Source organism: Streptomyces sp. NPDC058373, assembly GCF_042723275.1.
Taxonomy (GTDB): domain Bacteria; phylum Actinomycetota; class Actinomycetes; order Streptomycetales; family Streptomycetaceae; genus Streptomyces.
Map to the genome: position 1 here is coordinate 1 of NZ_JBHXJE010000009.1, position 115,343 is coordinate 115,343.

The window sequence follows — 115,343 nt, forward strand, 5'->3', positions numbered from 1 at the left end:
GTTGCCCACACCCCCGGCCGGGGTTTTTTGGGTGTGGGCCACCGCAACTTCCCCCGGCCCCCCCCCAGGTAACCCCCCGCCCGGCGCTTGAGGCCACCCCACCTCGCCCCCGCCCGGCAGGGCAAGGCCACCCGCCCGGGCCAACCCGGGGCGCCGCCCGCTCCGAGGGGCGGTCCAATGGACCGATGAGTCCGCCCGCGCCGAGCGACTGCCTGGCCCGCAACACCTGGATCTGCGGCGAGTACCTGAGCACCCGCCGCGGCATCCTGCTCGACGCCGTCCTCGAACACCTCCAGCTCACCGCCGTGCCCATCGCCATCGCGCTGGCGCTCGCCGTGCCGCTGGCCGTCCTCGCCCGCCGCTTCAGTTGGGCGGCGGGACCGGTGCTCGCCGTGACGACGATCCTGTACACGATTCCCTCGCTGGCGATGTTCTCCCTGCTGCTGCCGCTCTACGGCCTCTCCGCCTCGCTGGTCGTCGCCGGGCTCGTCCTCTACTCGCTGACGCTGCTGGTCCGCAACATCCTCGCCGGACTGCGTGCCGTCCCCGAGGAGACCCGGCAGGCCGCCCGCGGCATGGGGTACGGGCCGGTGCGGCTGCTGCTCACCGTCGAACTGCCGCTGGCGCTGCCCGCCGCGATGGCGGGGCTGCGGATCGCCACCGTCTCCGCGGTCTCCCTCGTCACCATCGGCGCCATCGTCGGCTTCGGCGGACTCGGGAACCTCATCTACGCGGGGATGAACACCTACTTCAAGGCGCAGGTCCTCACCGCCTCCGTGCTCTGCGTGGTCATCGCCGTCGCCGCCGACCTGCTCCTCCTCGGCGTTCAGCGGCTCCTGACCCCCTGGACCAGGGCGGTCCCCTCGTGACGACCGTCACCGAGGCCTGGCGCTGGCTGACCGACCCCGCCCACTGGTCGGGCGACGGCGGCATCACCCAGCGGCTCACCGAGCACCTGGTCCTCACCGTCGTCTGCCTCGCCGTGAGCTGCCTGATCGCGCTGCCCGTAGCCCTGGTCCTCGGCCACCTCGGCAAGGGCGGCGCCCTCGCCGTCAACCTCGCCAACATCGGCCGCGCCGTCCCCACCTTCGCCGTCCTCGTGCTGCTCCTCCTGACCCCCGTGGGTCGCTGGGGCGAGGGCCCCGCCGTCGTCGCCCTCGTCCTCTTCGCGGTGCCGCCGCTGCTCACCAACGCCTACGTCGGCATGCGCGGCGTGGACCGCGACACCGTCCGCGCAGCCAAGGGCATGGGGATGACCGGACGGCAGGTGCTGACCGGTGTGGAACTGCCCCTCGCCCTGCCCATGGTCATGACCGGCGTCCGGATCGCCGCCACCCAGCTCGTCGCCACCGCGACCATCGCCGCGCTCGCCGGAGGCGGCGGCCTCGGCCGCATCATCACCGCCGGGTTCAACCTCGCCAGCACCCCGCAGGTGGTCGCCGGAGCCGTCCTCGTCGCCGCCCTCGCCCTCGCCGTGGAAGGCGTCTTCGTCCTCGCCGACCGGCTCTCGCCCTCCTGGGCCCGGGGGAGCGCCTGATGCGCGCCCGCGCAGCGCTCGCCGCCCTGCTGCTGACCGCCTGCGCCGCCTGCGGGACCGGGCCCGCCCTGGAGGACCAGGGTGAGGTCACCGCCCCGCCCGGCGACAGCAGCAGCCTCACCGTCGGCTCCGCCGGCTTCACCGAGTCGGACCTGCTCGCCCAGATGTACTCCCTGCTGCTGCGCCGGGCCGGCTACGAGACGGAGATCACCACCGTCGCCAACCGGGAGCTGTACGAACCGGCGCTGGAGAGCGGCCGCGTCGACGTGGTCCCGGAGTACGCGGCGACCTTCGCCGACTGGCTCAACGCCAAGGCGAACGGGCCCGACGCCGAGCCCGTCGGCTCGCCCGACCTCGCCACCACCATGAAGGCCTTGCGCCGACTCGCCGCCTCCCGCGGCCTCACCGTCCTCGACCCGGGCAGGGCGGTCGACCAGAACGCCTTCGCCGTCACCCGCGAGTTCGCCGCCGAGCACGACCTGCGCACCCTCAGCGACCTCGGCGCGTCCGGCGTCCCGGTCCGCCTCGCGGCGGGCGACGAGTGCGTCTCGCGCCCGTACTGCCGGCCCGGCCTGGAGAAGACGTACGGCATCGACGTCACCGCCGTCGACCCCAAGGGCGTCGGCACCACCCAGGCCAAGCGGGCGGTGCAGAGCGGTCAGGACCAGATGGTGCTCACCACCACGACCGACGCCACTCTCGACGCCTTCGGCCTCGTCCTGCTGGAGGACGACAAGAAGCTCCAGAACGCCGACGCGGTCGTCCCCGTCGTCAACCGCGCCCGGGCCGGGGGCGAACGGGTCGCCCGCGCCCTGGACGCCCTCGCCCCCGTCCTCACCACCGGCGACCTCGCCGACCTCAACCGGCAGGTCGACAGCTGGCGGCGGCTGCCGGAGGACGTGGCCCGCAACTACCTGGAGGAGAAGCGACTGCTCGGCTCCTGAGGCCGGGCCCCCTCAGGCGTCCGTCACCGAGTCGAAGGCCACCTCGCCGCGCGGTACGCCCTTGGCGTCCGACTCCACCGAGCGGCGCAGCGCCTCATGCAGCTTGGCCGGGGTCAGTACGCCGAGGAAGCGGTCGCCGTCCAGCACCGCCACCCACCCGGCGTCGTGCTGGAGCATCACCCCGAACGCCTGCTTCAACGGCACCCCCACCGGCACCCACGCCCCCATCCGCCGGGCCAGCTCCCGCACCGGCCGCCCGGCGGCCGCCGAGGCCAGCTCGTCCAGCCCCACCCAGCCGTGCAGGTTCCCCTCCGGGTCCAGTACCACCGCCCACCGCACCCCGCGCTCCCGCAGCCGCGCCGCCGCACGCTGGGCCTCCTCGTCGGTGCGGGCCACCGGCGGTTCCTCCACGTCCCCCGGCTCGATGGCGGTGACCGACAGCCGCTTCAGCCCCCGGTCGGCGCCGACGAACTCGGCGACGTAGCCGTTGGCGGGGCGGCCGAGCACCGCCGCCGGGGTGTCGTACTGCTCGACGCGGCCCTTGCCGTAGACGGCGATGCGGTCGCCGAGCCGGACCGCCTCCTCGATGTCGTGGGTGACCAGCAGCACCGTCGTGCCCAGCGACCGCTGGATGGCGGTGAACTCGTTCTGCAGCCGCTCGCGCACCACCGGGTCCACGGCGCCGAACGGCTCGTCCATGAGCAGCACCGGCGGGTCCGCCGCCAGCGCCCGCGCCACCCCCACCCGCTGCCGCTGGCCGCCGGACAACTGCGCCGGATAGCGTCCCCCGAACTCCGCCGGGTCCAGCCCCACCAGCTCCAGCAGCTCCTTGGCGCGCGCCCGGGCGCGGCTGCGCCGCCAGCCCGTCAGCGCGGGCACCGTCGCCGTGTTGTCGAGGACCGTGCGGTGCGGGAAGAGGCCGACCTGCTGGATGACGTAGCCGATGTGACGGCGCAACCGGACCGCGTCGGCCTTCATGACGTCCTCGCCGTCGACCAGGATGCGGCCCGAGGTCGGCTCGGTGAGGCGGTTCACCATCATCATCGTGGTCGTCTTCCCGCACCCCGAGGGCCCGACCAGCGTCACCAGCTCGCCCCGCCCGACCTCGAAGGAGAGCCCGTCGACCGCCACGGTGCCGTCCGGGTAGCGCTTGGAGACCTCCTCGAAGCGGATCACGGCCTCACGCTAGCCCCGCCCCACCGCCCGCGCCGCCCGGTGGCACCCGTACGGTCCTGCCCGGCGGCCCTGTGCTGAACTGGGCCCGGGGTATCAGCCGCACACCCGCACCACCCGCACCACGTTCAGGGGAGCCCACGTGACCGACACGCGTACCGCCGCCTACCGCCAGCCCGGCGTCGTCCTGACCGACCACCGTTTCAGCGTCCCCCTGGACCACGACGAGCCCGACGGCGAACGGATCGAGCTGTACGGCCGCGAGGTGGTCGCCGCCGAACGCGAGGGCATGCCGCTGCCCTGGCTCCTCTACCTCCAGGGCGGCCCCGGCTTCGGCGCCCACCGCTTGGTGGGCCTCCCGCACTGGCTGGGCCGCGCCCTCACCGAGTTCCGGGTCCTCCTCCTCGACCAGCGCGGCACCGGCGCCTCCACCCCCGCCAACCGGCAGACCCTCCCGCTGCGCGGCGGCCCCGAGGAGCAGGCCGATTACCTCACCCACTTCCGCGCCGACTCCATCGTCCGCGACTGCGAGGCGATCCGCCCCGGCCTCACCGGCGGCGCCCCCTGGACCGTCCTGGGCCAGAGCTTCGGCGGCTTCTGCACCGCCAACTACCTCTCCACCGCGCCCGAAGGCGTCGCCACCGCCCTCTTCACCGGCGGCCTGCCCTCCCTCGACGCCCACGCCGACGACGTCTACCGCGCCGCCTATCCCCGCGTCACCCGCAAGAACGAGGCGCACTACGCCCGCTACCCGCAGGACGTCGAACGCGCCCGCCGCATCGCCGCCCACCTGCTGGAGAAGCCGGTGGAGCTCCCCGGTGGCTATCTGCTGACCGCCGAGGCCTTCCAGTCGCTCGGCATCCTGCTCGGCTCCGGCGACGGCAGCCACCACCTCCACTTCCTCCTGGAGGACGCCTTCGTCCGCGTCCCCGGCGGCCACGCCCTCTCCGACACCTTCCAGGAGCAGGTCCGCGCCCACCTCTCGTACGCCCCCAACCCCCTCTACGCCCTCCTCCACGAGGCCATCTACGCCCAGGACGAGCGGCCCACCGCCTGGTCGGCCGAGCGGGTGCGCGGGGAGTACCCCCGCTTCGACGCGGCCCGCGCCCTCGCCGGGAACGAGCCCGTCCTCTTCACCGGCGAGACCATCCACCCCTGGCAGTTCACCGCCGACCCCGCGCTGCGCCCGCTGCGCGAGACCGCCGGCATCCTCGCCGCCCGCACCGACTGGACCCCGCTGTACGACGCCGAGCGGCTCGCCGCCAACGAGGTCCCCGCCGCGGCCGCCGTCTACCACGACGACATGTACGTCGACACCGCCGACTCGCTGCGCACCGCCGCCGCCATCCGGGGCCTGCGCCCCTGGATCACCAACGAGTTCGAGCACGACGGCGTCCGCGCCGGCGGCCCCCGCGTCCTCGACCGCCTCCTCGCCCTCGCCCGCGACCGCGCCTGAGGCGAGTGGGCCGCGTGCGACAGGGCGCGCCCGCCGCAACCCCGTCCTACGCTGGCCCCATGGCCGAACAGCTCGCCCCCCTGCCCGAGGACTGGCAGCGCGCCCTCGCGGTCGTCGCCCACCCCGACGACCTGGAGTACGGCTGCGCGGCCGCCGTCGCCCACTGGACCGACGGCGGCCGTGAGGTCTCCTACCTCCTGGCGACGCGCGGCGAGGCCGGGATCGACAGCCTCGAACCCGCCATCAGCGGCCCCCTGCGCGAGCAGGAGGAGCGCGCCTCGGCCGCCGTCGTCGGCGTGGGCAGTGTGGAGTTCCTCGACCACCGCGACGGCGTCATCGAGTACGGCCCCGCACTGCGCCGGGACATCGCCGCCGCAATCCGCCGCCACCGCCCCGAGCTCGTCATCACCCTCAACCACCGCGACACCTGGGGCGGCACCTACCGCAACACCCCCGACCACGTCGCCGTCGGCCGCGCGGTGCTGGACGCCGCCGCCGACGCGGGCAACCGGTGGATCTTCCCCGAACTCGGCGCCCAGGGCCTGGTCCCCTGGGACGGTGTCCGCTGGGTCGCCGTCTTCGGCAGCGACCGGCCCACCCACGCCGTGGACGCCGGACCCGGACTGGAACGCGGCATCCGGTCCCTGCTCGCCCACCGCACCTACGTCGAGGCGCTGACCGAGGAGGACCCGGAGCGGTACTGCCGCACCCTGCTCACCGAAGGCGTCCAGCAGGCCGCGGACCGTTTCGGCGGCAGGCCCGCCGTCACCTTCGAGCTCTTCCCCTGCTGAGCAGCCGGTAGCCCCCCTCGCTTGCCGGAACGGCACATCCGTTTGCCGGTACGGCACCATGGCTCCATGAGTCCCCGCCCCCACCGCCCCGCCCTGCCCGACCCCGCCCCGCCGCCCGCCGACACCGACACCGTCCTCGCCGGCGTCGGCCCCCGGCTGCGCGCCCTGCGCAAGGAGCGCGGCGCCACCCTGGCCGGCCTCTCCGCCGCCACCGGCATCTCGGTCAGCACCCTCTCCCGCCTGGAGTCCGGCCATCGCCGCCCCAGCCTCGAACTGCTGCTGCCCATCGCCGCCGCCCACGACGTCCCTCTGGACCGCCTGGTCGGCGCGCCCCCGGCGGGCGACCCCCGGGTCCGGATGGACCCCATCGAGCAGGGCAACCGCACCGTCATCCCACTCAGCCGCCGCCCCGGCGGCCTCCAGGCCTTCAAATGGGTGCTGCGCCCGGGGGAGCGGTGCGACCCCGCCGAGGAGCAGCGCACCCACGAGGGGTACGAGTGGCTGTACGTGATCTCCGGGCGGCTGCGGCTGCTCCTCGGCGAGCACGACTTCGAACTCGGCGAGGGCGAGGCCGCCGAGTTCGACACCCGCCTGCCCCACTGGTTCGGCGCCGTCGGCGACCACCCCGCCGAAGTCCTCAGTCTCTTCGGCCCGCAGGGGGAGCGGATGCACGTACGGGCCCGGCCGAGGCCGGCACGGTAGGACCCCGGTCGCGGCGGGCGGGCCGCCTTCCTCCGCGTACGTTCCGGCCGGTTCCGTACCCCGTCCGGGGATCGGTGGACGAGAACGGTTCCTCTCGGCCAAGCGACCGCTTAGTATGCGCGGGAGTCCGGTCTGCCGGCCGCGCCGCCCGCCGAGGGCGCCGGGGCCCGGCACCGGACCGGAGACCCCCGCGTCCCCGCACCCGAGACGTCCGCGACACGTACCGCAGTGGAGGCCCGCAATGCAGGCATGGCAAGTGCACCGGAACGGTGAGCCCCGCGAGGTGATGACCCTGGCCGACGCCGCCCGCCCCGAGCCGGGCCCCGGACAGGTCCGCCTCAAGGTCCGGGCCGCCGACATCAACTTCCCCGACGCCCTGCTCTGCCGGGGCGAGTACCAGGTCCGGCCGCCGCTGCCGTTCACCCCGGGCGTGGAGATCTGCGGCCAGACCGAGGACGGGCGCCGGGTGCTGGCCACCACCGCCCTGCCGCACGGCGGCTTCGCCGAGTACGCCCTCGCCGACGAGGCGGGACTGCTGCCCGCCCCCGACGCCCTCGACGACGCCGAGGCCGCCGCCCTGCACATCGGCTACCAGACCGGCTGGTTCGGCCTGCACCGCAGGGCGCGCCTCCAGGCGGGCGAGACCCTCCTGGTGCACGCCGCGGCGGGCGGCGTGGGCAGCGCCGCCGTCCAGCTCGGCAAGGCCGCGGGCGCCCGCGTCATCGGCGTCGTCGGCGGCCCCGAGAAGGCCCGCGTCGCCGAGGAGCTCGGCTGCGACGTGGTGATCGACCGCCGCGAGGCCGACCTGGTCGCCGCTGTCAAGGAGGCCACCGGCGGCAAGGGCGCCGACGTGGTCTACGACCCGGTCGGCGGCGACGCCTACACCAAGTCCGCCAAGTGCGTGGCCTTCGAGGGACGCATCGTCGTCGTCGGCTTCGCCAGTGGCACCATCCCCGCCCCCGCCCTCAACCACGCCCTGGTGAAGAACTACTCCATCCTCGGCCTGCACTGGGGCCTCTACGCCGTCAAGGACCCCGCCTCGATCGGCGCCTGCCACGCCGCCCTCACCGAACTGGCCGCCAAGGGCACCGTCAAGCCGCTGGTCAGCGGCCGCGTCCCGCTCGCCGAGGCGGCCGACGCCGTCCAGCGCGTCGCCGACGGCACCACCACCGGCCGCCTCGTCGTCCTCCCGGAAGGAGCGGCCGCATGAGCGACGCCGACGACCTCCGCGCCCGTACCCGCGCCCTGCTCGCCGACCACCCGCCCGCCACCACCTCCCGGGCCGACTTCCTCGCCGCCCGCTTCGACGCGGGACTGGCCTGGGTCCACTACCCGCAGGGGCTCGGCGGCCTCGGCGCCGCCCGCAGCCTCCAGGCGGTCGTCGACGCCGAACTCGCCGCCGCCGGAGCCCCCGACAACGACCCCCGGCGGATCGGCATCGGCCTCGGCATGGCCGCCCCCACGATCCTCGCCTACGGCACCGAGGAGCAGCGGCGCCGCTTCCTGCGCCCCCTCTGGCTCGGCGAGGAGGTCTGGTGCCAGCTCTTCAGCGAACCGGGCGCGGGCTCCGACCTCGCCGCCCTCTCCACCCGCGCCGTCCTCGGTGACGACGGCGTGTGGACCGTCACCGGCCAGAAGGTGTGGACCTCCAGCGCCCACCTCGCCCGCTGGGCCATCCTCATCGCCCGCACCGACCCGGAGCAGCCCAAGCACCGGGGCATCACCTACTTCCTCTGCGACATGACCGACCCGGGCGTCGAGGTGCGGCCGCTGCGGCAGATCACCGGCGAGGCTGAGTTCAACGAGGTCTTCCTGACCGGCGTCCGCATCCCCGACAGCCACCGCCTCGGCGAGGTCGGCGACGGCTGGCAGGTCGCCCGCACCACGCTGATGAACGAACGCGTCTCCATCGGCGGCAGCGCGGGCCCCCGCGAGAGCGGCATGATCGCGCCCCTGGCCCGCACCTGGCGCGAGCGCCCCGAGCTGCGCACCCACGCCCTGCACCAGCGGCTGATCCCGCTCTGGGTGGAGGCCGAGGTGGCCCGCCTCACCGGCGAACGCCTGCGCCAGCAGCTCGCCGTGGGCCAGCCAGGACCCGAGGGAAGCGGCCTCAAACTCTCCTTCGCCCGCCTCAACCAGCAGATCAGCGGCCTGGAGGTGGAACTCCTCGGCGACGAGGGCCTGGTGTACGACGACTGGACGATGCGCCGTCCCGAACTGGTCGACTTCACCGGCCGCGGCCCCGGCTACCGCTACCTGCGCTCCAAGGGCAACAGCATCGAGGGCGGGACCAGCGAGGTGCTGCTGAACATCGTCGCCGAACGCGTCCTCGGGCTGCCCACCGAACCGCGTACCGACAAGGACGTCGCCTGGAAGGACCTCGCCCGATGAGCGCCACTCCCCGCCTGCTCGCCACCGACACCGAGGACGACCTGAGGGCCGCGGTCCGCTCCCTGCTCACCACCCGCTGCGCGCCGGACCGGGTGCTGGCCCGCGCCGAGACCGACGCGCCGTACGACCGGGAGCTGTGGAAGACCCTCACCGCCTCCATGGGCCTCGCCGGGCTGCTCGTCCCGGAGGAGGACGGCGGCCAGGGGGCCGGCCACCGGGAAGCGGCCGTCGTGGTGGAGGAGCTGGGCCGCGCCGTCGCGCCCGTGCCCTACCTGAGCGGCGCCGTCGTCACCCCGGCCGCGCTGCTCGCCCTCCCCGAGCGCACCGAGGAGGCGTCGGCCCTGCTCGCCGACGTGGCCGCCGGAACCACCGTCGCCGTCCTCGCCGTACCGCTCACCACCGCCCCCGGCGACCCGCTCCCGGAGGTCACCACCACGGAAGGCGCCCTGCACGGCACCGTCCGCTCCGTCGCCGACGCCGCCGGGGCCGACGTCCTGCTGGTCGCCGCCGACACCGGGCTGTACGCCGTCCCCGCCGACGCGCCGGGCGTGGAGACGACCCCGCTCACCGCCCTCGACCTGACCCGCCCGCTCGCCGCCGTACGCCTCGACGGCGCCCGCGGCACCCTGCTCGCCCCGGCCGCCGACTCCGCCGCCGCGGTGCGGGCCGGACTGCTCGCCGGGGCCGGCCTGCTGGCGAGCGAGCAACTCGGCCTCGCCGAGTGGTGCCTGACCGAGACGGTCCGGCACCTGAAGGACCGCCACCAGTTCAACCGGCCGCTCGGCTCCTTCCAGGCGCTCAAGCACCGCCTCGCCCAGCTCTGGCTGGACGTCGCCGGCATCCGCCCTGCCGCGACCGCCGCCGCCGACCTCCTCGCCACCGGTGAGGGCGGCCCCGCCGAGGCCGAACTCGCCGTCGCCGTCGCCCAGGTGTACGCCTCACCCGTCGCCGTCCGCGCCGCCGAGGAGGCGCTGCAGCTCCACGGCGGGATCGGCATGACCTGGGAACACCCGGTCCACCTCTACCTCAAGCGCGCCAAGGGCGACGCGGTCGCCTACGGCGGCGCGGGACGCCACGGCGAGGCCGTCGCCCGCCTCGCGGAGCTGCCCGCGCCCTGACCACGGCCCGCCACCCTTCCCCGCGTACCGCCCGGCCCACCGAAAACCCCAGGTGGGCCGGGCGTTTCGGTGTTCGTGCGGCTCATGCATAATTGCGCACCGGACGCAATAACCGAGGATCTTCAAAAAGATCCACGACCTGGGGTGGAACGCGTATGACGAGCAGGACCGACCGCCGACCCGTACGTCTGGCCGGAACCCTCGCGGCGACCGCGGCCCTCACCGTCGCCGCCACCTCCTGCTCCGCCCCCGGCGGCGGCACCGAGTCCAAGGGCTCCGCCGCCGGCACCGCCGTCGTCGGCATCGCCTACGAACCGGACAGCCTCAGCCCCCTCCTGGGCTACGGCAAGGACGGCAACTCAAAGATCTTCGACGGGCTCCTCACCCACGACGAGAAGCTCGACCTGAAGCCCGCCCTCGCCTCCGCCCTCCCCGAGATCTCCGAGGACGGCCGCACCTACACCTTCCCGCTGCGCAAGGGCGTCACCTTCACCGACGGCAAGCCCTTCACCGCCCGCGACGTCGTCTTCACCTACGAAACCATCCTCGACCCGAAGACCAACAACGCCAGCCGCACCGAACTCGACGCCGTCGAGAGCGTCGAGGCCAAGGACGACCACACCGTCGTCTTCCACCTCAAGTACCCCTACGCGCCCTTCGCCGAGCGCACCGTGCTGCCCATCGCCCCCGCCCACATAGCGGGCGAACAGGACGTCAACACCGGCGACTTCACCACCAAGCCGATCGGCACCGGCCCCTACGAGCTGGTCAACTGGTCCAAGGGCGAGAAGCTCACCTTCAAGGCCAACCCCGACTACTGGGGCGGCGCGCCGAAGATCAAGAACTTCACCATGGCCATCATCAAGGACGACGACGTACGCGCCACCCGGCTGCGCTCCGGCGACCTCGACGGCGCCATCCTGCCGCCCAACCTCGCCAAGGCGTTCAAGGACCAGGGCACCGCCACCTACGCCGCGAAGAGCTTCGACTACCGCGTCGTCACCCTGCCCACCGGCAACAAGGTCACCGGCGACACCGACATCCGCCGCGCTCTCGACCTCGCCGTCGACCGGAAGGCGATGGTCGACTCCATCCTCGACGGCGCCGGAAAGCCCGCCTACGGGCCCGTCCCCACCGACAGCCCCTGGTTCACCCAGGGCACCGAACGCGCCCACGACCTCGACGCCGCCGCCGACATCCTCGACGAGGCCGGCTGGAAGAAGGGCAAGGACGGCATCCGCGCCAAGGACGGCGTCCGCGCCGCCTTCCCGCTCTGGTACCTCTCCGGCGACAAGCTCCGCCAGGACCACGCCCTCGCCTACGCCTCCGACGCCAAGAAGCTCGGCGTCGAGGTCAAGGTCCAGGCCGGCACCTGGGAGGTCATCCAGCCCCGGATGCCCAAGGACGCCGTGCTCGCCGGCGGCGGCTCCCCGGCCGACCCCGACTTCGACCAGTACACCCTGCTGAAGTCCTCCCTGGCCGGGGACGGCTTCAACAACATGGCGCACTACGACAACCCGGCCGTCGACAAGGCCCTGGAGAAGGGCCGCCGCAGCGGCGACCAGGCCGAGCGCCAGGCCGCCTACGACACCGTCCAGCGCGAACTGGTGAAGAACCCCGGCTACACCTTCCTCACCCACATCGACCACGTCTACGTCGTCGACGACCGCTTCGGCACCCTCACCACCCAGATCGAACCGCACGACCACGGCCTCGCCTCGGGCCCCTGGTGGAACGTCGAGGACTGGAAGCCCGTCAAGTGACCAAGGCCCGCCACGGCCTGCCCTGGATACCCATGGCGCGCATGACGGGGCGGCGGCTGCTCTTCGCCGTCCCCGTCCTGCTGGCCGTCACCTTCGCCGTCTTCGCCGTCGCCGACGCCTCGCCGTTCGACCCCGTCAAGGCGTACGCCGGAACCGCCGGACTCACCGCATCGCAGGAGAACCTCGACCAGCTCCGCGCCAACCTCGGCGTCGACCAGCCCCTCGCCGTCCGCTGGTGGGAGTGGATCACCGGTGCCGTCACCGGCGACCTCGGCCACTCCGCCGTGATGCGCCAGCCCGTCGCCGACGTCATCGCCGAACGCATCGGCTGGTCCGTCCTGCTGGCCGCCCTCGCCTTCGCGGCCGCCGTCGTCCTCGGCGTCACACTCGGCGTCCTCGCCGCCCGCCGCAGGGGCTCCCTCATCGACCGGGCCGTCACCTCCCTCGCGTACACGCTGGAAGCCGCCCCCACCTTCTGGCTCGGCCTGCTCGCTGTCTGGCTCTTCGCGCTCCAACTCGGCTGGCTCCCGGCCGGCGGCCTCACCGACACCGGCAGCAGCACCGTCACCGCCGGCCAGCTCGCCACCCACGTGATCCTCCCCGCCGCCGTCCTCGCCGCCTCCCAACTCCCGTGGTTCGCCCTCTACGTCCGACAGGGCGTCGGCGACGCCCTGGACGAGGACCCCGTCCGCGGCGCCCGCGCCCGCGGCCTCGCCGAACGCACCGTCCTGCTCGGCCACGCCCTGCGCTCCGGACTCCTGCCCGTCCTCACCCTCATCGGCTCGCGGGTCCCCGAACTCATCACCGGCGCCCTCCTGGTGGAGACCGTCTTCAGCTGGCCCGGCATCGCCGCCGCCACCGTCCAGGCCGCCACCGCCGTCGACTTCCCGCTGCTGGCCGCCACCACCGTCCTCGCCACCGCCGCCGTCCTGCTCGGCAACCTCGTCGCCGACCTGCTGTACGGCCTCGCCGACCCGAGAGTGGGCTTCGATGGCTGACCTCGCCCTGCCCACCGCCCCCGGCCGCGGCGCCCGCACCGCCCGCACCTGGAAACTGAGGGTCAGCGCCACCCTCGTCGCGGGCTTCGTCCTCGCCGTCCTGCTCGTCCCGCCCCTCGTCGGCCTGGACGAACAGGCCGTCGACCTCGGCGCGAAACTCCTGCCGCCCTCCCTCGACCACCCCTTCGGCACTGACGACGTCGGCCGCGACCTGCTCCTGCGCTGCGTCTACGGCCTGCGCGTCTCCCTGCTCGTCGGCGTCGTCGCCGCCCTCGTCGCCACCGTCCTCGGCACCGCCGTCGGCGCGGCCGCCGGAGCGCTGGGGGGCTGGACCGACCGGCTCGTCATGCGCTGCGTCGACGCCTTCTCCTCCGTGCCCCACCTGCTCCTCGGCATCTTCATCGTCGCCCTCTTCCGCCCCGGGGTGTGGCCCGTCGTCGTCTCCGTCGGCCTCACCCACTGGGTCTCCACCGCCCGCATCGTCCGCGCCGAGATCCTCTCCCTGCGCTCGCGCCCCTACATCGACGCCGCCATCTCCGGCGGCGCCTCCCGCACCAGGCTCGCCCGCCGCCACCTCGTCCCGGGCGTCCTCCCGCAGGCCGGACTCGCCGCCGTCCTGATGATCCCGCACGCCATCTGGCACGAATCGGCCCTCTCCTTCCTCGGCCTGGGCCTGCCCACCCACCAGGCCAGCCTCGGCACCCTCGTGCAGAGCGCCCGCGGCACGCTGCTCGCCGGGGACTGGTGGCCCACCCTCTTCCCGGGCCTGTTCATCATCGTGCCGACCCTCGCCATCGCCGGGCTCGCCGGAGCCTGGCGCGAACGGCTCAACCCCCGGCGCCGATCGGAGCTGATGCTGTGACCGTCCTGTCCGTACGCGGCCTCACCGTGCGGTTCCGGATGCGCGAGAGCGCCCCCGTCCGCGCCGTCACCGACGTCTCCTTCGACCTCGCGGCGGGGGAGTGCCTCGCCCTCGTCGGCGAGAGCGGCTGCGGCAAGTCCGTCCTCGCCTCCGCCCTCCTCGGCCTGCTCCCCGGCAACGCCGAGACCGCCGGCTCCGCCCTGCTCGCCGGAACCGGGGACGAGCCCGCCACCGACCTGATCGCCGCCGACGAGGCCACCCTCGCCCGCACCGTCCGGGGCCGCCGCGCCGGCCTCGTACCGCAGAGCCCCGCCGCCCACCTCACCCCGGTCCGCACCGTCCGCGCCCACCTCACCGAGACCGTCCACCGCCTCACCGGCACCCGTGGCCGCACCGCCCTGCGCACCGCCACCGAGTCCGCCGCCGCCCGTGTCTCCTTCCCGGCCGGCCACCTCGACCGGCACCCGCACCAACTATCCGGCGGCCTCGCCCAGCGCGCCGCCACCGCCCTCGCCCTCGTCGGCGACGCGCCCCTGCTCCTCGCCGACGAACCCACCACCGGCCTCGACCGCGACCTGGTCGACCGCACCGTGGACGAACTCCGCCGCCACACCGGCGACACCCGCGCCCTGCTGATGATCACCCACGACCTGGCCGCCGCCGCCCGCATCGCCGACCGGGTCGCCGTCATGTACGCCGGACGCGTCGTCGAGATCGCCGACGCCGACGCCTTCTTCGGCGCCTCCGGCCCCCGCCACCCCTACGCGCGCGGCCTCCTCGACGCCCTCCCCGAACGCGCCTTCCGCCCCGTCCCCGGACGCCCCCCGGAACTGGCCGCCCTACCCGAGGGCTGCGCCTTCGCCGCCCGCTGCGCCCACGCCGACGCGGCCTGCCAGGTCCAGCCGCTCCTCACCGGCGGCCTCGCCTGCCACCACCCCGGCACGGCCCCCGCCGACCCCGTCGACCCGCCCCAGGCCGTGGAGGCCCCCGGTGCTTGAACTCCTCGCCGTCACCGCCGGATACGACCGCCGCGCCCCCGTCGTCCGCGACGTCACCCTCACCCTCGCCCCCGGCGAGGCCGTCGGCCTCCTCGGCCCCAGCGGCTGCGGCAAGTCCACCCTCGCCCGCGTCGCCGCCCTGCTCCACCAGCCCGACTCCGGCCGCGTCGTCATCGACGGCGAACCGGCCCGCGGCTACCGGCACCGCGCACCGCGCGAGCAGCGCACCGCCTTCGGCGTCGTCTTCCAGCAGCCCCGCCAGTCCGCCGACCCCCGCCTGTCCCTCGCCGACCTCGTCGCCGAACCCCTGCGCGCCACCGGCCGCGGCGAGGAGGCCGCCGCGCGCGCCCGCGAGGCCGCCGACGCGATCGGCCTCGGCGCCGACCTGCTCGGCCGCCGCCCGCACGAGGTCAGCGACGGCCAGCTTCAGCGGGCCTGCCTCGCCCGGGCCTTGGTCCTCCGCCCGCGCTACCTCGTCTGCGACGAGATGACGGCCATGCTCGACGCCTCGACCACCGCGGCCCTCGTCGGCGTCGTCGAGGAGTACCGCCGGGAGACCGGCGCCGGCCTCCTCGCCGTCGGCCACGACCGGGTCCTCCTCGACCGCTGGTGCGATCGGACCGTCGACTGGGCCGACCTCGGCTCCCACGGCCCCCACTCGGCCGCGGAGAAGCGCCGCCCGGGCGGTGACCCTCGGTGAACTGACCCGTCACGGATCGTCAGTCACCCGGACGGCGGGCATGCCGTTCACCCACCCGCCCCTCACCGCGCGCCACACTGGCCGCCGACAGCCACGGAGTCGGCGTGGCGGTGAGGAGACTTCCGATGGCGATTTCCGTTTCCGTGGCGCTGCTGCTCACGATCCTGGCAGTGATCTTCATCCGCAGCGGCGGACTGAAGACCTCCCACGCGATCATCTGCGTCCTCCTCGGCTTCCTGCTCGCCGGCACCTCCGCCGCCCCCACCATCCACCACACCCTCGTCTCCACCGCCGACATGATCAACGGCGTGGGCAAGTAGTCTCCACGGACCAGGCATTGAGGCCCCACGCCCCCGCCCGTCCGGCGGACCGGCCGTGACGGCGAGGGCATGCGGTTCCCGGGGCGTCGGCGTCAGTAGGTGCGATGGACCCCGAGCAGCGCCGCACCGAAGTGGGCCTGCGGGTTGTCGTAGCGGCCGGTGATGCCGAAGCTCTTCCCGCAGTGGTTGACGGAGCCGCTCGTGACCGGGCCCGAGGCAGAGCCCCGCGCGGTCCACACACACCCGTCGCTGTTCTCCGCGGGCACTCCGGCCAGCGCCTCGGCCCTCCCGTCCTTGGTCAGGTCGGCCAGGTGCACGGCGCTGCCGAACGCGTCATCCGCCTCGGCAGCCCCCGGAATCCCGGCGGTGCTCTGGTTGTACGCCACAGATCCCGCCCCGGTCAGGCCGCCCTTCGCGCCGCGCAGGAGCACGGCCGCGCCCGCCCGGTCGAGCTTCCCGATCGCCTCGCCGGGGACTCCGACGAGCACATCGGCGATGCCGTCCCCGTCGGCGTCACCGACGCTGAGTGAGGCGCCGAACAGGTCGCCGCGCTCGGCCGCGCCGGGGACTCCGGGGGAGTCCTGGTGGATGACGGTGGGGTGCTGGTCGGCGGTGATGCCGGCGGGACCGCCGTAGAGCACCTGGATCTCCCCGCCGAGGCGGGCCGCGTCAGGTGACCCCGCCATGGACTCGTCCTCCGCGATGCCGGTGACCAGGTCGCCGAAGCCGTCGCCGTTCACGTCGCCGATCCGGCCGCGGTGCCCGTCGGCCGAAGGCAGCTGGACGGGGGCGTTGGCGAGTGGATCGCCCTGGACAGGAGGGCCGTTGTCGACGCGCACCGGTCCGCGGTAGTCGCCGCCGGTCGGCCCCAGCAGCCAGAAGCGCTCCGCCCTTCCGTCGCCGTCCACGTCGCCCATGGCCACACCCCGCATCCCGCCCAGGCGCTTCTCCAGGTACTGCGAGGCCGGCTTCCCGGCGCGGGTGAAGGGCCCGGAGTACGACGCCGCTTCGCAGAGCGAGGCCACCGTCAGTTCGGGTGCGCCGTCGCCGTCCATGTCGCCCGAAGCCACCTTTAGCCCGAAGTTGCAGTACTCCCGGCCCTCCCCGTAGCCGGCGGGCGGCACGATGCTCGCCCCGCCCGACAGCCCGCCGGGCCCTCCCCACACCACGGAGACCATGCCCCGGGCTTCGAGGCCGCCCGCGTCCTCGCGCGGCGTCCCCACGATCAGGTCCGCGTACCCGTCCCGGTCCAGGTCGGCGGAGGCGACGCTGGAGCCGAACGCGTCGTTCACCTCCGGGGCGCCGGGAACACCCGCCGTGGCCTGGGTGACGTAGGCGTGCCGGGCCGGACCGACCGAGGAGGCCGAACCGTAGAGGACGACGACCGCCCCCGCCCCGTCCACCGTGCCGACGGGCGCCGACGGGGCACCGACCGCGACGTCGCGGTACCCGTCACCGTTGAAGTCGTCCTGGACGGAAGCGGTGTTGGCTCCCTTGTACGGCGCGCCGACGGCGGCCGCGGCCGGGGCGGCAGGGATGAGCGTGGCGGCGGCGAGTGCGGTGAGCACGGCCGCCGCCGTGATGGATCTGTGCAACAGGGGGCTCCTGAGAGACGGAGGGCATCGGTGATCACTAGACGTGCGAGATCGTCGCCAGGTTGTAGGCGGGCCTGTACCAGCCGCGAGCGCGCCCACCCGCACGCCTGCAGCCACCAGGGCGGCCTATCCCGCCGGGAACACCAGCGTCTCCGCCGCCCACTCCACGAACCCGGTGAGCCACTCCAGCTCCGGCCCGCTCCGGGCGATCCGGAAGCCATGCCGTCGCCCCTGGAACAGGGCTTGCACGGCATGGAGTCGCCCAGCGCCGGACCCGTTCGAGGTCGAGCTCCGCCGCCTCCGCGAAGATGTCCAGGGCGCGGTGCAGCTCCCCGCGCGGATCGGTCGCCGCGAGCAGCGCCGGGGTCCGCCTCTACACGAAGGTGCCGCCGTCGTACGCCCGGTCGCCCGCCACGCCCTTCGGGTCGACGGCCAGCCACGGTCCGCGGTCGGCACGCAGGATGTTCCGCAGGTGGAGGTCCCCCTGGATCAGGGTGTTCGGCTGGGAGCGCCCCAGCTCGTCCACGGTCGCCAGGGCGGCACCCAGCACGCGGTCCGGGAGGCTGTGCGGCACCTCCGCCGCGTCCTTGAGCAGCTCCGCCTCCCAGTCGGCGGCGCGGTCCCGGAGGCGGGGCAGGCCGGGCGGGGCCAGGACGGCCAGGCGGCGGCTCGGTGTCCGGTGCGTGCTCTCGGCGTGCCGGGCGGACGCTCTCGTACTGGACGTACTCGTGCTTTCGTCCGGTGCGGCGAAGGGGCACCTCCCTGCTCGGTCGAAGCCGAGAGCTTGGGGGCGCGTGCCGGGCGCCGTGGGTGCCGTGCGGGACTGTGCGGACCTACCCTGGAAGCTGGCCCGGCCGCGCCAAGGGCGCGTGCCCCGGGAAGGCACGCGACCACCCGGTTCAGCGCCCGCTCGCCACCAGCCTCCCCAGCGCCCAGGCCGCCACCGGCCGGTACAGCATCACGACGGGCAGCGGACCCGAGACGGTCAGCCGCGTGCCGCTGCCGCCGTCGGGGGCGGCCAGCACCTCGTGGCGCAGCCGCAGGACCAGCGGCCCCAGCGCCACGCGCCAGCTCCACACCCGCCCGGCTCGTCCACCCGCTCCACGACGAAGCGGACCCGCACCCTCGCGTACGACCACACCCGCCCCCGCAGCCCGGGCGCGATCCGGTCGGCGCCGGTCTCCACCCGCCTGATCTGCGGCGCCCAGCGTGACCACAGGGCGGGCCGGGCGTACCTCTCCCACACCTCGTCCGGCGGGGCGGGGCCCGCGCGGCTCACCGTGCGGGTCGCCACGGCGTCCGTCCCCGGCGCGGCCGCCGCCTCACTACCGCTTCTTCCTCCGCAGGGCCTCCGGCCGGTGCACGGCCGTCCCGCCGGACTTGTCGCTGCGGACCTCGTACTGCGGTTCATCGGGGGAGGCGTCGACGGTGCGGCCCGCCGCCTCGGTGCGCCCGGTGATCTTCCGCTCGACATGTCCCTCGGCCTCGCCGCCCGGCGACGACCAGGTCACCTCGTCGCCTTTGCGCAGCGCGCGCTCATTCCGCTTCTTTGCCATGACCGGCTCCTCGGCGTGGTCCGTCCCCCTTCCTGCCGAGCACAGCACGCCCGCGCCGTTCCGGCCACCGAGGGGGCCGCCCCCGCCTCCCTCGGCGGCAGGAAGCCGTCGATGCGACCGGACGGTCACGCCTTCTTCACGCGATGCCGTGTTCGAACCCCGACGCCCGGGTTACGCGCAGATGTACCCCCCTCCCCCCACCACCAGGGAGTCATCGTGGCCCTCGTCGCCGTCCTGCTGCCGCTCCTGCTCCTCGGGGGCCTGCTGGCCCTCGGTTGGTACGAGGACCTGATGCTCGGCCCACCGCGCCGCCGCAAACGGCATCTGCGCCTGGTCCCCGACCCGGTGGAGGAAGCCTCCCCCGCGGCCTCCGGCGAGGCCGCCCCGGCCCGGCGGCACGCCGCCTGAGCGGCCCGGTCACCGGTCCGGCGTCTCCCACGGGGGTTTCGGCTCGGGGCAGCGGACCGTGCCCGGCTCGACGCGGATGGCGAGGCCCGGCGTGGTGAGGACCCCCGGGATCTGGATGTCCTGCGTCAGGGCGTCGGTCGCGTGGAACTTGGCGTAGTCGGCCCGCAGGCCGAACCGGCCGGGACCGCTGCCCAGCCCGCCCGCCGGACCCTTCCCGTCCGCCCCGGCCGCCGACCCGTTCACGTTGATGTCGACCACACCGTCCATGTCGAGCACCCCGTTCGCGGAGACCAGGCCGATGACCGTGTCCCCGGTCCGCACCTCCCACGTCGCCGGGTCGTCGTCCCCCAGCTCCAGCACGATCGAGTACGGCACCCCCAGCACGTCCTGCTGCCGGCTCAGGCAGAGGCCGTTCACCCGGCCCTCCCGGAACCCCATCCGCAGCACCGGCACGCTCCCCGCCGAGCCGTCCGCCCGGGTCACCGGCTGGTCCACGGTGGCCGCCGCGTACGCCGTCCCGTACAGGCTGCTCGTGGTCAGCTGGAGCGGTTTCTCCTGGGCCCGGAAGTCCACCGCCAGCGCCCCTGTCCCCATCTGCCACAACAGCGTTCCTGTCGCGGCCGCCGCGGGCAGGGCCAGCAGCGGCGTGCGCCGCCAGTGGGTACGGCCCTCGCGGCACTCCGTTTCGGGACCGCCGCTCATGGCGCCACCGAGATCGAGCCGGGCAGGTGGACGGGGTTCTCGGTGTTGCCGAGCCCCGGCTGGTTGCCGGTGGCCCGGATGGCGTAGATGGTCCCGTCGAAGTCCGAGGCCCCGGCCGTCAGCGGGATCACCGAACCGAACGCGTTCAGCAGGCCCTGCACGCCGCAGATGCGCACGACGACGTTGAGGCAGACCTGGTGGATGTCGCCCCACATCACGGTCTCCTGCGGCTGGAACAGGCCGTCGTACCCGCCGAGCGTCCCCTTGTCGGGCACGTCGATGGTGGCCTCGGGGCCGCCGTCGGCCCTGGGGTGGACCACCTTCACGTGGTCGGTGACCACGAGCTGGCTGAACGTGTACCGCGTCGTCACCCGCGTGCTGCCGTCGGCGAGCCGGATCGTCACGTTGTTCTTCACCCGCATCGACTTGGCCGCCATCTCCTCGATCGTCACCCGCAGCGGCTGCGGCGGCGGCAGGAACGGCGCGTCGCCGCCCGGCGGCTGCGGCTCCGCGCGCCACAGCGACCCGGCCGCCTCGGCCACCCGGCCCGGCCCGGCCGCCGAGCCCGCCACCACGGCGAGGGCCGTCGCCACCCACAGCGCCCGCCGGACGCGCGGGCGCCTCACGCCGGCTCCTCGGACACCGCGGCCGCGGCCCCGGACCGGCGGCGGGGGCGGGCGGCGCGCTCGGGCCCCCAGCCGACCATCATCGAACCGCCCAGCACCCCCAGCACCATCCCGACGAGGAACCCGCCCAGGTTGGAGGCGACCAGCGAGACGACCGCGAGGAGCGCGCCGATGATGCCGAACGTGTACCGCTGCTGCGGCGCGGCGAGCGGGATCAGCCCGCTCAGGACCACCCCTCCGCCCAGCAGGTACCCGGCGATCCCGTCGAACCCGGTGCTCACGATCAACTGCATCGGCGCGAGGGAGAACTTCAGCACCGTCCACCCGCCGGCCACCATCCACACCCCGCCCCGGAACGGCCGCGTACGCCGGAACGCGCGGAACCACGCCCGGCCCCGCCGCAGCGCCGCCCCGGTACGGGCGCCCCACCCGGCCGGGACCGCCGCGCCCTCGTCCGTACTTGCCCGCCCGGCCACCGCCTCGTCGTCCCCGCCGACCGTGCCCGTCTTCCCCCGCCGGGTCTTTGCGGCGCGGCTCAGCACGACTCCGCCGAGCCCGCGACGACGCGCAGATTCAGCCCGGGCAGCTCCATCGACCCGGCGATCTCTGCCGCGTGGGCCTTCGCGTCCAGACCCCGCAGCGAGATCGTGGCCCCGCCCCCGCCGCCGGCCGACCCCAGACCGAAGCCGCCCGGCTGCGCCCCGGCCAGCGGCTTGCCCGCCACCTCCACCTGGTCGGCGGAGTGGCCGATGACGGTGTTCTCCAGCCGCGTCGTGCCGCGCGACTTCAGGCCGGTCGCCTGGAGGTAGAGGTTCTTCGCCGAGATGTCGGGGGTGAACCCGCCGCTCGCCCCGCCCTTCACCTCCTGCCCCGCCGTCAGCAGCAGGCTGTACGGCAGCCCCGCGAAGCTCTGGTGGACCACCCCGCACAGCCCTGCCAGCCGCGCGTCCGAGAAGCCGACCCGTGTCATCCCGGTGTCGGTGCGGGTGGAGCCGTCCGGCGTGCCGATCGCCGGGGTGTTGCAACGACTACTAGAACGGAGGTCCCCGGCCACGCCGTTGGAGGTGAGGGTGAACGGCTGGTGGGTGACGTTGAAGCCGGCGGCGAGCGCCCCGCCCGCCAGCGCGCTGCCGAGCACGCCGATGGCAGGGCCGCCAGGGTGCTGCGGCCCCAGCGGGTGCCGCGCCGGGTGCCGTCGGCGTCCTCGGCCGGCATCCGCTCGTTCCAGTCGGCGGCCTGCCGGGCGCCCGCCGCGCGCAGGCGGCCGAGGCGGGCGGCGGTGGAGCGCCAGGGGTCGCTGAATCTCATGGTGAGGGCTCCAGTCGGTTGCGGGTGTCCTGCCGGGCGCGGGGTGCCCTGGCACCACGGAGGCGGCCGCCGACGCCTACGCCGCCGAGACCTGGCCGGAGATCGACGCCGCCTCCCGCGCCCTGGCGGTCGAGGCGGCGGTCCGCCTCACCGCCGGCCACGTCATGCGGAGCGACGCGCCGCCGGAGGAGTCGGCCGGCCGCATCGCCGAATGCGTCGCCCGGATCGCCGCAGGGCCCGCCGCGTGACGCCGCTTTCGGCCCGGCCGCGCGCTCACGGTCCGGGCAGCGGACGCAGCCGTACGCCGTGGTCGACCGGGCCCGCCCCGGCGAGCGGCCACGTCCGCAACCACACCCGGCCCGAGACGGCCTCCAGGTCGGCCCACCCGTAGCTCCGCGCGTCGTCCGACCGGTCGGCGTGGTCGCCGAGGAAGAAGAACCTCCCGGCCGGTACGGTGCGCGCGGCCGGACTCACCGAACGCCTCCCGTCGGCCCCGCAGCACGGCGTGGGCAGGGCCGCGCCCGCCGCGCCGGGGACCGTGACCTCGTACCACCGCCCGGCCCCCGCCCGCTGGACCAGCACCCGCTGGCCCCCCTTCGGCGCGGGGACGATCCGCACACGGTCGCCGGGGAGCGCGACGACCCGCTTGACCAGGAGGACGTCCCGCCCCGGGGTGCGCATCAGCACCACGTCGAAGCGGTCCACCCCGTCGTCCGGCGCGGGCAGCGGCAGTACCCGCTCGCCGTCACGCAGCGTCGGCTCCATACTGTCCCCGTCGATCCGCACGCTCAGCAGCGCCACCGCCGCGACCACGAGCACCACCAGCCCGGCGAACACCGCCACCGCCGCGCCCACCGCACGCGGCACGACGCGGCGCACCTGCCGGGGACTTTCGCCCGTCCCGTCAACGGCCCGTTCGCGCTTCGGCGTTGAGTTCATACGGGGGAGTATGGATCGACGGCGCCGCAGCCGGACCAGCGCCCCTCAACAACTCTGCGGCGGCGCCGCCGGAGCCACCGGCCCGGTCGCCTCCCGCGCCTCCCAGTCGGCCCGGCCCCCCGGCCCCAGCACACCCGTCATCCGCCGCAGCTCCTCGGCGGACATCTTGGCCAGGCTCCGGCGCGCGATGTGGGCGACCAGCAGCGGGAGAACCGGGCGGACGGGCTGGACCAGACGCAGCCACCACGGCGCGTAGACGGCGGGCGCCCGCCGCTCGATCCCGCGCACCAGCCATGCGGCGACCTGCTCGGGAGGGTGCACCCGGCTGCCCGGCCCCGGCTGGTGGGCGCGCAGCTCCCGCAGCACGGGATGCGCGTCGATCCCCTCGATCATCCCGGTGCCCGTCCAGTGCAGATAGGCGATGCCGACCCCGACCCCCTCGGGTTCCATCTCCGTACGCAGCGCCTGGGCGTACGACTCGACGCCGGCCTTGGAGGCGCAGTACGCGCTCATCAGCGGCGACGACCCGAAGGCCGCCGTGGAGGCCACCTGGAGCAGGTACCCCCGGGTCCGGGCGAGCTGCGGCAGGAAGGCGCGGGCGGTGGCGGCGCTCCCCAGGAGGTTGACGGCGATCACCCGGTCCCACAGCGCGGCCTCGGTCGTCACGAAGGGCCCCGCCGCCGCGATCCCCGCGTTGGCCACGACCACCGAGGCGGGTCCCATCCGCTCCGCCACGCTGCCGGCCGCCCCGCGCAGGGCGGCCTCGTCGGTCACGTCGACCTCCAGCGAACACGACTCCGTCGGCAACGACCGGGCCACGGCCTCCAGCGTCGCCAGCTCCCGCCCGATCAGCGCCACCCGCAGCCCCCGCTCCGCCAGCCGCCTCGCCGTCGCCGCCCCCACCCCGCGCGCGGCCCCCGTCACCACCGCGACCCGCCCGGCATGTCGATCCGCGGCCATGCACACACCCTCCTCGACCACCCCGGGACGCGCGCCACGCCGCCGTACTCCGGCCAGTCGACCACGGCGGCCGGGCGGGGGCCTGGCTGGTTGCTGCCATCGGGTGAGGGTGAGGGGGACCCCGGCGAGCCCCGGGTCAGGGACGCCAGCCGCGCAGCAGCTCCGAGACGCGGGCGACCGTGCTCCGCGGGTCGTACAACTCCTGGGCGAGGGCGCTGAGCTGATCCCGGGTGGGCGCCACCGGGATGCCGCTGGCGTCGAGGTACATGACGGCGACCGCGCAGGCCACGGTGAGGTTGGAGTGCTCCAGCCAGCGGCACCGGCCCAGGGTGTGGACCAGGGCGGCGGCGCGGGCGTAGGGGCCGCCGTACACCGGCTGCTCCAGGAGCTCCGCGTGGTGGCGGGCGACGGCGGCCAGGGGGACGCCGAGATCGTCGGGTGCGGGATCGCCGTGGCCCGCGCGTTCGGCGACCTCCAGGATCCAGGAGAGGTCGACGTGCAGGGCCATGCTCACGCAGCGGCACCCCGGCCGGCCGCGGGCGCGTGCTGGGCGTCGAGGGCCTCCTCCAGACCGTCGAGGAAGTCCCCGTGCAGGTCGATGAGGCGCTGCGCGGCGGCCATGCCCGCCGCGCGGGCCCCGGTGGTGTCCTCGGCGATGAGGCGTTCGACGTACCGGTTGAAGTCGAGGCCGCGGGCGGCGGCGGCCTCCTTGCCGGAGGCGAGGACGTCCGGCGCCAGGCGGAGCTGCGTCTGCTTCCTGTCAGTACTCATGAAGAAAAGGTAGCAGGGTGGTAGCAGCGGTGCGGGCCCCCCGGCGATCCGCATACCGCCCCGGTCCGGAACCGGCGCGGCCACCCGGACCCGCGCCCCCCTTCCAGCCCGCCCGATGCGCCGTACCCCCGCCGGCCACCCCGCCACCCCGGACGTACATCCCCGGTGCCATCCCGTCCCTCCGCCTAGCACTTGAGGATGACCCGCCGCCCACTCGGCGGAGGAGATCGCTCCGTTCTCGGAACCACCCACGCCCGCAGGCGTCTTGGCCATTGTCATGATCGGCAGCGAGTGAACCGGAGGTGGACCTGATGACAGGTCTGGCGGAGCAGGTGGCGGACGCGGGGAAGGCATCGGCGCCGGAGTACCAGGGCGCGCTCGGGACCCTGTCCGTGAACGCGTCGCTGACCGACGTGCTCGCCCGGGGCATCGAGGAGCTGCGCGCCGCCGAAGCCGCCGGGGACCTCCGGGAGACGGCGCGCTGCCAACTCGCCGTCGCCGAGGCATGCCGGCGGCTCGGCAGGACGGCCGAGGCCGACCGGGCGTGGAAGGCCGGCTACCGGACCGCCCGCACCGCGGGCCACGCCGGGGCGATGGCCTGGGCACTGTGGAGCGGCGGCACCCTCGCCCGGCAGCGCGGCGCGTTCCGCCTGGCCTACCGGCTCCTGGCGTTGGCGGCCGAATGGGGCGAGCGCGGCGGCGACATCGTCGTACGCGGCTACTCCCTCGCCGGGCTCGCCGAGACCGGACGCATCCAGGGCGACTACGCGGACGTGGAGGAACTCCACGAGCAGCTCCTCGCCGAGGCCCGCCGACGCGGCGAGGCCCGGCACACGGTGTGGGCGCTGGAGGGCATCGCCCAGATGCACCGGAACACCGGCTCCTACGACCGCGCCTACGCCCTCTTCGAGGAGGCCGCCGAGATCGCCGACCGCGCCGAGGACCGGCGGGGCTGGGCCTGGGCGCTGCGCGGCATGGCCGACATCGTCTCGGTACGCGACGGCGACGTGGAGCAGGCCCTGTCGCTGCTCACCCGGGCCGAGACCGCCTGCCGCGAGATGGACCTGCGCGGCGCGCTGGCCTTCAACCACAAGATGCGCGCCAACGTCCACTACCGGGCCGGGCATTACGCGCAGGCCCGCGACCTGTACACGCGGGCACTGGCCCAGTTCCGCGACATGGCCGAACCCCGGGGCACGGCCCTCTCCCGGCTGGGGCTGGCCAAAGCACTCGCCCGGCTGGGCCGCGACACCGCCGAGACCGCCGCGGAACTGGCCGAACTGCGCGACCAGCTCGACCGGTCAGGGCTCCACCACGCCCGCGACATGGTGGACAAGGCGGCGGCCGAACTGGGGGTGGGACAGCTGCCCGGACCGGGCCCCCGGACGGCGGCGCCCGCCTACCGCGCCGAAGCGCTCCGCGCCACCGACGTGGCCGGCCTGCGATGAGCCGCGCCGCCCGGACCTCCTCGGCCCTCGCCCCCGACCTCCGCGAGGCCCCCCTCCCCGCACCGGGCCGCAGGGCCACGGCGCCCCCGCCGCCCCCGGACACCGCCCGGGCCGCCGCAGCCCTGGCACGCTGCCGCGAGCTGACCCGCCCCGCCCTGGTCGAGGCCGTCGGCCACCTCGACGCGTGGACCGCGGAGATGGCGGCCTACGCACTCGGCTGGCGCGACCCGGGCGGCGCCCCCGACCCCGCGGCGTCCGGCGGCAAAGGCGTCCGGCAGGCCCTCGCCGTCCTGGCCGCCGAGGCGGTCGGCGCGCACTCCACGGCCGCCGTCCCCGCGGCGGTCGCCGTGGAGCTGGTGCACACCTTCTCCCTGCTGCACGACGACATCATGGACGGCGACCCGGTACGGCGCCGGCGCCCCGCGCTCTGGCGCGCCTACGGCGTCGGCCCCGCCGTCCTGGCCGGGGACGCCCTCCACGCCCTCGCCGTGCAGAGCCTCGCCGAAGCACCCGGCGACCGGGCGCCCGCGGCGGTGCGCCACCTGTCCCGGACGCTGACCGCGCTGGTCCGGGGCCAGGCCGACGACCTGCGGTTCGAGGAGCGGCCCTGGACCGGCGCCGACGCCGTCGACGTGGCCGAATACCGGGACATGGCCGAGCACAAGACCGGCGCGCTCCTCGGCTGCGCCGCCGCGCTCGGCGCCGAACTGGGCGGGGCCCCGGCGAAGACGGTCGCCGCTCTGGACCGGGCGGGCCGCCATCTGGGCGTCGCCTTCCAGGCCGTGGACGACCTGCTCGGCATCTGGGGCGACCCCGCGGTCACCGGCAAGCCCGTCCACGGCGACCTGCGACAGCGCAAGAAGACGTACCCCGTCCTCGCCGCGCTGGCCACGACCGGGCCCGCGCGCCGCGAACTGGCCGCGCTCCTGAACTGCGCCAAGCCCCTGCGGGGCGCTACCGCGGCCCGCGCCGCCGCGCTCGTCGACGAGGCGGGCGGACGCGCCGCCACCCGCGCCGAGGCCAGCGCCCACCTCGACGCGGCCCGCACCTGCCTGCGCGCCGCACGGCCGGACCCGGAGGCCGCCCGGGACCTGGACGCGCTCCTCACCTCCCTCCTCGACCGCACCTGGTGACCGCGGACCCGCCGACTCGCGCCAGGCCCCCCGCCCTGGTGCGGAGATCCTCCGTCTCCCGCACGATGGAAGTACCATCGGTTCAGGGCGGCGGCCGAGCCCGGCCGCCCCGCGCCGCGCGGCCGGAGCACCGGGACCCGCACCGCCGGGTCCCGCCCGGTGGCGGCCGGCCGACGGCGAACCGAAGAGAGCCGACCCGTGCGAGGAGAACGCCGTATGAGCGTGCCCGAGGAGAACCGCGAGAAGACACCCAAGACCGACCCGGCCGCCGAAGGGGACATCGAGCAGAAGCGGCCGCAGGAGGACCGCCCGGACGACCAGCAGGGCGAGAGCCGCACCATGGGCGAGGCCCTCGAGGAGGCGGACGTGAAACCGGAGGACTACGAGGAGTAGCCCGCCGCCGCGACCCGGCACGAGGCCCGGCGCGTCCCGCCCGAACCGGCGGCCCAGGCCGGGGCAGAACCTTCCCCCGGCCCGACCGGCGCACCGATGACCGCGAAGATCGACGGCGGTGCGACCGGCGGCGCGTACTCGCTGACCGTGTACTCCCACGCCCCCGGCGCCCCGGGCCCGCGACCGCCCGTCCACGAGCGGCACGAGGAGGCCTTCCGCGTCCTGGAGGGCGAACCGAGCCTGGACTTGGACGCGGAGACGGTCACGCTCCGCCCGGAGGAGCAGGCGGTTCGTGCGGGGCGGAGCCGTCCACCGGCCCTACGGCACCGGGCCGGTCACCGGACGTCTCCTGTTCGCCACCGCGCCGGCGCTGAACGCCTCTTCGCGGAGACGGCCGACCAGGGTGCCGCCACGCACGCCGAAGCACCGGCGCGGGCGCTGCGGGGACTCGGGGCGCGCCGGGAGTGCGTCCTCACCAGCCTCCCCGGCGGGGACGGCACGCGGGCGAGGACGTGGACGGTGAACGAGCCCCCGCCGGGAGGAACACATGACCAGCCACCACGCCCCCTTCGACCCCACCCGCGTCGCCCACCTCAACGGCCGGTTCGCCCCCGTCACCGAGGAGGTCGACGAGGCGGACCTGCACGTCGTCGGCGAGCTCCCCGAGGGCTTGGACGGCGTTTACCTGCGCAACGGCCCCAATCCCCGTTTCACCCCGATCGGTAGCTACCTGTACCCGATCGACGGCGACGGCATGATCCACGGCGTCCGGCTCTCGCAGGGCAGGGCCCGCTACCGCAACCGCTTCGTGCGCACCCCCGCCATGCGTGCGGAGGAGAAGGCGGGCCGCGCCCTGTGGGGCGGCGTCGAATCCCTGATCATGCCCGGCCCGGACCAGGTCGGCGAGGAGCTGGCGAACAACTTCAAACCGCTCCCCGACATCAACGTCGTCCAGCACGCCGGACGCCTCCTCGCCCTCGCCGAGTCCGACTGCCCGTACCGCATGAGCCCCGAGTTGGACACCCTCGGCAAGGAGACCTTCGACGGCGGCCTGCCCGCCGGCATCACCGCCCACCCCAAGATCGATCCGGTGACCGGCGAGATGACGGTATTCTGCTACGCCCTCGAACCCCCGTACCTGACCTGGTCCGTCATCGCCCCCGACGGCACCGTCAGCCGCGGTCCCACCCCCGTGGACGGCGTCGAGGACCCCCGGATGATCCACGACATGGCCCTGACCAGCCGCTACCTCGTCCTCGTCCTCGCCCCGGCGGTCTTCGACCTCGACGCCGCCATGAAGGGCGGCTCGTTCCTCGCCTGGCGCCCCGAACGCGGCACCCGCGTCGCCCTGATCCCCCGCGACGGAGGGCCCGTCCGCTGGGCCGACGACGAGGCGTTCTGGCTCTGGCACACCGTCAACGCCTACGACACCCCCGACGAGGGCCGCGTCGTCCTCGACTACGTCCAGTGGCCCGCCCTCTCCCTGGGCCAGAGCCCCGAACCCGGCCCGGCCGCACACGGCGCGCACAGCGGCCTGACCCGCGCCGTCATCGACCCGGCCGCCGGCACGGTCCGCCGCACCCAGCTCGACGACACCCGCGTGGAACTGCCCCGCATCGACGACCGCGGCATCGGCCGCCCCCACCGCCACCTCGCCACCGCGGCCGGCAGCGGCCGCACCGAGGGGCTTCTCCCGGGCGAGTACGACGCCCTGCGCTGGTACGACCTCGAGGACGGCACCGCCTCCAGCCGCCTCTGGGCGGCCGGAGACCTCTCCGTTGGCGAGCCCGTCTTCGCCCCGACACCCGGCACGCACGACAGCACCGATGGCCACTGGCTGACCTACGCCACCGACCGCACCGACCACACGAGCTGGCTACTCGTCCTCCCGGCCTCCGACCCCGCCCAGGGGCCCGTAGCCCGCGTCCGCATCCCCGTCCGCGTCCCCCTCGGTCTGCACGGCACCTGGCTGCCCACCGAGGAATGAGCCCCGCCCGGCAGACACCGGCTCAGGACGGCACCGGCTGCCCCGCACCCGTCGGCGCGCCGTGCGCCCCCGCCATACCCGACGGGGCCCGCGAGAACTCGGTCCCGGTCGGGAGCGGATCGTGTCGCACATCCTCGGCGGCCGCCCCGCCCCGGGCGAGGGCCTCCTTCACCGTACGGACCATCGCGGGCGGCCCCGAGAGCAGCACACGACCCCCCGCCGGAACGGCACTCCGCACCACCGCGGCGGCCGGCCGCTCGTACGCCGCACCGCCCGCCGCCCCGCCTGCCACCGGCACCACGGACAGCCAGGGACAGCCAGGGACGGCGGCGTTCGAGCCCGCTCAGACACTCCGTGTCGTACAGCTCCCCGGGCGCCCCGGTGCCCAGGTGAAGGGCTTGCCCTTGGTGGAGATGCGGGGCTGCTCGGGCTGGGCGGTGACCTCGTGCTCGCAGTACGGGCAGCGCAGCGAGCGCACGAAGGGCTCCGGCCTCTGACCGATCTGACAGGCCGAGATCAAGCGCCCGCTCTTGTCCCGGGCCTGCCGCAACTTGAACGGCTCTAGGTTGCCCATGTCCCCCCAAGCCCTCGCCCGGTCCGGCGACCCTATCCGGCGTCGCGTGGCCGCCGGACAAGGTCGCCGCGGTATGCGGACTGGACGCCAGGGAACCACCGGCCGCGACGGCGACCTGCCCGGTGCCGGTCAGCCGCACTCGGCAGACGCTCGACCCTTCACGATGGCCTTCTTGGTCAGCCACAGGCCGTCGACCTTGGGTGAGGGCACCATGTCGAGCGTCCAGTGCCACAGGTTCATCGGGCCAGGATCGGTGGTGAAGGTCTCGCCGCTCCCGATGTGCTTCCCCGCCACCTTGCTCTCGTCGCTGCAGAACGTGACGGTGTACCCGTCCTTCCCGTCCTTCTTTCCGTCCGCCGGTCGCACCTCGGCGCGGCTGTGCCGCCGCTCGCCGACCATGGTCAGGCCCTCCTGGGCGTACACGCCGATCCGGTACTGCGCGTACTCCTCGGCCTGGCTGCCGGGCACGGAGTAGTAGCGGGCCGCCTTCGACTTCGGGTCCTGCTCGGCGATGCCGACGACGGTGGACTTGGCGTAGAGCTGGGCGTCGCGGAGCGCAGCTGCCTGATCCGGGTCTTTCAGCGTCGTCTTCTCGAAGGTGACCTTGAGGTCGGCCGGCAGCTTCATCTCGGGCCCCGGCGGGGGAGTGGACGTCTCCGGGCTCGGCGTCACGCTCGTCGGGGTATCACCCGTACGAGTGCTCGCCTTGTCGTCGCCGGAGTCGGCCGCTCCTCCGCAACCGGCGAGGAGGAGCGACACCCCCGCGAGGCAGGCGATGGACAAGGACCGGACACGTATAGTCTTTTCGCACTCCCGTGGGGTGATGGGCCAGACACGATACGCGGGCCCCTGAGGGCCCCTTCGAGGGGAGGCGGCATCCTGCACCCCGCACCGTCTCCGTGCTCAACCCAGAACTCCGGACGCTGGCCTCACGCCGAAGTCGCCGCCGAGAGGGGGCACAAGCCTCCGGCCCTGCGCCCGCTCTCGGCTTTGACCAGCGGGTCAGCGGGTGTTCAGCGCCTTGGCCTCATGCAGGTTTACGGCGGCCTCGTTGGACCGCGTGGTCGTGAGGGTGCCGCTGTCCGCGCCGCCGCTGGTGACCTCCCAGTCGACATCCCAGTGAGCGGTCACCTCGACCGTGTGGCCGCCCGGCTTCTCGTACCGGTGCCCGCAGGTCGGGGACGCCTTCATGCCCTGGTCCTTGGTGTAGGGGGTGCCGGGGTCGTTGCAGGTCACCGAGGTGCCGTCGCCCATCTTCCAGACCAGGCGGTCGACCGTCGCGGTTGCGGTCACGGTCACGCCGCCCGCCGACGCCGACTCCGAGGTCGGCCCCCACGTCGAGGCGGACCGGTCCACCCACATCCACATCGGCATGCCGACCAGGTACTTCCCGTCGCCACGGGGCGAGGCGATGCTCGGCGGGCGCAGCGTCAGCTTCTCCATCGCCTCACGGGCGAGGACCTCAGGATCGACGGCCGGCCCCTCCGGGCCTTCCTCTGAGAACGTCAGCCCACCCATGAGCTGCCGCTCCGCCCCCGGGCACGTCACGTTGTACAGCTTGCCGGGGTCCCCCGGCTCCCAGCCGTCGGGCACCCCAGCCGCATGTTCGTACCGTGCAGGGTCTGTCGGCTGGGGATCCAGCACGCGCCAGTAGCACGAATCGGCGGCGTTGAACTGCCCCAGTTCCGACGAGCAGGGGACCTTCTCTCCATCGATGTCGCAGCCCTTCGAACCGCCGCCACCACTGCCCCCATCGTCGGCGGGTTTGCCCGGCTTGTTGTCCCCGCCGCTGCCGGGATCCGTCGCGGACAGGTCGCAGTCCAGCTTCGTCGGAGGGCACTGCACCCCGCCGCCCGGTCCCTCGGCCACCGCTTGGACCGGTGCCGTCAGTACCAGAGCCAGGCCGCCGCAGACGGCCGCTGTACGGCGCGCCCTCAGCACGACTGCCCCCGCTTGATCGTGTACGTCGTGAACATCCAGGCGCCCGCCTTGTCCTGAACCGCCTCCGACGTCACCAGGTGCCGACGGGGCCCGGAACTCGACAGCTCCCGCACCTTCCCCGTCTCCGCATCCACCTCGTCGTACTTGCTGGAGTCGGCGCAGTCCTCCACCTTCGCCTTCGCCGGGTCAGCATCCAGGTCGAGCTTCACGACCTTCGGGTCGCGCTCGACGGTCCCGCGCATGACCGTCTTCTGCTGCTGGTGGTAGAAGAGCGTCGCGCTGATGTCGGCAAGCGCCTTATGCCCCGCGAACTTCTCCAGCTCCGGGTCGAGCTTGGCCGTGGCGTACGTCCGCGCCTCCGCGGTCGTCATCTCCTTGTACGCCCTCAACACCGCGCGCTTCTCGGCAGCGTCCGGGTCAGTCGACGGTGAGGCCGGTGCGGACGAGCTGGCGGCCGGCGCCGCGTCCTGCTTGTCGGTCCCCGCGCATCCGACGACCAGTACCGCCGCGAGCGCGGCGGCCCCTGCTCCTGCTGCTGATCGCCGCATTCTCATGGGCGCATCCCCCTCGATCACTCGCGATCACGACGCGCCCCACGGTAGCTGCCCGCCCCGGCCGGCTGTGCGCCAGAGCTGCGGACCCAACCGCTGACCCACGGCGCCTGCTCACCGCCACCGCGTTTGGGCAACCGTCTGACCTGCGCATTCAGGTGATCGGGTCGGCCTCTGGGTCAGAGGCGGTGACGAGAGTCCAGGGCACGGAATCCGAACAAGGAGTCGTGTCGTGGAAGTCGTCGAGCAGCGCGTCTTTGTGGAACTGAACGCCGAGTGGGCGCTGGTGTGCGCCGAGCCGTCGACCGCGTCGACGGTCGGCCGGTGGCTGACCGCCGCTGGCATCTTCGGGGCGGGCGAGGCGCCCGACCATCTGGACGACCTCCTGGCGGAACTGGCGCACCGTGACCGCTCGAAGGGGCGCCAGCACAGCGACCGGTGGCTGGCCGCCCTGATTCGTATCGCCGTCGGTACCGGCCCCGACGCCCAGCTGGCCGCGCGCGTGGTGGTTCAGGCGATGCTCCCGGCCGCCGTGCGGCTGACCCAGAGCCTCCTGCGCCCGGAGCGCGACTTCGACGTGGTCGGCCAGGTGGTGGTCGCCAGCCTCTACCAGGTGGTGCGCACCTACCCGGCCTCACGCCCGCAGCGGTTCGCCGCCAACCTCAAGTTGGAGACGCTCCACCGGGCCAGCCGCGAGCTCCAGGCTGACGCCGAGCCGGCTGGCGTGACCTGGGCGCCGGAACTGGCTGCGCTCCCCGGCGACCAGGACGTCGCCGAGGAGGCGAACCGGCGGCTCCTCGCGGCCCAGGCCCACCATGTCCTGTCCGAGAACCCGGACTCCGTCTCCGGCGCCCGCGCGGAACTGCTGGAGCTCCTGGTGTGGGGAGTGACCGCCGGGCTCGTCGACATCGACCGGGCACGCGCCATCGCCTCCGAGGCACGTGAAGGCGCCCGCGAGGCGGCTGAGCAGGCCGGAGTCTCGCCGGCGGCCTGGCTCAAGCGGCGTAGTCGCACCGTTTCCCGGCTCCGCGCGATCGCGACCGGCATGGCCCAGGCGGCATGACCAAAAAAAAGTTCGCGATCGGCGGTCCGGTTTCCCGTCCCCCAGCTCCCTGCGCAGCCGTACGTCGGAGATGGCGCGATGAAAGAAGGAAGGCCATGGCGAATGCGGCTGAAGCCAGGGAAGACGTCGTGCTGCTGATAGACGCACGACGCGAGCTCAAGGAACTGAGCGCGCTGCTGGAGGTCTGCCCGTTCTCGCCGGACGTGGTCGAGGCGATGCTCGCCTACCTCAAGAAGGCGGAGCCGGTCCAGGCCGCTTTCCACCGCTTCTGCGCGCTGCCCGCTGAGACGCACAGGTCGACGATCGGGCAGCTGCGATGAGGCGCCGCAGGTCCCCCGGCGGCGACCGGCCCATCCCGAGGACGCCGGAAACCGGCACCGAAGGCGGATGGGTGACCGTCTCCTCCGGGGCCCTGGCCAACCTGTCCACGGTTCTGCGGTGGAGCGCCTGGCTGCTGCTGCTCCTCGGCGTACTCCTGAGCGTCGGCGCCCACATCCGGCTGTCCAGCGAAGCGCCCCAAGCGGCGCCGGCCCCCGCCAAGGCCGCTCCGACCTCGGGGGAGGCGGTGGGACCGGGCGGATTCGCGGCGCTGTACGTGGCCGCCTACGTGGAGGCCGGCCGCGGCACCGAAGCGTCCCTGGCCCGCTACTTCCCCAACATGCGAAATATCTCGCTGGAAGCCAAAGCGGGAGCCCAGCAGGCCCACCAGCTGGCGGCCGTACGGGTGGAGCACGTCTCGCCCGGCTACTGGTCCGTCACCGTCGCAGCCCGCGTCACCGCCTCACCTTCCACGGAGAAGGACGACGACGAGGAGCCGGCGAAGAACAACGACGACACCGAACAGGCCGGCCAGGTCCTGCGGTACTTCCAAGTGCCGGTCCGCTCGGCAGAGGGCGACGACGGCTTCGTCGCCACCACGCTGCCGGCCGAGGTCGGCGCGCCCGAGGTCGGCGACAGCGTGGAGCTGGACTACGGCTCGCCCGTCCCGGGCGACGCCAAGGACGAGACGGCCGCCACGGTCGCCCGCTTCTTCTCCGCCTACCTGGCCGGCGCGGGAGAGCTGGACCGGTACCTGGCGCCGCGCACCGCTCTGCGCCCCGTCTCGCCCGCCCCTTACACCCAGGTCGAGGTCGCGCAGCTTGCCGAGCTCGGCGGCGACTACCGGCGGAATCTGCCGGCCTCGGAAGGGGCACGCCGGCAGCTGCTCGTGGACCTCTGGGCCGCCGCTCCCGACCGCCAGCTACGGCCCCTGACCTACGCCCTCACTCTCACGGCACGCGACGGCCGCTGGGAGATCGCCGCTGTGAACGCGGCCCCCGTCCTCACCAAGGAGAAGTGACATGCACCAGTTGGCCGGCGTCATCGAGGGCACCAAACTCCTCGTCGTCGATGTGAACGAAATCCTGACGGTACTGCTGCCGCCCCTGGTCGGCGCCGGATTCGCCCTCTTCGTCTGGCTGACCACCAAGTCGCTGGTGAAGGGGTTTCTGGCCTGCATCGCGGCCGGGGCGATCTGGTGGGGCATCGCCAACATGGATTTCCTGCGGGACGAGGTGGGCGAAGACATCGACCGCACGGGCGCCTCGGCCGCCCCCTTCTCCACCGACTGGGGTGCGGACTCGTGAACACCGCCCCCCACGAGGAGGACCCCGACATCTTGATCGGGCGCTGCTACACCTACGCCCGCCGCTTCCCCCTGGTGATGGGCCGCCTGCCGGGCGGAGGCCGCCTCTGGGGCGGCCCCTACACGATCCCCCAGGCCATCGTCATCGTCACCACCGCGATCCTGCTGATCACCACCCAAGAGGTGTGGGCCCGCTTCGGCGTGCTGGGCAACGTCGCCATCGCCGTGGGCCTGCCGTTGGCCCTCGGCCTCGTCGTCCGGCGCATGCGCATCGACGGCCGCCACCCCTTCGCGGTCCTCGCCAGCATGCTGGGGCTGATCGGCGCGCCCTCGGCAGGGCGGATCGGCGGCCGCCCGCTGCGAGCCCTGCCCGAGGCCCGCCCCCTCGTCGGCCTCTGCACGGTCTCGTGGCGCCCCGACGAACCGACCGCCCCGGCCCCGAAGCCCACCGGTGCCCCTGTTCCGGCTGCGGCCAGGACATCGGACGTGCTGTCAGCGGCCGGCTCGCTGCTCTCGGCGCGGACGAAGAAGGGAGTGTGACGTGCGCGTTCCTGTCCGGCACCTGGCCGGCAACGTGATCTGGACGCTGCACGGAAGCGTGTGGGCGATCTGGCGGATCGAGGGATCGGCGCAGGTCAATGCGTCACGCAGGGCGAAGAAGGAGCGGCTGGCGACGGTGGAGACGCTGGTCAAGCAGCTCCGCGGCGAGGCCATGCTCCTGTCGTTGTGCCCGCAGATCAACCCCGCGACCGTGGTCGAGAAGATGACCGCGGCCGTCGACCTCGCAGCATCCCCCCGGTACGAGGCCCTGGCCCACACGATGCTGGACCAGCTGGAGCAGGTCGAGCTGACAGGCCGTACAGACTGGCTGGCCATCCAGCTCCCCACTTCCCGGCGGCAGGCCGTCGTCGAGGCCCTGCGCGCCGCCCGCGCCGAAGTCGCGCTGGAGCTGGGGCTGCTGCCCGCCCCGGTCACCGCCCAGCAGGAACAGGAGCGGCTGTCTCAGGCCGCCGACGTCGCCTCCGCCTGGCCCTCCGGCATCACCCGGCGCCCCGCAACGGAGGCCGAGATCATGTGGATCTACGGCCACAGCGCGCGCCGGGGCGTCATCGAACCGCTCCTGCCCGACGACGCCCCGAAGACCAGGGGGCGCGGTCGGGGGATGGCCGGCCTCGGCCAGGTGGTGCTCGCCGAGGGCGGGCTCCCAGAGCACAGGCAGAGGAAGGGCCGCCCGGCCCGCCCGCGGTTCGACCGGCGCTGGCTGGAGGCGACCACGGAGTGGGGCACCTCCTACCAGTGCCTGCTGGGCCTGAGCCAGATGCCGAAGGAGTTCGTCTTCCCGGGCTCGGAGTTCCTGGCCCGCGTCGACCAGTTCCCCTACCCGGTCGACTGGACGGTGCGGCTGTCCGTGGAGAGCGGCGCCGCCGCCGAGCCCAAGAGCCGCCGCCAGGCCGAAGAACTGGCCGGCCAGTACAGCGAGTACGAGGGCGAGCCGTCGGGGCCGCCGTCAGGCGTCGACGAGGCCAACGAGGGAATCCACGAATACCGGGGACGGCTGACCTCCTCGGCCAGCGAGGTCGAGGTACGCGCGATGACGTCGCTGTGCGTGTGGGAGGACACCCCCCAGGAAGCCGAACGCCGCGCGAAGGACCTCACCGGCTACTTCGGCGGCCACGAGTACGTCTTCGACCGGCCCCGCGGCGAAATGGAGAACCTCTGGCACGGCATGCTGCCCGGCGCCCGCACCCCACGCGTCATGACCGGCTACGCCCAGTACCTCCTCGCCCGCGACTTCTCCATGAGCAGCCCGTTCACCGGAGCCGAACTGGGCGACGCCAGCGGACCGCTCTACGGCCTGCAGCTCGCCGGCGGCGGCGTCCGGCCCGTGTACACCGACTTCTCCCGCGCACCTCGCGAGCACGCCTCCGGCTCGGCCGCGTACGTCGGTGAGCTCGGCGCCGGCAAGTCCGTGGCGCTCAAGGCGGCGGTCCACGCGATCCTGGCGGCCGGCCGCCGCCGGGACGTCCGGGCCAGCCGGGGCCGGGCGGTCATCGTGGACCGCACCCCGAAGCAGGAGTGGGTCCGATTCGCCCAGGCGTGCCCCGGCGAGACGCAGGTCATCACGATCGACACGACCGCCGCGGTCTCCCTGGACCCCCTGCGGATCTTCGAGGAGAAGCGGGAGGCGCAGCGGTTCACCGAGTCTTTCCTCACCCTGCTGCTGGGCATCTCCCCGATGGACGACGAGGGCATCGCGCTGTCCGAGGCCGTCGCCTACGTGCTCGCCGAGCCCAACCCCTCCATGCGCGTCCTCACCGAGGAGCTCGCCAACCGAGGTTCGGGCGATCCGGCGGCGAAGCGCGTCGCACGCCGCTTGGCCGCGGTGGCGCGCAAGGACCTCGCGGCGACGCTGTTCGACGAGACGCTGCCGGTGGTGCGCACGTCCGAGGCCGACAGCGTGGTGTTCAGCGTCGCCTCCCTGGCCCTGCCCAAGAAGCGCGAGCTGGAGGGCGCCCGGCTGGACCGCCTGGAATCCGAGAAGACCTTCGGGCGGGCCGTGATGTACCTGATCGCTGCCCTCTGCCGGAAGATCGCGTTCGCGCGCGACGAGGAGTTCACGGCCGTCGTCTGGGACGAATGCTGGTGGCTGACCTCCAGCCCGGAGGGCTGCGAACTGCTGCTGGAGGTCGTCAGAGACGGGCGCAAGCACAACGCGGGCGCGCTGGTCGGCAGCCACGACCCCCACGACATCGGTCCGGCCGACAACGAGGTCGGACAGGTGATCTTGGGCCTCATCCCGCGCCGCTTCCTGTTCCGCCACACCGACCTTGACCTCGCCCGGCGCGGGCTGCAGTTCCTCGGCTGTGATCCCCACGACGACGAGCTGCTGTCGGTCGTGACGACGGAGCTGTCCCCGATCACCGTCTCCGACGAGGACAAGGCCGCGCGCGCCGGCGAGTGCCTGCACCGCGACCTGACGGGGCGGATCGGCGGCATGCAGATCCTCATCCCGCCGGACCCCGAAGCCGCCGCCCACATCCACTCCCAGCCGATCGCGGCCGCAGCATGATCCGGCGCGGGGGCAGGAGGATACGCGCCTGGTGGCGGACGACGGTTCCGGGGCGCCGGTGGCGCCTCGCGGGCGTGCTCGTCGCGGCTGTCGCGGCGCTCCTGGTCGCGGCCCCCGCGGGCGCCGCCCCCGACGACCCCGGCCCCAGCCCGTCCCCGCCCCTGTACGAACCCGGGCTGGAACCGACCACGCCCGGCCTGCTCCCGCCCCGAAACCCCGCACCGCCCCCGGCCGAGACGCCTGGCCTGGGCCCGGGCACCGGCGACGAGATGACGGACGAGGAGCGGGCCGAGGCAGAGAAGAAGGCCAAGGCGGAGCAGTTCGCCGCGGACTGGCAGAAGCGGATCGAGCAGTACAAGGCCGACCGGCGCGTCGGCGGCGTGCTCTCCGCGTTCGAGGTGACCGACCGCTACGGCAACCCCGTCAGCTCCTACCGCATCTTCTCCGACACCGGCAGCTGGCAGGACTGGGACCTCAAGATCCAGGCGTTCCTCGTCGAAATGCTCTTCCTGGGCTCCAAGTGGGCCGTCAGCTTCGCCTGCTTCCTCATCGCCTGGTCGCTCTCCTTCAAACTCGCCGGCCTGCTCCTGAAACCGGCGCTGATCGTCTCCGACGCGCTGTACACCAACGTGCTGGTCCAGATCGGCATCCCCGGCCTGTGCCTGACCTGGGCCGGGTTCATCGCCGGCTGGCACCTGATGTTCGGCCGCCGGGCCAAGGGCTGGGCCGAGGCCGGCGCCGCCCTCCTCATCTCGGCGCTCTCTATCACCGTCCTGGCCGCCCCGCCGCAGATGCTCCTCAGCGAGGACCAGGGCGCCGTCGGCACCGCCCGCGACCTCGCCGTCGAGGTCGCCGCACTGATCGTGGACACCGACAGCAACCTCTCCTCGACCGTCTCCAGCGGCGAGAAGGGAGCAGCCGGCTGGGAAAGCCGCGAGGCCCGCCAGATCTCCCGCCCCATCACCGACGCCCTGGTCGACGCCTTCATCGTCCGGCCGGCGATGCTCCTCAGCTACGGACAGACCTTCGAAGGGAAGTGCGCCGAGAAGTTCCAGGAGTCCCGCGTCGAACAGGCCGTCCTACTCCAATGGGTCGACGAACACCTCGACGCCGGAAAGAACGCGGTGCGCGAGAACGTGCCGTACATCGGCGACATCCTCGGTGACCTCGGAGAAGCCATCACCCACATCTCCGACACCGTCGTCAAGGAGAAGCTCCAAGCACAGGGCCCCATCGCGAAATTCGAAGACGATTGCGTCAAGGGCAACGTCGCCGCCCTGAAGAAAGCGTCGATGGACAAGGTCGGCGGCGCGTTCTTCATGGTCGTCGCCGCACTACTGGCCTGCGCGTTCATCACCGTCGTCAACGCCTCGTTCCTGTACGCCCAGCTCTGCCTCGCCAAGGAGGCCATGCTCGCCAAGGTCGCCCTGGCCATCGGCGTACTGCCGGGCCCAGGACGGGCCTGGCTGACCGACCGGGCCCTGGCCGTCCTGCGCTACCTCTGGCTGATGATCCTCGCGATCGCCACCCTCGCCGTGCTGATCGTCGTCTTCACCGCCGTCCTCAACGCCTCCGAGGAAGACCTCCCCGGCGGCGTCACGGTCCGCTTCGTCGTCATCGACTTCATCTGCATCGGCGCGTTCATCTACCGCAAAAAGCTGGCGCGCAGCGCCGAGAACTGGTCGCACCGCGCCCGCTCCCGGGTGGGCTCCAGCCTCGTCGGCGGCGGAACCGCGAGCGACCTCGGCTCCCACAACCCCCGACGCAGCCTCGGCCGGCGCCTGCTCACCGGCGGCATGATGCTGGGCGCACTCGCCGCCGGAGGCGGCGCCTACGGATACGCCCGCGGTAGCCGGGCGCTCACCACCCGATTGATCCGGGGCACCGGCAGAGCCATCGGCGGCACCGCCCGAGCAGCAGTACGCTCCACCAAGGCCGTGGCCACCGGCAGCATGAAGCTCGGCAAGGCCGGACTCCAGTCCACCCTCGGCCTCCCGGTGTACGGGCCCCGCGCCGCACGCCGCGCCACCGCGGCGATCTCCTCCGTACCCGAACGCGTCACGACCGGCGCCGCGCAACTCGGCGACCGCCTCGGCCAGGTCCACGCCCGCTACGCCCCCCGACGTCGAGAACTTCGCGGGCGAGTACGCCCACAACGTGCGCTCGGCCGGGCGGCTCCTGCGCGGCCGCCGCCCCCTGGGCCGCTACGTACCGCCCCAGCGACAGCACCCCGGCGGGGGCACCGGCAACCCACCCGCCCCCGGAGGGGCACGGCCCCAGCCCGGCCCCCGCCGAAACGCGCGGCACACCCCGCCACGCGTCACCCAGCCACCGGTCAGCCCCGGACAGGCCGCCCTGCAGCGGCGCCTCCACCGCATCCGCACCACCCGGGCCGCGCCGCCGCCCTCCGCCCAGCGCCAGCAACCACCCGCCCGCCGGGCCCGGCCGGGCCGACCCACACCCCGGCCAGCACCTCGCCGGCGCCGAGGAGGAGGTAGAACATGACCGCCACGAAGAAGGTCGCCCTGCTGTGCTCCGCGGGCCTGCTGACCCCCCTCGCCATCGTCCTGGGCATCTGCATTTTGTTCGTGGCGGCAGTCGCCGGGGGCGCCGCCGAACGCGAGGAGCAGGGCGGCGAGGACACCGCGGGCACGGGAACACCCTCGGAGGTGGAGGGCGTGCACCCCACGATGCTCGCGGCCTACGGGCGGGCCGCCGAACGCGGCGCGAAACAGCGCCCCAAGTGCAAGGGGCTGCGGTGGTCGGTGATCGCCGGAATCGGCAAAGTCGAAAGCAACCACGCCGCAGGCCGGACGATCAAGGCGGACGGCACGATCACCCCGCGCATCCTCGGCCCCCAACTGAACGGCGGCGGCGTGGGCGGCAACACCACCCCGATCTACGACACCGACGCAGGCCGCTACGACGGCGACACCACCTACGACCGGGCGGTCGGCCCCATGCAGTTCATCCCCTCCACCTGGGCGGGCCCCAGCGGCGCCGACGGCAACGACGACGGAAAGAAAGACCCCAACAACGCCTTCGACGCGGCCCTGGGCACCGCTCTGTACCTGTGCGGAACCGGCACGAACGACCTGAGCGACGAAGTGCAGGCCCGCCGGGCGATCCTGCGATACAACGCCTCCGGCCAATATGCAGACGACGTCCTCGGACACATCCGCGAGTACGACCAGCTCTCCCTCACCTCTCTTGGCGGCCAGACGACAGCCCCGGGGAAGGCCGGAAAGGTCATCAAGCTGGCTATGGCCCAGCGCGGCACGAAGTACGTCTGGGGCGGCGGCAACACCCAGGGCCCGACCGGCGGCGGATTCGACTGCTCCGGCCTGCTCGTCTACGCCTACTACCAGGGCGCGGGCATCACCTTGCCCCGTACCTCCCAGGCCATGCGCAGCGCGGGCAAAGCCGTGACCCGATCAGAACTCCTCCCCGGCGACCTCATCGTCTTCAACGCCGACGGCAACTGGGGCCACGTCGGCCTCTACATCGGCAACGGCCAGATGGTGCACGCCCCCAACCCCCGGACACCGGTGGAGACCGCCTCCGTGACCAGCGGCGAGTGGGCCCGCGCCGACTGGACGATCCGCCGCGTCCTGTGAACTCTCCACGTCTGTACCCGCTTTGAGACGGGATTGAGGCAGAAGTCATCCGATGACTGTCAGTACTCGAATGTACGGTGAAACTGAACGATCGAGCTGGAACGGTAAGGAGAACTGAAATGTCCCGATGGACGCTGTACACCGGCGACTCCCTGACCCTCCTCCCCACCCTCGACACCCCCGTCGACGCCGTCATCTGCGACCCGCCCTACAACAGCGACGGCCGGACCATGACCGCCCGCACCACCCGAACCGCCCGGCAGAAGTACCTCACCGAGGGCGGCCGCAACCACGGCTTCGACCTCGGCGACTTCACCGGCGAGAACCGCGACCAGCGCTCCTACACCTCCTGGCTCTCCCAGATCCTGGCCCACGGCCATCGCCTCACCAGCCCCGGCGGCGCCGCCCTCGTCTTCACCGACTGGCGCCAGCTCCCCGCCACCACCGACGCCCTCCAAGCCGCCGGCTACACCTGGCGCGGCATCGCCGTCTGGCACAAGCCCCTCGCGCGACCCCAGGCCGGCCGCCTCAAGCAGGACTGCGAGTTCATCGTCTGGGGCTCCGCCGGCGCCATGGACCCCGGCAACAAGCCGGTCTACCTCCCCGGCCACTTCACCGGCAGCCAGCCCCGCGGCTCCAACCGCCAGCACATCACCCAGAAGCCCGTCGAGATGATGCGCGAACTCATCCGCATCGTCCCCGTCGACGGCACCGTCCTCGACCCCTTCACCGGCGCCGGCACCACCGGCGTCGCCGCCCTCAGGGAAGGCCGCCACTTCATCGGCATCGAACACTCAGCCAAGTACGCGAACATCGCCCGCACCCGCCTCACCGAGGCCATCGCCGCATAACCGGGAACCAGCCGCCGCGCGGGAAGAGGGCCCAAAGCGGCGCCGGACAACCCGGCGACGCTTCGGGCCCTCTCGGGTCTGAGCGAGGGGTAGGCGGCGACCAGTCCGTCAGGCCGTGCGCCAGGCCGACCTGCGCCCCAAGCGCGCAACTTCACCGCGTTGCGGCACCGACGCAGCAGCTCCGGGGCCAGCGCAGCGCAGTGGCGCTGCCCGGCGTCATGCCTGGGGAGGGATGGGAGGCCGGCCCGAAAACCGTTCAGTGGGCGGATTTTTCGCCAGTGTCGTCCATAGCGGCGCGGCACCACTGCAGTCCGGTGGCGTTCGAAGCAACATCGCCTACATTGTGCAGGATCAGTAGGTGACTGCCCGGGAGAGCTGCGCTCGTGGCCATGGCGGACAGCAGCCCGTCGGCCAGCGCGGTGCCATCATCCTTGGTGAGCGGATGGGCCCCCGACCCGTAGGGGCGCGCCTGGTGGTGGACCTCGTCGCCGCCGGCGACCACCAGGGTGAGGGACTGGGACGACTGGCTGTCCCACTTGACCTGCACGATGGTGTCGGCCCGCACCGCCCGGCTGCCGGAAATGCTGCTCTGTGTCCGTACCCATACGTCCTGCATCCCCATAAGCTCTTTCCCTTCCGAACCACAGCTGTGTCGACAACCCGATTCTGCTGCGTCGGCCTCGCCGGGAGAGGAGACTCGGGAAGACACCAGCCGAGCGGTGTGGCTCACGTGTGCGGCTCACTGCCTTTCTCTCGGGCTTGAAGTCGAGTGGAGGCGACGGACGCCACGTTTTCCCAGCTCAGTGGCATGATTCGTTCGGTGCCGTGTGCGCGACAGGTGTCGTGGATGCAGGTAGCGACTGGTACGGCTTAGATGTTCACGAGTTCGACAGCACAGGGGGGCTTCAGCTCGTTCCGATGCCAGACCGTGGCGCGTTGACCGTTCAGCCCTGGTGCCAGACCAGCGTGTAGCGCCAGAACAGTCGCCGGCGCAGCCGTGCGCCGGGTAGTTCATGGCGAGCCTCGCGCACGATGTCTGCGAAGTTCACGGTCGCCGGTCGGGTCGGGGCGGTCATCGAGGTCGGTCGCGGTGACTTGCGGCCCTTGTTCTTGATCCATGCCATGGCGACATTCGACGGAATGGCGACGGCGTCGATCAGGTAGTCGCTCCGAGACTGTGGGCGGTAGAGACCGATGACGACCAGGGTTCCGCCGGGCGTCAGGTGCTGTCGAAAGCGGGTTAGGGCGTTGCTAAACGGCAGGTGATGGATGGTGGCGACACATGTGATGACGTCGTAGGGGCCAGGGGGTATCTCGTTCAGTGCGTCTCCGACGGTGAAGGTCACCGGGGCGGGCGGGGCTGTGAGCTCCCGCGCGCGAGCGACGATGTCGGCGTCCACGTCGACGCCGTGCACCACTCCTGCCCGTGAGGCCAGGAGCCTGGCAAGGTCACCGCTGCCCGATCCGACGTCCAGGGCGCTGTTGAAGCGTCTCGGGAGCTGACGCAGGATCCACCGGTGGTAGTGGGCGTTGTGGTCCCAGGGATGGGTGGCATGGAACTGTTCGAGTGCTCGAAGGACGCGGGGCAGCAGTGTCGTCATGGCGTGAGTCCATCAAAGGTCGGTCACCTGGGACACCGTCGTCGGGTAACCGCTGAGGGCGATGATGCGGTCAGCGGTTGAGCTGGGCCATCAGCTCACGGTTCGCGGCGCGGGCGGCTTCGAGGTCTTCGTCCCGTTCCGCAAGTTCGCCGCGGAGGTCGAGAATCTGCTGTTCCAGCTCGGTGGCGCGGCGTGTGAGCGTCTCGATGTCGGCCGGGGCGCCGAGGCCGGATGCTTCCCAAGCCGTCTGGCCCAGAGCCTCGGACAGGCGCCGTTCGAGCCGGGTGATGTGCGCGGCCAGTCACCCGTTGCGGGCCGTGAGGTTCGCGACGTCGGCCAGCAGCGACTTGCGGCTGACCTGCGTTCCGGCAGTCGTGCCGGACCCTCCGTCGGAACACCCCGCCCACCCCCAGATGATCGCGGCTGTCGATGCCCTGGCCCACCGCCTGTGGACCGACACCTCCTGCCAGCGCTTGTAGGGCCCGGCGACCCGGGCGCCGCGTGGCCACTGGCCGCGTACGGCGCCCGGCGCCCCCGGACGCGGCCCGAGCCGGGTCACCGTCGCCCGATGAACGCACGGGTAAGGACGTAGGGAAGTACGCAAAAAGCCCCCACCTTGCAGATGGCGACCATGGCGAAGAAGACCCAGAAGCGGACAGCAATTGGCGCCGCCCGCCCGGCAGAAGTACCTCACCGAGGGCGGCCGCAACCACGGCTTCGACCTCGGCGACTTCACCGGCGAGACTCGCCTTCGACATAGGGGCGCAGCGCCTTGATGATCTTGTCCGGGTCTATGTCCTCGCGAACGTGGGCCGGGCGGTTATCGGGAGAGTAGTTCAACGTGCCTGGGCAGATGCCTTGCCCCTCGATCCTGAAACGGGTGATCAGCTTGGAGGTCTTCGCTTCGAGCAGCAGGTAGGTGGCCCGAGCCTGGATCAGCCGTACCTCGCCATATCCCCGGTAGTTGCACTCGATGTCCGTCAGAGTGACTGGTTCCACGTACTCGCACACGACCAGCTGAGCGGTGTACGGCTCGCTGTCGGGTGCCGTCCAGTGAGGAGGCAAGGTCTCATCCATCGGGAAACGAAGAGCGACCGGGTGCGGGCCTGGCCCGGTATAGGGCTTCGCCTCTTCGGTGTAGGTCGTGGGGTGTACCCCCCGCTCGGCCGCAGCGGACGCTGGGCACGGGTTGTAGGGCAGGACGGGTGAGCTGGGCTCGAACGCTGTGCCGTCCACGACCAGGACGACCATGGTCGCGACAGGGACGATGATCAAAGGGGCGAGAACCGCTGGTCGTATTCTGAACATCGCCTCTCCGATGATGCACGTCAGCGAGCCAGCGGTGAATCGGATGAGATGACTCGCCGGCGCCGATGGGCAGGCCCTCGCGCTGTCTTCCTTCCTCACACTGGTGGTCTAACTTCCCTGGCAAAATACCCGACTTCGCTGTCAGGTGACACGGCTGATCACGATGCGGTCACGGCGGAGAGGTTCTTACAGGCCGACGTCACACGAGAGCCGAAAACCGAACCTGTACAAGGTGACCCGGCGGGATAGGCCCGCCCCACTTTTCAGGAGCGCCCTGTGGCGAGCACCGCAGATGAGCCCGAGCGGCCCCTTGACCGGTGGGAGCAGCCCCCCCTCCGTCTCGGGAAGAGGCGAGGATTGCGCCATGCGACCCACCGAGGAGCGCGGGCCTCGACCGGTCGGCCTCGCTGCGAAAGCAGTCCGCTCGGTCAGCGCGGGCCGGCGGATGGGTGAGCGCCCGCGGCGTCGCTTACGAAGCTTGTCCAGTGCGGTCGCGCCGCAGCTGCCCGGCCCGGCCCACGGCTGTGACCGGCAGCGGGCGACCTGGTGGCCGCACTCCGAGCACCGGGGCGTAGGGGTGTTGCGGGGCGGGAATGACGCGGAACATGAGTACGGATGATGGGGATCGTTTAGGTGGAGAGAGCCTGGGAGCGGGAGAGCCAGGCGAGGGCACCCGTTCGTCTGCCACAGCGCGGCCGGAGCCTGATCGGCCCGATAGTGAGGGGCCGCCAGACACCGGGGCCTCGGGTTCCGCGCAGCCATCATCCGGCCCGGAGAGCTCGTCAGGCTTCTGGGGCCAGCAGCGCGCGAGGCTCACGCTGTTGGGAGAAGTAGTGGGCGTGGTCGGCGGTGTGGCAGCCCTGGTCTTCCTGTTCTGGCCCGACGCCCAGCCCAAACCCGAGCCCGGCCCGCCACCGCCTTTCACGTTGGTCGACTCCGACGTCGACCGGGAGGAGAACGTCGCTGCCGATATCGTGCTCGTCGAGGGGGAACCGGTGAAGCCGGCCCACGAGAGCGCCTCGGTCGTCAGCGCGGTCCTGAGAAACAGCGGTGACAATCCGGTACTGATCACCAAGGCCGACGTGCACCTGAGCGCGGTAAGGGAAGCCGGTTGCAGCAGCGGTGGGGGCCTGGCCGACATCCAGGCGCAGTACGACATCAAGGTGCCGCTCGAGGCGGAAGAGGGCGCGGTCGTGACCCGCAAGATGAAGTACGCGCTGCCGCCCCACTCCCAGGAGCGCGTGGCATTCACGGTCGGCCCCGAACACTTCTACGAGGGCTCACAGCCCTGGATCTACACGTTCACGATCACCATCCACGCGGATGACGGCTCCACCGTGACAGTGCCCGAGGTCTCGTATCTCTCACCGCTGAAAGGAGCCAAGGGATTCCTTGGCAACGCCCGGCATGCGGTGAGTCATCCCGAAGGCAGCATCATCAATCCGGCCTGTGTCTCCCGCCAGGCACGTTCGGTGGCGCAGCTGGTCAAAGCAGCGAAGCGCCCATCGCCCGAGCTGAGAGAATTCAGCGCAGAACTCTCCCGTATCGCCGCCCAGTAAACCGCGGCGGGCAGGTGGCGCCGGCAAGCCCCTCACGCTCGACCAGGCCCACGAGAAGATCCGCGCAGCCCTCGCCCGAGCCGCCGAAACCCCGCGTGCGCAGTGGAGCTGGGCCATCCTCGACGCAGACGAGACGATCGGCCTGATCTCCCTGCGGCGTCGAACCCCGTCCGTGGGCACCATCAGCTACATCTGGTGAGGTTCCAGCGCAGCTTGGTCGCGGTCCACTCCGCGCCGTACCGGCACAGGGCTCCGGGGGTGGGCGGAAGCCACTCGGCGGGGTCATGGTCGCTCTTGGAGCGGTTGGTGCGGGCGGTGACCGCGACCAGCGAGGAGGCCTGGCCCTGGTCGTTGGCGTAGGCCTCGCGGCGGGCGGCTGTCCAGGCCGAGGCGCCGGAGTCCCAGGCTTCAGCGAGGGGCACCATGTGGTCGATGTCCAGGCCGCCGGCCCCGTCGACGGTGACCTCGTCGTAGTACGAGAACCAAGCGCCCCCGGTGATGGAGCACCTGGGCCCGACCTCGGGCGCGATGATGGCCTCGGCGATGAGGACTTCCTTGCGGGTATTGCAGCCGTCCGTGTGGTTGGCGCCCGCAGTCCAGTGCTTGAACGCGGTCCTGGAGTACCCGGCCCGCGACTCGTCGGCGGACTGGAGTGCGGCCACGGCAGCGTCAATCGGCAGCACCGTCGGGGCGGCGTTCTTCGTCTCGGCGGCGGGAGAGGAGGGCGGCCAGGGCGAGGGTGGCGGCTGTACGCATCAAGGTGATCTTCACGGGCGTGCCAACGACCCCACCACCAGCAACGTCACGCCCTGGTAGCTCTCGTGGCGTTCCAGGCTCAGTCTCCTGCCGTGGGTTCCAGGGGTGCGCTCCACTGGCTGCGGCCGTCGTGGCCCACTTCGGAGTTGAAGTCGGCCCGGCGGGGCCCCGGACTGCTCTGAAGGAGGTGTTCGGGTGGCCGCGGGCAGTGATCGGAAAAGGTTGTGCTGACGCTGGTTCCGATATCACATCTGGAAGATCACCTTCCGATTATGAAGACCTTAAAGATCTGTACAACTCCCCTTGCGACTACAGAAGATCGCCTTCTGCCCAGACGGTCTTGTCAAGCCCTCTGGTGGGTTTCGTGACGAGAGGGGTACATGTTGTCCATATTTGGGTCGCCGCTGTCCAGAGGGGGGCGGCGAAGACGCGTGACCAGGCGGGTGATTTCGCTTGCTCTCCCGTCGTTCCTGGTGACGGGGCTGCTGTCGGCGGCCCCGGCAGCAGCTGAGGACACCGACTTCTCTGCCGCTGAGCAGAGGAGCATCACGGCCTCGTACTGGGCGTCTGGCGGCACTGGTGTCCGTGAAGCGGCTGAGAAGGCGCTGTTGGGGTCGGAGGCGGATATTGCCGCCTTCTTCGCGGAGTTGTCATCGCTTCAGGCGGTCGACGACCGTGTAGACGTCTCCCGCGTCATCAACTCCGGCGGGCACGGGGTCCGTGAGGCCGGCAAGGCGGCGCTGCGGGGTACGCATGCCGACGTCGAGGCGTTCCTGACCGGAGGTTGGAAGGCCCCTCACGAGCAGGACCTCCGCGTGGAGGTGTCGACGATCGTCAACACCGGCGGGGTCGGGGTCAAGGAAGCGGGGCAGACCGCGCTCAAGGGCAGCATGGAGGATGTCCGCGCGTTCCTGGACGAGGGGCAGTACACCGCCCAGCTGGCTGATGACCGCGTCCTGGTCTCGAAGCTGCATGCCAGCGGTGGCCCGAACATGAAGGCCGCCGCCAAGCTGGCGCTCGCGGGCACGCCGGACGACATCGCGGAGTTCCTGGAGGTCGGGCAGTTCATCGCCCGTGACCGAGACCAGGAACACTCCACCATTGCGCAGCTGACGGAGCAGGCGGAGCAGGCCGGCAAGCGGGCGGAGCGAGCCACAGAGCAGGCGAAGGAGTCCTCGGAGAAGGCGGTTGCCGCCGCGGCTCTGGCCAAGGAGGCCGCCGACAAGGCCGAGGCCGAGGCCAAGGCCGCGCGTGACGATGCCAAGCTGGCGGCGACCAAGGCCAAGCAGGCGGCGGATGCCGCCCGGGCGGCGGGCGAAGCGGCGCAGACCGCGATCGGCTCGGCGCTGGCCGCGCAGCGTACAGCCCGGATCGCGGCCACGGCCGCAGCGCAGACTGCTCAGGCTGCGGTCAACGCCGCGAATGCTGCGACCCGTGCGTCCAACGCGGCGACCGCAGCCCGTGGCGACAAGAACCTGGCCCAGGACGCCCTCGATCGCGCAGCCGAAGCCGAGAAAGCCGCCGACGTGGCGCGGAAGGCCAAGGACGCCGCCAAGAAGGCCGCCACGGCCAGCCTCGCCGCGGCAGAAGCGATCGTCGCCGCACGCTCAGCGACGGGCAACGCCAACGCGGCAGCTGACGCGGCGGATGCGGCTGCCGCCCATGCCGCGGCAGCGGGTGCATCTTCGGCCGAGGCGAAGCGAGCGGCGGCAGAGACCCGCCGTCACGCTGCGGCAGCCGACCGCGCCGCCGACACTGCGGAGGCACTCGCCCGGCGCGCCGCCGCCGCCGCCAGCCAGGCCCAGACCGCCGCTGACGACGCCGCCACGCATGCGGACAACGCCGCCGCTGCCGCCAAGGAAGCCGCAGCCCACGCTGGTGAATCCGCAGGGCATGCGGAAGACGCCGACCGCTACGCCACCGTCGCCGACCAGGCCGCGACCGCCGCAGAGAAGGCGGTCGCAACGGCACGCTCCGTGTACAGCCTTGCGCGCGAGACCGAGGAAGCTGAGCTCACCACCCGTACCGAGGCCGGGCAGGAGCTTGCCAAGACGCAGAAAGCGACGGCGGACTCCTACACCTCCGAAATCGCCTCGCAGGTCGTCGACATCCGTGCCATCGCCAAGGATGCGGAGGACCTGGCCGCGAAGGCCGAAGCGGGTGACACCGCGACCGAAGTGATCGTGACCGAGGGCCGCAAGCTCGCCCTGCGGTCCGCCCACCACTTCGGGTCATGGCACCGAGAAGCCGCCATGCTCGCACTCGGCGGGACCGACGAGGAGGTCGTCGACTACGTCGAACACGGCTGGCGCAAGGCGCAGGACGACGAGAACCGTCAGCAGGTCACCGACCTGTCGGTGAGCAGCCCGTACGAGGTTGTCCGCACCGAAGCTGCCCGCCTGGCGGCAGACGGTACCGCGACCGAGCTGGAGGACTTCCTCCGCACCGGCCGACACGAGATAGCCGTGGCCGACTACCGCGTGGAGGCTTCCAAGCTCCACAACGAGGGGGGCCCGGCCGTCCAAGAGCAGGCGGAGAAGGTGCTCGCCGACGGAAGCCCCGCGGCGCTGCACGCGTTCCTCACGGCAGGACAGTACATAGCCCGCAACGGAGACGAGCGGGTCACCGCCAGTACCCTTGCCGGGACCGGCGGACCTGAGCAGGAGTCAGCCGCCAGGATCGCTCTTCTCGGACCTGCCGACAAGCTCACGACCTACCTCCAGTCCGGCCAGCACATGGCCGAGCGCAAGGACGACCTCACCGCGACTCACGTCCACCGGGTCCAGCGGATGATCGCCGAAGGCGAACTGGTCGCCGCCAAGGCACGCGCCGACAGCTGGACAGCGGCAGCAGCCGCAGCCGTCGCCAAGGGCGCGGCGAGCAAGGCGGCCGAATACGCAGCCAACGCCTCCGCCAGCGCGAAGGCCGCAGAGGGACACGCCAAGGACGCCCGTCAGTCAGCCAACGAAGCCGCCACCAGCGCCCAGAAGGCCGCAGAATCGGCCACAACCGCCCGCAAAGCCGCCAACGACGCGGCAGGCAGCGCCCAGCGAGCGGAAGAGAGCGCGGCCAACGCCGCCTTCGACGCAGCCTGGGCCGACAGCTCCGCCTACCTGGCCCGTCAAGCCTCCGACGAAGCCCGGACAGACGCCGTAGCCGCCGGAAAATCCGCCGAAGAAGCCGAAGCACTGGCCGGCGCCGCCTGGCAGAGCGTGGCCGACAAACGCCGCGCTGAACTGGCCGAGGCCCGCCGCCAGGCAGCCGAGGAGCGCCGGCAACTCCGTGAGGAACGTCAACAGGCCGCCGAGAAGCGACCGACCTGCTACCTGTACATGACCCGGGACAGTGTCCCGCCCTGCGCGATGGCCGGCGAACCGCTCAGCCTCCCGCCGGTGGACCCAAGAGCAGCGGCCTTTGTCACGGAAGTACTTGGTGTCAACGAGGCCATCGCCTGCGCGAAGGACCCCCTCAACCCTGAGTGCCTCGTCGTCCTCGCTGCTGCCCTGCCGCCCATCAGAGGGCTCAAGGTCGCGGACAACCTCATCGACGCGATCAACACAGGCGACAAGTCGCTCGACAAGGTCAACGACGCGGCAAAGGTCACCAGGCTGGTAAGGCTGGACAAGGTCAAGAAAGTCCTCCTGGACAGCAACGGAAATATGTACGGCAAGCCGGGATCCACCCTCGTTCAAGAAATCAGCAAAGAGCAGATGGAACGACTGGTGGCAGACTTGCGGGATCAGCTAGGGAAGCCTGATGGGGTGGCGGAAGTGCCAGGTAAAGGCTTCTCGGAGTACTGGAAGAATGATGACGGTACGATAAATATCCGTGACTTCAGTGGCTCCGGAGGGAAGGGTGACGTGACGATCGACCTCAAGGGTACTTTCAGGAAAGAGCTCGGACTTAAGCGCTACCATGTTCCTAGTGGCGGCTAGGTGTTGCAATGTGAGGTCATTCCCTTTCCGGATTGATGATGTCCTCGCGTTGTAACTGGTGTGTCGTCAGTGTGGCCTACGGGACCTAGGGTCGGAGATGCGGCCTTCCGGCATACCTGCGCGGTATACCGGAAGGCCGCAATCGAGTAGATCTATTCGCGTATGCGATCGCCGACGACCGCCCGAGCGAAAAGGAGATATCGATGACGGGCATGGAATTTCAAGAAGCTCTTGATTACATCGTCGAGTATGCGCGATCCGCGACCGTTCCGTTTGATGTGGTATGGGACTGTGCGGATGAGGTATCGGGCTTTGAAGGCTCCTTCGAAGATTTGCGCCGGAATTCCATCGATCTCATCTCTGGAATGATCGATAATCATGTTGGTGTCGGATATCTCAGCAGGGTGTCAGGAGAGGATCTGATCCTATGGGAAGGATCCAAGCTTGAAATTCTTGAAAAGATCGACAGCGATATGAGGCGCATTGCTGAGCCAGACGAGTTCATGAACATCTGCTGGTTCGTCATCGATCGAGGACGTAACTCGAAACTCCGCGCGCCCGTTGACTCTGATCCGCCTCCCGAAGCGAGTTTTGCTCGTTGGATCAGGAAGGACGGGGTAGACCTCGATGATTGAACTCGAATCAATAGGTGGCCCGCCAGCCGAGATGAGCTCAGGCTGACACCTTTCGGCCCATATCAAATATCCGTACTGCTAAGAGGGAATCAGGATGAAGGCATTCAGGAGTGCAAGGCGGACAGGTCTCGCGGGGATAGCAGCATGTTTGTTCACTACTGCTGCCGTAACGGTCGCCGGGGGGGCGTCGGCCCAGGCCGAGGGAACTGCACAGGCTGCGGCCGACGGCATGCCAGCCATCGTCGAAGACTTCAACTACCCCGGTGCCGACCGCGTACTGGCGGAGCGGAACATCACGCTGAAGCGTGGAGACGGGCGCATCACGCTGGTCGACTGCTCTGAGGCATGGAACATCAAGGTCGAGTCCCGGCTCGACAACAACGGGTACTGCTTCCTTGCCACCACGGACGAGGGCTGGCTGACGCTGGAACTGCCCGACGCCTGGGGCGTGTGGGCCGAGGACCACCCGGTCACCGCAACCCTCACGGCGGAGGGCAAGGAGACCGTCGTCAACGTCCCCTCCAACGACTACAAGCCGGTCGGCGAATCCGGTGACACCGGCCTCCGTTCCGTCCTCGTCGAACTGAGGGTAAACGGCTGACCAGCCCCGCACCCTCATCGCGTCACCGCCCCGCTACACATCACACACGGCGCCCAGACCGTCAGTCGCGCGCCTCATGAACTTCAGGAACTCCGAAATGTCTCTCGCACGTCCGAAAGCCGCCGTGATCGGTGCGGCTCTGTGTGCCGCTCTCAGCGGTGCCCTCCTGCCGGCCACCGCCGCGCACGCAGTCACCGGTACCGCTGGCGCCGACGGCGCCTTCACCTTCACGGCCCGGCTCGACATCGGCTCGGGCGACCGCGCATGCTCCGGCGCCCTCGTCGACACCCAGTGGGTGCTCACGGCTGCCAGCTGCTTCGCCGACTCACCTGATCAGAGCTTCACCATCAGGGCCGGCAAGCCCGCCAAGACCACCACGGCCACCATCGGCCGCACCGACCTGACCACCTCCGCGGGCCAGGTCCGTACCGTTGTCGAACTGGTGCCGCGCACCGACCGGGACCTCGTCCTGGCTCGCCTGAACAAGCCCGTCACCGGCATCACCCCCGCCAAGATCAGCAGCACCGCGCCCACCACCGGCGAAACCCTGACCGTGCCGGGCTACGGCCGCACCACCAACGAGTGGTCCCCCCGCAAGCTGCACACCGGAACCTTCAAGGTCACCGCCATCCAGTCGCCGACCATCGAGATCGACGGCCAGAACGGCGTCTCGGTCTGTGCGGGTGACACTGGCGCACCCACCCTGCGGCAGACGGCAAACGGTCACGAACTGATCGGCATCAACTCTCGCTCCTGGCAGGGAGGGTGCTTCGGTCAAAACCCGGACGAAACCCGCACCGCAGCGCAGAACGTGCGCATGGACAACCTGGGCAGCTGGGTCGAAGACACCATCTCCGCCGCCCCCATCACCGACTTCAACGGCGACGGCGTTGAAGACATAGCCATCGCCGACGCCAAGGCGAGCGTCGGCGGCAACGCCGGTGCCGGTCTGGTCCGCATCGTTCACGGCGGAGGCAAGGGCACCGCACAGATCGACCAGGACCTGGACTGGGTGCCCGGCGGCGCCGAAGCCGGCGACAGCTTCGGCGCGGCGATGGACACGGTCGACTACAACCAGGACGGCTACACCGACCTTGTCGTCGCCGCCCCCGGAGAAGACCTCAACGGCAAAGCCGACGCTGGCATGGCCGACATCCTCTACGGCGGCCCCGACGGTCTCGGCTCCGGCACTCTGAAGAACACCCACCTCGAACAGGGGTCGGGCACTGGTGCTCTCGCCGGCGTTGCCTCCGAAGCCGGGGACCGCATGGGCGAGGCACTGGCGGCCGGCACCACAGCAGGTGGCCGCCCGTGGATCGTCATCGGCACTCCCGGCGAGGCCATCGGCGACCTCGCCAAGGCAGGCGTGGCCTACTACGTCTACGGAAACACCAGCTTCACCCTCCACCAGAACCTGCCCACCGAGGTGCCCGGCACCGCAGAGGCCGGCGACGAGTTCGGCGCCTCCGTCGCGGGCGACGAGCACCACTTCGCGATCGGTGCCCCTGGCGAGGCCATCGGCACCGAGGACAACTCGGGCACCGTTGCCCTCTTCCGGCACGCCCTGGACGCGGACGGCCGTCCGATCACGATCGGCGGCATGGACCAGGACAACGCCAAGGTCGCAGGCGGCGCCGAAGCAGACGACGAGTTCGGCGCGGCACTGTCCATGACCGCCTACCGGCCCACCGGTGCGACCAGCGCCGACACCTCCATGCTCGCGGTCGGCTCCCCGGGCGAAGGCGTCACTGTCGACGGTAAGGACCAGGCGAACGCGGGACGGGCCGTGCTGATCCGGATCAACCCGGACCACACCTGGGACTACCTGCGCGAGCTGAAGCAGGGCGACAGTGAGGACACCGTCGGAGGCACCTCCGAAGCAGGCGACCGCATGGGCGAGTCGGTGACTTCGGTCAACACCAACCCGGGTGAGGTCCCCAAGGCCGACAACCTCGTGGTCGCGGTCGGCACTCCCGGTGAGGCCATCGGCTCTCTCGCCAACGCGGGCGCGATCCACAGTTTCTCCATGCTCGGTGCTGCCGGCGACAACGACGTGTGGATCGAAGCAGGCGACGGAGACGGCATCCCCGGCAACCCCGCCGCAAACCATCGCCTCGGCGAGAGCATCCACTTCACCGGAACCCACCTCTACGCCGGCGTGCCCTACGGGCCGGGCCCGCGCGGCGCCCTCCACGCCCTGCCCATAGGCAACCTGACCCTCAACGGCACCCACGGCACCGTCACCACCTACCAGCCCGGCGCCGACGGCCTGCCCGCCGCAGGTACGACCTTCGGCACCGCAGCCCGGTAAGCGCAGACCTCGATGCACACCACCCGGCGCAAAGCCAGAACTTTGCGCCGGGACTGGTGCACCCGGGGACGAGGAGACCAGCCCTACGACGTCACCCGGCGCCAGCAGAGCGCGACGCGGGGAGGCGTGGAAGAACCTGGATATTCGCCCCTATCCAGGCCACGAAGCGGCGCCATGCCACCTGCAGACTCCGCACATCGCACATCCTCACGGGGCCACGATGAAGCTGCCAGCGAGCATCAGCTGTTGTGCCCCCAACGGCGGCTCGGCGATCGGCCCCCTGCCCATGCTGATCGTTCCAACCGCTTCGCCCGCGTAACCCCCGACGCTGTCACCGCGCAGTTGGCCGAGCTGAACCAGAAGTATCGGCAGGCCTGAGACCGTACCTATCGGCAGCGCTGCCGACAGGCGAGGGGCCTTGACGTCGAGCTCGGCGCACGGGGCGGTCATGCGCAATCATCCGCAACTGGTTCCCCAGAGGGCGACCATGGCGTTGGTTTTTTCGGGACGGACCCGACATCGGGCGGTGGGAACTGCCCCGCCGGTGTGGGTGGACACCGACTCGGCCAGCGGGTCGGAGCTGGTGCTGCACGGCATGGGCGCAGACGTGGCGACTCGTACCGCCCGCAGCCAGTACAGCCCGCCCGTTGACGACACGTCACCTGCGCCCCCGGCCCGGATGGTGAAGCAGATCAGGAAGGCGTGTGATGCAGCTGAAGCCGCGCGCACCCGGCTTTGAGACCTCCTGGGCTCCGACCGCTGGCGCGCCCTGCACCTGGAACTGCGCCACGTCTACGCCGTAGGGGAGGAGCAGCAGGTCTACGAGGTGTAGCTGCGGGATGGGAGCGTGCCCGCGGACCACTCGCCGTTCTGGAGCGGCTGGCTGCCGCTGGTGGAGCGGAAGATGGCCCGCGGGGTGGCTGTGCAGCGGGCCCGGATCGTGTCCGAGATCGGATCATTGGAAGCGGGTATCAGCGGCACCCGATTTCGCACGAGCGCTTCCCCCGCTCTGCTGCGTCTTCAGGCCTTGGACTACCGCCCCCATTTTTACTTGTGTAATGCATCCAAAGTTCTTCGCCGAGGTTTGGGTGATCTTCGCTGCAACCCTGACTAAACGTCAGGAGCACCACGTCCGATACCCGATGTACAGGCGGAACGTCCAGGTAGATGACCGTTGCTGCGCATCCGCAGAGGCCCCTAGGAAGGTCGGTGGCAACAACACAACCGATCAGCTCCGCGCCCGGGACGAGAGCGCGGGGCCAGTAGGGGGACTTCTCTCTTGTCTGGATCTTCCAGAAGAAGACGCATGCTTTCGCGCATCGGCGTCATCGCAGCATCTCTGGTGCTGCTCGGCTCCGGAACAGCCACCGCAGCCGCAGATCTCATTACCCGCACCGACCCCAGTGCCCCGCCGTCTGCGACCCCCGCGGCGGGGCCGGAGAAGAACACACGAGCGGGCAGCCGGCCCGTATCTGGCAAGACTCCGAAGGCCGGCCCGACCTTCACATAGACCGACGGGACCTGGCAGGTCAACCGAACCGAAGCCGTCCTGCGCAACACCGTCAGCGACGCTGACGGTGACAAGGCCAACCTGACTTTTGAGGTCTGGACGACCAACGCCGACGGGAGCCCCAAGGCAAAGGTCGAGATCAAGGACCGGCCCTACGGCGTGCTCGTCTCCGACTACGTCGCCTCCGGCAAGACCGCCGAAGTAGAGATACCCCACGGCAACCTCAAGCCCGGCGTCACCTACACGTTCCACACCTCGGCCTACGACGGCAGTCTGTACGAGACGGACTGGTCCCCCTGGGCCAAGTTCAAGATCCGCGACCGTGCGGTCGACATCAAGGTGCCCGAGCCGGATAAGGGCGCGCCAACTCTCAACCAGGACGACCACCAGCAGCCGCAGAAGATCGCTCAGCCCACCATGGCGGCGGTCGACCCGACCCAGCCGCCCATGGGCCGGAGCGCCGCAGACGGCTGGAACTGCGGCGAACTGAACGAGGAGACCGGCATCCAGCCGTGCTCGCGGCTCGTGCCTGACGACAGCAAGAAGACCCGCGACGCCCTCACCAAGGGCACCGGCAGCGCCAAGGCGGCGCTGCCTCACCTGGTCGACTGGTGCCCCAACCTCATGGACTCGCACATCAAGCGATACGAGGCGTGCATCGGCAGCTTCCTCTTCGAATACGAAGGCATCGTCGTCAAGGACGGCAAGCCGACCGGTGAAGTACTCAACTCTGACAAATCCGTTAGTGATCACTAGGTGAGTGATGCGCTGGCCTGTGGATCTAGTGATCGGTTCAGGATTCTGCGCTGTGGCGTGGCGTGTCTCCGAGCTGGGGTTTCCGTGGAGGTTCGGAAGCCGCGGAGGCTCTGAAGTGCAAGTTCAGTGATCATCTAGGAATGTAGTGATCGTTGCAGGATTTCCTTCTCGCTGCGTGGTTCAGGTGGATTGCTCTGTGCTGGTCAGGGGCTGGCGGGTCGTGCCTGAGAGGCGGCGGCAGGGCCAGCGCGTGGCCTTGGCCGTCGAGGCGATCCGCCCCTGTCCGGGGGCTGTTGCTCGGTAGCGATGTTTCCCGGAATGGGTGAGTACCACGAAGACCGTGAGCAGGTCACCGAGGCCTATCGGCTCCAGGTGAAGGAGAAGATCGCCGCACTGTGGGAGAGTATTGGTTTCCAGCCGTTCCGCCGCGGGGTATGGCTCCTGGACACCGCCCTGCGCCGACCGGAGGAACTCATGCAGGCCCGCCGCGCTCAACTGCGCGCGCTCGGCACGGCCTTCCAGTAGTCCGGGTCCGTCAGAGCGGCTCGGCGGACGCCACGGCTGGTGCGGACGGCACCGGGTCGTGCCGGTGAGGCCGTGTACGATCCGGCCTTTCCTGCGGGCGTTGGTCTGGTTCAGGCACGCCGTGACCGCAGCGAACGGCTCCCGCTCCCGAAGTTCGGCGAACTGCCGTAGATGCCCGCGCCGTGGCGCCCGACTGAGGCGTTCGACCGACTGACCCGCCGTGCTCCTGACGGCTCGTGGGCTGGCCCGGCGACTGTGAGTGCTCGAGGTGGTTTATGCAGGGGTGCGTTTAGTTCGGCGTAGCAGGGTGAGGGTGGTGACGGCGGCGAGGGTCATCCAGGTTTTGCCGAGGATCTGTCCTGGGAGGTAGTCGAGGGAGCCGAAGGCGAGTTGGAGGAACAGGAGGCTGTCGGCGAGCAGGCCGACAGCGTTCGAGGCAAGCATTGCGAGGAGCAGTCCGCGTTGCCGCAGCGGCTCGTAGACGGCGAAGTCCATGGTTTCGGCTACGGCGAAGGCGATCGCGGAGGCTGTTGCGAGGTTTGGGTCGGCCAGGAGGTAGGACAGGAGGGTGCCGATGGCTATGGCGGTGAGGACGGCACCGCGGCCTGCGGCTTCTCGTGCGAGGTCGCGCAGTACGAGGGCGAGGCCGACCATGTACACCCCGGCGGGGGCGGTGTAGCCGAGGCCTACTGGGACGACGCCGAGGTGGGTGACGGCGAGGTTGGCGGCCGGGATGGTCGCGATGTAAGCGAGGAGAGTGAGGATTCCAGCGCGAGCGGGGACGTTCACGATCTACTTTCTGTGGTGATCGAGGCATAGCGCGCCCTGTTTGACGACGGACGGGCGCGGAGACAAACCTTGGGCAGTTCACCACGTGGCACTGACAGCCGGATGGTTCGTTCTTCGGCTTCAGCTGCCGAGGTGTCGTGGCGGCCACATCCCAGATCGGCATCTGCTACGAGCTTTGAGGCCAGGACCGGTTTCTCCGCGCGCGCTGGATGATGGTCGATCCGCTGGCCCGTGGTGCGGGGTGTCGCACAAGCCGGGGCTGGCTCGGTGCCCCCGGCAGCCGTTGCCGAATCCGGGTCGCTGTGGTGGCAGTGGAGAGTGAGGCCCCCTGCTCGCAGGGGACAAGGGGGCGCCGAACGCGCAGGGCTGCTTCGAGCATGCGAGTCCTGGAGCAGCGGCGGGGCGCCGAGCGGCACTGCGTGTCCATGTGCCGCCGTGACGCGCGGGCGATGGACACCTCTTGTGCGGTACTGGCGCGCCCGGCGCCTTCAGTGGTGAGTCCGCGTTGGAGTCCTCAGCAGGTGTGGTGCAGGGTGGCGATGGCGTCGTGGCTGTGGATGCTTTCGAGGTTTTTCGCGGTGACGGTGTGGGTGAGTACTTTGTCGCGGCAGGTGAGGCTGATGTCGCGGATGATGTCTTCGACGAAGACGGGGTGGTCGTAGGCCTGCATGGTGACGACGCGTTCGTCGGGCCGTTTGATCAGCGGGATGACGGGGGCGGAACCGGTGGCGCGCAGCAGGTCGACGATCTCGTGGACGGGCAGGGGATAGGGGGCGTCCGCGGTCCCGGTGATCTCCAGGGTGATCTCGCTGCGCTGGTTGTGGGCGCCATAGTCGGAGATGGCCTTCGAACAGGGGCACAGGCTGGTGACATGCGTGGTCACCGCAGTGGCGACCGTGCAGTCGGAGGTGGTGATGCGGCCGGTGACGGTGACGTCGTGGGTCTGCCAGGACTCTCGTCGGCTGGCGGGAGCGGTTACCGAGGTGGCGATAGGCAGCGACAGGGTCAGGGTGAGAGCCGGGGCGTCGAGAAGGGTGAGGCCTCGTTTGAGGGCGAGGGGCAATTCCTGCGGGGTGAGCGTGGCGACTTCCTCGTGCACGAGGGCGATCATGCGGCTCATGTGGGTGCCGCGCCGGTCGTCTTGCAGGCCGACGGTCACGCTGATGTCGGCGATGCCCTGCTGTCGGGTGTGGCCGTCGTCGAAGGTGAGGGGATAGCGCAGGCCGCTGATGCCCACTTCGTCGATGGCGATGCCTCGGCGGTCGTGTTCGTTTTGGATGTCGTGCATGCTCACGCGCCTCGGTAGGTGCAGCCGGAGGTGCAGGTTTCCCGCACTGTGATCGCGGACAGTGCGGGAAGCTCGTCGATCAGCCGGTCCCAGATCCAGCGGGCCAGGTTCTCGCTGGTGGGGTTGTCCAGTCCTTCGATGTCGTTCAGGTAATAGTGGTCGAGTTGCGCGTCGATGGGTTTGAAGGCGCGTTTGACGTCGCCGAAGTCCATGACCCAGCCCAGTTCTGCGTCGACGGGGGCTTCGACGTGCACGATCACCTTGTAGGAGTGGCCATGCAGGCGCGCGCATTTGTGGCCCTCCGGCACGCGGGGCAGTCGGTGTGCCGCTTCGAAGGTGAATTCGCGAAAGATTTCCATTACTGAATTCCCAGATACTTGTGCGTCTGGAGGGAGAGTGTCCAGCGCGGGTTCTTCATGCAGTACTCGACGGCTGCACGGGTGTGGGCTTCGCGGTGGGCGTCGTCCAGCGGTTGCAGCCGGAAGTGGTGGAAGTCCAGGTCTTCGAACTGGGCGGGATCGCCTCCGGCCTGCGGGTAGACCAACTTCAGTTCGTCGCCCTGGGTGAGGACCAGGGTGGAGCCGATCTTGGGGCTGACGCACAGCCAGTCGATCCCGCGGGGAGCCGGGCGGGTGCCGTTGGTCTCCACCGCGACTTCGAAGCCTCGCTCGTGCAGCGCGTCGATGGCTTCCTCATCCAACTGAAGCAGGGGCTCTCCGCCGGTGCACACCACGAACCGGTGGGCCGGGTCGGCGCTGGGCCAGGCGGCCTCGACGGCGGCCGCCAGATCCTGCGGGGTGCGGAAGCGGCCGCCGCCTTCACCGTCGGTGCCGACGAAGTCGGTGTCGCAGAACTGGCAGACGGCGCGGGCGCGGTCCTGTTCCCGGCCCGTCCACAGGTTGCAGCGGGAGAAACGGCAGAACACCGCAGGGCGCCCTGCGTGGCTGCCCTCGCCCTGCAGGGTGTAGAAAATTTCCTTGATCAGGTAGGTCATGCTCAGGCGCTCTGGTATCGGACGGGGTCCTTCACACCGGCTTCAGCGAAGCCCTTCAGACGCAGCAGGCAAGTGTCGCACCGGCCGCAGGCCCGCCCCTGCTCGTCGGGGTCGTAGCAGGAAGAGGTAAGGGAGTAGTCCACGCCCAGGCGCATGCCCTCGCGCACGATGTCGGCCTTGGACAGCGCGATCAAGGGGGAGTGCAGGGTCATCTTCGAACTTCCTTCCACCCCGGCCCGGGTGGCCAGGTTGGCCATGGTGGCGAAAGCCTCCATGTACTCGGGGCGGCAGTCGGGGTAGCCGCTGTAGTCCACGGCCGTGACCCCGGTGAAGATGTCGCTCGCGCCGACCGTCTCGGCGAACGCCAGCGCGAAGGACAGGAAGATCGTGTTGCGGGCCGGCACATACGTGATCGGTACCCCGCCCTCCTCGACCTCCTCCAGCTTTTCGTGCTTGGGCACCTCGATGTCCGACGTCAGGGCAGAGCCGCCGAAGACACGAAGATCAATGTCGGCAATGACGTGCCGGGCCACACCCTGGACCTGCGCCACACGCTGAGCCGCCTCCAACTCGATGCTGTGCCGCTGGCCGTAGCGGAAGCTGAGCGCGTAGGGAGTGAAGCCCTGGTCCTTGGCGATGGCCAGCACCGTGGTCGAGTCCAGGCCGCCGCTCAGCAACACGATCGCGGGACGGTCCATGCTGTCACTCCCTTATCTGCAGTCCAGTTTCCTCAGCCGAGGCAGATGCAGCCTACCCCCCTAACTACCGGCTACAGTAACCACAACAACACGCGAGTTACGGAAGCCAGGGGTCGAGCCGCAGTGAACGAGTTGCCCATCGTGGTCACGTGCACGGACCGGAAGACCTCACCGCCCCCCCCGGCCCTGCAGGCGCGCACCCTGCCCGTCGGCGACCTGCCGCAGCGAGCCGCTAAATGGGCCCGCCGCCTGCAAACAGCCGATAGCCGGCAAACGGCACTGCAGGACCTCTACCAAGGGGATCAGTGGCGGCGCGCGCTCGCTCTCACCGACGCCGCAACCCGCGCGGGCTTCGTCCCCCGCCTCTACGCAGCCTCGGCCGGCCTGGGCCTGCGGCCAGTCTCCAGCCTCGCGCCGTCGTATGCCGCGACTTTCCTGCCACGACATGCAGATTCCGTGGCTTCCTCCAGTTCTGAGGCATCCCTGTGGTGGGAACACCTCCAGCAGTTGGACGGCACCGGCGACCTGTCCCAGATCGCGATCGCCGCCGGACGGGCCCTGGTGGTGGTGTCGGAGACCTATGCCCACGCCATGCAGCGTGACTTGCACCGTCTCGCCGCCACCGGCGCCGAGACGGTATTGATCGGGGGCGCCTGCGAGGTGGAGGGGATACTGCGGGTGCCGGCCAACGCCGCCCTGCGCCAAGCCCTCGGTGGAACCCTCACCAGCCTGAACACCCGCACGGCAGCATCCTGGCTCGAGCACTGCACACCGGGCCGCCTCATCAACCCCCAGGCGCAGGCGCGTTGGGCCGCCTGGGCCGCGCAGGCTGCCCGGCCCGAACGCTACGCCCGCACCCCCGTGCCGGACGAGACGGTGATCACCTTCATCAAAGAGATGAAGAGCCTCCACCCCGACTCGTCCCGTACCCGTCTGCTGCGTCTGTTCAGAGACAAGGGGATGGCCTGCGAACAGAAGCGGTTCGCAGACCTGTACAAAACAACGATTGGCTGCTGATGACTTCCACTGTGCTTAAGCGCCGGGCCCTGCGGATCGAGCAGCATCCCACGATCCCTTTGTATGTGTTCACGCTGGCGGCCGAAGAGGTCCACCAGGTCGCCGACGTCGCGCGGATCTCCCGGGACGAAGCCGGCAGGCTCATCGGTTACCAGCGCCCCGAGAAGAAGCAGCACGTCAAACAGATCCTGGAATACCTCGATGGCGAAGAGGTCCTCTTCCCCAATGGACTGATCCTCGCTCTGCCCTCCGACGTGCGCTTCAAGTCCAGCCCCGGCCCCGGCAGCAGCGACGGCCTGTGCACCTCCGGGACCCTGGAGATCACGCTGCCCGACTCCCCCGACGCCCCCCGGCCAGCCTGGATCGTCGACGGCCAGCAGCGCAGCCTCGCCCTGGCCCGCACCCGCAACACCCGCCTGGCCGTGACCATCGCCGGCTTCGTCGCCGAAGACCTCGAGACCCAGCGAGACCAGTTCCTGCGCGTGAACACGGTCTCTCCACTGCCGACCAACCTCGTCACCGAACTACTCCCCGAAGTCGGCACGCTCCTGCCCACCAAACTCTCCGCCCGAAAACTTCCCTCGGTCCTGGTCGAAGCCCTCAACCACGACAAGGACTCGCCCTTCCGCGGACTGGTGCGCCGCCCCTCCACCACCGTGGAGCAAAAAGCGGAGGCCGTCGTCACCGACAACAGCCTCACCACGGCCATCCAGGAATCCCTCAATTCCCCGTCCGGCGCCTTCTTCCCCTATAAAAACCTCTCCAACGGCACCGTCGACACCGCCACCATCCGGCAGATCCTCGTCATCTACTGGAGCGCGGTCCGTGACACCTTCCCCGATGCATGGGGACTGCCCGCGACCCGGAGCCGGCTGATGCACGGAGTGGGAATCCGCTCCATGGGACGCCTCATGGACCGCGTGATGATGGCCATCCCTCCCGCCTCCCCCCACGCACTCGAGCAGGCACGCGCCGAACTCGCCCTGATCGCACCGCACTGCCGCTGGACCGAAGGGCGCTGGCCGGACCTCAACATCCCCTGGAACGAACTCCAGAACAATCCGCGCCACATCTCAACCCTCTCGAACTACCTCCTCCGTATCTATGTGCAGGAAAAGGCAAAAGCCGCGTGAAATTCTATTTCCCTGACAGCCAGGACCTGGTGAGCCCCACCTACGACTTCGTCAACGACGAGTACTCGCCCTACCGAGTCCGCCAACGCGACGACGTCTACGCTCACCAGGCCGTGACGCCGATCCCCTACGACGGGATCCTCGTCAGCAAGGCGGTTGTCGACGGATCCGTGAAGGGTGCGGGAAAGTACTCCTCCCCGCAGCGCGAGCGCTTCTACCGCCTGGGCGTGAGGAACTTCTTCCGCCTTCCCGAACCCTGCTCCACCATCGGCGACTGCGGAGCCTTCAACTACATCGACGAAGAGCGCCCGCCCTACGAAGTGGACGAAGTCCTCGACTTCTACGGCCGCTGCGGATTCGACGCCGGCATCAGCATTGACCACATCATCTTCGGATACATTCCCGAAGAATCAGATGCGCAACCGGAAGACGCTTGGATCACTCGGCAGCAGATCTCCCTGGAACTGGCCGAAGAATTCTTCGCCGCAACCCAAAAATCAGGCACGCGCTTCGAACCAGTCGGTGCGGCACAGGGGTGGGGCCCGCAAAGCTACGCGCACAGCGTGGAGCAGTTGCAGAAGATGGGATACCGGCGCATTGCCCTGGGCGGCATGGTCCCCCTCAAATCGCACGAAATCCTTTCCTGCCTGCGGGCCATCGACAGCATCCGCTCCCCGGAAACACGACTGCATCTCCTCGGCATCAACCGAGTCGACAGTATGGAGCAGTTCGCCCGCCACGGCGTGACCAGTTTCGACAGCACCTCCGCCTTCCGCCAGGCCTTCATGGACGACCGAAATAACTACCACACGGCTACCTCCTCCTACACGGCCATCAGAGTCCCTCAGGTCGACGGAAACCCTGCCCTCAAACGGCTCATTCTCTCCGGCAGTGTGTCGCAGGCGGACGCCATCATCGCCGAACGAGCATGCCTGAGCGCCCTGCGAGAATTCGACGCCAAGGAAAACTCCGTAGAGGACGTCCTTGCCGTCCTTGCAACTTACGAATCCCTCGTGCTCGGGCCGAAGAAGAAGAGCTATCTTGAATTCTATAAGCGCACCCTGAATGAGGCGCCCTGGCGTACCTGTCCCTGCGCACTATGCAAGAAGCACGGCGTCGAGATCGTGATATTCCGGGGCAGTGAGCGAAACAAGCGCCGCGGTTTCCACAATCTGACCGTGCTTGAAGCAAAAATGCGAAAACTTACCTTCGGGTAAAATTCTTTCTTATACTTTTTTGAACCATGTCAGGAGATGCGATGGCCGACCGCTACGAACTCAGGCTCCCTGCACTTGAAGTGCGCCAGGGCGACAGGAAAATCTACTGCTTCGCTGTCGACGGGAAGAAGATCCACAGTTTCGCCGCCGTCTCCCGCGTCCGGCGCGACGACGAAAGTGCCCTGCACGGCTACCAGCGGCCCGAGGTCCTCAGCCACATCCGGGGCATCCGCCGCTACCTCGAGTCCGACAACGCCATGCTCCCCAACGCCCTGGTCCTGGCCTTCGACGACTCCGTCAGGTTCGAGACCGGAGCCCGCCGAAGCACTGGCGTCGAATACTCCGTCCCGGGTGAGTTGGTCATTTCCGTCGATGAATCCCTTCCCGACGAAGAAAAGCCCGCCCTGATCGTGGACGGCCAGCAGCGCAGCGCCGCCATCCGTGACGCGGACCTAGCCGAATTCCCCGTCGCCGCAGTCGGGTTCATCGCCGACAACAGCGAAGACCAGCGCTCCCAGTTCATCCTGGTCAACTCCACCAAGCCGCTGCCCAAGGGCCTCATCCACGAGCTGCTGCCGGAAACAAGCGGCCACCTCCCGCCTGCCTACGCCCGCAAGCGCCTGCCGGCGCAGCTGATGACCCGTCTCAACACCGACGGCCAGGGCCCCTTCTACGGCCGCATCGCCAGCCCCACCTCACCGCACGGCAACATCAAAGACACCGCCGTGCTGCGCATGCTGGAACACAGCCTCTTCGAAGGGGCCCTCTATCAGTACCGCAACCCCGAAGACGGCTCCGGCGACGTCGACCGCATGCTCCAGCACTTGCGCTCCTTTTGGACCATCGTGCGGGACACTTTCAGCGACGCCTGGAAACTCCCGCCCCGCCAGTCCCGCCTCACCCACGGAGCTGGCATCCAGGCCATGGGCTTCGTCATGGATAACCTCACCGACGGCATGCCGGCCGAAGACGTTGACTGCGACCACATCCGCAACGCCATCCTGGGCCTGATGCCGGTCGTCGCCTGGACTTCTGGCATGTGGCGCTTCCCCGACGGTGAACAGCGCCGCTGGAACGGCCTGCAAAACACCCCCAACGACATCCGCCTGCTCACCGACCTCCTGGTCCGCGCAGGGCGAAGCTGACCTGGTTCACCGTGTCCGAATGACAGGACACGGTGAACATCTGTCCGGGCCTGCCGGCGCACCGGGGTTGGCGATGGTGGCTGTCTACTACCGGACGAACCTCACGATGCGGCAGCTCGCGCCGCTGTTTGGGGTGTCGCCGGCCACGGTGTGCAGGGTCAGCCAGCGGCTACGGCCCCTCCTCGCGCTCGGGGCAGCCTCACGTCCGGACCGGCTGTGGATCGTGGACGGCACGCTTGTCCCGGTCCGCGACCGCAAGGTCGGCGCCTCGAGCCGCAACTACCGCTTCTCGGCGAACGTGCAGGTCATCAATCAACGCCGACACACGCCTGGTTGTGGCCACCGCCCGTCCGGCCCCGGGCAACAAGGCCGACGCCCATGTCTGGCGCAACTCCGGCCTGCCGGACCAGTGCCGGGGTGTCACGGTGCTCGGCGACGGCGCCTACATCAACGCCGGCCTGGTAGTCCCGCACCGGAAACGACCCGGCCAGCCTCTCCTGGCCGGCGAGGAAGCTGACAACGCGGAACATCGCCGGGTCCGTGGGCGGGTTGAGCATGCCTTCGCCTGCATGAAGCACTACAAGATCCTTCGTAACTGTCGACAGCGCGACGACGGCCTCCACCACGCCGTACAAGCTGTCGCACACATGCACAACCTCGCCCCGGCCGCGTGATCACAAGAGCCGCAGTCGGGCCCTGACCTACAAAATCACGGCGTTGTCCAACACGCTTCAGGCAGACTGTTCCTGCTGCTTGGCGGCATGCTCATACAAGGCGGTGATGGCCGCATGAGTCACGGAGGCCGAGCCGGCTCCTCGGGGATAGACGATCTCCTTGGCGTACTGGCCGATGCAGTTGGTGGCCGCATGAGCGGCGCATTGTGTGATCATCACACTGAAGTCCGAGTTTCGGGCTGCATCCTTCAGATGCTTCGACGCGACCTTTTCTGTTGAGAGCACCACCTTCACTAGGGGGAACTGTCGGGTGATTCGGTCTTGGACACGCTGCAGTACACCCTCGTCTAGACCGTAGACCAGGATCTGTGCGGCCCCAACAACCGGCTCAGACTCAACGTTTTCCGAGGGAGCCCGCTCAGGCCAGTCCAGTCCAAGCTCAAACTCGTTGCTGATCGACCGCGCTGTTGACAGGTATGCCTCATCGAGGCGTCGCATATGGACATGCAACGGACCGAGCAGGAGTTGGGCTGTCTGCACGCGGGCTGTGGGTGCTGGTGCGGCCCGTGACACCAGGCGGTCGACAAAGTCGAGGGCCTGCCCGGCGGTCTCGGGCGCGACCCATTCATCGAATCGCACACTCAACTGTTCTAGAAACTCTTCGTACTCCGCAGCTTTGGGGGCGGAGCGAAGGAACAGTTCCAGGAGAAGATCCAGGACTGCGAGGTTCGCTGGGTCGCAGCGCTGGTTGACAATGCTCCGCATGATCGTGGTCAGCGTCTGGCAGAAGGTGATGTTTGAGCGCGTGAGTTCCTGCAGGAACGGCCCGAGCGCGTACTGCCATACCGCTTCGTACTCGGTGTCGGTGAGGTCGGCGAATACTTCTGCCATCTCCCCATCGGACACCGCCTCCAGTGGGGCTGGGGTGTCGTCTTGCCGGGCGTCCATCGTGCGGCAGAGGTCGAAGGCGGCCTTGTTGCCCTGGGCGACAGCCTTGACTATTTCGGCCCATGTGGTGAGCGATACCGTGGCCGACCCGTCTTCAGGCTCGGGCTCCGCTGTCGTTGTATCCGGTTCAGCAGGTTCCGCGTCCATCACGCCTGCTGGAACGACCTTGCGGCGATAGGACGCCAGTACGTCGGGCACGAGGTCCCCACGGCCTTCGGCATCGAGCAGAGCGATGCTGCGGGAGAGTTCCTCCCCGTCGCCTCGTCCGTACATACCGACGAGCAAGACAGTGACGGCCTGCTCGCTAAATGACAGGAGGTCTCCGTCTGCCAGCAACGAGAAATGGCTGTCAGGCGCCTTCAACGCGTCGACGGCACCAGCCAACTTTCCTTCAGTAAGCGCAGGTTCGATCTGCGCCGTGAAGAGAGCCGACAACACCATGTCTTTCACCGGAACAGGCGGGTCTTGAAGCAGCACTTCTCGGAGCCCTCGCAGCGAAAGGACGTCGTTTGCTCTTCCCTGCGCTGTCAGAAGTCTGATCTCCAAGTGTTTGACGTTGGCCGGCGAGAGGCCGCCTTGGCGATTGATCTGCTGAAGGAGCGTCTTGGCGGCTTGTGGTGCTCCGCTGAGCAGGGCCACTTCGAAGTCTGCCAGTAGACGCCCCAAGGGCTTGGGCGCGGACCAGGCCCGCTCGGGGCTCCGCTCCACCACCTTCACCATGCGTTCCAGCGCAGACCTCAGGCGCTTCCTCTCTTCCTGGTTGGTGGTCGCCTGCACGAAGAACGTGCTTCCCGCTCCATAGCGTTCGAGGATCGGGGCCTCGTGGGGCTTGTCGAGCGCAACAGGCACGTCGTAGCCGTACTTCGCAAGAGACGGCCCGACAAATGCCACCAGAAGATCACGAACAGAAGTGAGTTGCTCACGTCGGCGAGGAACCACGTAGTACGCCATGCGCTGGGTCTGCTCGTTCAGCCAGGGCAGCACGATGGGCGCTCTATGGTATTGGACAGCCGCATTCTTCAGCAGCGTGATGCCGCTGGGGTACCTACCAGCGTCGTTGCGATCAGGATGAAGGAAGTGGTCGACGAACTCCTGTGAACCGGCGCTCTGTTCCGCTATTTCTGCCTTATACGCCACGTGCCGTCCATTCATGCTGGTAGTCCACTACTGCCTGCGCCGCAGCCGATTCGTCCAACGTATAGCTGATCTGCTCCTTGTTCCGGGCAAGGCCGTTGCGCGTGAAGTTCATGGAGCCGTCGAACATCCAGCCCGGGCCAACCAGGCTCTTCTCGTGAAGGTCCTGGTCCAAAAACACCTCGACATCCGTATGCAGATCACGGCCCAGAGCAAGACGCTCCAGGAAGATCACGTTCGCAGGAGCGTCCTGGGTCACCACGCGAACGGCGGTGCCACTCTTTGCCAGCATCAGCAGCAGGTCGGACAACCGGCACTGCAGCGGAGGGTCTTCGCCCAAGAGGTAGTCGAAGGAACCATCAGCGTTGTCGACCAGGTCTACATCACTGATCCATGCAGACACCAGCCAGACCTCGCCGCCCGGCGACGACAGTTGAGCCAGCAGCGCTGTCCGAATCAGCGAGTCCGCACGCAGGGCGCTGCGCGCATTCGTGCGGAGTGTACGACGAAGGAGAGTCACTGCTCAGACTCCTTGATGACGGCCTTGACGACGATCTCGCGGCTGTCCCTGTGCACCTGTGTCACCTCGCCGAACAGTTTCAGGTCTCCACGATCGACACGAAGAACAGGGATCGTCAGCATGACCTGGCGGAGCAGTTCAGGCCGGTCCAAAGGAACGACCACTTCGACTGCAGGATGCGAGGAAAGCACCTGGGCGTAGCTGATGTGCCAATCCGGCGATGTGGCATCGAGGCGAGGCCACGCTTGCGTGTGCACGGCGGCTGCCAGAAGTCGATCCAAGATCTGCGGGTTGTCCACCGCACGGTATGGCTGGTAGGAGTCCAGATGGTAGTTCCGTGCCTGGTCACCTCGGGGCCAGAGCATGCTGAAGGCCTGGTCCGGGCTGATCGTGCGAGGCAGTTGCACCTTGCCGGCGCCGACGGCGTAGGCGATGACTCGTGAGTCGACCTCGATCCCGGTCGCTTCTTCCAACTGATCCCAAGCCTGCACCAGCGCAAGGGCAGTTGCGTCGGTCAGACTGTCGGAGCCGCGCCGAAGCAGACGCATCGCAAGGGACGCCACATCACCGTGCCGAGGCGCACCGTCCAGGTCGGTCCAGGCGGACCTGATGCGGTTCAGCGCATCCTGGCTGGTTTGAGCCGAAGCCGCACTGCGCATCTCGCTCATCGCCTGCGCTAGCTCACCGTTTGGTTCGGCCTCCACCACATGCCGGAGCAGACTCGTCAGCCGTGCATCGGTCTGTTCGAAGCTGTTGGGACGCAAAGCGGCGCCAACCAGGCTCCAGAAGCGGGCAGGATCATGGCCGTAGGTCTCTGCCAACTTCTCCACCACGCCGAGCCCACCCTCGGACGTCTCGCTGATCCAGATTTGATCTGCTCCCGAGCCAGCACCCGGCACCACGTCGAGCATCAGGTCCTGGTCCCGGGCGTCGGGACAGGCTCGTGTCACGGCCTCCAAGATCGCGGCGGCCAAGGTGTCCAGATAGGCACGCCGGGCCAGGGCAGCCGTGCGGTCGTGGAGTTTCTCGCCGAACAGCAGCGAACCAGCGTCGTCGAGCACGGTGATGACATCGGGGTGTTGGCTGAGCGCCTGCAGATCGTTGATGACGCGGTCGGCAGGACTGCCAGCACCCGTAGGGGAGGCAGATGGATCTTGCCTGTACAGCAGCGGAATAACCTTAAGGATGCTGTCCCGCCAGGCGCCCTGTGACAACTCCGCGTGAATCGCCTCGGGCTTCTTGCCCTCCAGCCCCTCGAGCGCGAAAGCGGAGAGGTACACCAAGGACAACCATCCACGCTGGAACGAGTTGGCCGCCTCAGCGATCCGCTTGTCCTCTATGACGGTGTTCGTGAACGCCTTCGAACGCCACTCGGGAGAGTTCAAATGCTCCACTACGCCAGGCAACGACAGGTCCAGCGGCTTGACCTGAATCCGGACAGCATCGACGGATGAGGAGAAGCCCATGGCTGCTCTCTTTCCCTCGTGGACGTAGCTGACCGCCACCTTGTGCCGCTGCCCCGGCTTACCCTTGACCACGTCGGCCACAGCGCCATAGGTCATCCGGCGCACCTCGGTCGGGTTACCTGAAGCGTGCGCGGCGAACCCGACGGAGAGCACCTGCTCCCGCCACTCGGGAACCTTGGGCACGTCCGCGGCAACCGGAGGACCCGCAGGGTTGTCCACGAACTGGGTTGCCCACAAGGGCACGCCCTGCGAGGAAGTCGCGATCTCCTTGTCCGGCTGCGCAAGCTTGATCCGTCGCGGGCGAGTGACCTCGACGCTCTTCACATCCGTGCGGCCGGTGTCCCAACAACCTTGCCGCTCCTCGGCGTCGAGAACGTTACTCAGATCGATCACGGCGTCAGGGACCCCGGTGGGAACCTCCAGCCACGTGCGGTGGCGATCATCGCGGTATCCGAACCGGCGACTGACACGGCCAGGCACAGCTTCACGCAGTGCGCGCCCTACCGGCAACTTCTCCTCGTCGTCGGAAGTGGAGAAAGGCAGCGTAAAGCTCACCTCAGGAAGATTCAGCGGAGCGAACAGCGAAGTCGTGACAAACTCGGGCAAAAAGGCCAGCCGGTCCGTGCCAGGATCCTTGTGGATCGGCGACGCGCCAGCGTAAAGACGTCGCAAGAGGGTGGGAGCCACTGCCAACAACAAAGACCGCGGCTGCTCCCACAACAGGACCTGCACTTCGTCGGCGCTCAAGCCCAGCGCGCCTCGCAGATGGCTAGCCAGGGAGCGCAGCAGGGTGTCGTCCCCGTCGAGGAGTTTCTCCAGATGCTCGGTGATCGCTCGCCGAGCCTGAGGCAACTGCGCATCTTCATAGTCTGGTCGGGTGTTTCCCGACAACATCGTTCGGGCGCTGACCCACAGGCCCTGATCACGAAGTCGGATGCCGAGCCAATCGACGAACGCTTGAGCACCTTGGATCTTGATGATGTGGCGGTTGTGCACAGGCAAGGTGCGAGGCGATACCTCGGGAGCGAAGAGGGATTCATACCCTTGATAGGCCAATCGGTCTCGCCCAAAGTCGGACAGAGCAACGATCGTGAGCGGGCGCGTGCCCCTCTCACGCCCGGCTCGCCCCCTGCGCTGCAGGAAGGAAGCCGGGTCTCGAGGCGCCTTGTGCTGGACGACCAGTCCGACGTCGGGATCGTTGAAACCGACCTCGAGAGAAGCCGTCGCAACGACAAGATCGGCGTCCGCGTCGACACCCGCATCCTGGGAGGAGGTCCGGCCGATCCTCAAAGGCCGCTCGCTCAGGTCGGAACTGAGGTTGTGCCCGATCAACTCCGGAAGGTTCCAGGACTGACCCGCAAGGTAGCGATCTTCTTCCGCAGGAAGGTCCATGGACCGCAGGGACGCCAAAACCGGGGCACCCCGCTTTCTGCGGTTCTTCCCGTACTGCCCACCCTCCGCGTCTCGCAGGTCGTCATACAGACGGTTGGTGACGTCGAGGTCGTCGGTAAAGAGGAACCCCTTGGTCCCATGCAGTGTCGTCCCGGCCGGCCGCTTCCTGTCGAGCAAGCGCCCGTGCAGCATTGCCGTTTGGATCGTGGTCGACAGCAGACTCGTCCCCGACAAAGGGTCGCCACGCAGCGCGATGTGATACTCGCGGCTCTCCGCCTCCATGTCCCCGCTGCGCGGCTCGATGAGGGCGACGCTTTCCGCAGGTAGCCCGACAAGTTCCGCCATGAAGCGGTCGGCCTGACGCAGGGTGGCACTCAGCCCGACGAAGGTGACCGGGCCACGGCGTGCGTGACGCCAGCGCCGCAGCAGCAGGGCTGTTTGGGCACCCGTGGCATCGGAGTAGGTATGCACCTCGTCGAGCAGGACGACGCGGGGGCCATTCCCGTTCCAGCCGAGGGTCCTGCTCAACTTTGACCCCGTGCTGTTGCGGTTGAGCATCTCCGTCGTGGTGAAGAGCAGCTTGGGCGGAGCCCCGTTGATCGACTCTCGAGTAAGAGCCAAGACACCGTCAGGGATCTCCTGATGGCACGCGGAACACCGCAAGGCTTCGGAGCCGCGGGTCCTGTCCTCTTCTGACCAGAGCATGGCGCCGCCATCCCCGGTGGGGCACGTCAGATAGGGACAGACGCGGGCCCCTCCCTGCGCTGGCCATTGGTAGATTCCCTGTGTGACGTCGCCCAGATGCGGCGGTGTACGCCCGTAGAGCACCCCGATCCGCGGACTGGGCAGGCCCCGCTCCCGGAGTTCGAGTGCGTTCTTGATCGCATCGCGCAACTGGTCACGCAGCAGTTCGATGCGCGGATAGAGCGCGAGGGTATGAACCCCCGTGCGTCGGTCTTTGGCCATCGCGGCGAATGCCGGAAGGTAGAACGCGAGGGTCTTTCCGCTGCCGGTGCCGGCACCGACAACGACGCCACGCGAATCCCCATGGGCCAAGGAGTTGGTGACTGCCTTGGTGGCGTCGACCTGGAAGCGCGAGAGTGAGTACGAACCGATCAGCACCCCGGCGACTTTTGAGTGATGCTCAGTCCACCCCGGGGTCACCTCCATCTCGGCGATCGCCTGGGCAGCCGAGATGTCACGTGTCGGATAGCGGCGCTCGGAGACGTGCAGGCGGTAGTCGGCGACCAGGGGCTTACCGCTGTCCCACCAGTCCGGCTGCAGTGGATTACCAGGCCAGGGGCCGAAGATCTGCCGCAGAGAGGCAGTCAGTCGAACCCCCTCTGCGAACCTTGTTCTATATCGCCCGGATCCGCCAAAGGGGACCTGGAAAAGAAGCTGCTGGCTAAGGAGCACCTGCTTCAACTGGTCGGCGTCAGAGAACAGCGATGCCGCGTCCTCATCTTTGTCGATGACCGACCAGAGAGCGTCCGTCACCTCTTCTTCGCAGAGCATGCCGTCTGTGACGCCCCAGGAGAGGAGGGGCAACTCCCGGTCCTCCAGGGCAGTAAGCGCCTTGCCCAAAACGGCGCGGCGCAGTGTCGTTGGTGTCACAGGTCGTCAGTCCGCCTTCCGAGTGACGGTAAACCAGCAGTCCTGGTCGTAGTTTCGCAGCAGCGTGATGTCCGTGTCGGTGAGCTCTCGAAGAGTGACCCCGCCTGCGTCGAGCCGGTTGATGAGCTCGAGGAGCTCTTCCGGGGCATCGTCCGGTGCGTGCTCAAGGAGCCTCAGCAGCGTGTCGCGATCGCTACAGAATGTGAGTATGCTGGCACTGTCGACCTTGGAGCGATTCGCTTTGGTCTTCATCGACTCGTAGAGCCCAGTTGCTTCCAGCCGCTCATCGGGGCCAAGGGTGACGAACCGAGCCGGAGAGACCTCTTGGATCCGTGCGGTGGCCCACGCCTTCCAGAGCTGCCTGAGCGAAGCGCTCAGCTCGCTGGTAAATGCATCCAAGGCGCGCTTGGCATCGACGAAAGCCCGGTCGCCGGGCAGGCCACCCCGCGACTTCGATTCGAGCTTGGCCCGTGCAGCCTCGAACCCAGACACGTCCAGAGCCTGGTCAGTGCGCTCGCGCAGCAAAACCGCGGTCTGTCGCTGGATCGTCGCGGCCTGCAGCGCTGTACGCACCTCATCGATACGTCGGAGCACCCGCTCCTGGTCGTCCCGCTCCTTCTGGCTTTCAGAGATGCTGCGGGCCGTGTTCTGAAGCTCCTGAGCCTTCTCCAGAACCGTAACGCTGCTCACTTGCCTACCTCCGCACGGATACTGGCGTCGTCTACGGCCTGTTTCCATTCCCCCAAAAGACCTGCCAACTGGTCCGCGGCGTCGCTGACCGCGTTCTGGCTCTGCATCCGCGCCGCAGCCAGGGCCGTGTCCAGCAAGGAGTCGGCAATCTTCAGGTAGTCGCGCATCTCACGGAGATGTGGTGACCGCATCGGGGCCACCACGGCCAGGAGGCTTTCAGCCGACTCGCCTTGGAGGTTGGTGGCGACTTGAGACAATTCCTTCTCCAACACGGACAGAGTGTTCCAGTCGGCTTCTGCGACAGCAGCAGCCCGAATCTCCAACTCGGGCCCCTGGGGTCCTGTGATGCCCTCTGCCTTTGCCATCTGCAGGGCCGTGGACACCTGCTGGACGAGGCGGTCACCGGGGCCGCTCGACTTGGGGAAGCACGCTCGGATCTCACCGAAGAGTAGGCGGAGTTCCTGGAGTTGACCGCGCACTACGGATGCCCACCCTGAACGCAGGGGCTGGCCGGCGCCCTTGACCCATTGCGGAAGCTCCACGGCCGACAAGTCCCACTCCGCCACTGCCTCCTTCACGAGAGGAAGGGCACGGGCAGCGTCAACGACGTGGACCGTTCCCGTGGCACCCTGCCCAATTCCCAGGGAACTCAGCAACGTGTCCACGAGATTGCTGCGATGCTGCATGTGTGTATCGAGTCGGTCCATCCAAGCCTCAGTGCGCGACGATACGTCCGGCCGCGCCCACTCGTGCCCTACGTCGAATGCTGCTGTGTACAAGGCGTCGATCGGCATACCGGGAACGACGCGTCCGGCCAGTGCAGCGCCGAGCAAAGAAACACGCAACCCAGCGACCAAGTCTCTATCGGTGCGTTCCAGGCTCCGCACAACGCGCTCTCGCATAGCGGGCCTGGACTCGTCAGCGATGCTAGCGAGACGAACGATGTCCTTCCCGCGCACCCCGTCTACCACGTCCGCGGACAGTCGGAGGAGACTCTTAAAAAACTCGCCAGTCGCAGGGTTGCGCTTGAGTACGATGGGCGCCCCCGCACTCATCGCCTCTGAGCTCGCATCTTCGATTGAGACCTGGTTTGATTTAACGTTCTTCGAAACCCATCCGGACTTTTCGGTGTCGGTGATTCCTACCGGCTTTACCGGAGGCGTTAGCCAATCCTCCCTGTAAATGACCGATTTTGAAATGATGGTGCGAATGATTTTTGCCTCGTCCGTGGTGAGGCGAGAACCTGTGGCGGCCCAGTTTTCCACCACTTGAATCTTTCGCTGCAGAGCGGGCAGCTCTTTTTGAGGCGGCGGTGGGGGAGTGCTCCGATCTTTCTGCGGGATGGTGCGATCCGATTTCACCGGAGTAATTGACTTGTCGTGCAGGTCGTCAACAGCCAGGTCAGGCAGGGAAAATGCTTCGCTGATGCCCTGTTTCAGATTTACCAACCGAGTCGGAGCGTCGGCCCAAAACTCCAGCGCCGTCCGTCGGCGCTTGGCGTTCAGGGGGTCGTGCGTCTCGATATCTTCGCTGACACTGTTGGGCAATGCCTGGTCGACACCTCTGACGGTCTTGTAGTTCTCCTGGAAGAAGGCGCTTGGGAAGTCGCCCTTCCTGATCGCGCCGTACGCGTCGGTCAGGATCGGGATGATTCCGCTGCCGAGAACGTCGCGCGGTACGAAGGCGTAGGGGTTCTCATCCAGGGCCAGGCTGTGAACGACACGAGTTAGAGCCGGACGATTGAATGGATAAAGGCCGAACCCCTCGGCGGAAGCACCGAAAGAATCATGACAGAGATCCTTTACGAGACACTCATCGCACCTGTTCGGAACTGAACCGCTGCCAGCGTTCTCCAGTGCACCACGCCCAACTCTGGCGGCGTTGAGGTACCTCGCGACGAACGATGCGATGTCCTCTGTGCCGGTCTTTCCTTCTCCCAGGACGATGTCCAGGTTGTAGACGAATCCTCCGGTGGAAGCGCCGATCCTGGTGGCTGCAGTTTCCGGAAGGTCGTGGAAATAGCCACTCGTGATCGCCATGAGGGTCCGCATGGGCGCGAGGGCCGTCTGCCCTTCCCGTTCCGACGTCTCGGTGATCGCGTCGAGCAGGTCACCCTGCACACCTTGGATCAGTGCGAAGTCCTCCACCAGAAGGATGATCTCCTTACCCTGGCGGGCGTAGATCTCGCGCACCTTCTGCATTGCTCCAAGGAGTCGACCGCCTCCAAGCGTCGACAGTTCTTGAACGGCCTTGTCCCAGTGCTCGTTGAGCAACTCTACGGCCAGCAGTTGCAGTTCAGGCCTGGACATGAGGAAGCCGAAGATCTGCCGAGTAGGGGCTGCCATGTCGCCAGCAATGGCATCCGGGCTCAAGGGGAGGTCTTCCAAAGAGAAGCGGGGACGACGCTCCTCACCGGACTCCCGATCGCTCAAAAAGTGCTGGGCGAATTGGGGAATGAACTTGCCGGGCTCAAGCATCTGTTCCTGTAGAAGCGGATCTTGCAGAAGCAGCGAGATGCCTCGCGGTCCGACGAGTTGACGCTTCTTCCCCGAGACCATGTCCCTACCAAGGTCCGCCAGGGCGACGCTCAACTGGGTGATGAGACGGCGCGCCAGCGAGGCAGCGTTGAAGGTCCCGGTGACATGTCGGATGTCCTTGCGGATCTGCTCGATCTCGTCGTCCTCGACACCGTCGAGGAGGGAGTCGATCACATGCCGCAGACTCGTCTTGGACTTTTCGAGGTAGATGATCTTCCGGTCGTCGGTGAGTTGGATGTTCTCCCTGACCCAGCGAACCAGATGAGACTTGCCGGACCCTGACTCACCGACCACCGGCAGGAGCAGCGTTCTGGTGCTCGTCCGCCGGTTCAGGAAATCGTCGCGGACGTCCTCCTCCGTGACACTCTCACCCGTGCTGTTGAACGACCGGCCATTAATCCGGGAACGCTGGATGCTCAACCGAGTGTGCGTGGAGAGAAAGACGGCAGGCGAGGCAACGACCGCCTCCGTCTGGATCGTGGAGATCACGTTCTCCACGTCCCAGCAGACGTAGCGCTTGAAGTCAGACATTGGTGGCCTCCTGCCGCGTGATGGAGGAACAAAGGCGCATGGACAGGCGCTCGGGGTCCTGCAACTTGATCGGTTGCTTGGCGTCCGAATCGCTGCTCATGACGAGCCACTTCTCGTGTTCGCCTCTCATCAGGGCGAAGGAGAGTGCCGTGCCGACAGTCCGGTCGTCCGGCAGTCCATAGCCCAAATTCTCCGAGATTCCTCCACCAGGAAGGACGGGAAGGTGTTCACGCAGCAGGCGCAAGACATCCAGAGCATCCGCAGGAGCGCCTGCCGGCAGGTGCTCTTCCAGCACTTGTTGAACGGCGCGAGTGCAGTCCGGAATATAGCGTTGGGCGATGTGCGGAGCCGGGGCACCGAAGCCAAGAGATGCCGCCCAGGCCGTGAACGGTGGCCATCGCGTGGGGTTCACAAAGACCAACTCTCCATCCGGTGCGTCCTTCTGGTGCCGACTGTCCACGATGGCCCAATTGAAGGACTCCGAGAACGGATCCCGGGTCAGGCTCCAGACGAGAGCCCGCCGCAGGTCATCGGCGGTTTCGGCCGGCTGGTGCCCACGAAGGCCCAGCACGGCGGACCGCAGTGCGCGTTGGAAGGTGGCATAGCCGTCCGGACGCAGGTCTGCAAGGTCACCCGCCAACATCCAGTCCTGACCGTCGCCGCTTTCCTCGGCGAGCCCCAGCGACCGCAGGGTGGAGAGCGCGTGGTGGACAGTGGTGAGCTTCTTCGAGTCGTGGCTGTGCGGCTCGAGGAAGGTATGTAGCGTGTCATATGGAACGGGCCTGGATTGCGAGGCCAGGAAGCGTACGACGACCCAGATCTCGCCGGGATACGGCACGGGCGTGTTAAGCAATGCCATTACCTGAACTCGCTCCTCACTTGCTGGATGTTCAACGACGGGTGAGTAGTTACGAAGGGAACCCCGGGCCTGGTCGGGTCCTCTACTTGCCGCGGAAGCAGGAGATACAAAGGCTCCCCATCCTCGAGTCGGTACCGGAGGTCTTCGTCGAGGAGCGATGTCGCGTCATCAGCAACCCATGCGATCGTGGCTGTGGTGCCACTTCCCACAAGGCCGCCGTCATGATCGACGAGCACCGGATGACCTGGTGCCTGTTCCTGTATTTGTTGGGCCACTTCCTCGCGAACACCAGGGCCGGCGAAGTGGGTTACACCCGACCGTGCCAGTTTGACGAGCACGGGGACCAAGTTCTCCTTGCGTTCTGCAGGGTCTTGCCAATAGATGCTGAAGTGCGAGGTCTGCGGGTGCAAGTGGGCCAGAGGGCTGTCAGACGGGGGCCACTCGACAGTGGCCGGGTCGGGCGAGATCGGCTTGCGGTAGTAGGACGCCACCCCTCCAGGCGGAAGTCCCTGACGTCGGCAGTGAGAACATCCGCGGCAGGCTGCCATGGTGTAGTGACGCCCACCGCTGGCTCCCGTGATTGAGTAGTACTCGGCCAGGGTGTCCGCGATGCACCCTTCCTGACGCAGGACGCTCAACATCCTGTGCAGAGAGTTCCGCTGGGCATCCTTGATACCCGAGCGGATGCGGTCGTATGCGACGCGGAAGTACTCCGCATCATTGGTCCGCCCCTCCACCAATTCGATCTCGATCCGGTCTCGGGCTGTTTCGTAAAACGCGGTCATTCGCTCCTGCCAGTCCGAGGAATCTTCGTCGGACTCACGAACCGGAGGCGTGGGAGGGAAGACCCTGATCATCCCCATGCGAGCCATGAGATTGAGTAGGCGAACGTTCCAGTCCTTGTGCGTGGCGTACCCAACGGGCATCCGCGGTGGCCGCAGGGTCAAGTCGAGCAAGTACCTGTTTGCGCGGAGGTGCTGTCCTTTGGTGAACATCGCCCGCCACCGTCCCCAAGCAGTGTCTGCCATGAGGATCTTCTGCTCATTCAGTGACTGGGCTGTGCCATGGTCGCTGGGTGCCGACGCCAGGTAGGCAATCGAGGGACTCCCGTCGCGGCCACCACGCCCGACCTCCTGGTAGTAGCGGTCCACGGTCTCGGGCACGCAAGCGTGCACGACACTGCGTACATCGTCGAGGTCGACCCCCAGCCCGAAGGCGGAGGTGCCGACGACGACGTCGTACTCGGTCGCGACAGCACCATGACTCGTGTGGCCCGACCAGCCCTCGAGCGCGCGACGACGCCCAGCGTCATTGACGTTCCCGTGTACGACGGCGACCCGCTGCATCCCTGCCGTGCGCAGCGCCTCAACCCACTCGGTGGCGTGTTTCTTCTGTGTCGTGTACAGCACCATGGGTTTCGGGAGGCGCACAACAGCCCTCAGAACTGCTGCGGACCGCTCCTCTTCCGAGTCGAAGGCGTCCAAGAAGTAGGCAGGCTCGCTGCGCAGTTCGGAGGCCCAGACCACTTTGGTGTGTTCACCGGAACCGAACAGGTCCCGTAGCGTCGTCACCTGCTGCTCGGTGAGCGTGGCACTCATCGCGACTGTCCTGGGCGCACGCCCCTTGGGAGCGATCTCTCGCCAAGCCCGGTGTGGGGCAGCGAGGCTCTGGAACTCCGAGCGGAACTCGTTGCCCCACTGTTCGACGAGATGTGCCTCGTCCAGGACGACGTAGTTCAGGTGCCCGTCCTGGGCGGCATCGCGAAGGGCTTTGCTGAGCCCGGCGACCACAGCTTCCGGAGAAGCGATTACTAGTGCCTGCCGCCCGGCTGAAATGTCCGATCGCATCTGCTCCTTGGCAGCGTCGTCCAACTCTGCGAAATACGCATACCGCTTGTGCAGAGCGCCGGGATCACGCCTGCTCAGCAATTCACGGACACGTCGCTCCATGTCGATGGCCAGGACCACGGTGGGCACGACCATCAATGACACGCCACTGTTCCGGCCGGCCAGCATGGCACCGGCCAGTGCCACCGGCGTCTTGCCGTGGCCGGTGGGTAGGCAGATCAGAAGTGTCTCACCCGGCGGCATCAGGACTACCGAGCGGGCTGCTTGGCGCTGCCCCTTGGAAAGGTAGTGGTCGTAGCCGAGGACGTCCTTCCAGAACGGGTCGGCCGGCGCGGCTTCCAGGACCCGGCGCAGGACGGAGTCCTTGCCCAGGACCGCTTCACGGACCTGGGCAAGCCCTGCTTTGTGCGCCGGTCCGTCACCGTCAACCGGAGCCCATTCCTGACCTCGCAGCAGCACGCGGCTTCCATCGACCAGCACGTTGCAGCCGCCCTGTCGCCACTGATCAACGGTAGGCAGGCCCTCTCGCAAGGGCACGGACAAATGACCCGTCCGCCCCAGCGCCTGGTGGTGCAACAGGAGCTGGCGAGTCAGCGAGACAATGTCCAGCCAGCCGCTAGCGCCGTTCTGTAGCCCGGCCAGGGCGTCTCCCAAACGGCGGAGAACGCCCTTGGCCAGGATGTCCGGCTTCACCTCGGGCCACTCGTTGAGAAGGTGCTGAGCGCTCACCCATGCGTCTTCAGACATCAGTAGGCCAGTTCCAATCCGCGCCGTACCAGGCAGGCAGCCGCCACGATCCGGACAGCGGGCTGCGACAGCCCATCGGCGAGAGAAGTCAGCACCTGCGCGTCGGTGACCAGGCTTTCGGTGTCGCGAAGAAGTCGGCCGGCCGCTTGCCGAGCCTGGGCCTGCGAGTGCAGAACCGCGGAAACCTCCAGCGCCTTGTGCTGGGCGTCCTGACAGACTGCCGCGAGATCCGTGTGTTTGTGCAGAAACCCCAGTGCGGCTTGCTGTGCGTCACGAACGTACTTGGCCGCGAGTTCCTGGCCTCCGAACACCTCGAACAACTCCGAGGCACGGTGGCTGTTGTAGTTGCGGTCACCCTTGCTCTTGTCGTACGGACGATTCAGAAAGGCCAACTGGGCGTCCTTCGTCACGGGCCGGTTCGTGCCTGACTCGATCCAAACGCGTCTGATGACAGGAGGGAAGATCCGATCCGCCTGGCGGCGTAGGGCCCTTCCGGCGTCCGCACTGTCTTTGACGTGCTTCAGTGCGGCAGAGGTGTCCGCCTCGATGAGGAAATCGAAACCGAAGTACGGTTGCGGCTCCTGCCCCGGCGGCATCCCGTGGTCGATCCGCCTGAAGGCGGCACTCTGCCCGAGACTGTCGCTGAGGACGGCATCGGACAGCATGTCCACCAGAGGATTGCCAACGCGGAACAGTCGTGCGTCGCGACTGCGGAGTGCGCGCGACCGGTTGAACATCGCGTGAGCGATCTCATCGTTCGGGATTCGATCTTTGATCCGCTTCCAGTGACGGGGAGCAAGAAGCGGACGGGTCGAGCCATCGTTGATCAGAAAGCGCCAAGCCGGGGATCCCTGGATGGAACGATCGAGGGAAGGGAGCTTGATACCCCCTCCGGTGCCGTCCGTGTAGGCGAGGAGCGCCTTTTCCGTCTCGGACCAATCAAGCTCGACTTCCGTCAGCGCGGCCGGAACGCTGCGCAGGCGCTGTGTCGAAACGTGGATGGACTCCAGGAGGTCCATCTTGCGGATCTCGTCGCGTTCCTTGCCGAGCCGGGCACCCACGACCTCCCGCTGCGCTACAAGCCCTTCCGGCCCGTCCTCAACTGCACCGGTCCATACGCTGGTGACCGACTGGGCTATGGCGTCCTGCAGGGTGGAAACAGAATGGTCGAAAACCCTGTAACCATCCCCGAGAAGAGCGGCCCATGCCTCCGTGAAAGAGCCGTCTGGGCCGTTCTCCTCGGCCAGTCGGAACTGAAGCGCGGGACCAATCGTTCCAGGCAGAGCCGGCCCTGGATAGCGGTCAATGCGGCCCAGACGCTGTTCCAGTTGGTTGGGCGACCAGGGAAGCCTCAGATGGACGACACAGTCGGCTGCCTGCAGGTTCAGGCCGTCTTCGGCTGTGTCGTCGACGAGGAGTACCGCCTGCCCGGGCGTTTGGTCTGCCCAACGAGAGACCTCAGTTGCAGCCTGGGTCGCGCCCAGGGCACGAGTGTGCTCGGTGATCACTACCTTCGGGAAGTCGGGGCGCAACCGACCTGCGAGCGCGCCAGCCAGCCGGCCGGGTCCACAGAAAACGACGGTGCGCTTTGCCCTCCGTATCACAGGAAGAAACGCCCGGATGATGTGCTTCAGGTTCTCCTCGCTCGGCTCGCTCCCCGCAGGCCAGTCCCTCTCGGCCTCGGCCAGCACGGTCTGCTCGCAGGCAATCACCGGCACACCGGCGAGCAGTTCCTGCTCTCTCGGTGAGAGCCCCGCACGTTCGGAAGCATCGGCGTTGGCCGTCACCCGCCACCGCAGCGCATCGATGGCGTCGTACGGAAGCGCGAGTGCCCGCGACGTGAGAACTGCCAAGGGCATGGCGTACTGCGAGAGCTGATCGCTCATCCCCTCGTTCTCCAGATGCTCCCGCACCGAGTTCCACCAGCGCATTACGAATTCACCCCCGGCCTCTACGACCGTTGAGGGCGAGTAGAGGGCCTCGGGACGCTGGCGGCCGCGCACCTCATAGGGGAGTGCCTCGGCGTCCGGGCCACTGGCCTCTTGCAGCACCGCCTCACGCCGGTTGCGAATCATTCGGCGGTGGATCCGGTACGTCTCACTGATGTGAGCGCGCAGCTCGGTGGCCCGACGGGCGAACTCATCCTGCTGATCAGGGTTGTTCAGCTCGTCTTCCTCGTCGAGCATGTCGAGGACCTTGTCCGCGAGCTGAGCCAGACGGACGTCACTCGAGGGAACCTGTGCTCGAATTTCGTCGATGCTGTCCCGGATGACATACGTGTACTCCGGGTCCAGGGAGTAGACCGAGTTGGCCAACTCCTCGCGCATGCGGTAGCGGTCCTCGAAGTCCTGGCGCCGCTCCCACGAGTAGAGCTCTGGGTCGAGCAGGTGAAGCAGAGCGAGGTTCGTCAGGTAGCCCGACGTCACGGGGGTGGCGGACAGCAGCAGCAGCCGCTCGGCCGAGTGCGCGAGCTCGCACAACTCCTTGTAAGGCGTCTCGTCCGGACCTGCCTGCACGAGTGCGTGGGCCTCGTCCACAACGACGAGGTCGGCATGCCTATATCCAGCCCACTTCTCGGGCGTCTCGTGGCTGGTGACGACGATCGTCGCATCAGGGAAGTCCCCGATGTGGAACTTGGCTTTGAGTTCGGACAACCACTGTCGGCGAAGAGCGGCCGGCGAGACGACCACCACGCACGCATCGGGATTGTCGATGAGGATCTGGCGAATGACGTACCCGGCCTCGATCGTCTTCCCCAGGCCAACCTCATCGGCCAGCAGGTACCGCTGTACCGGGTCGGAGAGGACCGTGAGCGCGGCGTTCACCTGATGCGGAAAGATCTCCACCGTCGATGAGAGGAACGTGCTCATGTCGGCGCAGGCACCACGCTGCCGGACGAGGTTCTTAAGGACTGGGAGTCTCGCGTCTCGGTACGGCGTCGTACTGCCACCGCGGACGGTCAGATCCGCAGCGGGGTCCAACACAGGGCGATCCCACCGCACGTGAAGATGCTCCTCACGAACAGGTAGGTCGTAGTCCACATTGGGGAACCTCACGATGTAGGAACGTCGGTCGGGCTCTGCCTGTATGACTCGACCCGCGTTCCATAGCCCGTCCGGACTCCTCCACCAGATGCGCTCCTCGCGCTCCAGGATGACCCGGTGCACTAGGTGGTCCGCCACCCACTGCGACTGTGCGATCGTCGCGGCCGGCGACTCGAAGTAGTCAACGCGGACGCGCCCCCCCTCTACCTCCCCGACTTTGCCGATCCCCAGACCCCCCGATATCCGCACAAAGGTGCCGAGTTGTCTTACGCCGCTCACGTGACCCTGCTTCACGATCTTGCTCCCCGCCTGTTGTGCAGATCGCCCCTCCCCGGGGCGTAGCACCCCCGGTGCCATAGCTGCATATCCTTCACTATTTGATCACAATTCCTGTGGGTTGTTGGACCTTTGAGGATGTGTCGTTTGCAGCGACCGGATACAGTGGCACCCCACATATGTAGCGTGCAACGGATGATAGGGGAGGCAAGCTACCTCGTCATCGTTTCCGCAGGTCAGACGCCGAAGAGGGCGCTACCCCCTGCGTCGGCCGGGTGGGGCGGTTCACCCGTACTCCACGCGACCACCCTCGACTGCGCTCACTCTGCGCCCAGGGGCATTTCATCCTCGAAGTTCAGGTTTATAACCCTAATGAAGTAGTTTGCCTGACTGTGCGAGCTGTGTATGACGTCCTCCAGTGAACTCTGGCGCAGGGAAGATGTGTTCTCCACGGCACAGGGCCACTGACCGGACGGTACGGTGCCGCCACCGGCATTCCCCCCTCGACCCGTTGACGACACAACGTCTACCGCATCCCACTGACAACGGCCCCGCACGCACCACCCGACGTAAGGAACGGCAGCCGCGTGGGTACGCCTTCGCTGGCGGTGGAAGGCGGGCAGGGTTGGGAGGGAGGACCCGCCGGCCAGCTGTCGCCGCGCCCGGCGTACGGATATCTCCTGCAACGCGCATCGATCAGCGGGTGAACCGGATCTGGCCGGCGGCCTGGAGCCAGCGCCGCTCCGGCCTTGGGGTGGCGGCAGCACCCAGCGCGCGGCCTTCTCGGGCTCGCCAGCTGGAGAGCCGGCCGAGCTGTGACGGCTGGCGATGAGGAAGCCGCTCTTCGACCTGACGCTGTGCCACGCTCAGTTCTGCCAAGCAGCGCCTTGACGGGCCGCCGTCCAGCGAGGCCCCGTGCCTTTCCCGATGGGTAAGGGGCGGACAGCGAGCGCCCGCAGGCCGTGCCGCTCAGGGCACGACCACAACACGGGTGGTACCACACATGCGCGGGCCCCGTGGGGTGTGAGGTTGCACCGTTGTTGCGCCGTTGATCCTGCGGTGCCGCAGGTGGATTGCGACGGGTTCTGGACCCTGCTCGGGCCGTTTGACCTGCGGTCCTGCAGGTTGGATGAGCTTGCCGCAGTTGTAGTGAGAACGCCTACTGCGGCGTGCTGGGGGAGCGCTCCGGAAGGTGATCATGGACGCAGTTCAGGGAATACCTCCTCCCAGACGTCCTTGATGGCTCTGCTGATGAGCTTGTGGAGCACTGGCCACAGCTCACGCAGGATGTTCCGGTTGAGGAAGCGGCACAGGTCGTCACGCATGCCTTCGGCGAGCACCGTTCTGTACAGGCTCATGCGCTGGCGCGGCAGGTCGAGATCGAGGGTGCGCAGTCCGGACCACGCGATGTGCAGCGGCAGGTCCACCCTCCCGTGCTCGGGTCCGACCAACTCGTTCAGGCTGGCGGGTAGACGTCGTCGATACCTCGCTCGCAGCAACGCTGCGATGGAGCTGGGGTCGTCGTGCACAGGGTTCATCTTCCTTGGCGCGTCGGCTCTGGGTTTGCACAAGTGGGTGCGCCGGGCCTGCGCACTGCTGTTCCGCCGGCTGGGGGTGGTAGCCGGTGCGCGGGGCTCGTTGGCGGGGGAGGGCTACACACTCTACGAAGCCGCCCTTGCTGTAACTCCCCACGTGAGAGGGGTTGGTGCTCCGGTGGGGATGCGGTCGCACCCGTAGAGTGTCCTCTCAGCACAGCAGGCCAAGGGGAGAGGGCGGGGGCGGGTGGGGCAGCAGTACGTGCTCGGGGTGCACGGGATCGGGCAGGGCAAGACATCGCAGCGGGAGCTGACCAAGAGCTGGCGCGATGCTCTCGATCGCGGTGTGAAACTGCTCCACGGCGGCGCAACGCCCACGGCGGCGAGCGTGCTGGCCCGGTGCTGAAGGTGCCGCACTGGTCGGCCCTCCTGGCCGATGACGAGGGCGGGCTGAGCACGAGGGAGGCGTTCCCTGACGACCGACACCGTTCACCGCGGACGAGGAGGCGTTCGTCGTCCAGGCACTGGACGACCTGCTCACCCCGCAGGAACGCGCCTACGCCGCGCAGGTCGACCCCACGACCCTCGGACTGGTCAAGGTGCCGCCGAGCATCACCCGGCGTGCGATCGCCTACGACCGGCGCAAGCCCGGCGGCCGGGCCAGCAAACTCATTCGGTCCCTGCGCGAGGTCCATACCTACCTGACCGAACCGGACCTGGCCAGCCTGGTCCGCAAACACATCCTGGAGAGCGCCGACGCGCACACCACGGTCCTGATCGGCCACTCCCTGGGCAGCGTGATCGCCTACGACCTTCTCCGCCACGAGGAGATCGCCGCGCCCGGCACGGCGGGTGGGGCCGTGCACACCTTCGTCACCTGCGGTTCGCCCCTGGCCATCCCCACCGTCCAGCGGGGGATGGGCATCACCGACGGGCGGCTGACGCAGATCGCGCCCCGCCTGCGGTGGATCAACGTGTTCGACCCGGACGATGCCGTCACCGGCGCCGCCGGCCTGGCCCTGACGACGGACCAGGTCAGGGACGTCGAGGTCGACAACGGCCGCCTCGACCCGCATGCCGCCGTCAAGTACCTGCGTACCCTCCCCGTCGCCCGCGCCGTCACCGACACCTGGTCATGACCGACGAGCACGCCCCCGCCACCTCCGAGCGCCGCCTCCTCGTGATCGCCGTCAGCGACTACGACGACGGCACCCCGGCCAAACGCAGGGCCTTCCGCGACGGGATCGACGCCCAGGTCGCCGTCGTCGAAGACTGGTGGAACAGCCCTCGCCTGGACGACCAGCGCCGCTTCGAACCCTCCCACCCGCCCAAACCCCTGCAAAGCGTCCATGATCTGAGAACGTTCCTCATCGACGAGAACCTCATCGACGCATCCGACGACGAAGCCCTCGTCATCTACCTCACCGGCCACGGCCTGGCCCCTGCGGGACCACAGCACTTCCTCCGTCTGCCCGACACCCACACCGACCGGCCCCTGGCCACCGCGTTCCCCACAGCCGAACTCATCGCGGCAGCCCTCGACTCTCCGGCCGAGCACGTGCTGGTCATGGTCGACTCATGCTTCTCCGGCCGCCTCGCCGAAGAACTCGACCGCACCCTCAAGGCCCTGCACCCCGACCGGCACGCCCTGAGCTCGCTGGTCGTCCTGGCCGCAGGCAACGAAGACAGCACACCCCGCCTGCGCGCCTTCACCGCCGCCCTGGCGGCCGTCCACGCGCACTGCGCCGACGAAGCCAACGGATACGCCCGCTCCCACCTGAGCTGGGAAGACTTTCACACCATCCTGGACACGGTGTGGGATCCGGCGCAGATGGCCGACCTTCACGTCCTGTGGCCGCCTCGCAGCGTCAGCCGTCGCCTCGCCGCCCGTGAGCTGAGCCCCTGCCTGCCCAACCCCGGCCATACCGACACCACCCTGCTGGAAGATGCCCGCAGCCAACTCGGATGGACACGGCCCGACATCGACGACTACTGGATCACCAGGGCCAGCGGCCAGATGTCCGGTGATGCGGGCTGGTACTTCACCGGCCGCACCGCACTCGTCACCCGCATGAACGCCTTCCTCGCCGGCAGCGACAGCAAGCTCATCGTCACCGGGCAGGCCGGCACCGGCAAAAGCGCGCTGCTCGCCCGCCTGGTCACCCTCAGCGACCCGCGCTTTTGCGACAACCCCGCCTACCGCCCCTACCTGGAGGCGATCCCAGAAGAACTGCGGGTGCCCATCGGCGCCATCGACGCCGCGGTGCTGGCCCGCAACACCGACCCGCTGGAACTGTCCGCCGCGCTCTATCGGGCACTCACCGGCCAGCCCGTGTCGGCCGGCACGGACGCCTCTGAGCTGCTGCGCGGCCATGCCCGCACCACCCTGGCCCGCACCGGCCGGCCGCTCACCGTGGTCGTCGACGGCATCGACGAAGCGAGAACCCCGCATCGCATCATCACCGACGTCCTGGGCCCCCTCGCCGCCCTGCACAGCGACGGCCAAAACGCGGTCCGGCTCATCCTCGGCATCCGCAGCTCACCACCCCCCTCCCGCCACACTCTCCCGGTCAGGGACACACACGCCGAACGGGGCCTCCTCGACCTGCTCTGCCAGGCCACCCACGCAGCCGCCCCGCTGCGCACCGACGACGACAGTGCCCAAGAGGACATCGCCGTTTACACCGCAGCCCTGCTGCACGCCGAACCCGCCACGGGATCCCGGCTGGCCCACCGCAGTGACCAGCCCATTGCCGAGGTCGCCGCCGCCATCGCACAGGAGGTCACTCCTTCCTTCCTGGACGCTCGGCTGGCCGCCCAACAACTGCATGCCCGCACCTTCCTGCCCGCGCCGCCCGACTCCCGATGGCGCCGCCAACTACGCGAGGGAACCCAGGAACTGCTGCGACAGGACCTCGCGGACGTCGCCCGGCACACCCGCACCAGGCCCGAGGACCTCCTGGCCGTCCTGCGCGCCACGGCATTCGCGCTGGGCGCCGGACTGCCCTGGGCGACCGTGTGGCCGGCCGCCGTCCGCGGCCTCGAACCCGGCTGCGACACCCCGGAAGCGACCATCCGGCTGGTGCGCAACAGCCGCCTCACCGGATATCTGACGACCGCCGTCGAAGACGGCCGAGCCGTCTACCGGCCTATCCACGAACGCGTCAGCGAAACCCTGCGCACCGCCCCCCACACCCTGCTCATCGAACAGACCCTGCCCGGTTTCGACGGCACCCCCGACACCGGCAGTGTCCAGGTACACGCCCATCTGACCCAGGCTTTTGCTCGTCTCCTTGAGGCCGCACCCCAGCAGCCCCCGCACCCCTACCTACGCCGTCACCTGATCGCCCACGCCGAGGCGGGCGGTGTCCTCGACGACGCGCACATCCCCGCCTCGTTCCTGCCCTTCGAATCCCACGGCCGCATCCGCGGCGCCCTGGGACTGCCCGTCACCGCTCAGGCCGGCACCCGGCGCCTGGCCGCCTGGTCCCGCATTGAGCCGTTCCTGGCCGACGCCCCACCCGCCGCCCGGGCCGACAGCCTGGCACTGGCCGAACACGCCGGCACCGGCCAACCCCTGCCGCGCCCCGACACCCTGCCCCGGCCGCCATCACTGGGACCCCGCTGGAACCGCCTCCACCTGCCCAACAACATCCTCGCGGGCACCCCAAGCGGCATCTGCCAGCTCGTCACCTTCCGAAGTACAGACCAATCGACCATCGTGGCCGCCGGCCACGTCGACGGCTCCGTCACCATGTGGGACGCCCGCACCGGAGTCCCCTTCGGAGCACCCTTCACCAACCTCGGACCCTATGCCCGCGCCATGACCGTTCTGAGCGCAGGCCGGAGGAAAACCGCCCCGCTCCTTGTGGTGGGCAGCGATGCCGGCCTGTGGCGGTGCGACCCGGATACCGGACGCATCTGGAATATGCTCGACGGCCGCATCAGAGCCCTCACCTTGTTCACCAGCCCGCACCGGGGCACCTTGCTGGCCGTTGCGACGTCGCAGGGCGTGCTCACGATGGACCCCTACAACGGAGCCATAGTGAGCGAACGCCCTCGCACGCTTGACCGCCGTCCCGCCACCGTCCACGCCCTGGAGACCATCACCCTGCCCGACGGCCAGACGCTGCTGGCCATCGGAGAAGACGGCTCACACATCCCGCTACTGGACGCGCACACCCTCGAGAGCGTCGGCCAACTGCCCGGCATGGGCATGGGCACCTCGGCGCTGCAGGCATTCACCGACCGGCACGGCCAACCTCGTCTGGCGATCGCCTCCCGCTCCGGCAAAGGCGTGCGGATCTTCGACCCCGTCACCAGACGACCCCAGCCACACGCCCCCATCCGCCGGTCAGTAGCCTCGACGGCCCAATTCCCCGACCCCGTCTACGGCGCGTTGCTGGTACTCGGCAGCGGTGTCGACGGAAGCATCACCCTGGTCGACCCCGACGACGGAGAACAGCACTACACTCTGCCCGCCGAACACACCAAGGCCATCCGCGGTCTGGCCGTCCTGCGGGTGGGCAGGAAACCACTCGTCGTGTCCGGTTCCATGGACGGAACCATCCGGCTCTGGGATCCCGCCCGCGACGACACCCACGACAATCCGAGAGCCGACCAGCACGCAGACCATGTCACCCTCCTCCCGCGACAAGCCGGCCCGCCCCGCCTCATCAGCGGCTACGACGCGAACACCGTCATAGAGATCTCTCCCACAACCGGGCAGACGACGTCCCACCCGCACGATGGCCCCGACCTTCCCGGCCACCACATCACCGCCCTGGCCGCCCCGGAGAACGCCTCCCGCCACCGTCCCACGCCCCTTGCCGTCGGCTACAGCGACGGAAGCCTTCGCATCCTCACCGAAGGCGACCACCATGCCCTGCAGACACCGTTCGACCGCACCCGCCGCAGCCATGCCCGCACCCTGCTCTTCCTGCCGACCGTGCCGTCCCAACCCCCTGTCCTGGCCGCAGGGTTCAGCAACTCCTGTCTCGTCTACTACACCCTCGACGATGAGTACGCCCCATACAGGGACACACTGCACACCGACGGCGCCATCCGCGCCCTGGCCGCAGCACCCGCTGGCGAATCACCCCTGCTGGCGGTGGCCACCCGCACCGTCCGCCTGCTGCACCCCGGCCAACCGGCCCATGCCCGCTTGCCCCAGCGCATCGGAAGCCCGCACAGCCTGGCCTTCATCACCCTCCCCGACGCACCAGGCCCGCTCCTTGCAACCGGCGGCGCCGACGGCGTCATCAGGCTGTGGAACCCCACCACACCGCGCAGGGAAGCTCTGCCTGTTCTGCAAGGCCACCGAGGGAAAGTGACCGCCCTGACCGTCCTGCACCACCCGGCCCACTCCCAGCCCCTGCTGATCAGCGCCAGCACGGACGACACCACCATCCGGGCCTGGGACTGCCAGACCGGCGAAGAGATATTGCGACTGATCACCGCAGCACCCGTCACTTCACTCGCCGTGCTCCCGCCCGACACTCACGGTCAGGACGGCCAGGACGGCCAGCCAACCATCGTCTTCGGCAGCCCGCGAGGGCTCGCCGCATCGACCGTCCACCTGTGAACCGGGGCTTCGCCCGCCTGGTCCGCCTAAAGGTTGTGACGCCGAACCTGAAGAGGCTCAGCTGCTGGGCATTTGTCGGCTCTGTCGGCGGTGGGTTCGCGATCCGCGACTCCACACGGCAGCTTCTCGGTGGTGGCCAACGAACTCCGTCACCGGCGATGTCAGTGCATCCCTCTACGCTCTGGACCTGTGACGACAGCATCTTTGTCCGGAGTGGTCTACCCCTGGGCGCGGCAGACTGTACCGCTGGGAGATTGGGCACCCGGCCGAGACCGGAGCAGCGCGCCTGCAGCGGAAGGGGACCACGGCCGGCGGCTGGAGGAGCTACGGGACGTGCCGGTGCTCGCCCTGTTCGGAGAGCGGGGCGCGGGCAAGTCAGTGGCGCTTGTGCAGGAGTACCAGACTCTGGAGGCTGCGGGTGCCAAGGCGCGGTGGGTGAACCTGGGGCGGCACCAGACAGAGTCCCAGGCCGTGACAGCTCTGGCTGCCACGTCCGCTGCCCGGGTGGCGGGGGAGTGGTGGGTATTCCTGGACAGCGTCGACGAGGGCTTGAACGTCCTGCCTGCCCTGGGCGGTCTGATTGCCGACTGGATTGACTCGCTCACCGTGGACCAGCGAAGCAATTTGAGGCTGCGGTTCAGCTGCCGCACGGGGCGCTGGCCCGACGTCCTGCAGGACACCCTCACGAGGCACTGGCAATCGCCGCTTCAGGTACAGCACATGACCCTGGCCCCGCTCAGCGACCACGATGTTGCCGTCGCCGCTGAAGACTACGGTCTGGACGCTGATGCCTTCAGCACCCTGTTGCACGAGCGGGGCCTGACGCAGCTGTCCAGGACGCCCGTCACCCTCCTGCAACTGCTCGAATACCACCGCGTCAAAGGGACCCTGCCGGCCACTGCGGCAGACGCCTACCAGCAGGCCTGCGTGCTCTTGTGTTCCGAGACCCGGCGCCCGGCCGACATACGTGAACTGCGGGCTCAGCCCACGGGGCAGCGTCTGCTGCCGGTCGCCGCCCGCGTCGCGGCCGCGATGCAGTTCGGTACACACAACGTGCTGAGCGATGCCTCCCCACGGCCCTCCGGTCGCAGGGAGATCACCCTGGCCGAACTGGAAGGCGGACTGGAGCCCGGCCTGCTGGACGGCCAGGTCCCATGCACGACCGACGAACTGCGCCAGCTGACCGAGTCCCATCTGCTCGACCCTGTCGGCCTGCTGCGGTGGACCTTCACACACCGTAGCTACCAAGAATTCCTGGCCGCCCACTACCTGCACGCCCACCAGGTCGACCCACGCGCCCAGGCCGGCCTGTTGTGGGTCGGAGACGGCGCAGCGCGGCACATCTACCTGGCCCACCGCGAAGTGGCCGCCTGGCGCAGCGGCACCGACAGCACCCTCTTCGAAGACCTCCTGCGCGATGACCCGCTGGTGCTCCTCCTGGCCGATCTGCCCGCACGGCCGGCCGCCGACCGGGCCCGAGTCGTCGAAGCCATCTTCAGCCTAGCACAAAGAGACGACACCATCGACATCGACCACACCACGCTGCACCGTCTCGAACACCCCGGACTGCCACAGCAACTCCTGTCCCGCCTGCGACCAGACGCGGACAAGCTGGTCGTGTACACGGCGCTACGCGTGGCCCGAAGCTGCCCCGATCCAGAGCTGAACGATGCCTTGCTGCAGGTCACCGAGACCACCAGCCTGTCCGAGGAGCTACGCGCCCTTGCCCTGCGCGCCATCGCCGACTTCCGACCTGAAGACGTCCAGACAGTGGACCGGATCAGGCAACGGGCGGCCGATGACCCCTCACCGGAAGTCGTCGCTGCCGCCCTCTCCCGACTGTGGCCCAGCCATCTGTCCCTGCGAGAACTGCTCGACCTCCTTCGCGATCCGGCCGCCGACTACTACGGCCATGCGTGGGTGCTGCGCTCGGACATCCCCGCCCAACTGACCGCAGCCCAGACCACCCAGGCTCTGCTGTGGGCCCGCGACACGCTTCAGCAGCCGCTACCCGGGCACAGCATCGTCCTGGCCACCAGTCTGATCAGCCGCGCGGTCACCCTGGCCGGCACCGACGGACTTCCTGGACTGCCCTATCCCGAGACCCTCATCAGCGAGACCCTCATCGCGCTGGCCAACCACCGAGATCTGCTGTACAGCGTTGAAGGCCGGACCGAACACGAGGCCTTGGGCGACGCCCTGCGAGCCCAGCACAGCCTGCGCCGCGCCCTGACACTCCATCTGCTCAGCCACCTCGGCGAGAAGGACTTCCTCCGCGTCTGGAGCGCGGTGCCGCATGGCTGCCTGACCACGTACGACGACGCGTTCTACTGGATGGAGCATTGGGAACAACTCGCTGACGTGCCACCCGCACTAGCCCGGCTGCTCGTGTCCATCACCCCGCCGACCGACCCCGAGCTGCAAACCCGGGTTGAAGCAGCCTGCCGCGCCCATCCCACCCTCCGACAGATCACCGAAGGATGGGCCCCCGCCCCAGAACCCCGACAAGACGCCGACACCACTCCCGACGAGAATCGTGTCTACAACGAGACCCGGCTGCGCGAAGGACTTGCCGCCGTCCACACCGCCAGCCCCGAGACCATCCGCCGCGCCTGGGGCACCGTCATCGACCAGATCAGATGCACCCGCGACGGAACCGAGCCTCCTCGCCTGTGGGAGGACCCGCTGCTCCTGTGGGCGCACCACGCCCCGTCCCGTCCAGGTCAGGGCAGCGACCTCGATGCGGAGCTGAAGACTGCCGCCCGACAGGTGCTGACCACCGCGCCGCCCCTGCCAGCGCACCTGCTGGCCTACGGCGGGCGCGCCAATCCGCGCCTGATGCTGGAGCTCAGCACTTTCGCCGTATTGAGCACCCCGGACGAACTCCCCTCGGCGACGCCTGCTCACTGGGCCGGCTGGGCTCTCGCCCTGGCCACCACGAACGCTTACACATCCCCTGGCGAAGTCGTCCGGGATGCCTTCCTGCCCTACTGCGCTGAACAAGCTGGCCCCGCGCTGATCACCCTGCTTGACGAGGTGCTCCGCGCCCCCCCACACGGACGCCGACACCACGCACGACCTGGCCCGCCGCCTCAGCGTCCACACACAGCCGGACGCCGTCGACGCTCTCACCGTCTGGGCCGACCACCCCGACCGCGTCCCCGAACACTGGCAGGGCGTCACCAGCGCCCTGGCCTTCACCGGCCACCCCAGCGCCCCCGCGCGCCTGCAGGCGGCCCTCGACCTTGACCCCTCGCGCCCGGCCACGACACCCGAAACCCTGACCCGATGGCTCATGGCAGCGCAGATCCTGCTGCATTGTCCGGCACTGCCGAAACTGTGGCCGCTCGTGCACAAACGCCTGAACAACGAGGTGCTCGCCCGCGCCTACATCGACCAACTCGGCCAACGCCTCGTCCACCACTACACCCAGCCGCACCAGTTGGCTGGCCTGACCGAGGAAGCCCTCGCCGAGCTGTACCTCGTGCTCGCCCGACATGTGACAGCGGAAACCCTGGACCCGCCCTTGCGCTCCGGCTGGATCGGCGAGGACCACTGCGGCGAGCTGATCCGATCCATTCCGCCGCTCCTCCAGGCCAAGAACACGCCACAAGCCGCCCACCAGCTGCGCCGTCTGGCCTCTCAGACAGGACTGTGGCGTCTACGCCACCTCGCCCGGCAGACCGCGATCGCAGCCGCGCAATCCCTGCATGCCCCGGTAACGCCCCCTCAGCTCAGAGCACTTGCCGAGCACTCACACCAACGCCGCTGGGTCACTGACGAAGGACACCTCCTGACGCTCGTGCTGGAGGCTCTCGGCCGCTTCCAACACGCCCTGCATCGTCCCAACGGCCTGAGCATCGCCCTGTGGAACCGCTCGGAGTCCTCCGCAACCCAAGCCGAGTGGTGGCCCTGTTGGGAGGAAGACCTCAGCGACATCCTTGCCGCGTTCCTCCTGCAGGACATCGGCGGCTACCGCGTCGTCGTCAATCGTGAAGTCCAGCTCGACCGCCCGGGTCTGGCCGGCCGCCGCACCGACATCCAGATCGAGGTCCCAGCTCCGCCAGACAGTGGACATGACCCGGTCAGACTGGTGATCGAGTGCAAAGGCTGCTGGAACAGCACACTGCCCACAGCCTTGGAACACCAACTCGTCGGCCGATACCTGAACACCCCGCATACGGCAGGCGTCCTGCTGACCGGCTACTTTGACTGCGACCGCTGGACGGCTACCAAGCGGCGATCCTGCCCCGCAACTCATCACACGCTCACCTCCGTTGACCAGCACCAGCAGCAACAGGCCCGAACACAGCGAGCTCTCAAGGGTGTACCCGTCGCAGCCTTCACCCTCGACTGCACCCTGCCTTCGCCGCCATCTGAAAGCCGGCAGGCGTGAAACGCGGCGACGAGCCGGGCGGCCATAGAGCCGATCAGATGCCCACGATGACCAACGGATGTTGCAGGCCACGGCATCTTGGCGATCTTGTCGCCCTGGTTGGGCAGGTCATACGCGGCGCGTGGGCCAGCGCGCCGATCCGTGCCCCGCAGGAGATGGACAAGAGGGCACGATGAGGGCATGCACGATCAGCTGTGGCAAGAGCATCTGACCACTCATTCAGCCGGTTGAACAGCCGGATGAGCTCCCCTTCTGCGTCACCGACCGGTCGGTCCTTCTCCTGCTCCAGGGCATGGGTGAACTGCCAACGAGCCGTGGTGCTTTGCGGCACAGAGTGCGCTGGAGCAAGCAGGGGGATCGCTGCCCTACGCGGACCGCCTGGGTTTCTGCGCCCTGTGGGACGGCCGCAACGGGTTCATGGAGTTGTGGTACCTGGCCCATTCCCTCGCCGTAGATCGGACAGGTTGACCCGCTTCAGAACCGGCCGAAGCACTGCACGCTCCCTATGACGCTCCTGCCATCGTCTCTCGAGGTCCTTGTCCTCCAGCTCTATGTAGCTGACTCCGGCGCCGGACTCGGGCAGTATCCGGAAGGCGTCTACGCCACCCTGGTCGGCGATGAAGTCCTCCGCCAGCTCGAGGAATGTCGGGGCCGCGTGGTCGATGTGCAGCTCGGCCGCGGACCGGATCGGCGTTCCTGTGACGGAGCAGAGCAGAGGCTGTCCGGAGCTGAGCGCCGCGTTCCGTGAGATTGCCACCTGATCGGCAACCGCGTGCCGCAGGGCGGCAAGCACCTGGGTGCGCTGGCTGAAGGGCGTCAGACAGGCGTTCCACGAGAAGTCAGCCACTTCGCCGTCGAGCCGCACGAGGCCGATCCCGACGCTTCTGCGGCCGTGGTCGGTGTGGGCGATGACGCGGAAGTGGGCTATGCCAGCCCCGCGCTTGAGGTCGTATTCGGGGTGGCGTTCGAGGAGGTCGCGGCAGAAGGCATCGTCGTCGGGCTCGGTGATGTCACCACCTATGCCGTACCGCTGGACGATGCTGCGGCAGATGTTCCGGACGGCTTCCTTGGTGGGGTAGCGGGTCGCACCGATCGTGATTCCTCGGGGCACGGGTATCTCCGTTCGACGCAGGTAACCGGGCATGCGTATGGCAAGGCCGTAGACACCGTAGTTTCCGGTCACCTCTTCGGAACCCCAAACCTCTGTTCCCGGTGCTTTGGCAAGGTGTCAGTGCGTCCTGCCATGCTGCTCACCAGCCCAAAGCCAGTCCGGCCGAGGCCGTCTGGCAGACGGAGTGAACAGCATGCCTGAGGAAAGGGACGACGGGGTGGCAGTGAAGGCGACCGAGGAACAGGCGGCAGCACGGGACAGCTTCGCTGCTGGTCATGATCTTGCCTTGGTGGCAGGCGCCGGTACGGGAAAGACATCGACGCTGGTGATGATGGGCGCTGCAACCCCCCGCCGCGGCATGTACATCGCCTTCAACAGGCCCATCGCGCAGGAGGCCAAGGCCCGCTTCGGCGGCAACGTACACTGCAGCACCTCCCACGGGCTGGCCTACCGCGCGCTCGGGAGCCGCTTCAAAGCCCGCTTGGACGCCTCACAGCACATGCCCCTGTGGCGCACCGCGCAGCTCCTCGGCATCGATCGCGACCTCGCCATCGGCGGTCGCCGGCTCAAGGCGACGACGCTGGCTCACCAGGTGATGGAGATGGTCAAGCACTTCTGCTACTCCACCGACGAACAGGTCGCAGCGCGTCATCTGGGCACCGTCAACGGCCTCGACGACCACGGCCAGCAGTACCTTGCACGAGTCCTGTTGCCCAAGGCCCGGTGGGCATGGGACAACATCTGCTCACAGAACGGCACACTCCCGTTCAAACACGACCACTACCTCAAGATGTGGGCGCTCACCCGGCCCCGGCTGCGCGCCGACTACATCCTGCTGGACGAGGCACAGGACACGAACCCGGTCCTCGAAGAGATCTTCCTCGCACAGGACGTCCAGCGCGTCTGCGTCGGCGACCCCTCCCAGCAGATCTACGAATGGCGTCACGCCAAGGACATCATGAGCGGGTTTCCTGGCATGCAGATGGAACTCACCCAGTCCTTCCGGTTCGGGCCGGCCATCGCGGAGGTGGCCAACCACTGGCTCCGCGCGGCCACCTCGACGATGCAGCTCACCGGCCACGCCGCCGAACCGTCCGAACTGACCGAGGTGGAGATCCCCGACGCGGTGTTGTGCCGAGGCAACGCCGACGCCCTCGCCGAGGTTTTGCGCTTCCTGGACCAAGGCGTGCCCGTCGCCCTGGTCGGCGGAGGGAAACCCCTGCTGAACATCGCGAAGGCAGCGATCGACCTGCAGGCCGGCCGCCGCACTTCACACCACGACCTCGCGCTCTTCTCCTCCTGGGGCGAGGTACAGGAGTACGCCGAACAGGACTCCGCCGCCGCCGACCTCAAAGCCATCGTGGAACTCGTGGACACCTACGGCCCCCAGCAGATCATCCGCACAGTCCAACGCATGAGCCACGAAGCACAGGCACGCGTCGTCGTATCCACGGTGCACAAGGCCAAGGGCCGGGAGTGGAACCGCGTACGGATCGGAGCAGGCTTCACTCCGCCCGAGGACGACTCCCCTCGCAACGTGCACCCAGCCGCCGCCCGACTCATCTACGTAGCCGTCACCCGGGCCCGCACCCAACTCGACATCACTGGCATCAAACGGCTCCAGACCCACGCCACCGCCGCGACCGCAGACGCCACCCCCGAAGGCATCGCACTGGCCCGGCTTCCGCTTACCGGACAGCTGAAGTACCCACGCTCCCCGATGTCCACGTTCCTGGCCCGCCGCCTTCCCCACCCCGAACGCATCATCGCCTCCTACCTCCAGCACATCCGCGGTCTACCGCACCCCATCCAGCCGCTGAACGAACGCCGCCCCGACTACGCCGCTCTCGGCCACACCATCGACTACCGGCTGCGCCTGAGCCTCGGCTCCGACCCGGGGCCCGCCGCGATCGCCGGCGTCGAACTGATCGGCAGCGACCTTCCCATCGACGGAGCACCTGCCCGCGCAGTGCGCACCAATCTCCACATGATCGGAACCAGCGTTCTGGGCCGTCTCCATGCGCACCTGACAGATCCTTCCCGCCAACTCGACGACCACGAATTGACCAGGCTGTGCTTTGTCACAGGCTTTTTCGAAGCCGTCTACCGAAACGGCTCCTTCTCCCGCAAGCGCAACCTCCTCGCCCAGGTAGACGAGCACACCACCGTCACAGGCGTGACCAGTGCCGTGCCGAGCTACGTCCTCGACGACATCGACGAGCAGATGAAGCTCGCAGAAGAGCCCTTCGCCCCCCTGCGGAGCCTGCCGGCCCAGCAGCGCGTATGCGGGCCGATCTTCTCCGGAAGCGCTGACGTGAAGGCCGACGCAGATTTCATCACCAATGGGTGCCTCATCGACTGCAAAGCCCTCACCCGCCCCCACCGCGTAGGACGAGAAGAGGTACAGCAGCTCGCTGGTTACCTCCTCCTCGACTACGACGACCGCTACGACATCCGCGAAGTCGGCTTCTACCTCGCCCGCCAAGGCGCCCTGATCCGCTGGACGGTCCCGGACTTCCTCACGACGCTTGGCGCCCGCATCCCGCTTCCGCAGTTGCGTACGGCACTACGCGCACACCTGCGGGGCAGCCACCCCGCGCAGCAGGCCAAGTCCTAAAGGGTGTTGCAGAAGGCTTGGTCTCGGGCATTTTCCCTGTATGGGTGGGGTGTTGCGGGCTGAGCCGGTGTGGGTGGAGACGTTCACGGGCTTGCGGATGGAGCGGTTCGCGAAGCTGGTGAAGGTGGTGCGGGAGCGGGGCGGCAACGGTCCGGGCGGTGGCCGGCCGTGGTGTCTGCCGCTGGCTGACCGGGTGCTGCTGGTGGCGGTGTACTACCGCACCAACCTCACGATGCGGCAGCTCGCCCCGCTTTTCGGCGTCTCCTCAGCGACGGTCTGTCGGGTCATCCAGCGCCTGCGTCCGTTCCTGGCGCTGGAGCCGGCCCCGCGGCCGGTGACGGACACCGACCGGTTGTGGATCGTGGACGGCACCCTCATCCCTGTCCGTGACCGGAAAGTGGGGGCCTCGTCGAGGAACTACCGGTTCTCGGCGAACGTGCAGGTCATCATCGATGCCGACACCTGTCTTGTGGTCGCGTCGGCCCGTCCCGCGCCGGGCAACAAGGCCGATGCCCACGTCTGGCGGGAGTCGGACCTGCCGGCCGCGGCGGCCGGGACGACGGTGATCGCGGACGGCGCCTACCTGGGCACCGGGCTGATCGTCCCGCACCGCAGAAGGGCCGGACGCCCTCTCCTGCGCGGGCAGGAGGAGGACAACGCCGAGCACCGGCGGGTGCGTGCCCGGGTCGAGCACACCTTCGCCCGGATGAAGAACTGGAAGATCCTCCGCGATTGCCGCCAGAGGGGCGACGGCCTCCACCACGCCGTCCAGGCCGTCGCCACCATGCACAACATCGCCATGACAGGCTGAATCACCAGGTCAGGCACCCCTCAAGCCTGGCCGAGACAGACCTTCTGCAACACCCTTTAGGTCGTGTCCGCAAAGTCCCGTCGTCCGCCCGGAGGGCGGGCCCTGCAGCGTCTGGTGCGTGCTCTCGGCGCGCCGGGCGGAGTCCCTCGTACTGGATATGTACTCGGGGCTTCGCCCGGTGCGGCGAGAGTGCCTGCCAGGCGTCGCGGGGCAGGCGGGACTTTGCGGACACGACCTAGGGGCGGCATCAGCGCGCACAGGAAGCTGCCGAGGAGCGTCGCGTCGTCGGCATAGGCGTCGATGTGCTGGGAGACGGGTGCGTCTTCGCCCGTGCCTGCCACCGCAAGCAGTGCCCGCGCCGCGATCAGTCCTCCGCTGCCGAGGAGTCTGCGGACAGAGCAGCCACCGCGAAGCGGATGTGGCCGACCGTGATCGCCCTGCAAGCCTCCGGGCACACGCCCTTCGCAGGGCGAAGCGAGTACCGCTCCGCCCTGGCTTCGTTCCTGCCCAACCCCGCCTCCGAAGTGGCTTATCTCAACCGCGAAGTTCAGGGCGAGCCCATCGTCGGGTGGGATCCGCTGGCCTGGCAGGACACCGTCGCCCAGTGGTTGCCCTTCGCTCAGGGCCACGCAGCATGCGCCGATCAGCTCATCGGCTTCATCAAGCCCCTACCGGCCGAGGAGCAGGTACACCTCGGCCTTCCCTGGGATTGGCGAACCTTGTCCTCGCCAATCCCAGCCAAGTAGCGACCTGCACTTACCTACTGACGTCATGGCTGATCGAACTACGCCAAACTGTGGCCGACGCGGGCATGCCAGCCGACTGGCAACGGGTGGTCGACGCACTCGTAGTTGCTGGAGTGTCCCGACTCGCACCGTACTCGGAGTAACCGTGGCGGGAGACGGAGCGCGCACAACAAGGCAGAGTCGACGGGTACGGTGACGCAGTGAACATCGATGGCCACCGCTGCGCGGAACCCGAGAGACGTCCCCTTCCGGGCGGCCGACACGGACGGTGGTGCTGATGGGGCTGTCAGCTGCGGAGCAAGCCCTGCGGACGGCGAGTTCAGCGGGCGGGCGGCTGGTCGACCTGGTGCGTCGCGAGAACCAGGGAGCCGGCCAGGCCTGCCCGTGGGACCTGGTCGTCTCCCTCAACGCCTCGCCCCAGCACAGGGTCGCCGCCGCTTGGATCGTCGCTGACGAGATAATGAAGTCCCGCACAGGGATCAACAAGGACGCCTATGCACTGTGGCGGGAGGCCACCCTCGATGACACCACTCTGCAAGGGCGCGAGCACAGCACTGTTCATTCTTTCGCTTACCCGGTCTTCGGCGCGGCCGGGGCACAGAAGAAGGCCAATCATGGGCTGGCCGGCTACACCGGCGAGTGGCTGTGGTATCTCATCACCCGGGATACGGCTCCCTGCCCCGGGCACGCGGTCGAATTCCTCAGCGTCCCGGGCCCGACCGTAAGCGACAGCGGCGGCGACGGCATGATCGTCCACCGGGTAGACGGCACTGGGCAGAGCTTCGTCTTCCGCCTGTGGGAGATGAAAAAGTACAGCGCCAAGGCCGATGACCCCGCCAACACCATCCGCGGGGCGTGGCAGCAGCTCAACACCAAGGGCTCCATCTACCTGGGCCAGATGCCCTGGGCCGACCGGCAACTGGCTGCGGACACCCGCGTCTTCCTCAGCAGCGTGGTGCAACAGTGGGTCGACGCGCAACCCACCGGCAGCGGCGGGGTGAGCGTGGCCCTGAACACCTCGGCGACACCCCAAAAGGCATTCCACCTGTCCCACACCCACTTCACCACCCACACCCATGACGGCGCTCTCCAAGGCCTGGTCATAGCCGTCGACAATCTCGAAGGATTCGCCCGGCAAGTGAGGAAGTTCGTATGGAGCGCACTCTAGACCCGCACATCCTGGCAGCAGCGCTCGGCAACCCTCGCGGGAACGTCCTGCCCACCCCTGAGCGGCTCCTGGACATCATCACCGAACTGGAGATCGCAGCCTTCCGCTCCGACTACAGCATCTCGGACGAAGCACTCAGTACCGCCTGGCTCCTGCACGGCCTGGCCGCACTCGCACCCGACGCGCCCGGCTACGACCCGCAACGCATCCGCCACGCACTGGCAGTCAGCGCCCACGTCTTCGACCTCGCGCTCTCCGACGACCGGCACACCCCCACCCAGCAACTACAGATCGCGTTCGCCGCACAAGCCGGCTACCGGCGCTGCGAACAGGACCCCAACGCCACCGCGGTCTACCGCAAGATCAGTGCCCTCGTGCGCGTCGGCGAAGAGCTGTACACCCACATCGACACGCTGGCCGTCGAGGCAGGCTGCGCGTTCCTCGGCATGGACCGCCCTGCTCTGTCCACAGCGCTTCGCGTATGGCGCGGGCAGCTGACCGCGCTCCGGGAGCTGCTGGGAACAACCTCACTGGCCGGCACTATGTACGGCCCGGCCGCAGCTGTTGTCGAGGCCGTTCACCACCTGCATCAGTTCCTGGCCTTCGGTACAGCAGAGGACTTCGAAACAGCCCGCACTCTCCTCGTCTCGGTTGTCGAGCATCAAGCCGGCAGCACCGACATGCCGGCCCGGTGGGTGGCCGCCCATCTCCTCGACCTCAGTGGGGAACTTGCCGACAGCAGCCTCTACACACTGCTACCCGATGGCACCCCGCCCGCAGTCGCCCGCACCTTTGCCCTGTCCAACCCGCCCGTTCTCGCCCTGTGGCCCCCACAACGCCAGCTCCTCAAACTCGAGCACGGCAACCCGGTCGACCCGGCCACCTCCCGCAGCCTCATCAGCGTGCCCACCAGCGCCGGTAAAACCCTCATGGCTCAGCTCGTCATCTGTTCCCACCTCGCCCAGCGGCCTGGGCGGGTCCTGTACGTCTCTCCGATGCGGAGCCTGGGGCGCGAGATGCGTCAGGCGCTACGCGGACGGCTGCGGCTGCTGGGCCGCAGACTCGCAGCCGAGCAGCCCGAATTCCCCACCGACGTTCCCGTCCACCAGGACCTCGTAGGCGACGTGGACATCGTGACACCTGAGCGGCTCATGCACATGATCCGCAACAATGCCGAACTCGCCCTCGGCGACATCGGCCTGATCGTGATCGACGAAGCACACCACCTGGCCCAAGGCCGACGAGGCTTCATCCTCGAAAGCCTCCTGGCCTTCCTGCGCGCCAGCACCTACGACATCCGGCTCGTCCTGCTCTCCGCAGCCATCGGAAACCGGGGTGCTCTCGCCTCCTGGCTCGACCCCTCCCGGCCCCCAGACGAGGTCGCCTTCACCGACACCTGGCGCGGCCCCCGACGCATGCATGGACTTCTCTACCCCCACCTGCTCAAAGAACAGGCCCAGCGCACCCCACGCCGGCCCAGCCCCAAAAAGCCCAGCACCACGAAAGCGACGGTACCCGTCGCGATGCGCCTCGCCCTGCGCCCCACTGCCGCATCCGAAACGGCACTGCTGCAGACCCCGCAGCTCGGTGAGCGTTCCTACGCCGCATCCCACCCGGGCCGCTGGAACGCCCGCACCAGACTGTCAGGCGTCGCGGACTACAAGGTGTTCGCCGCCGGCGCTGCCGCCCTCACCCAGGCGGGCAGCGTCCTCATGGTCGTGGGAACCAAGAAAGAAGCCCGCAACACCGCACTGGCCATCGCCGAGCACCTACCCCAACGCCCCCAAGCCACCGCGCTCACCGCCTTCCTCGCCGACACGCTGGGCGCGGAGCACCCCCTGGTGCGCTGCACACGCAAAGGCGTCGCCTACCACCACGCCGACCTCCCGGAAGACGTCCTACGAGCTGTGGAGGACGCTCTGCGAGCCGACCAGCTCCTCGCCATCGCCAGCACCAGCACCCTCACCGACGGAGTCAACCTTCCCGTACGCACGGTCATCGTCCACAGCAAGGTGGGCAGCGACCACCTCTCCTACACCGACCAACGGCGCCTGCTGCCCGCCGAACTCCTCAACGCCGTCGGCCGGGCGGGACGAGCCGGCAGGGAAAGCGAAGGGTGGATCCTGCTCACCCGCCCCTACCCTCCCGCAGCCGACGACTTCAACAACCTCACTCCGGACGAGAGCCAACTGACCGTCACCTCCGCCCTGCTCACCGACGAGGCGCTCACCGAGCTCGCCCATGCCGAGCAGCAGCTCAGGGACCAAGCAGATGCCCTCTTCGAGCTGGCCAGCACCACAACTGCCGACTTCGCCTCCTTCGTCTGGCTGGCCCTGGTCACACACAGCCAATCCCCCGCCCTCACCGGCGATCCGCTGGATGCCGTACACCGCCTTCTGGCCATGGAACCTGCCCAGAACCCGACACCCGCCGCCCGCTGGCTGGCCTTCGCCGAGCACATCGTCGACACCTACACGCGCACCGACCTCGACGCCGCCCGCCGCTGGTCCACCGCCGGCACCAGCCTGGGGACGGCCCGTACGATCGACCGCCTTGCCCGCAGACTCGCCCACGCCTTCACCGAGCGCACCACTGCGCCCTCCACCGGCCAACACCCCGACGGGTCCGTCCTCGCAGGCTTGACCCATGAGTGGCCGCTGGGCGCGACCCTCGACTTCCTCGCTGAGTATGACGTGTTTGAGGAACTGCTCCAGCTGCCAGAAGTCACCGGCACCTGGCTGTTCACCGACAAGGAGATCAAGGGCGACGTCCTGGCCGTCTCCCTCACCGAGGCAGTGCGCAACTGGATTGCCGGCGCCACCATTCCCCAACTCGCGGGCGCCTGGGTGCCCGACGTCCCACCCGAATGGGCCCTCGAACAGTCCGTCCGCAACGTCAGCAGATGCCTCGAGCACGCCCTGTCCTGGACACTCGGCGCGCTGATCAATCTCACCAACGACAGCCTGCACATCGCCGCGCACCCGGTGCGCCTGGCAAGCCAGACGGCCTGGTACGTGCGCCATGGAGTCGACACCCCACAGGCGCTCGCCTTGCTGACCTCCGGGATCACCTCCCGACGCCTGGCACACCTCGCAGGACGTCTCGCCCAGGACGAGGGCGTGCGCACAACAGGCCTGCGACAGTGGCTCACCGCCGGACACATCGACATGTGGCAGACGCGCCTGAAAGCCACCCCGTACGAGATCGACGAACTCCTCGACTACGTCCGCACCCCGACCAGTCTCCTCGGCGACCTGCTCTCCGGCAGAACCGTCTCCACACCGCTGACCCGCATCGACGCCGCCCAGCCGGCAGATGGCCCCATCTCCCTCACCTATCCCGGCAGCGCAACCCCCACCATCGAAGCCATTCGCGACGGCCGGCGCATCGCCACCGTCCCTGCGGACCACCACCTCGATGTCCTCGCTGCCCTCGACAGCGGCCTGGAACTGCAGCACGTCCTTAGAAGAGGGCGCCTTCATACCACGCGCACCGCCAGGTAGTCGTCCGTCCGGCACCCGCGCGGCGGTACCCGGCTGCAGTCAGTCAGCAGGTGGATCTTCGACCCGGCCTTGCCACGGTCAGTCGGATTCGGTTCGGTCAGCGGCCCCCATTGCTGCCCGCATACTGGCGGAGTCGATCGCGCACCGCGACCAGTTCAGCTCGCCACGGGCACTGAGCTCGGTCTAGGACCACGCTGTGGAGCCGGGCCCAGACGCGGTCCCGGTCCCGCCTCGTGCCACATGGTCGTAGGCGTCGGGGCTGTATGGGGTCGGGTTGACGGTGAGACTGCTTCGTCCGTGCTGTGGACGGACCGGATAACTCAGTCGTGGAACTGCCTCGACATCCATTTCAAACAGAGGTTCGATTGGTAGGGGTTCGGAAAGGTATCAGAAGCGGTCGCATACCCGTGTACGCATCCCGCTACTGCGGTTGAGACGGCATCGTTAGGCAGCGCAACGTGACGGACGGCAGGCGTCGAGGCGGCTTGGACGTGAGAGTGGAGGGGGACCGGTGAGTGACCGCAGTTCTATCGAGTGGACCGAGGCGACCTGGAATCCGACGACGGGCTGCGACCGGGTGTCGGCCGGATGCGACAACTGCTACGCGCTCACGCTCGCCAAGCGGCTGAAGGCGATGGGGTCGGCAAAGTATCAGAACAACGGGGATCCCCGTACCTCTGGTCCGGGTTTCGGGCTGACCGTGCATCCGCAGGTGCTGCGGGTGCCGCTGGGCTGGCGCACGCCGCGCACGGTGTTCGTGAACTCCATGAGCGATCTCTTCCACGCCAGGGTCCCCCTGGACTACGTGCAGCGCGTGTTCGAGGTGATGGCGTCGACGCCGCAGCACACCTACCAGGTCCTGACCAAGCGGGCGCGGCGGCTACGACAGGTGGCGGACCGGCTCCAGTGGCCGGGGAATCTGTGGATGGGCGTGTCGGTGGAGAGCGCGAAGGAACTGCCGCGCGTGGACGATCTACGGCTGGTGCCGGCGTCGGTGCGGTTCCTGTCGTGTGAGCCCCTGCTCGGCCCGCTCACGGGTTTGGACCTGGACGGCATCGACTGGGCGATCGTCGGCGGTGAGTCCGGCCCGGGAGCCCGGCCGATGGACTTGGCCTGGGCCGGCGACATCGTCGAGCAGTGCAGGCAGTCCGGGACGGCGCCGTTCGTCAAGCAGCTCGGCTCGTGCTGGAACAAGGCCCATCACAAGGACATCGCACGCTTCCCCGCCGACCTGCGGGTGCGCGAGTATCCGCAAGCTCGGGACCGTGCCCCGGCCTGAACAGCGGGACGTCAGGCGGCAGCAGGGAGGCTCACCTGGCTCTTGCTGGTGAGCTTGCCCGACGACAGGACCACCACGGAGCCGTCCTGACGCATCTGCCGCACCGCCTTCAACGCGTGCGTCGGCATCCAGCGGGAGGTCTCGGTCAGCAGCCACTGCCCGACCGCCTCCACCGTGGCGGGACCGGACGCAAGCCGTTGAGCCACCAGCTCCAGCAGCTCCGGGTCGCACGCCTCGAACGCCTGGAAGAGATCGAGCTGCCCGACAGGCTGGGCGCCGCGGGTACGGGGATCCTGGAAGCTTTCGCCGTCGCGGTCGTCGACCTTCCACATCGCTTCCTTCATCGCCTTCAAACCTGCGTCGCTGCCGGTGCCGAACACCAGATACAGGGGCTGCCCGGTGCGCGGCACCAGCCGGAACTGCAGCTGGTAGGCGAAACCCGCTCGCCGCAGCGCGCTGCGGTAGGTGCCCAGCCAGGCCCGCCATCGTTCATCGGGCCGGGCCTCGTCCGCGGCCGGCGCCCAGTGCTGACGGCCGCCGAAAACCGTGTCGAGGACGTCGGCGTTCAGCTCTTCCCTGCGGCTGAACCAGTTGGGCCCGAAGGTGGTGATGACCTCGCTGGAGCGGTTACGGGCGATCCTGCGCGTCACCTCCAGCGGCACGTTCACGCTGCCCCAGCTGTCGAAGATCCCGAGAATGGGATGGCCCCACGCATGCAGCTCGGTCAGCACCGCAATGCTGTCCCGTCCCGCCTCCCCACGCCGGACCTCCACCCGCACAGGAAGCTGTGACAGGTTGCCGAACCGGCCGGTCAGTTCGGACACAAGGTGTTCGTGGCGGGCCCGGTCCTTCTCGATGAAGACCAGGTGCACCCGCTGGGGAGTGAGGTTCATCCGGTCAACCGCGGTGTGGTTCAGCAGCCGGTCCAGGATGAACACCGGGGAACCGGGCTCTCCGCCCTCGTATCGGCCCGGTCCGGCGAACGCGTCCAGCAGTGTCACCCGGGGCCGGCTGTATCCGGTGCGCTGCGACGTCTGCAGCAGGATCGGCCACCACGCATCGAGATACCGCTGGTAGAGGCGATGCTTGGCTGCCGTAGCAGGCTCCAGCGGCCACAGAACACCCATGCCGGCCCCCTCGGTCAACAGAATGTGCACCGATTGTCCGCTGAGCATCCGTCAGGCACCAGAGTGCCTTTCCGTCCGATCCGAGACCCATGACGGGCCGTGAGTGAGGGTTCGCACGTTTCCGGTGCGGCCGAGGCGTACGCCGCAGCCCTCGCCTCGTTTTCGGCGACCTGTCGCCTCGAGGCACCGGTCGGCCGAGTCGAACCGCTCCAGGCAGACGTGGCATTGCACAGTGCCCGCGGCCGATTGGCCAGAGACGCCCAGTTGGTTGCGCTGTTCCGTGAAGCAAGGCTCTTGGGCGCGTCGCGCGCCTGGGGTTTGCACGTTGGTGTATGCAGACCTGAAGGTCGGCCGCTGCAGGCGCCGAGCGGGAAGCATGGGATCGGGGGTGGCTCGTGGCCAGCGGGGCTTTCGAGGAACTGCAGACCGGCGAGTTCGGGCCGGCCACGTTTGATCTGCTGCGGCGGCTGGTCCACCAGGTGCGCCGGGCTTCCGGCTTTCCGCCCCCGGAAGGACACACCGTCTGGAGCGATGACGCGGCCTACGACGTGATCAGTGCGATGTTGTCCCAGGAAGGAGCGGGACAACGGTTCGTGACCGTCTGCTTCGCCCAGGCCGCCGACGAGGCCTCCCTGGAGCGACTGTTCCTCACGTCGATCAAGAACTTCCTTATCGACGAGGCGAAGAAGACGCCGCGGGGCAAGCTCCGCCGCCGCATCGCCCGCTTGATGAACGAGGACACGGCCTACCGGAAGAGCAGCGGTTCACCACCGCGCTGGGCGCTGGCCGAGCATGCCGAAGGAGCTGTGTGGCAGGGAGATCTCGACGATCTCATCGCACAGGCGGCACAGGTGAGGAGTGTCGGCATCACCCGCTGGAACCATTCCGGCCCCACACCCAAGCAGACGGTCCACGCCCTCAAGACCATCCTCCTGTGCGTGCTCCAGTACGCCCGGGGAGCGGTGCGGGAGGAAGACCTCGCCAAGGTCCTCGAGGCCCGGTTCGACCTCCTGGCACCGGCCCGCTTCACCGCGCTGTACGCCGATGAAGGGACCGTCGCCGAACTCGTCGACCAGCATGCGGCCATCACCGCACCGGACCCCACGGGAGTCGACGGAGTAGCCGAGGACATCTGGCAGCGCCTTTCACCCAACGAACGCCTGTTGCTTCCCTACCTCGACAAGGACGCCCACCACGCGGCGCAGCTGCTGGAGATCCGGCAAGCTCATGCCGCTGCCGTCCTGTCGAACCTCAAGACAGCGCTCCGTACCGGCCTGTCTGCGGACAGCGACGCCCAGGCGGTCATGGCCGCCCTGCTGCGACGCTGCGGCGCGGCTCCTTCGTGAACAGCCCCAGTTACGTCGTCTGGATCCAGTGAGAAGAGAATGCGCTGATGGACCACAGCCGAGGAGACGGGGGAGACGGTATGAGCTCTGTCCACACCACTGCCTACCAACGGCTGGTGGCTGCCGCAGCGGGACTGAAGGTGCCCGACGCCGTCCGCCAGGTGGCCGCCGCACCACCCCAGGACCCGCAGCCGGGCCAGATCTGGCGCGCAGTATGGGAGGACACCATCCAGCTGCTGCTGATCACAGCGGCCGGCGACGATGACACCCTGCGTGCCGTGCCAGCCTCCTTCGAACGGTACGCCGACCCCGACACCCTGCTCCTGCCCGTTCCCGCGACCACCCTGGAACAGTCACTGGCACTGTGGTGGGGCCTGGAAGCCACCCTTCCGTGGTGTGTGCTGGACCGGCAGGTCAGCGAGCTGACCAGCCGCCTTCCCGCCCTCACCGCCCGTACGCTCGCCGCCGCCGTGCAGGGCACGCAGTGGGGAAGCGGCACAGCCTTGTCCGCGTCGACCATCGAGTACCGCGCAGTCCTGGCCGACCAGCTCGCGTTCCTTGCCTCGGCGCAGTGGGCCCCCCAAGGGTCGGGAGGCCTCAACCAGCTGTTTCGTGACCACGGCATCACTGCCCCGCTTCTCGGGGCCGAACTGAAACTGCCGCCGCCCCAGGCGCTCGCCGTCTGGAGGGGGCAACTGGCTCTGACCGCTGACCAGGCCGCCACGCTTGCCGATCTCCTCGAGCAGCCGGCCAGTCAGTTGCTCGAGGCCAACCCCGCCTTGCCGTCCACCGTCGTGCACGAACTGAACCGTCCCCTGCGCCGCAAGCAGGTGAAGGCGCTCGCCGCTCAGCACGACGAGACCGAACGCGATGCCCGGCTGCGCGCCGCGTACGGTATCTACACGCTCGCGGCACGCGACGAGGACCGCACGCAGCCGAACTGGACGGCACGCACGGACCGCTACTTCGAACTGCGTCTGGGCGAATAGGGGGTACACCGCGTGGTCAACTACGTGCTCGCCGGCGCCGCCCGCACCCAGGCCGCTGCGATGATCCAGGAACTCGAAGTGGCCCGGCCCGGCGCGGTCGAGCGCCTGGCACAAGGCGCCCTCGCGGAGCTGAGAACCTGGCCCGAGCTGACCGTCCTGGAGGTCGACGAGGATCTGACGGAACAAGGGTGCAGCGTTGCCGGAGCCTACGACTTCGGCCCGCCACCCCACCTGTCCGTCGCCACGTCCGTCAGCCGTGCACGGCGGGACTTCACCGCCCTGCACGAATTGGGCCACCACCTGCAGAAGAACAGCTTCGCCCTCATGGAGCCCTTTGGCAGGGAACCCGACGGCGGCCTCCTCCTGGAGGATGCAGCCTGCGACGCGTTCGCAGCCGAGATCCTGCTCCCCGCGCCCCTGGTCAACCAGCACCTGGACATCAAGGGACCCACCGCGTCGACGGTCACCCAGCTGTGGCAGGCGAGCAACGCCTCCCGCATGGCGGTCTGCGTTCGAGCCGTCCAGCATCTCCCCGCCCCTGGCCACATCCTCCTCCTCGACACCACAGGTCACCTCGCCTTCGCCGCATCCCACGGCCTTCCGCCCCTGCGACGCGGCAGCTTCCAAGGCGACATAGCGGTCATCGACCGCGCGCTCACCGGCTCCGGTCACGCACGAGGGCTGGCCCAGGTCCGCTACCGCGACGGCATCCTCGGACGGCAACTCCACACCGACACCGCGCCCATGAACGGCTACCTCGTCGCCGTCCTCGTCACCGACTCCGCCCCCTGGCGCACCTTCACCCCGCCCACCCCCGACACCGGCCCCCAGTCACGCGACTACATCTGCGCGAACTGCGACGAGGAGTACCGCTCCTTCGACCCCGCCTGCCCAAGCTGCCGCATCCCCCCGTGCCCCGACTGCGGCCGCTGCGCCTGCCCGCCCCGGGGCACTGAGCGCCTCTGCCCAGGATGCTTCATCCGGCACCCGCCCGCGATGTTCCCCGCCGGCAGCGACCGCTGTCTCGACTGCGACTGACGCCTCGCCACTTCCCATCTGCACCACAGTCACCCCTACCCGCGAGTTACGTCGTCCGTCCCAGGCGAAACACCCCACCCAGGGGTGATCACGGAACCCGGGCGCCGGCCGCGGGCGCCGTCGGAACCTCGCCGGCAGGAACAAAACGATGGCTATTCAGATCACCGCGGTGCGCCTGTCGACCGGCGGCACCACGCACGAACACATCACCCACCTGTGGTGGACCGAGCAGGCGTCCGGCAAGACCGGCGACAACACGCGGGCGCAGCTCGTCGACTGGATCGAGAACCAGGCCGGCAAGGCCTACACCAGCGACCGAGCCGGACACCGCACGGAAGTCGTCGTGGTGACGCCCGCCCGCGGCGAGAAGTACCTGCGGACTCACGCCGACGGCGTGTGGACCAACAACCTCCTCGCCCTTCCCCGGCGCTGACCCGCCACACCAACACGGCTGTCCGGCGCGCCGCCCCTGTGGTGACCCGCCGGACGCCCGCCCCGCCCGGGGCACCTCCGGGCGCACACACGACCCCTTCACCCAGGAGGACCCATGTCTCAGGACAGCCACGGGCCCGCGCCCGTCACGATCATCGTCAACGCCCGCCCGCACACCTGGGAGACGAAGGAGATCACCTTCGAGCAGGTCGTCGACCTGGCCTACCCCGGCCAGCCGCCGAACGACCAGGACACCTACACCGTCCGCTACAGCCGCGGCCACGACGGCCACGGAACGGGCAGCCTCACCGCCGGCCACAGCGTCAGAGTGAAGAAGGGGATGGTCTTCGATGCCTACCGCACTTCTCGCTCGTGACCCGGACCTGGCCCGCCTCCTCGACGACGGCTACGACGTCGTCGTCCACGCAGGCCACATCATCGTCCGCCACATCCCGTACGTCACCGAGAACCGCACCGTCGAACACGGCTTCCTCGCCTACCCCGTGACCATCAGCGGGGACCGGTTGGTCTCCGGAACCGACCACCGCATCTGGTTCAGCGGCTCTGCTCCCTGCGACGAGCACGGCCGCCCCCTGGCCCTCGCCAATCCCGAGCCCCGGGTGATCGCCGAGGGCATGCAGGCGAACTTCATGCTCTCCAGCAAACCCAGCCCCGACGGCTACCCCGACGAGTACTCGAAGATCACCGCATACGCGAGGATCATCGCCGACCAGGCGCAGGCACTCGACTCCTCGGCCACCGCGACTCCCGGCGCGGCATGGCAGGAGATCGAGGACGATAGCCCCTTCGTCTACCGGGACACCGCCACCTCCCGTGCCGGTATCGCGACCGTCAACCGCCGATTTCGACGTCACCGCATCGTGATCGTTGGCCTCGGCGGCAGCGGAAGCTACATTCTCGACCAGGTCGCCAAGACCGAGGTCGACTCGATCCTCCTCATCGACGGCGACACCTTCGACAACCACAACGCCTTCCGGGCCCCCGGCGCCCCCACCCTCGACACCCTGCGCGCCCGCTCGCCCAAGGCCACCTACTTCGCCTCGGTCTACGCGAACATGCACCGCGGCGTGTCCGCCTGCGAGCAGTACCTCGACGAGGACAACCTCGACCTGCTCACCGGGGCCACGTTCGTGTTCCTCGCGTCCGACGACGCCGCCGGCAAGCCGGCGATCATCGACTGGCTCGAAGCACACGACGTACCGTTCATCGACGTCGGCATGGGCATCGAAGAGATCGACGGCCGCCTCAGCGGACTCCTGCGCGTCACCACCAGCCTCCCGGGCCGCCGAGACGCAGCCCGCCGCCGCATTCCCCAGCTGGCGCCCGAACGCGACGCCTATGCACGCAATATCCAGACCGCGGATCTCAACGCGCTCAACGCCGTCTTGGCCGTCATCCGCTGGAAACGCTCCATCGGCATCTACGCCGACGCCACCGGCGAGAGCCACACCACGTACTCACTGATCACTAACGAGATCGCCAACGAGGACCTGCCGTGACCGCACAAGACACCCTGCGCCCGGTCTTCACCGAGACCTTTCCCCCAACGATGGACTCGGGGGTTCTCTACGTCTCGATCCCCTACCGCACCTGCGGTCACCTCTGCTGTTGCGGCTGCGGCCACGAGGTCGTCACACCCCTTTCCCCAGCCCAATGGTCCATCACCTACGATGGCGAGAACGTGTCTCTCACCCCCTCGATCGGCAACTGGACGCTCCCTTGCCGGTCGCACTACTGGATCCATGACGGCCGTGTCCGATGGAGTCGGCGCTACTCGGCGGCAGAAATCGCCCAGAACAGGGATCGTGACCGTCGCCTGCTCGCCCGAGATTCCGAAGAGCACAGGCCAGGGGCGCTGGCCAGGCTGCGTCTCCACCTGCAGTCGTGGCGTTGGTAGGCCCGAGCGGGCCACGCAACGCGCGGACACCGCCCTGTCGAGCACCGATAGGACTTCTCTGTGGAGCCCCGGATACCGCAGAACGTGCGGGGACTGGGCAGGAGGCTGGATGAAGACGGTGTGCGACCGATGCCCATCCGGCATGGTCCGACGCACCGTCATCATCCTCAACGGGGCCGTGCACCGCCGACCGCCTCGACGCGGCTAGTGCTCTGACCGCATAGGTTCGCCGTCCGTTTCGACCGTTGGAGGCGCGGTGGCCGAGCCTGTCCGTGTGCGCAGACTGACCGACCAGGAGGAGCAGAGGTTGCAGCAGATCGTGCGCCGGGGCAGTGCCAACTCGGTGCGCTACCGGCGGGCGATGATGCTGCTGGCCTCGGCCGGTGGGAACCGCGTGCCAGTGATTGCCCAGCTGGTGCAGGCCGACGAGGACACCGTCCGAGATGTGATCCACCGCTTCAACGAGATCGGCCTGGCCTGCCTGGACCCTCGATGGGCGGGAGGCCGTCCCCGCCGACTCAGTCCTGACGACGAGAACTTCGTCGTCTAGGCGGCCACCACCCGCCCCACCAAACTCGGCCAGCCCTTCACCTGCTGGTCACTGCGCAAACTCGTCGCCTACCTGCGGAGAGTCCACGGCCGGGTGATCCGCATCGGCCGCGAGACGTTACGCGGCCTGCTCGCCCGTCGCGGGGTCACCTTCCAGCGCACCAAGACCTGGAAGGAATCCCCCGACCCGGACCGTGAGGCGAAGCTGGACCGGATCGAGGAGCTCCTTGCCCGCTTCCCCGACCGGGTGTTCGCCTTCGACGAGTT

96 protein-coding genes and 5 pseudogenes (1 of these 101 running past the window's edge) are annotated in these 115,343 nt (G+C 69.1%); 61 read left to right on the forward strand and 40 right to left on the reverse strand.

Annotated features, from left to right (window positions below; all coding sequences use genetic code 11):
• The first annotated feature begins 185 nt into the window (after nt 1–185).
• The 3 genes from ACFWMZ_RS08255 to ACFWMZ_RS08265 are packed head-to-tail and all read left to right on the forward strand — an operon-like array spanning nt 186 to nt 2,481.
• Entirely contained in the window at nt 186–869 is a 684-nt protein-coding gene (locus ACFWMZ_RS08255; protein WP_383200143.1) for an ABC transporter permease, read from the forward strand.
• The gene (locus ACFWMZ_RS08260) at nt 866–1,537 is read left to right on the forward strand and encodes an ABC transporter permease (RefSeq protein WP_383200146.1); all 672 of its coding nucleotides are present in this window, start codon (nt 866–868) and stop codon (nt 1,535–1,537) included. The genes ACFWMZ_RS08255 and ACFWMZ_RS08260 overlap by 4 nt, the downstream gene beginning before the upstream one ends.
• Nucleotides 1,537–2,481 (forward strand): ABC transporter substrate-binding protein, encoded by a 945-nt coding sequence (locus tag ACFWMZ_RS08265; RefSeq protein ID WP_383200149.1) that lies wholly within the window; start codon nt 1,537–1,539, stop codon nt 2,479–2,481. The genes ACFWMZ_RS08260 and ACFWMZ_RS08265 overlap by 1 nt, the downstream gene beginning before the upstream one ends.
• A 12-nt stretch (nt 2,482–2,493) precedes the next feature.
• Here the strand turns inward: ACFWMZ_RS08265 and ACFWMZ_RS08270 are convergent, their stop codons facing one another.
• Nucleotides 2,494–3,657: a betaine/proline/choline family ABC transporter ATP-binding protein gene (locus ACFWMZ_RS08270; RefSeq protein ID WP_383200152.1), complete on the reverse strand. Its 1,164-nt coding sequence runs from the start codon at nt 3,655–3,657 to the stop codon at nt 2,494–2,496.
• Between the two features lie 139 nt (nt 3,658–3,796).
• On the opposite strand from ACFWMZ_RS08270, the gene ACFWMZ_RS08275 reads away from it, so the two are divergent.
• The 12 genes from ACFWMZ_RS08275 (at nt 3,797) to ACFWMZ_RS08330 (ending at nt 15,753) form a co-directional block, all read left to right on the forward strand.
• Nucleotides 3,797–5,110, forward strand: coding sequence for an alpha/beta fold hydrolase (locus tag ACFWMZ_RS08275; protein ID WP_383200155.1), 1,314 nt, complete (start codon nt 3,797–3,799; stop codon nt 5,108–5,110).
• A 59-nt stretch (nt 5,111–5,169) separates the two neighbouring features.
• Nucleotides 5,170–5,901, forward strand: a complete 732-nt coding sequence (locus tag ACFWMZ_RS08280; protein ID WP_383200158.1) for a PIG-L deacetylase family protein — start codon at nt 5,170–5,172, stop codon at nt 5,899–5,901.
• A gap of 66 nt (nt 5,902–5,967) precedes the next feature.
• Nucleotides 5,968–6,603 (forward strand): helix-turn-helix domain-containing protein, encoded by a 636-nt coding sequence (locus ACFWMZ_RS08285; protein WP_383171562.1) that lies wholly within the window; start codon nt 5,968–5,970, stop codon nt 6,601–6,603.
• 241 nt (nt 6,604–6,844) lie between these two features.
• Nucleotides 6,845–7,813, forward strand: coding sequence for an NADPH:quinone oxidoreductase family protein (locus tag ACFWMZ_RS08290; RefSeq protein ID WP_383200161.1), 969 nt, complete (start codon nt 6,845–6,847; stop codon nt 7,811–7,813).
• Entirely contained in the window at nt 7,810–8,994 is a 1,185-nt protein-coding gene (locus ACFWMZ_RS08295; protein WP_383200164.1) for an acyl-CoA dehydrogenase family protein, read from the forward strand. Before ACFWMZ_RS08290 ends, ACFWMZ_RS08295 begins: the two co-directional genes overlap by 4 nt.
• Nucleotides 8,991–10,112, forward strand: coding sequence for an acyl-CoA dehydrogenase family protein (locus ACFWMZ_RS08300; RefSeq protein ID WP_383200167.1), 1,122 nt, complete (start codon nt 8,991–8,993; stop codon nt 10,110–10,112). Before ACFWMZ_RS08295 ends, ACFWMZ_RS08300 begins: the two co-directional genes overlap by 4 nt.
• Nucleotides 10,113–10,267: 155 nt before the next feature.
• Complete coding sequence (locus ACFWMZ_RS08305; RefSeq protein ID WP_383200170.1) at nt 10,268–11,875, forward strand: ABC transporter substrate-binding protein; 1,608 nt, start codon at nt 10,268–10,270, stop codon at nt 11,873–11,875.
• Between the two features lie 32 nt (nt 11,876–11,907).
• Entirely contained in the window at nt 11,908–12,873 is a 966-nt protein-coding gene (locus ACFWMZ_RS08310) for an ABC transporter permease (RefSeq protein WP_383200173.1), read from the forward strand.
• Nucleotides 12,866–13,735 (forward strand): ABC transporter permease, encoded by an 870-nt coding sequence (locus tag ACFWMZ_RS08315; protein ID WP_383171574.1) that lies wholly within the window; start codon nt 12,866–12,868, stop codon nt 13,733–13,735. The genes ACFWMZ_RS08310 and ACFWMZ_RS08315 overlap by 8 nt, the downstream gene beginning before the upstream one ends.
• Nucleotides 13,732–14,733 carry an ABC transporter ATP-binding protein gene (locus ACFWMZ_RS08320; RefSeq protein ID WP_383171576.1) on the forward strand — a complete coding sequence of 334 codons (1,002 nt, stop codon included), beginning with the start codon at nt 13,732–13,734 and terminating at the stop codon, nt 14,731–14,733. The genes ACFWMZ_RS08315 and ACFWMZ_RS08320 overlap by 4 nt, the downstream gene beginning before the upstream one ends.
• Complete coding sequence (locus ACFWMZ_RS08325; RefSeq protein WP_383171578.1) at nt 14,726–15,433, forward strand: ABC transporter ATP-binding protein; 708 nt, start codon at nt 14,726–14,728, stop codon at nt 15,431–15,433. The genes ACFWMZ_RS08320 and ACFWMZ_RS08325 overlap by 8 nt, the downstream gene beginning before the upstream one ends.
• A gap of 125 nt (nt 15,434–15,558) precedes the next feature.
• Nucleotides 15,559–15,753: a hypothetical protein gene (locus tag ACFWMZ_RS08330; protein ID WP_383171580.1), complete on the forward strand. Its 195-nt coding sequence runs from the start codon at nt 15,559–15,561 to the stop codon at nt 15,751–15,753.
• Nucleotides 15,754–15,845: 92 nt separating this feature from the next.
• On the opposite strand, the gene ACFWMZ_RS08335 is transcribed toward ACFWMZ_RS08330, so the two are convergent.
• The 5 genes and pseudogenes from ACFWMZ_RS08335 to ACFWMZ_RS08355 form a co-directional block, all read right to left on the reverse strand.
• A complete protein-coding gene (locus ACFWMZ_RS08335; RefSeq protein ID WP_383200176.1) occupies nt 15,846–17,348 on the reverse strand; it encodes a hypothetical protein in 1,503 nt (500 codons plus the stop codon).
• A 126-nt stretch (nt 17,349–17,474) separates the two neighbouring features.
• Nucleotides 17,475–18,018: pseudogene (locus ACFWMZ_RS08340) on the reverse strand (aminoglycoside phosphotransferase family protein); the annotation flags it as partial.
• 229 nt (nt 18,019–18,247) lie between these two features.
• On the reverse strand, nt 18,248–18,412 hold the full coding sequence (locus ACFWMZ_RS08345) for a hypothetical protein (protein WP_383171584.1): 165 nt from the start codon (nt 18,410–18,412) through the stop codon (nt 18,248–18,250).
• Nucleotides 18,334–18,759, reverse strand: coding sequence for an SRPBCC family protein (locus ACFWMZ_RS08350; protein ID WP_383200179.1), 426 nt, complete (start codon nt 18,757–18,759; stop codon nt 18,334–18,336). The genes ACFWMZ_RS08345 and ACFWMZ_RS08350 overlap by 79 nt, the downstream gene beginning before the upstream one ends.
• Nucleotides 18,674–18,904 carry a DUF2945 domain-containing protein gene (locus ACFWMZ_RS08355; protein WP_383200181.1) on the reverse strand — a complete coding sequence of 77 codons (231 nt, stop codon included), beginning with the start codon at nt 18,902–18,904 and terminating at the stop codon, nt 18,674–18,676. The genes ACFWMZ_RS08350 and ACFWMZ_RS08355 overlap by 86 nt, the downstream gene beginning before the upstream one ends.
• Nucleotides 18,905–19,120: 216 nt before the next feature.
• Here ACFWMZ_RS08355 and ACFWMZ_RS08360 point away from each other — a divergent pair, with 216 nt between their 5' ends.
• Nucleotides 19,121–19,312, forward strand: a complete 192-nt coding sequence (locus ACFWMZ_RS08360) for a hypothetical protein (protein ID WP_383171588.1) — start codon at nt 19,121–19,123, stop codon at nt 19,310–19,312.
• A gap of 9 nt (nt 19,313–19,321) precedes the next feature.
• Here ACFWMZ_RS08360 and ACFWMZ_RS08365 read toward each other — a convergent pair whose 3' ends face one another.
• The 4 genes from ACFWMZ_RS08365 to ACFWMZ_RS08380 are packed head-to-tail and all read right to left on the reverse strand — an operon-like array spanning nt 19,322 to nt 21,778.
• The gene (locus ACFWMZ_RS08365) at nt 19,322–20,014 is read right to left on the reverse strand and encodes a DUF6230 family protein (RefSeq protein ID WP_383200184.1); all 693 of its coding nucleotides are present in this window, start codon (nt 20,012–20,014) and stop codon (nt 19,322–19,324) included.
• Entirely contained in the window at nt 20,011–20,640 is a 630-nt protein-coding gene (locus ACFWMZ_RS08370) for a hypothetical protein (protein ID WP_383200187.1), read from the reverse strand. Before ACFWMZ_RS08370 ends, ACFWMZ_RS08365 begins: the two co-directional genes overlap by 4 nt.
• A complete protein-coding gene (locus tag ACFWMZ_RS08375) occupies nt 20,637–21,182 on the reverse strand; it encodes a DUF6114 domain-containing protein (RefSeq protein ID WP_383200190.1) in 546 nt (181 codons plus the stop codon). The genes ACFWMZ_RS08370 and ACFWMZ_RS08375 overlap by 4 nt, the downstream gene beginning before the upstream one ends.
• Nucleotides 21,176–21,778: a DUF6230 family protein gene (locus tag ACFWMZ_RS08380; protein WP_383200193.1), complete on the reverse strand. Its 603-nt coding sequence runs from the start codon at nt 21,776–21,778 to the stop codon at nt 21,176–21,178. Before ACFWMZ_RS08380 ends, ACFWMZ_RS08375 begins: the two co-directional genes overlap by 7 nt.
• A 199-nt stretch (nt 21,779–21,977) precedes the next feature.
• Between ACFWMZ_RS08380 and ACFWMZ_RS08385 the strand changes: the two genes are divergently transcribed.
• Entirely contained in the window at nt 21,978–22,196 is a 219-nt protein-coding gene (locus ACFWMZ_RS08385) for a hypothetical protein (protein WP_383200439.1), read from the forward strand.
• 25 nt (nt 22,197–22,221) lie between these two features.
• Here the strand turns inward: ACFWMZ_RS08385 and lepB are convergent, their stop codons facing one another.
• The 4 genes from lepB to ACFWMZ_RS08405 form a co-directional block, all read right to left on the reverse strand.
• Entirely contained in the window at nt 22,222–22,815 is a 594-nt protein-coding gene (lepB, locus tag ACFWMZ_RS08390) for a signal peptidase I (RefSeq protein ID WP_383200196.1), read from the reverse strand.
• 117 nt (nt 22,816–22,932) lie between these two features.
• Nucleotides 22,933–23,847, reverse strand: a complete 915-nt coding sequence (locus ACFWMZ_RS08395) for an SDR family oxidoreductase (protein WP_383200199.1) — start codon at nt 23,845–23,847, stop codon at nt 22,933–22,935.
• A gap of 136 nt (nt 23,848–23,983) precedes the next feature.
• Nucleotides 23,984–24,355, reverse strand: coding sequence for a fic family toxin-antitoxin system, toxin component (locus ACFWMZ_RS08400; RefSeq protein ID WP_383171640.1), 372 nt, complete (start codon nt 24,353–24,355; stop codon nt 23,984–23,986).
• A 2-nt stretch (nt 24,356–24,357) separates the two neighbouring features.
• Complete coding sequence (locus ACFWMZ_RS08405; RefSeq protein WP_383171602.1) at nt 24,358–24,618, reverse strand: hypothetical protein; 261 nt, start codon at nt 24,616–24,618, stop codon at nt 24,358–24,360.
• A 311-nt stretch (nt 24,619–24,929) separates the two neighbouring features.
• Here ACFWMZ_RS08405 and ACFWMZ_RS08410 point away from each other — a divergent pair, with 311 nt between their 5' ends.
• The 4 genes from ACFWMZ_RS08410 (at nt 24,930) to ACFWMZ_RS08425 (ending at nt 29,579) form a co-directional block, all read left to right on the forward strand.
• Nucleotides 24,930–26,066: a tetratricopeptide repeat protein gene (locus ACFWMZ_RS08410; protein WP_383200202.1), complete on the forward strand. Its 1,137-nt coding sequence runs from the start codon at nt 24,930–24,932 to the stop codon at nt 26,064–26,066.
• Complete coding sequence (locus ACFWMZ_RS08415; protein ID WP_383171606.1) at nt 26,063–27,199, forward strand: polyprenyl synthetase family protein; 1,137 nt, start codon at nt 26,063–26,065, stop codon at nt 27,197–27,199. Before ACFWMZ_RS08410 ends, ACFWMZ_RS08415 begins: the two co-directional genes overlap by 4 nt.
• A gap of 216 nt (nt 27,200–27,415) precedes the next feature.
• The gene (locus ACFWMZ_RS08420) at nt 27,416–27,592 is read left to right on the forward strand and encodes a hypothetical protein (protein ID WP_383171608.1); all 177 of its coding nucleotides are present in this window, start codon (nt 27,416–27,418) and stop codon (nt 27,590–27,592) included.
• 547 nt (nt 27,593–28,139) lie between these two features.
• Nucleotides 28,140–29,579 carry a carotenoid oxygenase family protein gene (locus ACFWMZ_RS08425; RefSeq protein WP_383200205.1) on the forward strand — a complete coding sequence of 480 codons (1,440 nt, stop codon included), beginning with the start codon at nt 28,140–28,142 and terminating at the stop codon, nt 29,577–29,579.
• A gap of 343 nt (nt 29,580–29,922) precedes the next feature.
• On the opposite strand, the gene ACFWMZ_RS08430 is transcribed toward ACFWMZ_RS08425, so the two are convergent.
• From ACFWMZ_RS08430 to ACFWMZ_RS08445, 4 genes are all read right to left on the reverse strand, one after another.
• Nucleotides 29,923–30,057: a hypothetical protein gene (locus ACFWMZ_RS08430; protein WP_383200208.1), complete on the reverse strand. Its 135-nt coding sequence runs from the start codon at nt 30,055–30,057 to the stop codon at nt 29,923–29,925.
• Between the two features lie 225 nt (nt 30,058–30,282).
• Nucleotides 30,283–30,825, reverse strand: a complete 543-nt coding sequence (locus ACFWMZ_RS08435; RefSeq protein WP_383200211.1) for a hypothetical protein — start codon at nt 30,823–30,825, stop codon at nt 30,283–30,285.
• A 330-nt stretch (nt 30,826–31,155) separates the two neighbouring features.
• Entirely contained in the window at nt 31,156–32,022 is an 867-nt protein-coding gene (locus ACFWMZ_RS08440; RefSeq protein WP_383200214.1) for an ATP/GTP-binding protein, read from the reverse strand.
• 65 nt (nt 32,023–32,087) lie between these two features.
• Nucleotides 32,088–32,465 carry a hypothetical protein gene (locus ACFWMZ_RS08445; RefSeq protein WP_383200217.1) on the reverse strand — a complete coding sequence of 126 codons (378 nt, stop codon included), beginning with the start codon at nt 32,463–32,465 and terminating at the stop codon, nt 32,088–32,090.
• A gap of 412 nt (nt 32,466–32,877) precedes the next feature.
• Between ACFWMZ_RS08445 and ACFWMZ_RS08450 the strand changes: the two genes are divergently transcribed.
• The 9 genes from ACFWMZ_RS08450 to ACFWMZ_RS08490 all read left to right on the forward strand — a co-directional run bounded on the left by ACFWMZ_RS08450 (nt 32,878) and on the right by ACFWMZ_RS08490 (nt 42,870).
• Nucleotides 32,878–33,708: a hypothetical protein gene (locus ACFWMZ_RS08450; protein WP_383200220.1), complete on the forward strand. Its 831-nt coding sequence runs from the start codon at nt 32,878–32,880 to the stop codon at nt 33,706–33,708.
• Between the two features lie 128 nt (nt 33,709–33,836).
• Nucleotides 33,837–34,028, forward strand: coding sequence for a hypothetical protein (locus ACFWMZ_RS08455; protein WP_383200223.1), 192 nt, complete (start codon nt 33,837–33,839; stop codon nt 34,026–34,028).
• Nucleotides 34,029–34,099: 71 nt separating this feature from the next.
• A complete protein-coding gene (locus ACFWMZ_RS08460) occupies nt 34,100–35,047 on the forward strand; it encodes a conjugal transfer protein (RefSeq protein WP_383200226.1) in 948 nt (315 codons plus the stop codon).
• 1 nt (nt 35,048) lies between these two features.
• A complete protein-coding gene (locus ACFWMZ_RS08465) occupies nt 35,049–35,333 on the forward strand; it encodes a hypothetical protein (RefSeq protein ID WP_383200229.1) in 285 nt (94 codons plus the stop codon).
• The gene (locus ACFWMZ_RS08470) at nt 35,330–35,872 is read left to right on the forward strand and encodes a hypothetical protein (protein WP_383200232.1); all 543 of its coding nucleotides are present in this window, start codon (nt 35,330–35,332) and stop codon (nt 35,870–35,872) included. The genes ACFWMZ_RS08465 and ACFWMZ_RS08470 overlap by 4 nt, the downstream gene beginning before the upstream one ends.
• Nucleotide 35,873: 1 nt before the next feature.
• On the forward strand, nt 35,874–38,402 hold the full coding sequence (locus tag ACFWMZ_RS08475) for an ATP-binding protein (protein WP_383200235.1): 2,529 nt from the start codon (nt 35,874–35,876) through the stop codon (nt 38,400–38,402).
• 74 nt (nt 38,403–38,476) lie between these two features.
• A complete protein-coding gene (locus tag ACFWMZ_RS08480) occupies nt 38,477–40,900 on the forward strand; it encodes a hypothetical protein (protein WP_383200238.1) in 2,424 nt (807 codons plus the stop codon).
• 3 nt (nt 40,901–40,903) lie between these two features.
• Complete coding sequence (locus ACFWMZ_RS08485) at nt 40,904–42,019, forward strand: NlpC/P60 family protein (protein ID WP_383200241.1); 1,116 nt, start codon at nt 40,904–40,906, stop codon at nt 42,017–42,019.
• Between the two features lie 119 nt (nt 42,020–42,138).
• Nucleotides 42,139–42,870: a DNA-methyltransferase gene (locus ACFWMZ_RS08490; protein WP_383200244.1), complete on the forward strand. Its 732-nt coding sequence runs from the start codon at nt 42,139–42,141 to the stop codon at nt 42,868–42,870.
• 256 nt (nt 42,871–43,126) lie between these two features.
• Here ACFWMZ_RS08490 and ACFWMZ_RS08495 read toward each other — a convergent pair whose 3' ends face one another.
• The 3 genes from ACFWMZ_RS08495 to ACFWMZ_RS08505 all read right to left on the reverse strand — a co-directional run bounded on the left by ACFWMZ_RS08495 (nt 43,127) and on the right by ACFWMZ_RS08505 (nt 45,722).
• Entirely contained in the window at nt 43,127–43,486 is a 360-nt protein-coding gene (locus ACFWMZ_RS08495) for a hypothetical protein (protein ID WP_383200247.1), read from the reverse strand.
• A gap of 328 nt (nt 43,487–43,814) precedes the next feature.
• Nucleotides 43,815–44,471: a class I SAM-dependent methyltransferase gene (locus ACFWMZ_RS08500; RefSeq protein ID WP_383200249.1), complete on the reverse strand. Its 657-nt coding sequence runs from the start codon at nt 44,469–44,471 to the stop codon at nt 43,815–43,817.
• Between the two features lie 732 nt (nt 44,472–45,203).
• The gene (locus tag ACFWMZ_RS08505; RefSeq protein WP_383200252.1) at nt 45,204–45,722 is read right to left on the reverse strand and encodes a hypothetical protein; all 519 of its coding nucleotides are present in this window, start codon (nt 45,720–45,722) and stop codon (nt 45,204–45,206) included.
• An 890-nt stretch (nt 45,723–46,612) separates the two neighbouring features.
• Here ACFWMZ_RS08505 and ACFWMZ_RS08510 point away from each other — a divergent pair.
• The gene (locus ACFWMZ_RS08510; protein WP_383200255.1) at nt 46,613–47,338 is read left to right on the forward strand and encodes a hypothetical protein; all 726 of its coding nucleotides are present in this window, start codon (nt 46,613–46,615) and stop codon (nt 47,336–47,338) included.
• A gap of 194 nt (nt 47,339–47,532) precedes the next feature.
• On the opposite strand, the pseudogene ACFWMZ_RS08515 reads toward ACFWMZ_RS08510, so the two are convergent.
• Nucleotides 47,533–48,060 (reverse strand): annotated as a pseudogene (locus tag ACFWMZ_RS08515) (HNH endonuclease family protein); the annotation flags it as partial.
• A gap of 465 nt (nt 48,061–48,525) precedes the next feature.
• On the opposite strand from ACFWMZ_RS08515, the gene ACFWMZ_RS08520 reads away from it, so the two are divergent.
• From ACFWMZ_RS08520 to ACFWMZ_RS08535, 4 genes are all read left to right on the forward strand, one after another.
• Nucleotides 48,526–52,029, forward strand: a complete 3,504-nt coding sequence (locus tag ACFWMZ_RS08520) for an ALF repeat-containing protein (RefSeq protein ID WP_383200258.1) — start codon at nt 48,526–48,528, stop codon at nt 52,027–52,029.
• A 203-nt stretch (nt 52,030–52,232) separates the two neighbouring features.
• Entirely contained in the window at nt 52,233–52,664 is a 432-nt protein-coding gene (locus tag ACFWMZ_RS08525; protein ID WP_383200261.1) for a hypothetical protein, read from the forward strand.
• A gap of 229 nt (nt 52,665–52,893) precedes the next feature.
• Entirely contained in the window at nt 52,894–53,265 is a 372-nt protein-coding gene (locus ACFWMZ_RS08530) for a hypothetical protein (RefSeq protein ID WP_383200264.1), read from the forward strand.
• Between the two features lie 97 nt (nt 53,266–53,362).
• Nucleotides 53,363–55,576, forward strand: coding sequence for a trypsin-like serine protease (locus ACFWMZ_RS08535; RefSeq protein WP_383200266.1), 2,214 nt, complete (start codon nt 53,363–53,365; stop codon nt 55,574–55,576).
• Nucleotides 55,577–55,783: 207 nt separating this feature from the next.
• Here ACFWMZ_RS08535 and ACFWMZ_RS08540 read toward each other — a convergent pair whose 3' ends face one another.
• Complete coding sequence (locus ACFWMZ_RS08540; protein ID WP_383200269.1) at nt 55,784–56,026, reverse strand: hypothetical protein; 243 nt, start codon at nt 56,024–56,026, stop codon at nt 55,784–55,786.
• A gap of 1,219 nt (nt 56,027–57,245) precedes the next feature.
• On the opposite strand from ACFWMZ_RS08540, the gene ACFWMZ_RS08545 reads away from it, so the two are divergent.
• Together ACFWMZ_RS08545 and ACFWMZ_RS08550 are read left to right on the forward strand one after the other, a co-directional pair.
• Nucleotides 57,246–57,842: a hypothetical protein gene (locus ACFWMZ_RS08545; RefSeq protein ID WP_383200272.1), complete on the forward strand. Its 597-nt coding sequence runs from the start codon at nt 57,246–57,248 to the stop codon at nt 57,840–57,842.
• 318 nt (nt 57,843–58,160) lie between these two features.
• Nucleotides 58,161–58,367 carry a hypothetical protein gene (locus ACFWMZ_RS08550; protein ID WP_266469325.1) on the forward strand — a complete coding sequence of 69 codons (207 nt, stop codon included), beginning with the start codon at nt 58,161–58,163 and terminating at the stop codon, nt 58,365–58,367.
• Nucleotides 58,368–58,640: 273 nt separating this feature from the next.
• Here the strand turns inward: ACFWMZ_RS08550 and ACFWMZ_RS08555 are convergent, their stop codons facing one another.
• The 5 genes from ACFWMZ_RS08555 to queC form a co-directional block, all read right to left on the reverse strand.
• Nucleotides 58,641–59,156 (reverse strand): VUT family protein, encoded by a 516-nt coding sequence (locus tag ACFWMZ_RS08555; protein WP_266469323.1) that lies wholly within the window; start codon nt 59,154–59,156, stop codon nt 58,641–58,643.
• Nucleotides 59,157–59,670: 514 nt separating this feature from the next.
• The gene (locus ACFWMZ_RS08560; protein WP_266469321.1) at nt 59,671–60,444 is read right to left on the reverse strand and encodes a GTP cyclohydrolase I FolE2; all 774 of its coding nucleotides are present in this window, start codon (nt 60,442–60,444) and stop codon (nt 59,671–59,673) included.
• Nucleotides 60,445–60,446: 2 nt separating this feature from the next.
• Nucleotides 60,447–60,803 (reverse strand): 6-carboxytetrahydropterin synthase QueD, encoded by a 357-nt coding sequence (gene queD / locus ACFWMZ_RS08565; protein WP_151513676.1) that lies wholly within the window; start codon nt 60,801–60,803, stop codon nt 60,447–60,449.
• Nucleotides 60,803–61,438 carry a 7-carboxy-7-deazaguanine synthase gene (gene queE / locus ACFWMZ_RS08570; protein ID WP_266469315.1) on the reverse strand — a complete coding sequence of 212 codons (636 nt, stop codon included), beginning with the start codon at nt 61,436–61,438 and terminating at the stop codon, nt 60,803–60,805. The genes queD and queE overlap by 1 nt, the downstream gene beginning before the upstream one ends.
• Before the next feature lie 2 nt (nt 61,439–61,440).
• On the reverse strand, nt 61,441–62,136 hold the full coding sequence (gene queC / locus ACFWMZ_RS08575) for a 7-cyano-7-deazaguanine synthase QueC (RefSeq protein ID WP_266469312.1): 696 nt from the start codon (nt 62,134–62,136) through the stop codon (nt 61,441–61,443).
• A 123-nt stretch (nt 62,137–62,259) separates the two neighbouring features.
• Between queC and ACFWMZ_RS08580 the strand changes: the two genes are divergently transcribed.
• From ACFWMZ_RS08580 to ACFWMZ_RS08600, 5 genes and pseudogenes are all read left to right on the forward strand, one after another.
• The gene (locus ACFWMZ_RS08580; protein ID WP_383200279.1) at nt 62,260–63,153 is read left to right on the forward strand and encodes a hypothetical protein; all 894 of its coding nucleotides are present in this window, start codon (nt 62,260–62,262) and stop codon (nt 63,151–63,153) included.
• Nucleotides 63,153–64,286, forward strand: a complete 1,134-nt coding sequence (gene dbpB, locus ACFWMZ_RS08585; RefSeq protein ID WP_266469307.1) for a DGQHR domain-containing protein DpdB — start codon at nt 63,153–63,155, stop codon at nt 64,284–64,286. Before ACFWMZ_RS08580 ends, dbpB (ACFWMZ_RS08585) begins: the two co-directional genes overlap by 1 nt.
• Complete coding sequence (gene dpdA / locus ACFWMZ_RS08590) at nt 64,283–65,503, forward strand: tRNA-guanine transglycosylase DpdA (RefSeq protein WP_383200283.1); 1,221 nt, start codon at nt 64,283–64,285, stop codon at nt 65,501–65,503. The genes dbpB (ACFWMZ_RS08585) and dpdA overlap by 4 nt, the downstream gene beginning before the upstream one ends.
• Before the next feature lie 41 nt (nt 65,504–65,544).
• Nucleotides 65,545–66,648 carry a DGQHR domain-containing protein DpdB gene (gene dbpB / locus ACFWMZ_RS08595; RefSeq protein WP_266469302.1) on the forward strand — a complete coding sequence of 368 codons (1,104 nt, stop codon included), beginning with the start codon at nt 65,545–65,547 and terminating at the stop codon, nt 66,646–66,648.
• Nucleotides 66,649–66,721: 73 nt separating this feature from the next.
• Nucleotides 66,722–67,322 (forward strand): annotated as a pseudogene (locus ACFWMZ_RS08600) (transposase family protein); the annotation flags it as partial.
• A gap of 57 nt (nt 67,323–67,379) precedes the next feature.
• On the opposite strand, the gene dpdD reads toward ACFWMZ_RS08600, so the two are convergent.
• The 9 genes from dpdD to ACFWMZ_RS08645 all read right to left on the reverse strand — a co-directional run bounded on the left by dpdD (nt 67,380) and on the right by ACFWMZ_RS08645 (nt 86,465).
• Complete coding sequence (dpdD, locus tag ACFWMZ_RS08605; RefSeq protein ID WP_383200287.1) at nt 67,380–69,407, reverse strand: protein DpdD; 2,028 nt, start codon at nt 69,405–69,407, stop codon at nt 67,380–67,382.
• Nucleotides 69,397–69,924, reverse strand: coding sequence for a phospholipase D-like domain-containing protein DpdK (gene dpdK / locus ACFWMZ_RS08610; protein ID WP_266469296.1), 528 nt, complete (start codon nt 69,922–69,924; stop codon nt 69,397–69,399). Before dpdK ends, dpdD begins: the two co-directional genes overlap by 11 nt.
• Complete coding sequence (dpdJ, locus tag ACFWMZ_RS08615) at nt 69,921–74,396, reverse strand: protein DpdJ (protein WP_383200291.1); 4,476 nt, start codon at nt 74,394–74,396, stop codon at nt 69,921–69,923. Before dpdJ ends, dpdK begins: the two co-directional genes overlap by 4 nt.
• A 6-nt stretch (nt 74,397–74,402) precedes the next feature.
• Nucleotides 74,403–75,086 (reverse strand): hypothetical protein, encoded by a 684-nt coding sequence (locus ACFWMZ_RS08620; protein ID WP_266469290.1) that lies wholly within the window; start codon nt 75,084–75,086, stop codon nt 74,403–74,405.
• Nucleotides 75,083–78,154, reverse strand: a complete 3,072-nt coding sequence (gene dpdH, locus ACFWMZ_RS08625; RefSeq protein WP_383200295.1) for a protein DpdH — start codon at nt 78,152–78,154, stop codon at nt 75,083–75,085. Before dpdH ends, ACFWMZ_RS08620 begins: the two co-directional genes overlap by 4 nt.
• Complete coding sequence (dpdG, locus tag ACFWMZ_RS08630) at nt 78,147–79,013, reverse strand: protein DpdG (protein ID WP_383200298.1); 867 nt, start codon at nt 79,011–79,013, stop codon at nt 78,147–78,149. The genes dpdH and dpdG overlap by 8 nt, the downstream gene beginning before the upstream one ends.
• A complete protein-coding gene (dpdF, locus tag ACFWMZ_RS08635; RefSeq protein ID WP_383200301.1) occupies nt 79,013–81,607 on the reverse strand; it encodes a protein DpdF in 2,595 nt (864 codons plus the stop codon). The genes dpdG and dpdF overlap by 1 nt, the downstream gene beginning before the upstream one ends.
• Nucleotides 81,607–85,008, reverse strand: coding sequence for a protein DpdE (gene dpdE / locus ACFWMZ_RS08640; RefSeq protein WP_383200304.1), 3,402 nt, complete (start codon nt 85,006–85,008; stop codon nt 81,607–81,609). Before dpdE ends, dpdF begins: the two co-directional genes overlap by 1 nt.
• 1,115 nt (nt 85,009–86,123) lie before the next feature.
• The gene (locus ACFWMZ_RS08645) at nt 86,124–86,465 is read right to left on the reverse strand and encodes a hypothetical protein (RefSeq protein ID WP_383200307.1); all 342 of its coding nucleotides are present in this window, start codon (nt 86,463–86,465) and stop codon (nt 86,124–86,126) included.
• A gap of 244 nt (nt 86,466–86,709) precedes the next feature.
• Here ACFWMZ_RS08645 and ACFWMZ_RS08650 point away from each other — a divergent pair, with 244 nt between their 5' ends.
• The 5 genes from ACFWMZ_RS08650 to ACFWMZ_RS08670 all read left to right on the forward strand — a co-directional run bounded on the left by ACFWMZ_RS08650 (nt 86,710) and on the right by ACFWMZ_RS08670 (nt 96,442).
• Entirely contained in the window at nt 86,710–86,868 is a 159-nt protein-coding gene (locus ACFWMZ_RS08650; RefSeq protein ID WP_383200310.1) for a hypothetical protein, read from the forward strand.
• 193 nt (nt 86,869–87,061) lie between these two features.
• Nucleotides 87,062–87,601 carry a hypothetical protein gene (locus ACFWMZ_RS08655; RefSeq protein WP_383200313.1) on the forward strand — a complete coding sequence of 180 codons (540 nt, stop codon included), beginning with the start codon at nt 87,062–87,064 and terminating at the stop codon, nt 87,599–87,601.
• Nucleotides 87,598–92,046, forward strand: coding sequence for an AAA family ATPase (locus ACFWMZ_RS08660; protein WP_383200316.1), 4,449 nt, complete (start codon nt 87,598–87,600; stop codon nt 92,044–92,046). The genes ACFWMZ_RS08655 and ACFWMZ_RS08660 overlap by 4 nt, the downstream gene beginning before the upstream one ends.
• 333 nt (nt 92,047–92,379) lie before the next feature.
• Nucleotides 92,380–95,295 carry an NACHT domain-containing protein gene (locus tag ACFWMZ_RS08665; RefSeq protein WP_383200319.1) on the forward strand — a complete coding sequence of 972 codons (2,916 nt, stop codon included), beginning with the start codon at nt 92,380–92,382 and terminating at the stop codon, nt 95,293–95,295.
• Between the two features lie 46 nt (nt 95,296–95,341).
• Complete coding sequence (locus ACFWMZ_RS08670; protein WP_383200322.1) at nt 95,342–96,442, forward strand: hypothetical protein; 1,101 nt, start codon at nt 95,342–95,344, stop codon at nt 96,440–96,442.
• A 415-nt stretch (nt 96,443–96,857) separates the two neighbouring features.
• Here the strand turns inward: ACFWMZ_RS08670 and ACFWMZ_RS08675 are convergent, their stop codons facing one another.
• Complete coding sequence (locus ACFWMZ_RS08675; protein WP_383200325.1) at nt 96,858–97,625, reverse strand: DCL family protein; 768 nt, start codon at nt 97,623–97,625, stop codon at nt 96,858–96,860.
• A gap of 121 nt (nt 97,626–97,746) precedes the next feature.
• Between ACFWMZ_RS08675 and ACFWMZ_RS08680 the strand changes: the two genes are divergently transcribed.
• The 5 genes from ACFWMZ_RS08680 to ACFWMZ_RS08700 all read left to right on the forward strand — a co-directional run bounded on the left by ACFWMZ_RS08680 (nt 97,747) and on the right by ACFWMZ_RS08700 (nt 106,398).
• Complete coding sequence (locus ACFWMZ_RS08680; protein ID WP_383200328.1) at nt 97,747–100,170, forward strand: UvrD-helicase domain-containing protein; 2,424 nt, start codon at nt 97,747–97,749, stop codon at nt 100,168–100,170.
• A gap of 40 nt (nt 100,171–100,210) precedes the next feature.
• Nucleotides 100,211–100,981, forward strand: a complete 771-nt coding sequence (locus ACFWMZ_RS08685) for a transposase (RefSeq protein WP_383200331.1) — start codon at nt 100,211–100,213, stop codon at nt 100,979–100,981.
• 428 nt (nt 100,982–101,409) lie between these two features.
• Nucleotides 101,410–101,727 carry a hypothetical protein gene (locus ACFWMZ_RS08690; protein ID WP_383200334.1) on the forward strand — a complete coding sequence of 106 codons (318 nt, stop codon included), beginning with the start codon at nt 101,410–101,412 and terminating at the stop codon, nt 101,725–101,727.
• Between the two features lie 277 nt (nt 101,728–102,004).
• The gene (locus tag ACFWMZ_RS08695) at nt 102,005–102,895 is read left to right on the forward strand and encodes a hypothetical protein (protein WP_383200337.1); all 891 of its coding nucleotides are present in this window, start codon (nt 102,005–102,007) and stop codon (nt 102,893–102,895) included.
• Nucleotides 102,880–106,398 carry a DEAD/DEAH box helicase gene (locus tag ACFWMZ_RS08700; RefSeq protein WP_383200340.1) on the forward strand — a complete coding sequence of 1,173 codons (3,519 nt, stop codon included), beginning with the start codon at nt 102,880–102,882 and terminating at the stop codon, nt 106,396–106,398. The genes ACFWMZ_RS08695 and ACFWMZ_RS08700 overlap by 16 nt, the downstream gene beginning before the upstream one ends.
• Nucleotides 106,399–106,421: 23 nt before the next feature.
• On the opposite strand, the pseudogene ACFWMZ_RS08705 reads toward ACFWMZ_RS08700, so the two are convergent.
• Nucleotides 106,422–106,615 (reverse strand): annotated as a pseudogene (locus ACFWMZ_RS08705) (IS5/IS1182 family transposase); the annotation flags it as partial.
• A gap of 294 nt (nt 106,616–106,909) precedes the next feature.
• Here ACFWMZ_RS08705 and ACFWMZ_RS08710 point away from each other — a divergent pair.
• Nucleotides 106,910–107,677 carry a DUF5131 family protein gene (locus ACFWMZ_RS08710; protein ID WP_383200343.1) on the forward strand — a complete coding sequence of 256 codons (768 nt, stop codon included), beginning with the start codon at nt 106,910–106,912 and terminating at the stop codon, nt 107,675–107,677.
• 11 nt (nt 107,678–107,688) lie between these two features.
• On the opposite strand, the gene ACFWMZ_RS08715 is transcribed toward ACFWMZ_RS08710, so the two are convergent.
• Nucleotides 107,689–108,852 carry a three-Cys-motif partner protein TcmP gene (locus ACFWMZ_RS08715; RefSeq protein WP_383200346.1) on the reverse strand — a complete coding sequence of 388 codons (1,164 nt, stop codon included), beginning with the start codon at nt 108,850–108,852 and terminating at the stop codon, nt 107,689–107,691.
• A gap of 347 nt (nt 108,853–109,199) precedes the next feature.
• On the opposite strand from ACFWMZ_RS08715, the gene ACFWMZ_RS08720 reads away from it, so the two are divergent.
• The 8 genes and pseudogenes from ACFWMZ_RS08720 to ACFWMZ_RS08755 all read left to right on the forward strand — a co-directional run.
• Nucleotides 109,200–110,150: a hypothetical protein gene (locus ACFWMZ_RS08720; RefSeq protein ID WP_383200349.1), complete on the forward strand. Its 951-nt coding sequence runs from the start codon at nt 109,200–109,202 to the stop codon at nt 110,148–110,150.
• Between the two features lie 80 nt (nt 110,151–110,230).
• A complete protein-coding gene (locus tag ACFWMZ_RS08725) occupies nt 110,231–111,139 on the forward strand; it encodes a hypothetical protein (protein ID WP_383200352.1) in 909 nt (302 codons plus the stop codon).
• Between the two features lie 12 nt (nt 111,140–111,151).
• Nucleotides 111,152–112,177 carry an ImmA/IrrE family metallo-endopeptidase gene (locus ACFWMZ_RS08730; protein ID WP_383200355.1) on the forward strand — a complete coding sequence of 342 codons (1,026 nt, stop codon included), beginning with the start codon at nt 111,152–111,154 and terminating at the stop codon, nt 112,175–112,177.
• A gap of 148 nt (nt 112,178–112,325) precedes the next feature.
• Entirely contained in the window at nt 112,326–112,610 is a 285-nt protein-coding gene (locus ACFWMZ_RS08735; protein ID WP_383200357.1) for a DUF3892 domain-containing protein, read from the forward strand.
• 114 nt (nt 112,611–112,724) lie between these two features.
• A complete protein-coding gene (locus ACFWMZ_RS08740) occupies nt 112,725–112,985 on the forward strand; it encodes a multiubiquitin domain-containing protein (protein ID WP_383200360.1) in 261 nt (86 codons plus the stop codon).
• Entirely contained in the window at nt 112,960–114,129 is a 1,170-nt protein-coding gene (locus ACFWMZ_RS08745) for a ThiF family adenylyltransferase (RefSeq protein ID WP_383200363.1), read from the forward strand. Before ACFWMZ_RS08740 ends, ACFWMZ_RS08745 begins: the two co-directional genes overlap by 26 nt.
• 50 nt (nt 114,130–114,179) lie before the next feature.
• Nucleotides 114,180–114,527, forward strand: coding sequence for a DUF6527 family protein (locus ACFWMZ_RS08750; RefSeq protein WP_383200441.1), 348 nt, complete (start codon nt 114,180–114,182; stop codon nt 114,525–114,527).
• Nucleotides 114,528–114,783: 256 nt separating this feature from the next.
• Nucleotides 114,784–115,343, forward strand: a pseudogene (locus tag ACFWMZ_RS08755) (IS630 family transposase); it runs 562 nt beyond the window's last position.

Coding starts and splice junctions, on each gene's coding strand:
- ACFWMZ_RS08255 (WP_383200143.1), top strand. CDS start 186: ATGAGTCCGCCCGCGCCGAGCGACTGCCTGGCCCGCAACACCTGGATC.
- ACFWMZ_RS08265 (WP_383200149.1), top strand. CDS start 1,537: ATGCGCGCCCGCGCAGCGCTCGCCGCCCTGCTGCTGACCGCCTGCGCC.
- ACFWMZ_RS08280 (WP_383200158.1), top strand. CDS start 5,170: ATGGCCGAACAGCTCGCCCCCCTGCCCGAGGACTGGCAGCGCGCCCTC.
- ACFWMZ_RS08285 (WP_383171562.1), top strand. CDS start 5,968: ATGAGTCCCCGCCCCCACCGCCCCGCCCTGCCCGACCCCGCCCCGCCG.
- ACFWMZ_RS08290 (WP_383200161.1), top strand. CDS start 6,845: ATGCAGGCATGGCAAGTGCACCGGAACGGTGAGCCCCGCGAGGTGATG.
- ACFWMZ_RS08295 (WP_383200164.1), top strand. CDS start 7,810: ATGAGCGACGCCGACGACCTCCGCGCCCGTACCCGCGCCCTGCTCGCC.
- ACFWMZ_RS08300 (WP_383200167.1), top strand. CDS start 8,991: ATGAGCGCCACTCCCCGCCTGCTCGCCACCGACACCGAGGACGACCTG.
- ACFWMZ_RS08305 (WP_383200170.1), top strand. CDS start 10,268: ATGACGAGCAGGACCGACCGCCGACCCGTACGTCTGGCCGGAACCCTC.
- ACFWMZ_RS08310 (WP_383200173.1), top strand. CDS start 11,908: ATGGCGCGCATGACGGGGCGGCGGCTGCTCTTCGCCGTCCCCGTCCTG.
- ACFWMZ_RS08315 (WP_383171574.1), top strand. CDS start 12,866: ATGGCTGACCTCGCCCTGCCCACCGCCCCCGGCCGCGGCGCCCGCACC.
- ACFWMZ_RS08330 (WP_383171580.1), top strand. CDS start 15,559: ATGGCGATTTCCGTTTCCGTGGCGCTGCTGCTCACGATCCTGGCAGTG.
- ACFWMZ_RS08350 (WP_383200179.1), bottom strand. CDS start 18,759: ATGAACCGCAGTACGAGGTCCGCAGCGACAAGTCCGGCGGGACGGCCG.
- ACFWMZ_RS08355 (WP_383200181.1), bottom strand. CDS start 18,904: ATGGCAAAGAAGCGGAATGAGCGCGCGCTGCGCAAAGGCGACGAGGTG.
- ACFWMZ_RS08365 (WP_383200184.1), bottom strand. CDS start 20,014: ATGAGCGGCGGTCCCGAAACGGAGTGCCGCGAGGGCCGTACCCACTGG.
- ACFWMZ_RS08395 (WP_383200199.1), bottom strand. CDS start 23,847: ATGGCCGCGGATCGACATGCCGGGCGGGTCGCGGTGGTGACGGGGGCC.
- ACFWMZ_RS08400 (WP_383171640.1), bottom strand. CDS start 24,355: ATGGCCCTGCACGTCGACCTCTCCTGGATCCTGGAGGTCGCCGAACGC.
- ACFWMZ_RS08405 (WP_383171602.1), bottom strand. CDS start 24,618: ATGAGTACTGACAGGAAGCAGACGCAGCTCCGCCTGGCGCCGGACGTC.
- ACFWMZ_RS08410 (WP_383200202.1), top strand. CDS start 24,930: ATGACAGGTCTGGCGGAGCAGGTGGCGGACGCGGGGAAGGCATCGGCG.
- ACFWMZ_RS08415 (WP_383171606.1), top strand. CDS start 26,063: ATGAGCCGCGCCGCCCGGACCTCCTCGGCCCTCGCCCCCGACCTCCGC.
- ACFWMZ_RS08420 (WP_383171608.1), top strand. CDS start 27,416: ATGAGCGTGCCCGAGGAGAACCGCGAGAAGACACCCAAGACCGACCCG.
- ACFWMZ_RS08425 (WP_383200205.1), top strand. CDS start 28,140: ATGACCAGCCACCACGCCCCCTTCGACCCCACCCGCGTCGCCCACCTC.
- ACFWMZ_RS08445 (WP_383200217.1), bottom strand. CDS start 32,465: ATGACGACCGCGGAGGCGCGGACGTACGCCACGGCCAAGCTCGACCCG.
- ACFWMZ_RS08465 (WP_383200229.1), top strand. CDS start 35,049: ATGCACCAGTTGGCCGGCGTCATCGAGGGCACCAAACTCCTCGTCGTC.
- ACFWMZ_RS08485 (WP_383200241.1), top strand. CDS start 40,904: ATGACCGCCACGAAGAAGGTCGCCCTGCTGTGCTCCGCGGGCCTGCTG.
- ACFWMZ_RS08490 (WP_383200244.1), top strand. CDS start 42,139: ATGTCCCGATGGACGCTGTACACCGGCGACTCCCTGACCCTCCTCCCC.
- ACFWMZ_RS08495 (WP_383200247.1), bottom strand. CDS start 43,486: ATGCAGGACGTATGGGTACGGACACAGAGCAGCATTTCCGGCAGCCGG.
- ACFWMZ_RS08500 (WP_383200249.1), bottom strand. CDS start 44,471: ATGACGACACTGCTGCCCCGCGTCCTTCGAGCACTCGAACAGTTCCAT.
- ACFWMZ_RS08505 (WP_383200252.1), bottom strand. CDS start 45,722: ATGGTCGTCCTGGTCGTGGACGGCACAGCGTTCGAGCCCAGCTCACCC.
- ACFWMZ_RS08525 (WP_383200261.1), top strand. CDS start 52,233: ATGACGGGCATGGAATTTCAAGAAGCTCTTGATTACATCGTCGAGTAT.
- ACFWMZ_RS08530 (WP_383200264.1), top strand. CDS start 52,894: ATGCCAGCCATCGTCGAAGACTTCAACTACCCCGGTGCCGACCGCGTA.
- ACFWMZ_RS08535 (WP_383200266.1), top strand. CDS start 53,363: ATGTCTCTCGCACGTCCGAAAGCCGCCGTGATCGGTGCGGCTCTGTGT.
- ACFWMZ_RS08540 (WP_383200269.1), bottom strand. CDS start 56,026: ATGACCGCCCCGTGCGCCGAGCTCGACGTCAAGGCCCCTCGCCTGTCG.
- ACFWMZ_RS08550 (WP_266469325.1), top strand. CDS start 58,161: ATGGGTGAGTACCACGAAGACCGTGAGCAGGTCACCGAGGCCTATCGG.
- ACFWMZ_RS08560 (WP_266469321.1), bottom strand. CDS start 60,444: ATGCACGACATCCAAAACGAACACGACCGCCGAGGCATCGCCATCGAC.
- queD (WP_151513676.1), bottom strand. CDS start 60,803: ATGGAAATCTTTCGCGAATTCACCTTCGAAGCGGCACACCGACTGCCC.
- queE (WP_266469315.1), bottom strand. CDS start 61,438: ATGACCTACCTGATCAAGGAAATTTTCTACACCCTGCAGGGCGAGGGC.
- queC (WP_266469312.1), bottom strand. CDS start 62,136: ATGGACCGTCCCGCGATCGTGTTGCTGAGCGGCGGCCTGGACTCGACC.
- dbpB (WP_266469307.1), top strand. CDS start 63,153: ATGACTTCCACTGTGCTTAAGCGCCGGGCCCTGCGGATCGAGCAGCAT.
- dbpB (WP_266469302.1), top strand. CDS start 65,545: ATGGCCGACCGCTACGAACTCAGGCTCCCTGCACTTGAAGTGCGCCAG.
- dpdH (WP_383200295.1), bottom strand. CDS start 78,154: ATGTCTGACTTCAAGCGCTACGTCTGCTGGGACGTGGAGAACGTGATC.
- dpdG (WP_383200298.1), bottom strand. CDS start 79,013: ATGGCATTGCTTAACACGCCCGTGCCGTATCCCGGCGAGATCTGGGTC.
- dpdF (WP_383200301.1), bottom strand. CDS start 81,607: ATGTCTGAAGACGCATGGGTGAGCGCTCAGCACCTTCTCAACGAGTGG.
- dpdE (WP_383200304.1), bottom strand. CDS start 85,008: ATGGCACCGGGGGTGCTACGCCCCGGGGAGGGGCGATCTGCACAACAG.
- ACFWMZ_RS08645 (WP_383200307.1), bottom strand. CDS start 86,465: ATGAACCCTGTGCACGACGACCCCAGCTCCATCGCAGCGTTGCTGCGA.
- ACFWMZ_RS08660 (WP_383200316.1), top strand. CDS start 87,598: ATGACCGACGAGCACGCCCCCGCCACCTCCGAGCGCCGCCTCCTCGTG.
- ACFWMZ_RS08670 (WP_383200322.1), top strand. CDS start 95,342: ATGGCAGCGCAGATCCTGCTGCATTGTCCGGCACTGCCGAAACTGTGG.
- ACFWMZ_RS08680 (WP_383200328.1), top strand. CDS start 97,747: ATGCCTGAGGAAAGGGACGACGGGGTGGCAGTGAAGGCGACCGAGGAA.
- ACFWMZ_RS08685 (WP_383200331.1), top strand. CDS start 100,211: ATGGGTGGGGTGTTGCGGGCTGAGCCGGTGTGGGTGGAGACGTTCACG.
- ACFWMZ_RS08695 (WP_383200337.1), top strand. CDS start 102,005: ATGGGGCTGTCAGCTGCGGAGCAAGCCCTGCGGACGGCGAGTTCAGCG.
- ACFWMZ_RS08700 (WP_383200340.1), top strand. CDS start 102,880: ATGGAGCGCACTCTAGACCCGCACATCCTGGCAGCAGCGCTCGGCAAC.
- ACFWMZ_RS08715 (WP_383200346.1), bottom strand. CDS start 108,852: ATGCTCAGCGGACAATCGGTGCACATTCTGTTGACCGAGGGGGCCGGC.
- ACFWMZ_RS08725 (WP_383200352.1), top strand. CDS start 110,231: ATGAGCTCTGTCCACACCACTGCCTACCAACGGCTGGTGGCTGCCGCA.
- ACFWMZ_RS08735 (WP_383200357.1), top strand. CDS start 112,326: ATGGCTATTCAGATCACCGCGGTGCGCCTGTCGACCGGCGGCACCACG.
- ACFWMZ_RS08740 (WP_383200360.1), top strand. CDS start 112,725: ATGTCTCAGGACAGCCACGGGCCCGCGCCCGTCACGATCATCGTCAAC.
- ACFWMZ_RS08745 (WP_383200363.1), top strand. CDS start 112,960: ATGCCTACCGCACTTCTCGCTCGTGACCCGGACCTGGCCCGCCTCCTC.
- ACFWMZ_RS08750 (WP_383200441.1), top strand. CDS start 114,180: ATGGACTCGGGGGTTCTCTACGTCTCGATCCCCTACCGCACCTGCGGT.